Source organism: Desulfovibrio inopinatus DSM 10711 (assembly GCF_000429305.1).
Lineage (GTDB): Bacteria > Desulfobacterota > Desulfovibrionia > Desulfovibrionales > Desulfovibrionaceae > Alteridesulfovibrio > Alteridesulfovibrio inopinatus.
On sequence record NZ_KE386881.1, the window covers coordinates 1 to 96993 of the forward strand.

The window sequence follows — 96993 nt, forward strand, 5'->3', positions numbered from 1 at the left end:
ACAAATTTGAGGACTTAAGAAAGAGGTATTGGAAGGGGGTGCTTTGGAGCCCAAGTTATTTTGCCGCTTCTTGTGGGGGCGCTCCTCTTTCCGTAATGAGGCAGTACATAGAACAGCAACGCACACCCGCCTCAAGGCGGGAAGAGCGCCTTTCATCCCCTACCTGAAGGAAGGGGGCTTCTCGGCGTAAGAGGATAAAATGAAATGCCTTATTGTCTGAACCGGACACGCGGAGTGCTGTTTCTCTTTCTGTCTTCGCTCATCCGATGATGCAGCGCCCGGCCTAGTCGGGTAAAATGACGACACTAATTTCTTGGTGTCTGCTGAGACGATTCAAGTCGGCATCATGGCTCACCGAGGCCGGAATAAAAATGGTTCCGGCAAAACCGGATTCAACCTGGGCATAGAGCTCATCTTTCGTCATATAACTGACTCTGCCCGTACAAATCATAAACAACCGACTGGAGTGCTTCTCTCCATTGGTTTTCAGTACCATACATGGTCGGCTTGGGTCTCCCGGTCCATGAATGAGACTGGTGATAGTTTCAAGAAGCGTCTGTTCATTGAATGGCTTGATCAGCGTTGCATCCGCCACGGTATCTTCTCGCTCACGCACGGGAAGTGCCGAAACAACGATGACAGGAATATCTTTGGTCAAAGGATCGCTCCGCAAAAGCTTTATCGCTGTTGCACCGTCCATCCCCGGCATCATGAGATCCATCGTAATGAGGTCGGGGGACCACATTTTTGCAAGCTTTACGGCCAGCTCTCCATCTTCAGCCTGCATGACCTCGTACCCTTCTTCAGCCAAAAATTGCGTGAGATACGCTCGAACCGACGGTTCATCATCCACAACGAGAATTCGACCAGCATTCGTGTGCTCGGATTGTATTGACACAGGAGCTGCAACTGCTCCGTCAACCGTTTGCCCCACAGCAAATATCCGCTCATTCATGACGGTCCTTACGGGTATCGTAAAAGAAAAAACACTTCCTTGACCTTCAACACTTTCAGCCCAAATACGCCCGCCGTGACGCTCCACGATTTGACGACAAATCGTCAATCCCAACCCTGTGCCTTTGGGTTTTTCTTTAAGGGTATCACCAGCCTGTTTGAACTTTTCAAAAATGCTATCCAAATCTTTTTTCGCAATGCCAATACCGGTATCGGACACACTGACTTGAACAGACTTTTCTCGTCGTACAACGCGAACAGTCACAACACCATGTTCAGTGAATTTCACTGCATTGGAAAGCAAATTGATGACAACCTGAATAAGACGATCGCGATCACCCTCTATAATAGGCAAATCCGGTTCAATATCCGTCACAAGTTTCAAGCCGCGTTGTTTGAACAACGACAGGTTGGCTGCCGTCGCATGTTCAAGCAACTCGCCCACACGCAATGGCCGCATAACCCATTCAACCCGGCCAGATTCCATTTTGGCGATATCGAGGACATCATTGACAAGATCGGTAAGTCTGGTTCCTTCGGAAACAATAATATCAAGATTACTTTGAAGCTGTTCTACCGTTCGACGCGTCTTTGTATCCTCAGGTACAAGTGGAACGATTTCCTGTGTGAACTTCTTTTTGATCATCTTGGCAAAACCAAGCACCGATGTCAGCGGCGTGCGGAGTTCATGCGAGACAGTGGATATGAATTCCGTTTTCATTTTATCCACTTCTTTTTCAGCCGTGATATCTCGCACAACAATAACTGCCCCTACGCAAAGCGAGGCATGCGTACGACCTTCGGAATCCATCTGAATGCTCGTGGCCACGGCTTTACCAATCTTTCCGGCAGCGAGATTGACTTCAGCCGTCAAGACATCTCCGGCACATCCAGTTGCCCGTTCAGCTAATTCCGCCGTGGGCCCCGGAAAAATGTCGAAAACTTTTCGCCCTTTGACATCTTGGGAGCTCACACCGAAAAGGCTGAGAAATGCGGGGTTGAAATCCGTAATCTGCCCACGTGTATCCGTCACCATAAGACCATCGGCAAGATTATCCATAATGGCCCGCATATGGGCCAAAGCACCGTGTAGATCGGTTGTCGCTTCAGCTACATGGCCTTCCAATTCCGTGATGGACCGAGCCAATTCTTGCGCCATAGACTGCATGGTGCGGGCAAGTAAACCGATTTCATCATGAGACGAAATCGTCACATGGGCTGAAAAATCATGTTCACGCAGGCGTTGTGCATACCTGGTCAGTTCGCTCAGTGGCCGTGAGATCCCCTTGATAAGATAATAGAATACAAAAACAGAGAGACAAAATAGAACGACCATGAGCATTTCTTGTTTAATGATGGCGGCCCAAATATTGTGCTCAATAATTGCCATATCCATCCCGACGCGGACATACCCTCCCCCCCCTTCCAGAATGGGTGCTCCGATCTGTATGAAATCCCCATACCCATCAAGATGAACACGATGGGTTGCGATCCTGCCTTCCCGCCGCGCAACAAAAAACACTTCTTTCGGCACAGCAGGAACGAAGGTATGGGCAATAACGTCTCCCCCACTGTCTTCAACAAGGACATATCCGACCCCATTGATGTGCAACGACTCGTCAATTAATGCTTGCAGCCTGGCTGGGTCACGATTGAGGAGAGTTTCAAGACTCGTCAGAGCTATACTTTTGGCGATGGCTTCGCCTTTAGAAACAAACTCGGCCTTCAGGTTGTCGTAAATAAGCCACGCCGACAAGAATGCTGTAGCATTTGCCATAATACCAAACAGCAACACAATGGCGATAAGCATTTTACGAAATAATCTAGACATGACTTTATTGTTCAAAGGCGCTCCAATCGCCTACGGAGATAACGTGTCCGTCGCGTACCGTTACAAAAACAACACCGTCCCCCCCCTGATGGTTGGTTTCTTGGTGATGGGAAGCTCGAAGGTTGTAGACATAGTGCATATACGGCAACTTACGTTGCGGTTGCGGTCTGGAGAAAGGAAAAAAAAGACAGATTTGGTCCTGACTAAATGCTTTCAAGTGGGGAACAAGACGCGTTACTGTCGATATTCCGGCATAGTCAAACAGACAAAGAACGTACTCGTTGCGAGTACATGCAATAGTGCTTGCAAGAGCGGGATCAGGATCATACGAATCATTTCGGGCACGAATGGCAATACGTTGTCCCTTGATGCCGCCTTGAGCATTGACATAGTTGAAGTATGCCATGGACCCCCGATACAATACCATTGCGATACTTTGTGTCGATCCGAAGAATCCGACCGACATGCCCAGGAAAATAGTCCCGGAATCGGCCATAGAATTCCCGGGAAACACCATTGACACAAAAACGAGTGTGCAGAAAATAAACACACAACGCGACTAAAGAGCCTAGGCACTCCTTTCGAGAAGCCTATCGTCATCCATGTCAAAACAAAGAAAGTCAACGCACGGATACGATGTCACATGTTTATATTACTGCATTCACCATTATTTTCCAACGGAAATCCTCGTGATTTTTTTTCACGAAAATGACATAAAAAACATAAGATAAAGGCTCTACTTTACAATTGCGAATTGTTTCTCCACATACCATCGGGACTGTCACCTGAATGTAACACGAGAAACACTACGCCGTCACGGTACTGCGGCTATTTGACCACAAAACGAAACTGGAGGGACGCATGTCCGACAAGACCGTCCTCATTGTGGAGGATGACGAAGATATCCTGGAGCTTCTGGCGTATAACCTGCAAAACGCTGGCTTTTCACCTATAACAAGTCAAGATGGTCATGATGCCCTTGCGCAGGTGAAGCGTATCGCTCCCATTCTCATCATTCTCGATATCATGCTCCCTGGTCTGGATGGGTTCGAGGTGTGTAAAGAACTCAAAAGGAATTCAAAGACGTCGAATATTCCTGTAATCATGTTGACAGCACGTGGTGAAGAAGTTGATCGAATCGTCGGCTTGGAACTCGGAGCCGACGATTATGTCGTGAAACCGTTCAGTCCCCGCGAACTTATTCTTCGTGTTCGCGCCGTATTGAAGCGTGCAACACCCGAGACGCCACAAAAACAGTTCCTGCAACGTGGAGGTTTGAGTGTCGACCTGGAAGCCCATCGGGCAGAGCTTGATGGGCAGGAACTTGCGCTGACGGCAACAGAATTCAAACTTCTCTCCGAATTGTTCCGCAGTCAGGGACGGGTCCAAACACGAGACCAGCTTCTGAACACAGTCTGGGGATATGAATTCGAAGGCTATGCCCGCACGGTCGATACCCATATTCGTCGATTGCGTCAGAAGCTTGGCCCGTATTCAGAGATGGTGGAAACTGTCCGCGGCGTCGGATATCGGTTTAAGGATTAAATTGTGCCCCGAGGCATGTCTTTCGGTTCGAGGCTCCTTGTCTCTTTCCTCTTTGTCGTCGTGTTCGCGCTTCTTGGCCCGGCGCTTTTTTTGGTCGGTATTGTCAATGATCACGTCCAGCTCGACGCGGAGGCGACTGCGGCACGACAGCTCCATCTCATTCACCGTCTTGTCAGCCAACTCGATTCTTCGTCTGAATCCGATCCATTCAAGACTTTGAGCGATGTTGCCAAGGATTTCGGCGTCCGCATTCTTTACGAAGACACTTCAAGGCAAGCCCTTTTCGATACGGCGCATCCTCTTGCTGACACCACTCCCGAACCGCCTTTTTCTCCACCCAAGTCAGCCATCCGTACAGAGTTTGGCAATAACCAGGTCACCACGTGGATCATGCCCGAAGGACGCGATGAAATTGTTGTCGCACAATCGAAGTTTCCAGGAATACAACGTCTCGAACCCGGCATAATGACACTCACGATGCCGTTTTCTTCGCTGAGCGGCCCCTTGCATGAAGTCGCTGGCACGCTGTTCAGTGTTATTGGATTATCATTATGTTTAGGACTTGGTCTGAGTTACGTCCTCACACGACGTATACGCAATTCCATTCGCGAAATGATCGCAGTCGTTGAAGCCATTGGCCAGGGCCGTCGCAATAAACGCCTCAAATTCTACCCTGGCGAGGAGTTTGGAGCCATGGCGAAATCAATCAACACCATGGCTGATAACATTGAGATGCATCTCCGTGCCGTCATAGAACAAAAGATTCAGCTCGAAGCCATTCTCAACGGCATGCGAGAGGGCGTTATGGTCCTTGATCGAAAAGGACGTATCGCCGCGATCAATAAAGCCACAAATCGCATTTTCCCATCGATTCATAATAACGAAATGGGAAAGAAGCCCATTGAAGTGGTCGCAAGCCCCGATTTGCAAGCGGCATGCGACGAGCTTTATAACAAAGAGAACAATCCCCCTCACGTTTTGACGATTGAAATAGAGCCGGAAACCGATCGATTTTTCGATGTCAACCTTGTCAAACTCAAAGAATCTGAAGCCGGGCTCGGTGCGATTCTCGTCTTTCATGATTTGAGTGATTTTCGAAAAATGGAGAAAATGCGGCGCGACTTTGTCGCGAACGTCTCGCATGAATTGCGTACCCCGTTGACATCCGTCAAAGGGTATGCCGAAACGTTGCTCGGGGAAGCCGACACCCATCCACCGCATGTTCGACGCTTTCTTGAAATCATCCTCAAGAACGCCAACCACATGTCAAAGATGGTTGAAGACTTGTTGTGTTTAGCGCGCATTGAAAACGAAAAAGATGAACCAACAATTGCACGCATAAACGCTCGCGAAGCCCTGGCCGGCGCATGGCGAGAATGTGCGCTGCAAGCCAAAGAAAAGGATATCGACGTCACCATCGATCTCCCGGACAAGGGGGTCCCGGTTATGGCCGATTTCAATCAGGTGAGCCAAGTTTTTCGCAATCTCATTGAAAACGCGATTAAATACAGCCCTGCGGGTGAAAACGTAACGATTTCGTTTCATATTGTTAATGCCACTGTGATATTCCGAATACAGGATTCAGGGCCGGGTATCCCGGAAGAGGATCGAGAACGCATTTTCGAACGATTTTACCGCGTCGAACGACATCGAACAAAGACATCGGGCGGAACAGGACTGGGCTTGGCCATTGCGAAACATATTATTGACCGTCATGGCGGGCGTATATGGGTCGAACCAGCAGGACAAAACTGTTCAGGAGCGGCATTTCTCTTTTCTTTGCCGACGGCAAGTTCCCTCCCTGACTCCAAAGGCTCTCCTCTCGACCCCAGCCTTCAGTCGTAAACACGAACTATTTCTGGAAACAGACGAAACAATATTATCCCACAATCAGGAAAAAGGACACGCTCATGGCTCAAAACCTGAAAATGGCCGCCCGCTCACTTGATTTCTATTATGGGAGCTTTAAGGCCCTACAGGATATCAATCTCAGCATTTATGAAAATCAGGTTACCGCGCTTATCGGTCCCTCCGGCTGCGGAAAAAGTACTTTTCTTCGCTGTCTCAACCGAATGAATGACCTCATTCCAGGAACACGCGTTGTCGGAGAACTCACCCTGGACGGGAAAAACATCTACGACAGTGGCGTCGATGTTGTTGAACTCCGCAAACGAGTCGGCATGGTCTTTCAAAAGCCCAATCCATTCCCGAAAACCATTTTCGAAAATGTTGCCTATGGATTGCGGGTCAATGGAGTCAAAGACAACAACTTCATATCTGAACAAGTTGAACGCAGCCTGCGCGGTGCCGCTCTGTTTGATGAAGTCAAAGACCGCATTCACGAATCGGCTCTCGGTTTATCCGGTGGTCAGCAGCAACGTCTCTGTATTGCACGCGCCATGGCCGTCGAACCTGAAATTCTCCTCATGGACGAGCCGGCTTCCGCCCTGGACCCCATCGCGACGCAAAAAATCGAAGAACTCATCCACGAGCTCAAACAGAACTACACCATCATTATCGTCACACACTCGATGCAACAAGCAGCCCGCGTCTCCGACATCACGGCCTTCTTTTATATGGGCAAACTCGTTGAAGTGGACAATACTGAAACCATTTTCACCAGACCTTCGAACAAGCAAACAGAGGATTATATCACAGGCCGTTTTGGTTAAACATTCTCCACTTATTAACGAGGAATTCTTGCGGGTTTTTTTCTTCACGTATATGAAGAAATAAAGACGATAAACTCAGAACCCGAATCTCTCGGGAGGTACAATGGAAACCCATTTTCACGCACAACTCGCCGAACTCAAGGTCAAAATTCTTCACATGGCAGCTCTGACCGAACGAGCCATTGAAAAATCACTGAAAGCCTATCGTGACAACGATCCCATTTTGGCCAAGCAAGTTATCGATAGCGACATCGATATCAACAAAATGGAATGCGAAATCGACGAGGCATGCCTGAAATTGCTTGCTCTGGATCAACCTGTAGCCCAAGACTTACGATTTATCGTAGCCTGCATGCGGATGATTATCGATCTTGAGCGCATTGGCGATGAAACCGTCAATATCAGCGAACAGCTCATTTTCCTCGCACGTTCCCCGAAAGAACCGATACCGAAGCTTGTCAATGACCTTGCCGAAGTCGTTTCATCCATGTTCCATCAGGCTATTGACGCCTTTAAAAACAAGGATGCCGAACTGGCGAGCACCGTCTGCACCAGGGACACTGAGGCTGACCAGCTCAACGCACAGTATCTCAAAGAGTCCATTGACACTCTGAACACCGACTGCCCCAGTCTTGAAAGCTTCATTCATAAACTCAACGTATCACGTTCATTGGAACGCATCGGTGACCAAGCCACTAACCTCGCCGAAATGATCATCTTCATGATCAAAGGTGTCAGCATTAAACATCATTGCCAGCCGTTCTAAGGATTTCTCTTTTCCAACGCCGACACGCGGCCGGGCAAAACCGGCCGCGATCCATGTCTCCACTTTCCTTCTTCACGCGACCGGGATATACATTTATCGTGTATATGATCTTTGAATTTTCCCCATATCTATTCTAAAATCCGTGACATCATGACGCGCACCCGGCTCCTTCTCCATTTTACTCCACTTGGGGTACCATTTCTTCTGCTCTTTCTCGGGGGATTTTCATTAACTGTTGCACAATCGTTCGGCTGGTTTACACCGCTCACGTTCACTGCCGACCGATTTGATGGATACCTCCGTCTGCTCTCTCCTTCCTTTTTAGAATCATTCCTCTTCACTGTGTATGTCGCTTTTACTTCAGCGTTTCTCGCCACGGCAGGAGGTGCCATACTCGCCTGGGCGATTTGGAGCCTTCCCACATGGATGCAACGAAGCTCAAATTTCTATAAAACCTCGCTCGTTCTTCCGCATATTGCTGTTGCATTCATTGTGATGACGTTGTTTGCCAGGTCCGGCGTTATATCCTCGCTGGCTCACGCCTTGGGTCTGATTTCTTCCATGCGTGAATTTCCGTCTATTTTGTATTCTGGCAACGGGCTTGGTCTTATCCTTGCTTATATCTATAAAGGGCTTGGATTCTCAATACTTATGACACACACAGCACTCTGTGGATTAGACCGTCGGCTCCCCATTGCGGCTCGTATGCTTGGAGCCGGCCGTGTCCGTATATTCTTTACCGTTATTGCTCCACACATGGCACCCGCTTTGAACACCGCGTTCCTTATTTTGTTTCTCTATGCGTTCGGCGCATTCGATATCGCTTCTCTGCTCTCCGAGAGCCGTCCGGCAATGCTATCCATCGATATTTACAATCTTTACTTCAAGCGTGATCTCGTGAACCGACCGGCAGCCATGGCCATGCTTGTCAGCATGTTTTTTTTCTCCACGCTTTTCATCGCGTTTTACGTCAAAATTGCTCGTTCAATACATGGCCAAGGCCGTAAGCTCTAACGACGCTCCACACACATCGCTTTTTAATGTATATAACACATGCCATTGATGACACTCTGCCGGCATCAATCAATAGAATGCAGAGGTATAGAAAACGTCTCTTGAATCGTTTACGGAGTCGGACAAAGAATGTCATCAATCCATGTCAATGCTGCTGCAACCGTTGGGTAACCAATAGTTGGCGTCAACAAAATAATAGCATGACGAATCTCCTCATCCGTACATCCTGACTTAACGGCCCGTTTGGCGTGACTATGAACGGCACCTTCTGATCGTAATACAGCCGCAGCAGCAATTTGTATGAGATGGGCTGTTTTTTCATCGATCGGTCCAGCTTCTTTCGCTGCGTCTCCAAGAACTTTAAGCGCATCCATATACTGTGGATAACGCTCTTGCATCTGTGCAAAAAATCTCGGCTTCTTTTCCATAGTAACCTCACTTTAATTTATCCTTTTATATCAGCCTACTGCTACAAAATGCATGGGAAAACATGCACAAGCATACATTTCCCCCATTGCCGGTTGGATACAACAAGCGTATAGCACGTGCTTTCCTGATAAGATACGGCTATGGCTAGCTCAAAAAACTCTCACACAGAGTATTCGGGCTTTGACAGACACAACAACGATCCCAGGCGCTTACAGCGCACCTTTCGCGACGCTCACGGTTTGTGTCCCCCACTTGGCACCTCCACCCCTACGCCGCAATCGCGCGCTCGAATTCACACCGGAATCGTAATTTTCAAGGAGAACATACGGTGTCGTTTTTTCAGTCTATTCGAGGAGACATTTTCGGCGGTTTAACAGCTGGTGTCGTCGCCTTGCCCCTGGCACTCGCCTTTGGGGTGGCATCCGGAGCCGGAGCAGCAGCAGGTCTTTACGGTGCGGCAGCGCTTGGCCTTTTTGCCGCGATTTCCGGAGGAACCAAAACACAGATTTCCGGCCCAACCGGCCCCATGACTGTTGTTGCCGCTTCGGCACTCCTTGCTTTTCAAGGGGATCTTACCGCTCTCATGGCGGTCGTTTTTGTCGCCGGGGCGATTCAGATAGCCCTAGGGTGTTTCAAGCTGGGTGGTGTGGTTAAATATATTCCCTATCCCGTCATTTCCGGCTTTATGAGTGGTATCGGGGTCATTATCATTTTACTTCAGCTTCCTCCTCTTCTTGGTGCAGCTGCGGTCAGCTCTCCGGTCAATGCCGTCCTCGCGCTGCCTGATGCTTTGGCAAACCTCAGAGTAGGGAGTCTGTTTCTTTCTCTTGTCAGCTTAGGTATTGTTTTTTTTATTCCTGCTCGAATATCGCGTATCATTCCTTCACCGCTTATTGCCTTGCTTGTCGGCACCATCATTGCCGTCGTGTTCGGTATCAATTGTGATGTGATTGGAGCAATTCCAGCGGGTTTGCCTGATATCCATTTTCCCGGTTTTTCTTTCTCAGATTTCCCCCAAATTCTTGGCTTTGGCGTTGCTTTATCCCTCCTCGGTGCAATCGATACATTATTGACGTCAATTGTTGCCGACTCCATGACCAAAACCAAACACAACTCCAACCGAGAACTTATCGGGCAAGGCATCGGAAATATGATATGTAGCCTTGTCGGCGGGTTGGCCGGTGCCGGGGCTACCATGCGCACGGTCGTCAACATCAAGGCCGGAGGCTCAACACGCATTTCAGGCGTCATTCATGCCCTGTTCCTGTTAGCAGTGCTCCTCGGCCTGGGGCCGCTGGCCGCTCATATTCCCATGCCGGTTCTCGCTGGCATTCTTATGAAAGTCGGTGTTGATATTCTTGACTACCGTCTCTTCCAAGTTGCCCGCCGTGCACCGAAAGCCGACCTCACCGTCGCTGCTGTGGTTTTTGGCATCACGGTTTTTGTGGACCTCATCATTGCTGTTTTCGCCGGTGTTGCCCTGGCCTCTCTCTTTGTAACGTGGCGCGTGGCTAAAGCTACAGACATTCAAATCAGCGAGTCGCCTGAAGACGAAACCCAACTTGATATCGAACGACGCCTCCAAAAAGAATCCGACTACCAAATTCGCGTCGTCAGCGTCCGTGGCCCCTTCTTTTTCGGATCCACCGCACAAATGCAAGATAAGATAGACAATCTTCTTGGTTGTAAAGTTATCGTCATCGACTGTTTATCGGTTCCATTTGTGGATATCTCAGCAGTGTTCGCACTGTGCGAAATGATGGAAAAACTCTTGTCCACGGGAATTCAACCTCTCATCGTCGCCAGCCCAGTCATTGAAAAACGTATTTCCGAACTTGGCTGTGCCACTGTTCTCGGAGACCGCTATATAACGAACAGCATCGATGAAGCATTTGAAACGGCGAAAGAGTTTATTTAAATGAGGTGAGACTCTCGCAGACAGGGAGATAGAAAAAGGGAGGGAACGGAAGCGTCTTCGTATTTAAAACGAGACGCTCCCGTTTCCTCCCTCTTGAAGTCAGAATAAAGAAAAACTCAATTAGCCAACGCTAACAAGTCCTTTCTCGGCGGTGTTGAGGCTCTTGACAACTTTGTCGGAATGAGCAGCCGGGACGGTGAAAACAGAGTCATTACGTCCGACTTTGACGTGTTGGATGCGGTATCCATGAATTTGAGCGGTATCGCTGATGTACGCGACAAGTTTCGCTGGAGTCATGCCATGCGCACGCCCAACTCTGGCACGCAAACGAACACGATTGGGACCGGCCAATGCATGTTGTCCGGGACGATTCGAATAGCCGGGACGGTCAGAATAGCGCGGTTGCCGGGCTCTGCTCGGATCAGGAATATCACGATACCGAGAGGGATCAAGGCTATCGCCATGCACCATGTGCAGCAAAGACGCAACGACATCTGCGGCGTCGTGGTCTTTCAAAATGCCCTGCGCCTGCTCCAGAAGACGGGTATATCGCTCTGAAATAAGAAGCTCTTCCAGGCTGGTCACAGCAGCAGCTTTTTTCGCTGCGACAATTTCCTCGCCTCGCGGCAATGATTTTTTCTCAATGCGAACGCGGTTGCGCTTCGCCAAAAACATTAACTTGCGAAATTCCGAGGGATTGATCAAAGAAACGGCAACGCCCTGTTTTCCGGCACGACCCGTACGACCAACACGGTGTGTGTATGTTTCAGGTGTACCAGGCAAGGCAAAATTGACGACATGCGTCAAATCAGGCACGTCGATTCCTCGCGCAGCCACATCAGTGGCGACGAGTATGGTTGTCTTCCCATTTCGGAACGCCGAAAGAATAGCTTCGCGGCGTGATTGCGACAAATCCCCGTGAATCGGTTCGGCTGGATAACCGCGCTCGCTCAAGCGATCAGCCACTTGATCGGCGTCAGCTTTCGTACGGCAAAATACGAGCCCGAAGAAATCCGGAGCGGCGTCGATGACACGGCACAGCGCTTCAAATCGATGATGCTCGGACATTTCGTGAAAAATATGCCGGATACGGGGCAGTGATCCAGAATCGGCATCGGCCGAGACCACAACATGATCGTGCATGCATGTTTTCGCCACTGACATAACATCGGCAGGCATGGTCGCAGAAAACAGTAATGCACGGCGATTAGGGCCTGCATTATCCAAAATAGTACGAACGTCATCGATAAAGCCCATGCTACACATTTCATCGGCTTCATCGAGTACAAAAAAGTCAAGCTTGTCGAGCTGCAAAGTCTTTCGCTCAAGGTGATCCAGAACACGTCCTGGCGTTCCAACGACAATATCGACTCCACGAGAAAGTCCTCGCAATTGCGCGGTCATGGACTGTCCACCATACACAGGCAGGAGTCGCACAGGCCGACCGTGCGCAAGCTCGCGCACTTCTCGACAAACTTGCAACGCAAGTTCGCGTGTAGGCGTTAAAATCAATGCCTGAACATGACCGGCTTCAGGGGTAATACGCTCGAGAATAGGCAACGCAAACGCTGCGGTCTTACCTGACCCAGTCATCGCTTGACCGACGATATCGGTGTTGCCTGCCAAGAGCAGAGGAATCGTTTTCGCTTGAATGGCGGTAGGGGACGTAAACCCTTTTTTCGACAGGGCTTCGAGAGCAACTTCGGACAGGCCGAGTTCCATAAATGTCTGCATGATATCCTTGCGGGAAAAGCGACGCGGATTCCACGGCAAGCGGCCGTGCACGCGTCCCCTTTCTGGTTTTGGGTGATACTAGAGGGAAGGAAAACTACACAATTCCGGCAGCTTTTATCATAGGCCGGGAAAGGGCCGTTTCAAAACGGCATGGGACGGTCCAGGAAAAGCAGCGGGGCAGCACCGTTTACACGGCGCACTAACTCACTTTAGGGAGCAAAAAATCCTATAAGTCAAAACCCGAAGAAAAGCAACCTTCGAAATCAGACTTCAGGAACGTCTTGCTCCCTTTCTTTCTGCGACGCTCAATGCGTCTCTACATCAAAGCCGAAAAAAACTACCAGCGCGGTCCACGGTCCGGTTTGGGACGAGCTTCGTTCACTTTGATGTTACGGCCGCCAAAGTTGCTGCCATCAAGATTTTTGATGGCTTCCAAAGCGCCCGCATCTTCCATTTCCACGAAGCCAAAGCCACGAGGCCGACCAGTTTCCCGGTCATTTATAAGTTTAACAGACAACACTTCACCAAATTCCGCAAACGCATCACGCACATCGTCTTCGGAAGCACTCCAAGGCAGATTGCCGACATACAAATTCTTCGCCATGTTCCCTAACTCTTTTCCAGTAAACGTGAAGTTCAAACAGTTTCCCAAAAGCCTTATCCCATATTCAAAGTCATGCTAAGAGGCACGACGTAATGCAGCCTTTGAGGCGACGGCAAAATCCTGCCCGGAAGGGCTCTGTGAGACGTATCGCTTTGACGTGCTTGCGCGGCAATGCATTGTTATTTTGCTCCAAGTTGAACATCGTAATGCTCAAATTTAGATAGAAACGTCTTGTACACCTATCAAGTCTTTTCTCTAAAAACAAGTCCTTTGCAGCTTTTTTCTTTCCTTCATCTTGAGCATTTTTTCACATGCAAACACAAACAAGAACTATCTCAAAAAAAACACTCTTTTGCCTCTCCTTTCGAGAAATTGTGTTTCTATAAAATCATTATAAATACGGCATACGTATCCTGGTCTCGGTTCCAGAGGAAGGCAAAGCGCTTTGGCCTTATATACCCATGAGACACCAGAAAAACTCGCGTGCATGAATACTTCACCACATTTTTCAGGCATTATTATTCTTATTGACAATGGAGAAGAATCGAATGAGTCACAGTGACTGTAAATTGTGTTTCCAGCTCCTCACCACAAGAATTGTGTATTTTCATCCGTATGTAACGACATCATGCCGTAGATACTTCCTGCTTCTGACTGGATATTCAGGTCCATTGAAAGAAAGGCACGCGGACACCTATCTTCAAGAACGATATGGCACGGCGTTGTTTGTTGATGATACCAAATCGAAAGCCTGGATTGACGGAAAATTTCTCAAAGCCTTTTCAAATAACGATACAGCTTGCCATGGCAATGTGTGCGTGAAGATCGCAGGTTCATCAAATGTGCTGCACCAATCATCATCGGGTATTTCACAAATCCGATCATACTCGAAACGATTCCAAAATTTGGAATCTCTCATCATACCTTCAGCACCAAGCCCCTTCACTCCGCTTCATTCCGGGAAAAAACGCACGCCTTCGCATTATGACGTCAAACGAAACAAGACACATCATTATTCGGAGAATAGACACATCCGAGACTATTCAAACCGAGGTTGAAGCCTCGGGATGCGGTATCGAAACCGAATAGCTCAATTGTATCCCTGATCAATTCCCTCTCCTCAGACTGTCCCCTATAACGTCAAAATATCGAATATGGGACTCGGACTTGCCATAAGCCGATAAATCATCGAATATTACGGCGGAACATTCAACGCAACATCTACGCCCGGCAAAGGCTGCTCCTTTTCAGTGTATTTGCCACTCTACCACCTCTTGTGACCGAACGGGCTCAAAACGATTCATGAAAATACGCGACATTATTTTTTTGCTTGTTCTCGGATTGCTCTTTCTCATCCCATTATTTGTTTTAGGCGTGTCAGCATTGGCTCCTGGATGGCGCTTCCCGAACGTTATTCCGAGGGAATATACCATGCGAGCGCTCACAACGATATGGGAACTACGGATCGCAATCGGTCGCAGTTTACTGTTTTCGCTCCTGTATTCCTTCGCCACTGTCGCGACAACATTCGTCATGTGTCTCTACCCAGCCAAAGCCTTAGCGTACGAGAATTTCCGCTTCAAACCACTCCTTGAGGGGATGCTGCTAGCACCCGCCCTTGTCCCATCCATGACGTTTTCAATGGGAATTCATCTTGCTTTTTTACGAATAGGACTCGCGGATACATTTATTGGTGTTGTATGCGTGCTCTCGCTATTCAGTTATCCATACATGCTCCGGGCCTTGTGCCAAGGTTTTGAGACATTCGGTAACCGTTTTGCACTCTGTGCCCGCAACCTTGGTGCGAGCCCACTTCGTGTCCTTGTACTCGTGGAGCTTCCATTGCTTGTGCCCTCCATCATTGCCGGTGGAAGCGTCGTCTTTCTCGTCGCATTTTCCGAATACTTTCTCGTCTTTCTCATTGGAGGCGGTATTGTCCCTTCATTTGCAGGATACTTATTTCCGTTCCTGAACTCATCGGATCATGCAACAGCATCAGCACTAACACTGCTTTTTTTTCTCCCTCCCATCCTCCTCTTCACAGTTGTCCAATTCTTGACACACCGTATTTACCGTCGTCGTGGTATATATTGAACGACGTCTAGGCATCGCTGCAAAAGATGACTTTCCAAAAAGTTCAAGCTATATAACACATATTGCTGCTTTGACGACATCAAATATCAATACAATTATTTTCGATAGAGCACGACTCCCTCTCGAATTTGTGCACACTGGAGTTCGTATAATGCAAACAATGCCGCATGGCTTTTATAAAAATTTACTCGATAATCTCCATGATGGCGTATATTTTATCGATATCGATGGATACATTACCTATTGGAACAACGGAGCAGAACGACTTACAGGATATTGCGCCAATGACGTCATTGGCAGCCGATGTAGCGATGGCCTATTAATGCACGTCACGGAAGATGGAGATTGTCTCTGTGGAAACAAATGCCCCCTTGGAGCGACAATGCGAGATGGAAAATCGCGAAAAACAGAAGTATACCTTCACCATAAGGACGGTCATCAGATCCCGGTAAGTGTCAGAAGCAGCCCTATTTACGATGACACAGGAAAGATTCTCGGAGCAGTAGAAATTTTTTCAGACAATACTTCGAAGCTTGCAGCCCTGACGCGTGTTGATAAACTCATCACGGAAAACCTTACCGACCCACTTACAAAAGTTGGAAATCGCCGTTTTACAGATATTACATTACACAGTCGATTTGATGAGGTACTACGATACGGCTGGGATTTCGGCATTCTCTTTATCGATATTGACCACTTCAAAATGATTAACGACACATACGGGCATACGGTTGGAGACGATGTCCTCTGTATGGTGGCAAAAACTCTGCAAAATTGCATTCGCTCTTTTGATTTTATCGGTCGCTATGGAGGAGAAGAATTCATTATTCTGCTACCAAATGTCAATCTTGACACACTGAATCTCATAGCCAGACGATGCCGTAACCTTGTTCAATCCTCGTCTATCGAGCGAGACAATACAAGAATCCGCGTCAGCATTTCTATTGGTGGTACACTCTCAAGAGAAAACGATACGCCCCAAACAATAATAAATCGGGCCGATAGCCTCATGTACAAAAGCAAACGGTCTGGGCGAAACTGCATCACACTCGATAAAGTCGAAGCGTGTCGTTATTTACCTGCAAACGAGACTTAAAGGAGAGCATATCCCCCTAGTCATTCTCCCCCAAATAATGTACATTATGTACAAATTACATTTGAAATAAACTGGGAAGGATGTAACAGGTGTTTAACAGTATTACTATTTCCATTTTAAATTTTTGCAGTAGTAAGTCAACAAGTAGACTCCTACAATCTTTTCCACAATATATATCAAACTTTAGTCTTGAGTCAGGAATAAAGTGCTCCATCATTGTGAGGAACAACGGAAAATCCCATGAAATGATGGACTTCTTTTCTGACATCAAATCAGTACACGAAAAATTTCCGCACCTCGATATACGCCTCATCCAAAGTAAATATAATCTTGGTTTTGGAGGAGGCCATAATACAAATTTCGACCTTTGCCCCGGAAATATATTTTGGATACAAAATAATGATATTGCCTTTCCTCACCTCGATTGGCTCCACAACGCCATAACAATGCTCTCTGATGACAATGTCGGTGTCATCGGTCCCCTTAATGCTCCTCAAACATTTTCACCGTATCTCTGCAATGGCCGGTTTACCACGTACCGACCATCAAGAAATACATACGCCGAAGGATCGATCCTTTTAATACGAAGTAACGTCTTTAAAGAAATTGGCGGATTCGACCTGAATTACAAATGGGCAATGTTTGAAGACTCAGATCTTTCAATGCGCATTCGTCAAGCAGGTTACCGCATTGAACACTTGGATATGCCTCATCAACACTTCAGGAGTTCTTCTTTCAATACTGTCCCGAAAGAAATCAGAACTACCATCATGGAAACAAACAGAGCGAAATTTATGGCACGTTGGAATAGCGCGGCTTGGAACGGCAATGTCTCCGGCAAAGAAGTCTTTGATCTTCGTTCTGATGGCATTGGAGACATTTTTGCGGCTTTACCTTCGGTATTTTCTTACGCCAGAAAAAACCCAAAAGCTCAAATCACGATTAATACCAATAAGAATATCTGGAGCCTCATCCCCTCATTACCAAACCTCAGCCTGCAAGATGAAGCGACCATCACACCATATACGACTTCAGACTACGATAGAATCTCTTCAATACGCAATGTAAATTACAGTGTGCCGTTTAATATTGGAGATCTCCTTGCCGCCGCTTTGGGTGTCCCCCCTGCAACACCTCACGACATAAGCTCTTTCACTGAAGCTCTGACGGCAAGCACACCACCTCTGAGCCAGCACATCACTATGCCGAAGGAAGAGTATGTGCTCTTTCATTGTGAATCGTTCCGCCCAGGATTCCAAGGACGCAATCCTGGCCTTGCGACGTTTGAGCCAGCTTTAAAGCTTCTTTCCGACAAAAATATCCCCATCGTTCTCCTCGGTTCGAAAGAAGGAAGCCACAGACTCTCTTGTCTCAACCAAGATCAAGTCATTGATCTTCGCGGTCGTACGCGGCTGACGGATTTAGTGACTTTAGCCTCAAATGCACGATTGTTTTTGGGAATTGATTCGTTTCCCATGCATGTTGCTCAATGTTTTCGCGTCCCTTCTGTCGTCGTTTTTGGCTCTCTCTCTCCGTTCACGCGACTTTGGGACATACGGCAATCATATGTCGTCCAAGCACGCGACCTGGATTGCCTGGGCTGTTACCACGCGAACCTCACCCCTAGCATTCCTCATTGTTTACGAGGAGATGAGGCCTGTTTAAAAAATATTTCTTCCAATGACATATGCGACGCGGTTACCGCTGCACTTGCCGGTACCCCTCCAGAAACAGCCCCCATGATCGCAGATCTACGACGTTGGCAAGCACAACATTGCCTTGTGCATATGCAGCACCCAGGACTCAAATCCAAGGTCTTTTCTGGAGAAGGTGTTCCTCTCACCCAAGTCACGGATTTGCTCTACAATTTCATTGGAGCCGTCGAAAACCAGTTTGACACCGAGAGACATGACGCCCACCAAGCGCTGTATACGCTGGCAAAAGAAGAAGCCTCGAAAAAAGATCGCGAAATATCTCAATTGCAGACGGCTCTGGAGGAAAAAGACCTCCAGTACACAGAATTAGCGAAGCTCGTTTCACAGATGGCCATAAAGAATGGCTATTCAAACTATAAAGAAGCCCAAGCCAACGAAAACGGTACGTCTCTATGTGATTTATCTTTTAAGCTGCATGAAGCACAGATTTCGTTTGATGAAGATAAAATCATCTTCAAATCAACAGGAAATGACCCGAGGATTGTTATTAAAGATACCTTCTATGTTGTAGAGGACATGCCTTTTTTGACATTTCTCGGTACTGCTTCTAGCCTGTTCACTCTTGAAGTTTTTTACACTCCTCCTGGAACAGCTTTTAGTGAGGAAAGAAAGAGATCAATCCAAATAGAAGGAGGCTCCTTTAATCAAATAATGAGACTTCCTTTAAAGACTGGTAGCCGTATTCTGTTACGAATAGATCCATGCAATACTCCGAATTGTGACATTGTGCTCACAGCAACATTGAACGGTCTTCAACAGGCAGAAACACTACCGTTAGCGAATTAGTGCGGTGAATACCATAATATAAAATTCATCAAACATCATTTTACGCTGACAACGACATCCAATGTATGGTATTATGGTTTTCATCAAAGAGTCCGCACGGGTTAGCACAGAGAAATGCAAACGACTTACCGCTAATAAGGCAACATATGATAAATTATACAAGCAGCCTAGAAAAAATTGAATTTTTATTGAGCTTCTGCATTTCACTCAGAAAAAAATTTCTCTATGCACCTATCCCCAAAGTGGCTCACACAACGATAAAAAAGACCCTCTTCACCTTGGAAATGAGCGAAGCCGGGCTCACCTATGAAGGGAATGTACATGATTGTCTTGCCTCTCCTTTTATCTTACCGTACCAACTCCCTGACTCCATGCTCCATGAAATATTTCTCAAACATACATATTTTAAATTTACCTTTATACGAAATCCAATTGATAGAATTGCATCAGGATACTTAGACAAAATATCGAACACAACGAATGAAAGGAAGATAGAACGGGCTTACTTTGAAAAAATGCTCGGGGCAGATGAGAATACAGAAATTACACTTGTAGACTTCTTATCCGTATTACGAAAAACACCTCCTGACGCCATGGACCTCCACTTTAAGCCTCAATCTGACGTTATTCTCTCCAACACTATCGACTATGATTTTATTGGCTCAATGGACTCACTTGACACGGAACTCCCCATGATCCTTTCAAAAATATACAACAAACCATACAATGAAATACAAGTGACAAACGTCACACACCACGCCACGAATGCTTCAAATAAAATTCCAAGTGTATTCACAGAACAACGAGCATACGACCTGGCTGAAGAAATATATAAAGATGACTTCAAACTTTATCAGTCAGTTATCTCGAAGCAGTAAAAACAAATCCGAGACTTTCATAATAAAAAACCATGGTAAATCATTTTATGCATATGGACTGAAACATCCACTATTATCCCACTCTCTGATTGTTTGCACGATTCAATCGGTCTTGCAATATATTTTTCCGATACTGAAACAAATTTTCCCCGATTGCACATGCACTGAGATAGCGCACCAACCGACTCGGATTCTTCTGTCGCACTTGGACCAGTTGTCGCCAGAACTGCCCCCGATACGGGGCAACAACGCCTTGTCGCCAAACAACACGAATCAGTGCCATGTATTCCCATAACCGACGGGATACAGATCCTTTGGGTAACGTCACATTTTTCGTTTTCCGGCCAGGATTACCATTGGGGGACATGGCTTTGCGTGTGGGCCGCATTTCCAAAGTGTAACGGAAAGCACGAGCGAGATAGGCTTGCGGTTCATAAAGACGATCAATGGCTTTATAGAACTCTTCAAGAATCTCTTCTCGCGGCCTTGATGGTTGAAAATTCATCGCAGAACCGCGCACGCCGCATGTATCGCCGTCAAGCGTCAACCGGCCTTCGCGTTCTAATCGGTCCCACAACTTGGTATTAGGCAACGCCTGCAGCATATTGACCATGATCACCGGCATTCCTATTTTTTCGACAAAGGCACAAATACGCTCTCCCATACCTTTGGTTTCTCCATCAAAACCAATGATGAAACTCCCCAACACGGGCAATCCATTGGCATTAATGTTGCGCAACGACTCTTCCAATGGGTTATGAACATTTTGCTGTTTGTTGGTTACCTTCAAGACATTTTCATCTGGTGATTCCACGCCTACGAAAACATCGCCAAAATTGGCCGCGGTCATGAGATCAATGAGTTCTTTGTCTTGTCCAAGGTTGACCGATGCCTGACAGAAGAAACTGAACGGTTCATCACGTTCTGCCATCCAAGGAATGAGTTTCTCCAAAATCGCGCGGGCATGCTTTTTATTGCCGATAAAATTGTCGTCGCAGATAAAAATCGATCCTCGCCAGCCCAACAAATAAAGCATGTTGAGTTCCGCCATGACTTGATCCGGGCTTTTATAACGCGGAACGCGACCAAAGAGGTTTATAATATCGCAAAACTCACATGAAAAAGGACAACCCCGCGACGTTTGAATAGAAACAGTGTCGTAGTCTTCAAGATGCAACAGGTCATACCGCGGAATCGGTGAGACGCCCATATTGGGTTTCTCCGACTCCTCGAAGACGCCGCTCGTCTCCCCTCGAGAAAGGGCATCAAGAAACCCGGCAATAGAATCTTCTGCCTCACCCTTGATAAGATAATCGCAACCAGCATCAAGTATGTCTTGAGGAACACTCGTGGCGTACGGCCCTCCAACAGCAACTGGAATACCGCGACGTTTGGCTTCACGAATAAGCGACAGCATTCCTTCGCGTTGCACAATCATTCCTGTAATCATAACAAGATCGGCAAACTGCCAATCTTCTTCACGAAGCTCTCGCGTATTCATGTCACAGGCGCGTAAATCCCAATTCGAAGGCAATAACGCAGCCACCGTGACAAGTCCCAAAGGCGGAGCCATAGCTTTTCGTCCGGATAAACGGACGGTTTCTTGAAAACTCCAAAATGAATACGGGGAAGCGGGATGGATAAGCAGAACGCGGCGTGGATCGAGAGACAAAGCTGACACACGAAGTCCTTATCGTTAGGAAATGGCAGCGGAAATGAAACAACTCACCATGACAACCACGGCGTCGCACTCTATCGCATCCCCGCTGAGAAGGGAAAACTTAAATTTGCGTTTTTCAATATGATACGAAAATCGCGTATGAGAGAAAAGCGGCAACACCGCCTTCTTACGTTCTAAAATTCACAATCAACATTTAAGCACATATTCCGTACCATATCGAGCGCCACCATCGGTCCTCCATCACGTTCATGGATACGAGATGTTTATTACAATATCTCTCGTCTACAACAATAAAAAATCGACAAAGAGAGTACAACTCCATACTACTCAACACGTGTAAAACGACACGACACATCGAATCCACACCATTCCATACACAATAATATACACGACCAACCTGGTATCATTCATTAACCGAAATATCGAAAGATGCCATGAATACGCTCATTTCCACCACAACTTGACCCCAAGGCGAAGCGCGTCGTAAATCCGGTCATGCGATACCCCATTCCCGACATCGGTTTGCAGCGCTCTGAAGAGGTCATTAAACAGAGCCGATTCATCGTATCGATAGAACATGCGCCGGGACCAGGCGCAGCCAAGGCTTTCATTGAGCGTTGTCGCATGGAATTTCCCGACGCCAGTCATAATTGTTTTGCTTTTCTCGCGGCCTCTCCCGCCGATACAACGTTGGCCGGATCATCCGATGATGGCGAACCGCGTGGAACTGCCGGACGTCCTATGCTCAATGTCCTCACGGGAAGTGGACTGGGTGAAATTGTCGCCGTCGTTACACGCTATTTCGGCGGAATCAAATTGGGAACGGGAGGTCTGGTGCGCGCCTACTCCGGTGCTCTCGCCAACGGTCTTGCAATCCTGCCACAGCGCTGGCATGTGGATGTTCAGGCGGTACGCATTCTTTTCGGGCATCATTTCGTCACGCCGATAACCCGTCTTGTTGACGAATTCGAAGGAACCATTGCAGTCACGGAATATGGCATGGACGCAGAGTTCATCGTCCATATCCCCCTGGAATATGTTGAGCGGTTTACGGCTTCGGTCAAAGATATCACCCACGGAGACTGCTTCCTGGAACAACTCGACGCCGTTCACACGCAGCGAGGATGACTATGTTCGGTATTCACGATTTTCTCATGTTTGTTGCTTCGGGACTCTTGCTCAGCATCACTCCCGGACAGGATGTCCTGTATATCGTCGGCCGTGGAGCGTCCCAAGGTTCCAAAGCCGGTATGGTCGCTGCACTGGGTGTAGGGACGGGATGCCTGGTTCACATTACCGCCGCCACGTTGGGCCTTTCCGCCCTCATCGCGACATCGGCGACAGTATTTACTGTCATCAAAATCATTGGGGCGGCATACCTTTTGTATATGGGGGTCTCCATTTTACGAAGTGCCAAACCCGCTGCTGTCGACGCGTATGCATGTACCATCACGAGTTCCACTCCCTCCACCAATCTGGTGACTATTTGGCGACAAGGCTTTCTTTGCAACGCATTGAATCCGAAAGTTGCGCTCTTCTTTTTGGCCTTTTTACCTCAGTTTATTGATCCCACCAGCACCCAGACGAATATGGCATTTCTCACATTAGGCGTTGTGTTTTCCATCAATGGAACGTTGGTCTGTCTGCTCTACGGGATTTGTGCCGGTCGCCTGGCAGCCAAGATCAATCCCGCCGGACATTTGGCAGCGTGGTCAAAACGCCTCGCGGGATGCGTATTCCTTGGCCTTGGTCTTCGACTCGCTCTATCCGAACGGGGATAAATGTCCAAAGCGCGCGACGTCTGCACAACATAACGGCCAAACAACATGCCAACGCGTCGTCTCGTCATGGTGTTTGACACCAATTGTCTTTTCTCTGAAACCGTTTCGCCACACGCGACGAGTAGATCTTACACGCAAAACATGAGTGGAGGCTCTCGTCATGAATATTCGCGTTCTAATGTCGCTCGGTGTTGCAGCGCTGAGTCTTGGTATGATCTCTCCAAGTTTCGCCGCTGAGCCGACGATAAAAAAATATGATATCGTTATAGATGAATCGCTGTTCGTTCCCTACGACGGTGCAGCAAAGCATGACTTTCCCAAAGGCTTTCCCGTCGGCGTTGGCTCAAGCATGTACTATGTCGGTAAAGACGAAGACGGCGCCTTGCTTTTCAGTCTGATCAGTGATCGCGGCCCCAATGCAGACTCCCCGGCATACAAAGCCGACGACGACGCCAAACCGGTCAAAACCAAAATGTTTCCGGCTCCCCAATTCAATCCTGGGTTCGGTATCGTCAAAGTGACAGCCGACAAAGCCGAACTCGTCGACTTCACCACGCTGAAGTCAGCTCCGGAAAAACCGATCACCGGTCTGCCCATCCCCCAGGGCGCAATAGGCTCTACCGGCGAAACCCCGTTATCCGACAGCTTGACGATCCTCCCCTATGATAAAAACGGCATGGATACGGAAGGCATTGAGGCCGACAGCGATGGGAACCTCTGGGTGTGCGATGAATACGGTCCGTTTATCGCGAAGCTTGACCCCAAAACCGGCGTCATCCTTGAAAAATACGGTCCGGGCGAAGGTCTTCCTGAGATTGTCAAATTCCGCCAACCGAATCGTGGTTTCGAGGGGCTGACCATCACCCCCTCGGGCAAAATCATTGCTGCAGTCCAGAGCATTCTCGATGTGGACGGCAAGGTCAAAAAAAGCAACGCCCAATTCATCCGGTTTGTTGAGCTTGATCCCAAGACAGGCAAGACCCGCATGTTTGCCTACCCCCATGATGTTGATGCCTTCAAAAAAAGCCGAGATGCCAAAATCGGCGATTTAGCTGCCGTGTCCGATGACAAACTCCTCGTCGTGGAACAGGGCAAGGGCAAAGACAAAAAAATGCGCAACCTGATTTACATGGTTGATTTGAGCAAAGCCACCGATCTGACCGGAAAGACCGCTTCCGACGGCAAGCCCCTGGAAACGATCGATACCGCCGAGGAGTTATCCAAAGCCGGTGTTGTCCCCATGAGCAAAACGTTTGTTTTCGACCTGAAAGCGCATGGCTGGAAGCCGTCAAAAGCTGAAGGCATTGCTCTGTTGGATGATGGAAAGACCCTGGCTGTCGCTTCAGACAACGATTTCGGCATGACGCTGGACGTCGAAAATCCTGCGAAGGACAAAGACGGCAAGGACGTCAAAAAACCCACAGGGTATGTTGTCGATTCCAAAGGGACCATCACCTACGAAAAAGAACACACCAATACGACGTTCCATGTAAAGCCCACGGGTGAACGGTCGCAAATTTGGCTCATCACTCTGCCTGAGCCGATCAAATAATTCTTCCTCTCACTTCATCCCTCTCCTTGAGACGGGCCGTCCCCCCAGGCGGCCCTTTTTTTTCTCAACCACCTTGACCTTCCCGTTCAGGGGATGCACTCTTCCGGCAAAATCCATCAAGGAGCATTTCGCATGGCCGAATCTCACGATACTCTTTTTTCATTGGCCCGTAGTGCCTCGGCCTACGCTTTCAACGGTGACGCCGATGGCCTCTGTGCATTGGTCCAGCTTTTAGCTGGTCGTGCCGATACGCCCATTCTCATGACCGGTGTCAAACGCGATCAGGCACTTCTCAAACGAATCCCTCCCGTCCCCGGTCCCATCTGTGTCCTCGATGTTGCCCTGGGGAAAAATATCGATGCCGTCATGCCACTCATCGAAGCGGGGACGGATATTGTTTACATCGACCACCATGCAGCCGATGATCTTCCCGATCATCCACAATTTCATCCACGTATTGTCTCCACCCCCGACACCAATACGTCGAAACTCGTCTACGATCTCAACCCCACACGGCATAATGCACTCTGGGCCGTTGCCGGACTTTTCGGAGACAACCTCTTCGAGGCAGCCACAGCTCTGGCCGCTGAACACGATTTGCCCCAGGAAGATGTTGACCGGCTCAAGGATATGGGCATGTTGCTCAACTACAACGCGTATGGAGCAACGGTTGAAGATCTCCACTTCAGCCCGTTCGACCTCGCTCGGGTCATGTGTTCCTTCACCTCGCCACTGGCATTTCTTGCTGGAACCGACGTCATTCCCAAACTCACCCAAGGACGCGACGAGGACATCGAGAAAGCAAAAGCAATTCCCGAACTCGTCCCCGATGTTGTCGTTCTTCCAAACAAAAAATGGGCACGCCGCGCCGTTGGTGACTTTGCCAACATGCTTGCCCGCAAACATCCCGATCGTGCGCATGCGGTTCTCGTCACCACCGAACGCGGGCACTATGTCGTCAGTGTTCGCGCTCCCATCAATGGTGGACCCAGCGCCGCCGAACTCTGCAAACAGTTTGTCACCGGTGGAGGACGCGTCAAAGCCGCCGGCATCAACGACCTTCCCGCTGCCGAGCTTATGATGTTCGTCAATCGGTTTGCACTGCATTTCGGAGAATAGCCGAATCGCCTTCGGCGACCAGGGGGAAGGAGCGGGGAAGAGGGGGGAAACCCCTTTTGAGGAAAGTGGTTTCCCCCTCTCCCCCGCTCCTTCCCCCTGGCCCCCCTTCCTCACCCCATCACCCCCTTTCCGCAAACCTTTTTGTCGGCGTAGTAATTTCCATTTCTGGAAGATGGTACGTTCATACATGGTGTGTGTTTTTCCACAATATGTGTCGAGTCTATCGAGACGAAAATTTTATTGTTACTTTACTCCATTTTGCAGTAAAAGAGAGGTAGAGTCACCTCCCCTTCAACAGGCAACATGTATTTGCGCTATAACGCAGAACGACGCCAAAGCGAGGGATGCTATGAATGGATGGATGGGAACCATATTGCGTGTTGATCTTGGGACCAAAAACATTGTCACACAAGCGCTTGATCCACAGTATGCGCGAGATTACATTGGAGGACGCGGATTCAACTCGTATGTCCTCTTCAATGAATTGCCCCTTGGAATTGATCCACTGTCCCCTGACAATATCTTTGCTATGGCCCCTGGGGTGTTGTCCGGCACACCGCTAGGACTCACGAGTCGGTTGGAAGTAAGTACACTTTCCCCCTATTCGGGTATTCTTGGAGACGGTAATGCCGGCGAGTCCATGGCGTTTATGATGAAACGCGCCGGTTTGGATCAACTCATTGTGACCGGCCGTGCCAATCATCCGGTCTATCTCCGTATTCACAATGCCAAAGCGGAACTCTACGACGCGTCGGACCTTTGGGGAATGTCGACCTGGGAAGTAACGGACATTCTCAGAAACCGCCACGGCAAGACCTGCAGTGTCGCCAGCATCGGTCAAGCCGGGGAAAACCTTGTCCGCTTTGCTTCAACCATGATCGACAAATATGGTTCGGCAGCACGAGGTTCCGGCGCCGTGCTCGGCTCGAAGAATCTCAAGGCGATTGTGGTCTCGGGCGATATGCATGTAGCGCTGGCCGATGAAGCCGCCTTCAAACAGCTCGCGAAAGAAGATTACAAATTCATCAAGGCCTCGTCGTTTCAACAGGATATTGTCGCGAAATACGGCACCCATATTGGCATGATGATGTGGGAACCGGGATTTCGCAATAGCGAATCATGTATGTCTGCCGACGATGTTCCCGAGGCGTTGCGCCCCGAGAGCTGGAAACAGTACGAAACCGGTCGAGTGGGCTGCCACGGCTGCCATGTCAAATGCAAGAACCGCTATCGTATCCCATCGGGAAGGCGTGCCGGCGAAACAGGGGAAGCACTGGAATTCGAATGTATCTATTGCCTTGGGACGAATTGCGGTATTCTCGACCCCATTCCCATCATGGAAATGGAAAACCTTTGCGATGCCTATGGGATGGATGTCATTGCGCTCGGCAACACGATTGCTATGGCAAAGGATTTGTATAGCCGCGGCCTGCTCACATCGGCACAAACCGGCGGGCTGTCGCTTGATTGGGAAGACGCCGATGCCCAAGTCGAGTTGGTTCACGCCACGGCATTACGGCAAGGTTTCGGCAACTTGGTGGCCGAAGGCATGTACGGTCTGGCTGAACAGCTCGGTAATACGGCTATGGAGCTGTGTTATCACGTTAAAGGCCTGTCGCGCGGCACCTATCCGCCTGGTGTTTTTGCCTTGGCGCACGCCACGTCCACCCGTGGCGCCGATCACCTTCGGGGACGTTCCTGGGCTTTCAATCAGGTCGATCCTGATATCTTCCCCGTCCTCAAAGAACATGGTCTGATGATCGAGAACCCGGATGCTGATCCAGCCCCGGCGCTTATTGTCGGAGAACGCATTACCACCCTGTCCGACTGCACCGGGCGATGCAAAGGCGGCGTCAACAACTGGATTTGCGCCATGCCGCTCTGTTGGAAAAAGCCCATTTTCGGCGGTCTGGTCGACCTGCTCACCGCGGCCTGTGGCGTACCGTACACCGTGGAAGAACTCGAACGCGCCGCCGACCGCATCTATACGCTGGAACACGCCTTCAACATCTGCCGTGGAGTCCGTCGCCGCCATGACAGTTTGCCGCAAAAACCGGAACTCTATCACAGCGCCGAAGGGGCGGCCGAACGACAACTGCACGAAGCCCACGTCACACGGTATTACCAACTCCGGGGGTACGACGAACACACCGGAGTTCCAACGGCAAAGCGTCTCGAAGAACTCGGGCTTGATGGAGTCGCAGAACGCCTCAAGACGTGTCAGGAAACATCTAATTGGAACGGTCCCCCGCTCTGGGATGAAGCGGAGTATCCACAAGGAACCAAGCGGGTTTGATGGAGGCATGAACGAAAGAAGGAACATGAGGTGGCCTTTCGGTGAAGGTCACCTTTTCGTGTAAAAACAGTACAAAATAGCCAAGATATAAAAAAATCACAATACAAGGCCAGGAGAAACTCTTACAAATACGAAAGGTGAGCGCTCTCTCCAAGATAGAACTATTAAACGTTTTTGAAGATTCTTAAGAAACTTTTTTCAATAAGTTTCTTAAGCCGCCGGAGGCATTCACTTTTCTTCATCGAAAAAGTATCAACACATCATCCGGCACTCACCACGACCGCCTTCCCCCTCCTCCTCACGCGCAGTATCCACAGCAACACAACGAAGCCGACCAACCCGGCACCATGCAATTCCAGGCCGCCGGGCCACAGCATGATGGTGCCACAGGCGCCGGCAAGGAGCCGTAGCGGTAGACCGATGCGTCCCATGAGGTAGCCTTGCATGGCCCCGACGATGGCAAAGAGGCCGATCAGAGCAAACGCAAAAACATGAATAACGTCCACCCAATGCTCACTGATGAGGGGAGTATAGGCGAATAAGAGAGGGATAATATAAATTCCCTTCGCAATCTTCCACGATTCCAGACCAGTAGCCATGGGCGGGGTTTTGGCAATGGCGGCCGCTGTAAAGCTGGCCAGACAGACCGGCGGAGTGACGTTACTGTCCTGACTCAACCAGAAGATGGTCATATGGGCCGAGAGCAGTGCAAAGGTCAGCGTTTCCGGAGGAAGAATGGATTCTCGTATGGAATCCAGCAGATCGACCGGCACCCCGGACAATAAGGCTTTGACTTGAACCAGTGAGATCGGCGAACCGAGCATGTCCATGGCTGCCGGGTCCACCAGCATGAAGATGGCTTTGGCGGTATCGCTCAACGAACCATCGGCAATCGCCTGAGCAACCTGGGCATCGACGATGAGGTTGTAGAGTGCCGGAGCCGAGAGCGTGCCTAAAACGATATACGAGGCCGTGACCGGCAATCCCATTCCGAGGATGAGCGAAGCCAGCGCGACAAAGATCAAGGCAATGAGCAGGCTGTTTCCTGCCCAGGCATTGATCATCAGCGAAAACGTATTGCCGATGCCGGCCATGGCGATCACATTGACGACAAGCCCGACGCTACACAACAGAATGGCCGTCATGACCATATTACGTGCTCCGAGCGCCAAGGCCTCGCCAATTTCGCGAACCCCCATCTTGTGTGGCGTCAGCCAGGACGCAACCACAACCGCAACAATGGAGATACCCGCGGCATAGGATGGGGTGAATCCATAGATAAGGCACGCGATCAGAATGGAAATGGGAATGAGCAACGGTAAGCCGCTCTTGCGCATGATCTCGCTCAGAGGCTTTGCCGTTGGAGGGTCTGCGAGTTTGATGTGATGTTTCCCAGCTTCACTCATCACGAAGAAGGCAACCGTGGCAAAGTAGAGCACGGCGGGCAGTGCGGCAACGGCAATGATGGTGGTGTAGGGAATTTGTGTATAGCTCGCCATGACAAAGGCCCCCGCTCCCATAATGGGCGGCATAAGCTGACCACCGGTCGAGGCCGCGGCTTCGACGGCCGCGGCAAATTTGGGCGGGAAGCCGGACTTCTTCATCAGGGGAATGGTAATGACACCGGTGGATGCGGTATTGGCAATGGCTGAACCGGAAATGGTACCGGTGAGACAGGACGCAAACACCGCCACCAAGCCGGGGCCGCCTTCGAATCGACCGGCAACGGCGTGAGCCAGGTCTATGATGAAATCCCCGGCTCCGGAGCGCAACAAAAACGCCCCGAAAAGAATGAACATGAAAACAAACGACGAGGAAATGAGGGCAATGTTTCCAAACAAGCCGTCATCGCCATAAATACTGCGAAACAGCACTGTTTCCGGATGCATGCTTTTGAAGTGAAACACGCCGCCCAGCAGCCCTCCCCACCACGTCACATAGGTGAGGCTGAGCACAATCAAAACAGGGATGATGAAGCCCGTTGTCCGCCGCGTCAGTTCTATGGCCGCAAGAATGAGGATCACGCCGAACACCCATTCCGTTCCATTGAGCCGTACACCACGGGCGTAAATCGCATCTTCCATGCCCACCATATAAAGGGCGGAAAATGCCGCCAGCAGGCCCAACACCACGTCGACACTTCTCCCGAGACGATGCATGCGACCCGTTCGCGCCGTGAGCGTTGGAAACAGAAACGGGCACATGAGGGCGAAGCAGGCAAAATGGATGGAGTTTTGCCAGAGCGTCGGCAAGACCCCGATGAGATTGAAATACATATGGATCAACGACACAACGATGCCGAGGACAAACAGCATCTTGCCGACCCAGGCATCACGCCCATACATCGAACGCCCAACGGTCTCTTCCGCCACCACCATGCATCCTCCATGAAGCTGGCCCGGCCGTAGCGCATCGCGTCGCGACCGGATTGTATCCCACTACTGCGCGAGTAACTTGTCCGGAATCGTCAAGCCGATTTCGCGAAAATATTTGGCCGCGCCCGGATGCAGCGGCAAGGGCAGTCCGACAATGGCTTTGTCTTTGCTCAATGCTTTGGTGCCCTTATGAATAGCCTGGAGGAACGGAAAATTCTCAAAAATAGTTTTTGTGATGAGATAGACGGCCTCTTCGTCGACATCGGCCCGTACGGCAAGGAAATTCGGCTGCGCAATCGTGTTGATATCCTTTGCCTGGTTCGGATACGTGCCGGCGGGAATGACGTAGCGTGTCCACAACCCACTTCCGCCATTGGCTTTTTCGAGTTGTTCATCGGTGAAATCGAGCGTGGTGACGTCATCCCCCATGGAGGCATAAATTCGCGTAATGGCTCCGGTGGGCACTCCCGCCGGAATGCTGACGCCGGAAATTTGGCCATTGAGCAAGGCATCGGCACTCGGGCCGTAGCCAACATAGACAAGATCAAAATCCGCATCCACGTTGAATCCCAAATTGCCGAGTAAGAAGAGGTTAGACCCCAACGTCCCCGAATTCTTTTTGCCCAGGGATAACCGTTTGCCTTTGAGCGCGTTCACATCACTGATAGTGCCGCTCGTCACATCACGGGATAAAATCGTAAATTGCTCAACGTTCTGCCACAGCATGGTGATGGATCGCAGTTCTTTTTGTGGTCCGTCCGAGGCGAGCGGGCCTTGTCCATTCCATGCATAATGCCCGTATAATCCTTGCAAAATCGCAAATTGCGCTTCATCTTCACGCATCAACTTGATATTTTCACCCGAGCCGGCCGAATTAATCGCCGATAACGCAATCTGATGCGTCGGTTGCAACTTCATTTTCACCAACGTGGAAAGCGCAACCCCGACCGGATAATAGGTTCCGCCGGTACTCGCCGTCGCCAATAAATACGAACGCTCCCCAGCCCATGCAGAAACGCTCAAAAGCACCGTTAACAGACACACCAGAACGACGTTCACCGTCATCAATACACACCGCATACTCACCTCCTGCAGGAAACCACACTTGCTAAACAACAGACTGCCAACCATCAATCAGACACAACACACACCAGAGAGCCCGAATAGCGTCTATGACTGGTGTCGTCTTCTAGCACATCTTGGTTGCGTTTGCTTCTGGAAATTGTGGCGAGAAAGGGAAGAAAACGGCTTTTGCGGCGCAAAAACCATCCAAAACTCTTTGAAAAGCCGACGGACGAAATGAGACAAAATTTTCTCAACGGCACGCTTTAGGCTCTGGCTATTTCTTGTCCTCACCCTAACTTTCCACTACATATTCCCCCACCACGCGCTTTCCGCGTCCATTCTCATTTTACACGATGTTCATAGAGGAACAGTATGCCTGCAATCCACGCACTCGTGCATGCGCTCACACCGAAACGTATTGCTCTTGCGCTTCTGCTGTTGAGCATTCTGCTCACCATCGCTTTCGCGCCGCCCATTGAACATGGATCACACCCTGTCCAAACGCGGCAGTGTCCGACGGGATCGTGTCAATATGCGTTGGAGAGCATTGTGTGCAAAGAGCATCATCTTGCTCGGCTGGATATGTATGATGTGCGGGGTGGAGAATTGCAGGTGGTATGGGGGCCGCCTGGAGGGGATGTCACGTATCGCGACCCGTATCTACTGCCTCAGCATGTGGATGTGGGGGATTATTCGTCACTGTATTACTGTTATGACTCCACCGATCCCATCGAGGCGTCGGTGCAGCATCATGATGCGCTTCCACTCCAGTATCGTGATGTCTCGTTGTCTCTTGAGTCGCCATTGACGGTCTTTGCCGACAGTCTGCGTGTGTCGGTGCCGGTGTTCGCCGTTCTTCTCGTCTGTGTTCTCGTCATGCCCCGACGTTATGCCTGGTTTTCCATTGTGTTTACCCTGACGCTCCTCTTCTACACGCAATTGGCGTTTGCTCCTGGTGGGACGAATACCGCGGACAATCGATTTTATGTTCCATCGGCACTCGCGCTCATCAATACGGGAACGCTCGCTATTGACGGGTATGCCGGCCGTAACAGTGCAGCCCATACCTTGCTCACGACAAGCCCGTCCGGACATTTCATCAATTATTATCCCGTGGGCGTGACTCTGATGATCACCCCACTCGTTGCCTGGACGCAACATTTCCAGACACCGGAAGTCCGCCTCACGGATGCCATGGCAAAACTCTTTGCCGCTCTGAGTGTTGCGTTGTTTTTTGTTATATGTCGCCGTCTTGGCCTGTCCACGGCATCAAGCCTTTTGCTCTGCGGCGTGTTTGCGCTGACAACAAGCCAATACTCGATTCATGCCGGGTCGCTCTCGTCGCATAACATCTCGTCCTGCCTGTCGCTCGTTGCCATTGCGCTTCTCATGGCACCGGAGATAACCACGCAACGCATTGTGTTGCTGTCCGTCGTGTCGATTCTTGGGTTGATCTGCCGACACGATTTCGCATTCATCATCGGTGGATGCGGGCTCACGTTGCTTCTTCAGTCGTACAAGCAGGCATTACTCTACGCGGCGTGTCTTGGAATATTGATTATTCCGTGTCTTGCCGGTTCGCACGCGCTCTATGGACACTGGCTGCCGCCGTATGTAGTGCAGCAAGGACCGCGCGCTCTAGGGTGGAACAATCTGTATGCCTTGGCCGGGTTGCTGATTTCTCCCAATAGAGGCTTGTTCGTGTACTCTCCCTTTCTCATACTGGGATTCATTTTCGCCATCCGATCACTGTGTACCTGGAGCCGATCTCAGGCCCTTGCCAAAGGTCTTGCCGTGACCGTGCTGATCTTCACCGTAGTGCTCACGACCTTCCCCATGTGGTGGGGCGGATGGTGTTATGGACCGCGTCTTTTTTGCAGCATGCTCGGTCTCCTCATGGTGTTGAGCGCCATGGCGTACAAAGCCATTCTCCAATCGTCCTATAAACGCGTCATCCTGCCCGCTCTCGTCCCTCTCGTTCTCTGGGGATTTTTCGTCCACGCCAAGGGCGCACTTATCGGCGATACTTGGAACGGCATTCCCCAAGGTGTGGACCAGCATCCCGAGCGCGTATGGGACATGCATGACACGCAAATTTTGCGCAACGCACAGTACATTCCGATCGTTTTGGACGAGCGCCTTGCGCTTTTTACCCCGTAAGAAAGAAAACCCTGTTACCAGCTCAAAATACGTAACAGCGAGACAGGCAAGCTGCCGATGGCACCCGTGACATCGGCCAAAGAAAATTTCTGAATGCGGCTATTGTGCGAGTCGACGATATATACATTGCCGGCATGATCCGTTGCAACCCCTTGGGGATTATTGAATTGACCATCATCCGCCCCTCTCATTCCCCACTGCGTCAACAACGTCCCATTGGAATCAAATTGCCGTACCATTTGATTCTGTGAATCCGTCACAAAAACATTTCCATTATCATCAACGTCAATGCCTTGCGGTAGTGGTGTTGCCCATGCCATAAGAAATTGACCTTGCGCATCAAACACCTGAATACGGTCATTCTGTATATCCGCAACATACACTTTCCCATTTTTATCTAGAGCAATTGTGTCCGGCCAATCGAATTGCCCATTTTCTGAACCGTAAGAGCCCCACTGCAACAGAAATTGGCCGTCTGCAGTGAATTTTTGAATTCGGCAATTCACGGAGTCCGCCACATACACCATGCCTTGACTATCAATCGCGATTCCATCCGGAGAATCGAATTCTCCTTCTCCTTCCCCATACGTTCCCCATGCGGTCAAAAATTGCCCCTGTGTATTGAATTTCTGAATGCGATTCCATCCGGAGTCTACCACATAGACATTCCCCATCGTGTCGACAGTCACATCATTCGGCATATCAAATTGACCGATTCCCGAGCCTTTAGTTCCCCATGTCATAAGAAAACCGCCTTGCGCGCTCAACTTTTGAATTCGGTGATTAAAGGTATCGGCAACATACACATTGCCATCTTTGTCTATTGCAATGCCATCCGGCCAATAATACTGCCCTTGCCCATCACCGAGTGTTCCCCACATCGCAAGAAGCTGGCCATTCGCATCAAATTTTTGAACACGATCTTCATACGTATTCGAGACATAGATATTTCCACCACTCTCCGCCGCAATATACTCCGGCCAATTGAATTGGTCTTCTTGTGAGCCTTGCGCTCCCCATGCCAAAAGGAATGTTCCCGAAGCATCCAGCTTTTGGATACGATTTTGCGATGTATCCGTTATGAAAATGGTATCGGAACCATCTATCGCCACATCCAGAGGCCAATAAAACCCGTCCCCATTTTCTCCCTCCGTCAACGAAGCGAGAAACTGCCCATCGGAAGAAAATTTTTGAATGCGGTTATTAAATGTATCAGCAACATAAATATTATCATGACTATCTTTCGCAATCCCATTCGGCCAATCAAACTGACCATTCGCAGAACCGTTTGTCCCCCATTGCGTCACGAACTGTCTCTCGGAAGTAAATTTCTGAACACGGTTATTGTCTGTATCGCTAATATACATATTTCCTAACGAATCGATGGTGATTCCACTGGGATGATCGAATTGACCGGCCCCCGATCCAGATGTCCCCCATACGGCGACGTGCTGGCCTTGAGCATCCAGTGCGTGAATACGATCATTATCCGTATCGACGACATACACCGTTCCATTTCCATCAATGGCGATACCGTGTGGATTGTTGAACTGATCATTTCCAGCACCGCAGCCATTTCCCCATTCATCGACAAGCTGTCCGGATGATGAAACAATTTGTACACTGCATTGAAGGATATTGGTCAAATAGACATTCCCCTGTGCATCGACAGCCATTCCGCCTGGTCTCAGTTTTGGCCCATTGGTATGGGGCCATGTCGCGACATGGTGGTATATATCTTGCGCTGATACATATGATCCCCACAAACCAACCAAAATCATTACTATAAATGCACACTTTCTTTTCATTTCATCCCACCCTATTTATTCAATATGTCTCTCGCATCACCATACTTACGACGAAAAGAGTATGATTTTGTATTTAGACATCCTCATGATTCAACAAGCCGCAACAATGACTCCACCAAATCAACTTCTTATTTCATACTAAAAGCACACCAAAGAATACAAAAACGAAAATACACAAACCATATCCTTTTGCGTTATATGCGTAAAAGAACATATAAAAAACGTCATTCCCATCATTGCATTGGATATTAATCCATTCATCATCGACATAGCCTTTTTTCAAATAAAAAGAACTCAGGAAAACCCTGATTTTTCTTTCAAACAGCATTCATTGCTCACGAGACAAAGATTATCAGCAAGTTTATTTAAAAAACAACATGTTACTTTAAATACTCTCAACGAAGAAGCAAACGTCACTCTCTCGAATTTCATCGTGTGCTTTGCACCGCTCAAAAGCCTATTTCTACCATTCGCCAAAAAAATCACTCTACATCTTGCTTTTTTCCCGTGATTTGGCATGGAGTGTGGTGAGTCTGGCCGTGCGCAGAATCGCCAACAGGACTGGTGAATTTGACGTGATTGCAGATGTTCGGGTGTGAGGCGATCATGTTACTGTGCCAAGTCCGAGAAAGACGGCATTCTGTGGGCTGACCGTCGTGCCAATTTTTTTTGCTGTTTCTTTTTACCCCGTCGTGGCCGGGGTCTGTGAAATCACACTGTATTGGTTGCCCAAGACAAAAATGAAACGTTTTGGGCGACACAAGAACACGCAAAGGAGCGTACCATGGCTAAAAAGATGAAAACCATGGACGGCAACCAGGCCGCCGCCTATGTCGGCTATGCCTTAAGTGAAGCTGCCGCCATTTACCCCATCACTCCGTCGTCGCCGATGGCCGAGCATTGCGATGAATGGGGCGTTGCCGGGGTAAAAAACATTTTCGGCCAAACAACACCGGTCGAAGAAATGCAGTCCGAGGCGGGTGCGGCTGGAGCCGTCCACGGCTCGCTGGCAGCCGGGGCGCTCACGACGACATTTACCGCCTCTCAAGGCTTGTTGCTCATGATCCCCAATATGTACAAGATCGCGGGCGAACTTCTCCCCGGCGTTTTCCACGTTGCCGCCCGCGCCTTGGCCACCCACGCGCTCTCGATTTTTGGCGATCACGGTGACGTTATGGCCTGCCGTGCCACCGGGTTTGCCATGCTTTCCTCGGCATCGGTCCAGGAATGTATCGACCTCGGCCTGGTGTCGCATCTGGCCGCCATTGAATCGAGCGTCCCCTTTGTTCACTTTTTCGACGGGTTCAGAACGTCGCACGAAATTCAAAAAGTCGAACTCATCGACTATGATGACATGGCCAAGCTCATGCCCATGGACAAAGTCGACGAGTTCAAATACCGCGCGCTCAACCCCGAACATCCTCATATTCGAGGAACGGCGCAAAACCCGGACATCTACTTTCAAGGCCGTGAAGCCGCGAACCCCTATTATCTCGCCGTGCCGCGCATTGTTCGCAAATACATGCGCGAAGTCGGCAAACTGACCGGTCGCTCGTACAATCTCTTTGACTACGTCGGCGACCCCGAAGCCGATCGCGTCATCATTGCCATGGCATCGTCCTGCGAAACCATCGAAGAAGTCGTCAACCACATGGTTGATGACGGCGAGCGTGTCGGTCTGGTCAAAGTCCGCCTATTCCGTCCCTTCGATGCCGATGCCCTGCTTGCTGCCGTGCCGGCAACGACCGAATGTGTGACCGTTCTGGAACGCACCAAAGAACCGGGTGCACTGGCCGATCCGCTCTACCTCGACGTCGCGGCAAGCTATCTCAAGCTGGGTCAGGCTCCACGCTTGCTTGGTGGTCGATATGGCTTGGGTTCCAAGGAATTTACACCCAACATGGTGGCGGCCGTATTTGAAAACATGCTGGGCACGAAACCGAAAAACCATTTCACCGTGGGCATCATCGACGATGTGACCGAAACATCACTCGACATCGGGCCGGCTTTCGACACCACGCCGGAAGGTACCGTGCAGTGCAAATTCTGGGGATTTGGTTCAGACGGTACTGTCGGCGCCAATAAGCAAGCCATCAAGATCATTGGCGACAACACCAATATGTACGCGCAGGCCTATTTCTCCTACGATTCGAAAAAATCAGGGGGGGTCACGGTCTCGCATTTGCGCTTTGGTTCTTCGCCGATTCAGTCCACCTACCTTGTTCAGTCGCCGGATTACGTTGCCTGCCACAAACCGAGCTACATTCACTTGTACGACGTGCTCGAAGGCATTCAGGACGGTGGTTCGTTCGTGCTCAATTCGCATTGGACCGAAGAAGACATGGAAACGCAACTTCCGGCCCATATGCGTCGCACCATTGCCCGCAAGAAACTGAAATTCTACAATATCGATGCCGTCAGCCTGGCAGAAAAAGTCGGCTTGGGTGGTCGCATCAACATGATCATGCAGACCGCCTTCTTCAAGGTGGCCAACGTCATCCCCTTTGAACAGGCCATGGCCTTGCTCAAAGATTCCATCAAAGCCACTTACGGCCGTAAAGGCGACAAGATCGTCAACATGAACATTCAGGCCGTGGACAGCGCTCTGGAGGGCTTGGCCCAGATCGACTACCCGGATTCTTGGAAAGACGCCGTAGATACGCCGGTGGAAGCCAAAGCCGAACCGGAATTTATCGCCAATGTGGTGAAACCGATTCTTGCACTCAAGGGCGACGAATTACCGGTTTCCGTGTTCGATCCGGACGGCCGCTTCCCCGTGGGAACGACGCAGTATGAAAAGCGTGGCGTTGCTATCAACGTGCCCGAATGGATCGCGGACAACTGCATTCAATGCAACCAATGCGCCTTTGTCTGCCCACACAGCGCCCTGCGTCCAGTTCTTGCTTCCGATGACGAACTCACGAAAGCACCAGACAGCTTCAAGACACTGCCGGCCACAGGGAAAGAACTCAAAGGACTGCATTTCCGCTTGCAAGTGAACAGCCTCGACTGCATGGGGTGCGGCAACTGCGCCGACATTTGCCCGGCCAAGGAAAAAGCCCTGGTCATGAAACCCATTGATACCCAAACCGACGAACAAGTGCCCAACTACGACTTTGCCGAGACCGTCACCTACAAGGACGACCTCATGAAGCGCGAATCCTTCAAGGGCAGTCAGTTCCAGCAATCGCTGTTCGAATTCTCGGGTGCGTGCGCCGGTTGTGGCGAAACACCATACGTCAAAGTGCTGACCCAGCTGTTCGGCGAACGAATGATCATCGCCAACGCCACGGGCTGTTCCTCGATTTGGGGCGCATCGGCACCGTCTATGCCATACACGGCAAACAAAGACGGTCACGGCCCGGCGTGGGGGAACTCGCTGTTCGAAGACGCGGCGGAATATGGCTACGGCATGCTCATGTCGGTGGACACGCAACGCAAGCGCCTGGCCAGCCTGGTTGATGAAGCTATTACCCACGTTTCCATGCCGGACGAACTGAAAGCCGCACTGAGCGATTGGCTCCACAACAAAGATTCTGCCACGGCGTCACGACAATACGGGGATGCGATCAAAAACATGTTGTGTAAAACCGGTTGCATGCCGCCACTCTTGCGAGAAATCACCCAAATGGCCGACTTGTTCACCAAGAAATCCGTGTGGTGTTTCGGTGGTGATGGTTGGGCCTACGATATCGGCTTCGGCGGTTTGGATCACGTGTTGGCATCAGGCAAAGACATCAACATCTTCGTCATGGATACGGAAGTGTATTCCAACACGGGCGGTCAGGCGTCCAAAGCAACCCCGACCGGATCAGTGGCCCAATTCGCCGCTTCGGGCAAGAAAGCCGCCAAGAAAGATCTGGGTCGCATCGCCATGACGTATGGTTATGTCTACGTGGCCTCGGTGTCCATGGGCGCGAACAAGCAACAGATGCTTAAGGCCTTCCTTGAAGCCGAAGCCTATCCTGGACCGTCTTTGATCCTGGCCTATGCTCCTTGCATCAACCAGGGAATTCGTAAAGGCATGGGCAAAACCCAGCTTGAAGAGAAGCTGGCTGTCGAGTCCGGATATTGGCCCTTGTATCGATATAATCCGGAGTTGGCCAAAGAAGGCAAAAACCCGTTTCTCCTGGAATCCAAGGTGCCGAATGGCACGCTTCAGGATTTCCTCTCCGGCGAAAACCGCTATGCTCAGCTCGAAAAGCGTATGCCCGAGCTTTCGAAAGAGTTACGTGCCAAGATCGAAGAGGAAGTCAACGAACGCTACCAGATGCTCAAACACATGGCCGATCACTATTATCAAGAAAATATCGATCCCAAGTCGATTGAACTGAAAAACGCAGGGAAGGATATCAAGGCAGGAGAAGCCTGCGACACCACGCCGACACCGGAACATGATCGTCCGGAAACGGGTGAGCCGTGCAACGAGGGTCGCAACGGAGGCGGAAAATAATCAAGAAACAAGAGGAGTGACACGCACTATTGCGCCAATAGAACGTGTCACGTCTCTATAAAGATCGGACGGCAATGCGCCGTATGCATCAATAACAAAGAACAGCGCGCTCGGACCATGAGTCTCGGGTGCGCTGTGTACATTGAAACGTACTATCGCGCGGGCCATGCTCATGGGTAGACATTCACGCAATTTCTTCCGCCTGCTTTCGCACGATACAAGGCTTCATCAGCTTGTTTACACAATATATCGACCAGGGACGAAATATCCTTCTCCGAGTCCCCGAACGTATTATATATGCTCACACCAAAGCTGGCTGTAACGAAGAATTGGAAATTCGAAAAAACAAGAGGGGGATGCTGAAAATTCAGCCGGATTCGTTCTGCCAAGGAGTATGCTGTAGCGAGATCGGTATGAGGAAGCACCACAAGAAATTCTTCACCTCCATATCGGGCTGCTACATCTCCAGGTCGCAAACAACTCTGCAAACGCTTGGCGAGTTCCTCAAGCACATAATCTCCCGCCGCATGTCCGAACTTATCATTGATACGTTTGAAATGATCGACATCCAGCATAATAAGCGAAAAAAAACTCTGCTGCTGAAGCGCCTTCTGCACTTCCTGATGTAAAACGTCGAAGAGATGACGACGATTAAAAAGATTCGTCAACGGATCCATCAGGGACATATGTCGATATCGTTCTTCACTTTCCTGAAGGCGTTTACGATTTTCTTCAAGCTGTGCAATCATGGAATTGAACGCATCAGAAAATTCGCCAAGGAAATCAACGCTCTGATTAAAATCACCTTGAGCGACCATCTGAGTCTGCCAGGTCAGGTGCTTTAAATGGGCCTGAAGTGACTTCAGTGCCCCGGCCAAATATCCTTTCACCGTCAAAGATTGGGAGAGGTCTCCCGTTGCTAACGCCATAAGAAATTCACGCACAGAAAGAACGTCTTTAATCAACGCTCGAAATGTACCGCTTTCATATTCATCTAAAACACACACCTGAGATAATTTTGAGGCATGCAACACGTCCTTGAGAATGCAGAGCATTATATCTGATTTGCAACTGATGATTTCTGAAGAACAGTAAGGAAGCATCAACTTGATGGCCTCACAGATCCGCGACAAATCATGTTCATGAAGTGCATCATCTAATATGTCTTTAGCAGTTTTGAGTTCTTCCTCTGGCCATAAATCCGACATGCATTATTCCTTTATAACCTCTGCCGTAAAGCGGCATGTCCTGTCCCCCGTACACCAGCAATCGATCTCTTTCACCCGAAACGCCTTCCCCGTGTAACTCTCCATAAGACCTGCAATAAAGCCTTCGTCATAGACACATATTTCATAATCTAGTTCAGGTAATCCTGAACAATCAAGGTCTTCGGATACCGTCAGAATAAATGAACCTGCGTCCAGGTCGGCCTTCTCGATGCGCAATATCCCGATTCCCATTTCTTTCAACATCTGCTGGAGCCTCTTCACGAACTCGGTAAAATCCGTCATGTTCCCCAAAATATGCTTATAAAACTCACATCCGGCAAGTTTTCCTGCCTGATAAAAGAGTTCATCGGTTTTTTGTGTTCCCACTTCGCGCTCTATGACATCGCGGAAAGCAAATTGCATAAGCCGATAGACCTCAAGTCGCGTCATCGGTCCCAGGTTCGGGCGCCCCAAGTCGATATCGCCTAATAATTCCCATGAAAACGCATACTTTCTATCGGCCATTTTTCTTACCTCTTTATTCAAAAAACATTTTCGATGCCTATTGTTTGGACATTTACTTCTTACTTTGTCAATCTTCGAGCCTCAAGCACATGAAGAGTTTCATTCTTTTCCATAACAATTCTATGAAATCCCCATTGGTTCATTGACATGTCTGCAAAGTTGACGCACTACATCATAAGAAGACTTTAATAATTGCGTTGCACACTAATATGATGTTGTATTGCACAGCAATTATATTGATTTTGACATAAGAAGCACTCCTTTTCTCCCTTCAATCGCTATGGAGTCCCCTCATGAAAGTACTTCGACCGAGCAGGATTGTACGGTGTATCGGATGCCATTCCTGTTCTCTTGCGTGTGCCAGAATTGTCCATAAATCATTTTCCTGGAACAAAGCAGGCATCCGTATTCGCTCAGCTGGTGGCATTTCAAGCGGTTTTCAGGCGGTCCTCTGCCTGGCCTGCAACCCGGCACCATGTGCCGAAGCGTGCCCGACCGGGGCCATGACACCGCGCAAAAACGGCGGAGGCGTCATTCATAAAGACAGTGTTTGTATTCGGTGTGGAAAATGCGCGGCAGCATGTCCCGTGAACGCCATTTATCTCGACGAAACCAACTCTCCATTTGTTTGCATTCACTGTGGTCGGTGCATCCCGTTTTGCCCGCACGACTGCCTGGAACTCGCCGAAGAAACAGAGACCGCCTCATGTACGGAGGGCTGCTATGTCGAGAAGTGATACATTTCGCGTCCTGATTGTCGACCTCAGTACCGGCAAAGGGCGGTTTACGAACTTTGGCGATCGCTCTGTCTGGTGTGGAGGTTCAGGCTTGGCCACAGCACTCTTTGCGAAATATGGACGCCCAGACGAAGATGCATTCCACCCCGACCAGCCTCTTATTTTCGCCATAGGCACGCTCAACGGATACTTCCCGCTCATGAGTAAAACCGTATGCGGATTCAAATCGCCGTATACCGGGCATTTCGCCGAATCACACGGTGGCGGTCGCTCTTCCTTGGCCTTACGATTTGCCGGTTTGGACGCGCTTGTCTTTATTGGGAAAGCCAAAAAACCATGCCTCGTCGAAGTGGGCTCAAAACGGCTTAATGTCATGGATGCACATTTCCTTTGGGGTGCCGATGTAGATACAACCGGAAAACTCGTTCGAAAGATGTCCAAAGCGGCTTCAGGACACCGCACCATGTTTCGCATTGGGCCGGCCGGGGAACACAAAATGCATTACGCATGCATCAATATTGATACCTATCGTCATTTTGGACGACTGGGGTGCGGCGCAGTCATGGGCGCCAAAAACCTCAAAGCCGTTATCGTACAGGGTGATGCCGATCTTGAACTCCCCGAAAAGAGCAAAGAGTATGTTTCGCTTTTCAATAAACTCTATGAGGACGTCACCAGCACCCAGATGATGCAGAAATATCACAATCTGGGAACGCCAGTGAACGTTATGCCGCTCAATGAACTCAAATCGCTTCCTTGGCGCAACATGCAGGCGACGCACGACGACGATGCCACCAAAATCTCCGGTGAAACCTTCGCTTCGGACGTGCTTATGCACAACAGCGCCTGTTCAGGCTGCCCGGTCGGATGCATTCATATCGGCATGGTACGCAAGATGTTTGCCGAAGATCATCGCTTTGAAATCCGCAAAGTCTCATACGACCACGAACCGAACTTTGCGGCCGGCCCCATGCTCGGAGTGACCAATCCCACCGATGTCCTTGCGATTATCGATCGATGTGAGTTGGAAGGGATGGATATCATTAGCGCAGGTGTGGCGCTGGCGTGGGCAACCGAAGCGACCGAGAAAGGTCTCATCTCAGAGAAAGAAACCATGACGAGACTCACATTCGGTGACGCCGATGCCTACATCAAAGCCATGTATCACCTGGGGCACCAGGAAAATGATTTCTACCGTGTTCTCGGACAAGGAGCACTCGTCGCAGCCAAAACGTATGGAGGCGAGGAATTTGCGTGTGTACTCGGTCAGGAAATGGCTGGCTACGGCACCGGCGAAACCTATTTTGTGGGACAAACCCTTGGTTTTCGCCATGCTCACCTCGACACGGGGGGCTATTCCTACGACCAAAAACATAAAGAAGAAGACATCGACAAAACCATCGCATTCTATATTGACGATGAAAAAGGTCGGGTCCTTCTCACTAGCCTCGTTGCTTGTCTGTTTGCCCGTGGTGTCTACAAGGATGAACTCATCGCCGAATGCTTTAAAACACTCGGCTACGATGACATGGCAGACAATCTGGATTCGATGGCCGACCATATCCGAAACGCCCGTTGGAACGAGAAAATCAAATGTGGGTTCAATCCGCATACAACGCACATTCCCAAACGCTTTGCTGAAATCACAACCTGGAAAGGACCAGTTAACCCCGACTATATGGAACGACTTCGTCTCGCGTACGCGGACGCCATCGTTGCTATGGCCAAAAAGATAGATCCGTAACCAAGACCTCCCAATATCATACCAACCGTAGTACATAACAAGTATACTACGGTTGGTATGATTCCGTATTGCCTACTCTCCCCCATTTCACGCTCAAATCCTCCTTGACATACACCGGAAGTACAATGTTATGGTTTATAAAAATGATTTATGGTGGTGAAAATATGAGTCGTTTATTCTCTGCATGCTTCGTCGTTGTTGTCTGCTGTATTATAGCACTTCCATCTCATGCGTTCCGTGTCGTCAGGGCCATGGGGAGTCTCCCTGTTGACAGGGAAGGAATGGAAGCAATCCATGGTCAACTCGTAAGAACCAATCTTAATGCATCCAGCACAAAAGTCATTGTCCGTATGGAAAAGGCCAAAGGGCAATATGAATGCAATGTTTCTGTCACAGCAGGAGTAGGGACTGCGGTACAGGGAAAAACGTTTCATGGAACCAGCGTTTCTCCCGATACGGCAGCATGTGTCGAACTCGCAGTACAAAACGCATTGCAATAGCCTTTTTATTTGCTTTGTATTTGAAATAACACGACGCCAATCAGTGGGAATAAAGATTGACGTCGTTTATTTTGTTTCAAAGCTTACGAATCTTGGATGGCGACAACAACTTTTCCCTTGTGTTGCCCTGACGCAAGAAACGCATAAGCCTTGTGGACTTCGTCGAACGGGAAGATACGATCAACATAAGGCCGTACGTCATAACGCCCCATAAATTTCCCCAACTCATCTAATATTTGTCGCGATCCAACGTAAATTCCATCTAAGCGAGCAGATTTAGCAAGAAGAGGGAAAGGATTGATGGCACCATCTTTTCCTGTCAGCACGCCAATATAGGCAATGTGTCCCCCCATAGCGAGACATTCCATAGACATGGCAAGCGTCCCGACACCACCGACTTCGACGACGTGATCCACTCCACGACCATCCGTCAGCGTTTTCACGGCATTGGGCCAATCAGGATTCGTCTTGTAATTGATCACATCGTGAGCCCCCTGATGCAACAGCCATGCTGCCTTGGTGTCGTCACTTGTCGTCGCGATAACTCGAGCCCCAAGCGCTGAAGCGATACGTATGGCATAAAGGGAGACTCCGCCCGAGCCCAGTGTCAAGACGGTTTGGCCGGGGAGCAAATCCCCCCGAGCAACGAGAGCATTATAGGCGGTGACACCAGCGCATGGTAATGTCGCGGCCTCCACATCGGCAAGATGATGCGGCGCTGGAACAAGAGCATGTTCCGGGAGCACAACCTCTTCTGCCAAAACGCCATCGACATTCCCCCCCAAGTCCGATGTACATCCTTCTGGAGTCGGTTTGCCTGATGTCCAATCACGAAAGAAGCTTGTCATGACTCTGTCGCCTTTCGAAAGGCCGACAACATCAGGACCAACGCGTTTCACAATGCCAACACCGTCAGAGAATGGACGAAGCCCTTGTATTGATGACAATCCATAACGCCCTTCAGCAACAAGAAGATCCCTATAATTCAACGCAAATGCCCGCATGGACACAACAACCTGCCTGCCCGTCACTGAAGGCGTGTCGGCATCGATCATCTCTAACCGAGACAAACCAACCCCCTGAAAACGATACTCTTTCATCGTTGCCTCCTTTTCTTCCCTATACGCTTCTACGACAGGCACAGATATTGTGCAATCCAATGTCACGCATTCGTCGCCATGTTTTACACAAGACCTTGCCCGACGAAAACAACCACGTGAAATACTTCACAAATACATCATCCATTACTTGTCACTTTTTCATGGATACGGTAGGTTCCACATCCAAATGCAACCCAACTCCCTCGGGTTTCTCTCTCCGCCTTCAGGTCAATGACTCTTTAGAGTCGTATCACTGCATCCGATAGCTGTGCAAAAAGGAGACTTTCAATGCGACGTATGCATGTTCGCTGTGGTTCGGATATCCGTGATCTTCTCGATTTGGCGAGACTCGAGGGAACGTTCTTCGAATTTTCCGACCCCGTCTGCCAAGGTCCTCTGCTTGGAGTTGGTCGCGACGACTCCGTTATTGCAGCACGTTCTCATTTTCTGGCTCATGCCTACGGGTTCGACACTCCTGAGAAGGAAGAACAACGCCTGGAACAGCAATACGCTACCTTGGATCGTCTTCAAACGTTTGATGATATTGTGCTCTGGTTCGAGCATGATTTGTATGATCAGAGCATTCTCATTCGCATTCTTGCCGAATTGGCCGAGATGGACGACACTTGGCGCAAAGTCCGACTCGTCAACGTGAGCCGTTTTGTTGGCAAAGCCGGCTTCTTTGGGCTTGGCAACCTCAAACCCCGCGAACTTGCAGCATTGGAACGCGATGCGGAACCGCTCACAGCCGAAATGGTTGCCTGTGGGCTTCAAGCCTGGACAGCGTTTTGTACGTCCGATCCTGAAACCCTCTACCATTTCGCTCAATCCGAACACCCCGGCCTCCCTTGGTTGGCTGCCGCGTTAAAACGACACCTTCAGGAGTTGCCTTGGACCACAAACGGTCTCTCGTTGACCGAGCGCCGCATTCTTGAAGCCGCAGCTCAAGGCGATCCCACGCCGGTTCGAATTTTCCGTCGAAATTTTTTTGAACTGGAAAACGCCCCGTACCTTGGCGATGCCATGTTCTGGTATGTCATGCATGGTCTATCATCCACGGCAACCCCTGCCTTAACCCCGTTTGTTTCTCCATGCGATCCAATAGGCCTGACCGACTTCGGACACCAACTTCTTGCAAACAGTGCTGATTTTTTTGAATACAATACGATTGACCGTTGGTGGGGCGGGCTCCACATGACAGACGGCAGATGGCGATATAATGGGGAACGGCCAGTATTGATAGACTAAGAACACAGTGAAGAACTATCAGCCAAAAACCAAAAGACACAGTCGCGTTTACAGCGGTTCAAGACATCGTACAACCTGACAAACCGTTGCACGAAATTCATACAAACTGACTGTATCTTACAGCCCAGTATGTATTCAAACAAACACGGTATGTTCATGCTGGCCAGCCATAGGCCCATCCAGATCATGCTTTTTGGTCAACGGCAGAAGAAAATGGACAGTGCATCCTTTGCCGAGTTCAGACTCAATCCAGATGCGACCGCCATAATGTTCTACAATCTGCCGACAGATAGACAGCCCCAAGCCGGTTCCCTGACTCTTGGTTTGGCCAGGTTCAAGCGGAGCGACTTGATAGAACTTATCAAAGACACGTTTTTGATCGTCATTGGGAATGCCTGTGCCATTATCTTCGATTGCTCCACCGATCATTCCATTGGCATCCCTCCTCAGTCGAAAACAGATATTTCCTGATTGCGTGAATTTCAGTGCATTGGAAAGAAGGTTCAAAAACACTTGGCGGATGCGATCTCGATCAATGACGAGCGGTGGAACATTGTTATCCACATCAAATGTTAAATGAACGTCAGGCTTCTTCTTGAATTCTGCTTCCATGGTACGCGCTGCCAAAAAAACTTCTTCAGGCAAATGAACGAGTTCATTGCGCCATTCGCACTTCCCAGATTCTATTTTATTGAGATCTAAGAGGTCATTGATAAGCCTGGACAAACGGAGTCCTTCACTTTCAATTATCCGTAGATTTTCCAGCATAAGTTGACCACGCTGTACCAAGGTGGCATCGTTGCGGACTGCTGGTAACATATATTTCTCAAAGTGCTTCCCCGTAACCTTGGCAAACCCCAAAACCGATGTCAGCGGAGTACGTAACTCGTGCGATGCGGACGCAATAAAGGCATTTTTGAGTTCATCAAGGTGCAAGAGTTTTTTATTGGCCTCTAAAAGATCATGTGTACGCGCCGCAACCTTTTGTTCGAGTTCCTCATGAACTCGCAACATGGCTTGCTCGGCGTTCTTTTGCACGGTAACATCACTCAAGACCACCATAATGCGGGCACCTTCAGGGAGTAAAAGTTTCCGTAATCGAATTCGCGAGGGAAACTCATTCCCATCCCGACGCCGTGAAATCCAGTCATACATGACATAGTCTTGCGTCAAGGACGATTCCAGACACTTTATAGCGTCACCTTGTGTAAGTCCTCCCCCACTAATTTCCTCGATGGAAAGGGTGTGGGCTTCCTGCGCACTGTAACCAAACATCACTTCGAAATTTCGGTTAACGTCAACGATGGAGCCGTCTTCCTTATGAATCAACACAGAGTCGGGCAAAGTATCCAACAGCGATTGCAAGCGCGCTCCCGAAGCCAAAAGACGCTGTCGAGATGCTTGTAAAGCCTGGCTCATCGCATTGAACATTGAAGCAAGGTCTCCAATTTCATCGCCAGTATTCAAGAGCTCAATTTCACCGCGTTCCCCCTTGGAAATGGCTTGAGCAGCATCGGTCAAGCGAAGCAAAGGCCCGGTTATTCCCCGAGCAACAACCACGGAACCAAGCACAACGGCCAGCGTAATGCCCAATATCAATAATAAGGCGTTACGCATCTGCATCTCAATGCGCTCTGCATTGTCGACTTCGGAATATCCTAAAACAAGAGTCCACGGTCTACTTTGAATACGGGTCTTTACATTGAGACTGCTATCGCTTCCACGACCATGCAGTGCAGCTCTAAAAAATTCCGGCGCAGTCTCCGCCAACACATCGAGCGTTTGCCCTGTAACACTGACATCCGCGGCATTACTAAGCAAATGTCGACGGGTGATTAAGTTTTTTCTTGTCTCCTCATCCAGAGGAAATCCCGGTGTCAATGTTAAATCAGGTCTTGCCGTATCCACCAAACGAATGCCGTGTTCATCGAACAGTATCAGTTTAAAGTCAGACCCCTTCTCATGAGTTTTCGAACTGAGAAGTCGTTTCAGAACCACGGCATTGTAGCGAATACGGAGCACACCAAGAATTCGTCCTTCAGAGCCACGCACCGGACAACTGAAATATAACGCCGGTTGCTGTGACCAGGCCGTCAAACCAACGGTTGAAACGTATGGTAAACCCGTTTCCATGGGTTCGCGAAAATAGTCTCTGTCCGACTTCTCTGCACCAATTTCACCACCAAACGTATCGGCCACGGCCACTCCATGGCGATCCAGTAAGGCGATGGATGTAATATTGATTTCATCACGCCGCTTTAAGGACATGAGAAGAGCCATAACTTCCCGTTCTTGCTGGCTGTCAGCACGTATTGCTGCCGGTAATTCAAGAAATTTGGCAAATTGCGGTATCATGGATTCGGTACGTACCGTGGCCAGATTCGCATCGATAAAGTGGTCTAGAGCCGAAGCTGATTGCGCCAACGCGTTTTGCATGACCTGTCGGCTATTTTCCACTAGTGCCTGTGACGTGGCGTGTTGATCAAGTATAGCCAAGACACCGACAGGCACAAGCGACATCAATAAAAACGCGCTTAACAGACGAGTCTGTAAGCGAGCTCGACCATAAAAGGCACGTACTGTAAAAAGCACAGGGAAAAAAAGTAACGCCAAAGGACTGAACAACCAGAGAGGATGAGGATTCCCTAAAACGACCATGGACATAAGATAATGATAGCTAAGCACAGTAGGAGCAGATGCCACAACGACGCCCACACCCCAGACCTGCATGGAGGAGAGTTTTTTTGTGGGACGGGAGTCAGCAGAAGATGTTGCTTCTGTGCTTTGGCCTCCTCTGCCATGTACATTGTCTTCAATCTGCGCAGACATGGATTATGGAGTGCTTGTACGACGTCAATAAACTCAGGGTCAATGACTTGATCTAATGCAGGAACGCTTGTGGCATCTCCCAATCCGATAATAAATGAAATCAACTTTTCTCCAACGTTGTACAATGACAGCGGTGATTCTTTTGTGAATACCGTTTCATTATCGTCGTACGTCAATATATGACATCCTGATAAAGAAATGGATTGCTGATCAAGCCCTATCGCTTCGGCAATCAGGGCGTTTCCCTCTTCTTGGTGATCCAGCCAATACTGTTGCGCTTCAAACCATGCATCGACATACGCCTGAACATCGGCTTTGCGTTGAGCGACGACCGATCCCTGAACAGCAAAAACATCAAGAATCATTCCCGGCATGTCCGCTGTGCTAAACAATACACGATATCCTCTGTCACACGACGACGATAAATACGGCTCCCAGGTATAACCGGCTTGAATACGTTCCGGCATTGTTTCCAAAACAATCTCCGGACCGACATCCACCAGAGTTAATGCACTGCGTGGTACACCATACCGTCTCAACATTGTCACAATCAAAAACTCGCTACCGGATAATCCACCTTGAATACCAACACGTTTTCCCTTGAGATCGGTTGGCACTCTGATGTCCGGGGTTACCACAAGTCCTTCTGCTCCATCAGAATAATCTGTGGCCATGACGATTTTCATATCGGGAATGTTGATCTTCAACAGCTCATAGAACCCTGCATACGTCGCATCCAACTTTCCCGCAGCAAAATCGGAAAAAATGTCTGTATAGGTATTGTACAAAACAAGTTCCACCTTGACCCCATGTTTTGCAAAAAACCCTTTTTCTTTTGCAATAACAGCAGGGTACCAGCCGGGCCAATATACCCACCCGACTCGTAAGGCTGGCCTTTCAACCGATTCCGGTGACTGAGAACAACCAGGCACAGAAAGGGTCAATAGCACAAGAAGTAACAGATACCACCGTATCCACATGATCCTGCTCCGAAAAGATAATCTATGGTGATGATTTGTCGAAAAATACACAAAGAGGAACTTCTTGTCATCAAGGGAGTACGCATAACACGGTATTATCTTCACGATAAACCATGTTGCAAAAACAAGAAAAAATCATGTAGATTGCACAAGAAAATGTGAGAGAGATCTCTGGAGTGTGACATAGCTGCCACAACGAAAAGATATTATTGTTGTGTATTCATCCAAAGATAAGTTGTTTTTTCTCAATATTCTATGGAGAGAAATATGAAGAGAGGTTGGAAATATTATACAGGGATCGGACTCTTGGCCTATAGTTGTTTGCCATTTTTGCTTGTCACGATACTTCCGTTCTTGGGGTTGTCTTTGGCGGAATCCGGAGCATTTGTATTGACCATACTTGCGACGGGGGAAGTGGCCTTCATCGGCGCAGCAGCACTTCTTGGCAAAGAATTTATTGCAGCCATAAAAACAAAAATCCTCAAAATTTTCCGACGTCCCCCTCTTCCTGAAAGCGAGTCCCAACCGATCAGTCGCACGCGTCACCGCGCTGGTATCACACTCTTCTTACTCAGTTTTCTCCCCCACTATGCCATTATTATTGATCTCTTCTTCTTTCCGCATACACCTGCCGAACTTTCCGTTCTGGCGTGGTTGCTTCTTGTCGGTGAGGCGTTCGGCATTGTTGGACTGACATTACTTGGGCGCTCGTTCTGGGATCGTCTCAATGCTCTCTTTCAGTGGCCTGGAGACGAGACAAAAAACATACTCCCCTGAACAACGTTACGTCATCGCTATTTGTAACAATACCGTCTGACGAAGAGGGGCAATTCCGCCTGTTACCAAAAGGAGGGAATGCACAGGGCAATCATATCAGACACGAAGTACAATCAATCCGATAAAATAATTTTATTCTTTCCAAGCTTCTTCGCTTTATAGAGCGCAGTGTCCGCACGGACAATAGCGTCATCGAATGTATGGTCCCGATCACAGTACTCTGTCAGTCCGACACTAATTGTAATTTTTATAGATTCATCCAGAAGCAGAGGCGTAGATTCTATTGAATTGCGAATGCGTTCTATAGCATTCAATGCTTCTCGAAGAGAAGAACCAGGGAGAATCATGATAAATTCATCTCCGCCAAACCGGCCCAGCACATCTGTCTTTCTCAATAAACTTCTTATAATATCTATAATATGCCGTATAGCTCGGTCACCAACAAGATGTCCATATCGATCATTGATTACTTTGAAATCGTCGATATCAAATATCGCAACCGATGTCTTCTCATCCGGCACACTACAATTTCCAACAAGTACATTCGCAATATCAAACAATTTCCTGCGATTAAAAACACCTGTCAAGGTATCATAATCACGTAACATTGCATTTTCTGTCGATGTAAGAAACAACTTTTGGTTGAGTTTATCGAGAACATACGACAGAAACATAGTCGTTATCACTGCTGGCCATATTATCGTGTTATAGATTGGCAAATCTAAACCTTGAAGATGCATAAAATACGAGAGAATAACCGGGTACAAAACGAGAATCAGCATTGTCACGACGACAACACCTAACGGCAAAAACAAGCATGCCAATGGTGAAAAAATATACCAATACAAAAAACCTGGAATACCATGTATAAATCCATCACGGAGAGACCGTAACACAAGAATAAAGAGATGCAATTCCACGAGAGACACAACAAAAAAGACGGCACTATAAAAATGCGTCCTTGTAGTTTTAACGAACAATACAGCGAAAGAAAGCAAAAAGACCAAACACATAAGAAGCCGTATCTTCAATGTGTCCATAGCACTCGCACTGTCAATAACCCAGTCCCATCCCCACAGTGAGAAGACGAGTATAATTCCTCCAATCGGCAATACTCTATAAAAATCGGCATAACGATCAATCTTCCATCGTCTATACTCGTCTTTTTGAACCGTATAGATATTCAACAACAATCTCAAAAAATTATTATTCATAGGCAACCCTAAAAAATCGTCCAATAAGAAAATACGAACTGTAATTCATCATATTCACTGTCATACCTATTACTTTCAATATTACGTTCTCTTTAACAGGTCAAACGCAGAAAACATCGCCTTCATAGACAATAAGGTCAATAAAGACTTGAATTATTAGAGAGGAACACAAGGAGCAGGCAGGAGAGATTCAAAATACAAAAGAAAGAGTTCCGTTGAGTATCAAGTGCCAGGACGGCACAAATCGAATCACGTTCTTCTTTCACCAGAGGACGGCGACATACCCCAGAATCCAATGGAAGAATGTGACTGTCGCCGTAATACCGTTACGTGGCGGAGACAATTCTACTATGACAACTATTTAAAATAGAAAAGCTAATCACATCTATTGAAACAATGAAACGATCATTGTCTCGCTTAACCGTACGACGATGTTACAAAATTTTTACATTCTCAATGCAGTGCGGCAAGAAACCCCGCAGGATCTTCAGGTGAAAGCAAAAGCGCGTACCCCTGACGCGTTGGAATATAAACGGCTCGCGTGGCATCAGTCAGAAAAAGAAGCCCTTTTTGCCTTCCTTGCGGTGTACTCAAGGAGAACCACCCGGACTTAAGACCTGACATACTGACCCCATTGCGCTTCGCTCTGATACGTACCGGAGCGTCTTTCCCCATCGTTATCTTTAACGCTTCATCAAGAATCAAGTCGCGAAGAGGAATAGAACGGCCATAAAATCCCCCATGGATAACGAGTTCGTTCTGACTGACCTCGAATGAAGCACGGAGCGCAGACTTGACCATATACTGTACAAAAAAAAATGCTGCGATAATCAAGACAGCAGCCGATCCCATCACCACATACACCCACCAGGTTCTTGCTGCGCTTGGAGCGATCTGAAAAATATGAGTTTCCATAACGTCCCTCCTTCATCGGGAACATATTTATGACGAAGTATATTTCGACATTTTGATTTCAACAAGGGAGGGGGTACGCCCCTCTTCACGCACTGTCCTTACGCTCACCATTATCCCTTGAAGAATCGTAAACGCAACGCATTACTTACGACAGAAACCGAACTCAACGCCATGGCCGCCCCGGCTATCATTGGGTTGAGTGTGGGCCCACCGTAAATATGGAGAACTCCAGCGGCAACAGGAATACCAAGAACATTATAGGCAAACGCCCAAAACAAATTTTGTTTGATATTGGCAATCGTGGCTCGGCTCAGTTTCAGGGCGGTCACGACGCCATGAAGATCCCCGCGCATGACAACAATATCACCGGCTTCAATCGCCACATCAATCCCCGTCCCCATACTGATACCAACATCGGCCGTGGCTAATGCCGGAGCATCATTGACACCATCGCCAACCATGGCGGTCTGCGCGCCTTCCGCTTTGAGTTCAGCGACTTTGTCGGCTTTCCCCTCTGGACGAACTTCCGCAAACACCTGATCGATACCAGCCTGCGCGGCTACGGCTTCAGCCGTTTTGCGCATGTCCCCCGTCAGCATGACGACACGCAACCCCATATCATGTAATTGACGAACAACCTCGATTGCCTCGGGCTTGAGGGTATCGGCAATCGCCAGACACGCGACGTGAGCTCCCTCAATGGCAACATGGACAGGTGTCTGGCCGAGTTCAGCCGCAGCTTCCGCAGCGCGGACATCAATGGGGTCGATATGCTCTTCACGTAAAAATGCCGCCGTGCCAACGAGAATGGCCTTGCCGTCAACCACGGCACGAATACCCTTGCCGGATACGGCTTCGAAATCCGTTGGTTTGGAAAACGTCAATTGCTGTTCCGTCGCAGCCCGCACCATAGCTTGGGCGAGAGGATGCTCGGACAAATCTTCAGCCGAAGCGGCTAGACGTAAAATATCGGTTTCTGAAAAATCCGCCCCACCCGCCAAAGAGATCGCAGCAACGGTCGGTTTTCCTTGGGTCAAGGTGCCGGTTTTGTCGAACACAAGAGCGTTTGTACGGCCAGCCTGCTCCAGAGCAACACCGCTTTTGATCAAAACCCCAAGACGTGCGCCGCGTCCAGTACCTACCATAATCGATGTCGGGGTTGCCAATCCCATGGCGCACGGGCAGGCAATGACCATCACGCTGATAAAAATACGAAGCGCAAAGGAAAAATCCGCGCCCCCAATGAAATACCAGGCCAAACCGCTCACAGCGGCAATCCCCATAACGATCGGCACAAAGTAAAGGCTGACCGTATCGGCCAAGCGGGCAATAGGCGCTTTGGAACCTTGGGCCTCCCGCACGAGCCGGACAATACGAGCCAGCACCGTATCCGCGCCAACTTTTTCGGCACGCATGACCAACATGCCCTGCCCATTCAGCGTTCCCCCGGCAAGCTTGTCGCCAATGGTTTTGGTCACCGGCATAGACTCTCCCGTCAGCATGGACTCATCAACGCCGGACTTGCCTTCGAGAATTTCACCATCGACAGGAATTCGTTCTCCAGGACGAATAAGAATTTGGTCTCCTGGTTTGAGACTCTCCACAGGAACTGGACGTTTTTCGTCACCATCGACAAGGGTTGCCGTGTCTGGGGCAAGTTGCATGAGTGCGGCAACGGCGTCGCCGGCTTTCACTTTGGAGCGTCCTTCAAAGTATTTCCCTAAGGAAATCAACGCCACGATGACTGCCGCAGATTCAAAATACAAATCTCCGGCTTTTGCCACGGGATCGACACCAAGAAGAATTTCAATCAGATTCCACGTACTATAAATATATGCCGCTCCTGTACCCACAGCAATCAAGGAGTCCATATTGGGCGATCCGGCAAAAAACGCCTTGCTCCCATCAACATAAAAACGCCGTCCCACAAGAAGAATGGGTGTAACGAGAAGGAATTGGATCAGAGCAAAGCTCAACGGGGACTTCTGCGGTTGTAAGAATGTCGGGAGTGGCAAACCGACCATGTGTCCCATGGAGATGGCAAACACCGCGGCGGCTAGCAGGAGCAAAGGAATCAGGTCGCGACGTTGCTTGGCCAAGCGTGCGGCGGTATCACGTTTCTGCTCTTCAAATATCGCCTCATCATTGCCGTCGGCAATAGGCTCGGCGGTAAAGCCAAGTCCTTGTATTCGCTGAACGATGGAATCTACGGAGACGTCGGGATCAGCTTTGATTTCCGCTGTTTCCGCGGCCAAACTCACCTGAACGTCTTGCACGCCGTCCATGGCCGAGACAATCCGTTCGATGCGGCTGGAACAGGCAGCGCAGTGCATCCCCCCAATAGTAAACCGAAGAGAACCATGCGTCTCGGGAACATGCCCCAGTTCGAAGCCTATAGCCTTGACCTTATCGGCAATCGCGTTGAAATCCGTCATATTCGGATCAAAATCAACATCAAGCGATTCCGACCCAAAGCTGACGGAGGCATCGTGAACTCCATCCATGGCCGAAACCACTTTCTGAATACGAGCTGCGCAGGAGGCACAGCTCATGCCTTTGACGGGAGCACGTTTCTGCATATCGAGCCTCTGGGAAATACCCTGAAGAATTGAATCTGACGCCGCGATCGGCTGAGAATCCATATCAATTACTGAAATCTTGTAAGACGGAAATCAGCGAGGGACAAGGGAGATTACGCAAAAAGAAGCGTAACATCCCTCTCCACACGACATGAAGCAAAAAAGAACGGAAGCGAAAGCGGGAGCATGATCGCTCCCGCCGGTCAGAAAAAAGGAAGGCGGTGGATTAACTGGCGGCGAGTGCGGTTTTACCTTCTCCAAGAAATTCGATAGCGGTGATTTCGTAGTTAATTTTCCCCCGAGGGGCATTCACGATGATATCGTCGCCTTCTTCCTTACCCAAAAGGGCCTGTCCCACAGGAGATTGAATGGAAATGCTCCCGTTGTTGGGCTCTGCCTCATCGGGTCCAAGCAACGTATAGCGTTTGGTCTCCCCGGTATCGACATTCTCGATTTCCACTGTGGCACCGAAGAGAACGGTCTCTCCATCGAGCGTATCAAGGTCAACGACCTGACACGTCGCCAGACGAGACTCAATATATTTGATGCGGGCTTCGAGCAGTCCCTGCCGTTCGCGGGCTGCCTCGTAGCCGGCATTTTCGCGCAAATCACCTTCCTCGCGCGCCACTTTAATGGCTTCGATGACTTCAGGCCGCTCTTCTTTGAGCCGATCCAATTCGCGTTCCAGGTTGCGAAATCCGGTTTTCGAGATGGGAATGCGTTCCATTGTAGTCCTTGTAAACGTGGTTTTCCTGGTTATTGAATAAAAAAAACCAGCCCGTCCGACATACGTTGCCGGGCGGAGCTGCCAATTGTTGCTATGACGAGGTTTTCTTTTTACGCATCAAGATGGTATCTCGTCAAGATGGGCAAAAAAAGTTCGATTTGGGCGATGCCCTTTTCATGTGGTCTTTCTTCGCCCTGGACATAAGTATTGGCCAAAAAAATCCACACAACACTCTTGCATATTATTTTATTCTGCCATATATGAAAGGGCTCACTCGGGGTGTGGCGCAGTCTGGTAGCGCGCCTGCTTTGGGAGCAGGATGCCGGGGGTTCGAATCCCTTCACCCCGACCATAAATTTTTAAGAAAAACGGCTTGTTGGCGAAACACACCAACAAGCCGTTTTTTTTGGCTCTCCACGTTGCCATACCCATGCTGAGACTATTGGAGTTTTCTCATCAAATAGACACCATGACTCAGAACGAGCAAAGCCAAAAAACTCGAGTCGATCGACGGCATTGTTGGGAAAACTGGCGTAGTGCTTTCAATGGCCAGCATCAGCGAACCTGGCCCAATGTTCGACAAAGACTTAAAAAGCAACTGAAAATACGACACAAGCAGCATGCTGGTAAAAACAAGGTTCTGAAGTCGTGTAAGATCAAGGTGACCTTGACGAGGCTTATCCGCATCAAAAAACAAATCAGTAACCCGCGGCTTCTCCGCCCAATTCATAGAAGAAGCTGATCCAGCACTCACTCCTTCCAGATTCATACGGGATTTTTGTCCCGAACAGACAGCACTCAAAAAAGGAGAGCCTGCGGTAATACCGAGCAAAATCCAAAGATCAAAATCCATCCTTGGAAATAAGAGCAACCGATCAATAACGACTTGATATTCTTTCCCACTATCAATCAATTGCTGAAGAATCACCTTAATTCCAGCAAAAACACCAATATTGAACATCGCAAGCGTTATGTATCCCCCAAGAAGCAAAATCGTCCAACTCACCGCTTGAAAGCGCGAGAGACTCATACGGTTATTCTGTGGATCGATAAACACCGCCAAAATATTTCCTTTCGCCGCCAGACCCACTCCTCCAAGGAGACTGGCAATAGACACCATAAGGGCAATAAAGGGAATCAAGAGGCTTACATTAAGTTTTCCAGATAAATAATAGTCCTGCCCTTCGATCCATGGAAGCCAATTCTTACTGAACACTTCCTCTTTAGCCTTCTCCCAAAGAGTGCAACACGATTTTGAATCACCGCTAGGCTCATGCTCGCGGCACCTCCACTTTTCGTTTAGAAGCCCAGTGGAAACATCCATCCCAGTAAGAATATTTTGAGTATCTATACTACAGGCTTTGGCGCCTTCCATAAATTCGAATTCATTGACGCGAAGCCGGCTTAAGTTACCAATTTGCATTGTGGAGAATGAAACAACAAGAAAAAACAAGAGAGCAGCAATACAGATACACGCTCCCCATAACTTATACTTCGGCGGCACCGCGACACTTTTCTGTTCTGAAAGCTTTGAAGTAAAAAGGAGTGAGCCATAGGCCATAGGCTTGTCTGAACACGCAAAAAGATACAGCGACTCTACTTTTTGGGGCGTGTTTTTATCTCTGAGCGGACCGAATCGCTTCACTTTCTCGAAATCGCTGTAATCCCATGTTCTAAAGGCGAGTGGCGGGTCATTCGGCTGAATACCATCAATGGACGGCCATAATAACAGGCCAGGATACGGATTCTTTTGAATTGGCTGCGAATACTCATCACGTACGATGCCCCGGACAGCATCGGCAACAGCATCTTTTCCTCTTTCCGGAAGATCAACCCCTGTGCTAAAATCACGACCGTCCACATGGCGAATCGCTCGACAAAGTGCGAGTAAAATATCAGATTGTTGTTCCAGGGAAATCCCTGTGTCAAAACTGAGATCTTTCACCTCCGCCCACACTATCTTTTCACATTCAGCGGATGAAAGAGACATCATATACCTCCTTTCATACTCTCCAAATATTCTTCTGCCATATACAAAACATTACACGTCCAGAATTATTGAATAGCAAAACAACATCAACAGAATTTTAGCCAATCGCCAATATGCAATAGCTAATCAAAAATTTCAATACGACAAACTTATAACGCAACATCTAGGCTTTATTTCGACATCCCAAACCTCCTATCGCATGAAACTTTCACAAGGAACGATCCGTATGAAAACAATCTATCAAGCCGGCCCACTGTTTACAGAAGCTGAACAACACTGGCATCGCGGGCTCAAAAACACGCTCGAAAAACATCTTACCACTCACAATCTCGCTTGGCGGGTCGTTTGGCCGTTTGAGTTGTTTCCATCGAACGTGCTCGATGCATTGTCCGATGAGGACAAAAAGCACCACATCTGCCAAGGCTGCATCGACAGTCTTAAAAATGCCGACATGGTCATTGCTCTCCTGGATGGTACACAAGTCGATGATGGTACCGCCTTCGAGATCGGTTACTTCAAAGCCCTCAACAAAGGCCCCATTTACGGTATCCGGACCGACTTCAGAAACGGCGGAGACACGGCCAATTCTCTTGTCAATTGCATGATCGAGAGTTCGTTAGACGAACTGTTTCGATCTCAGACAGACTTATTGGCGTTTCTACAGGAAAGATTTGAATAAATAGGGCAAGATGAAAATGCCCGAAGTAGAGAGAGATATATCAGAGCGTTTGAAAGAAATCGCTATATCATCACAACAACGGGCAATCATCAGAGACTGCCCGTTGTTGTATCTTTTGCTTCTTCCTCACTTACACCGGCTCAACCCGGCACAGTGAGCATTTCAGTGGTTCTGCTCCACAATCAGGGTCGAAATGATCGTGGCCGAAGAGCAGATTGACGTTGCGTTCTTTCCAATTATGACCCGGTCCCGGGGCTTTGGGGTACCACCAGCCATAGTCGGCATTGACGACATCTTCTTGCAGACCATCATCGACTTTAGCGAATAGTTTCACTTCGCCGTATGGTGTGGAGACTTTGACTTCGGCTCCTTCTTCGATACCGAGCTTTTCCAATGCAGCCGGATGCATCGCTATGCGGGGTTCGGGACACATTTTCCGCAATGATGAAATCTGACGGCCTTCCGAGTGGAAAAACGGTAAGATTTTACAGCCAGTCATGAGGATAAACGGATAATCCTTGGCGATATCAGGGGTGGACACGGGCGACAATGGAGGTTCCACGAATTTGGGGAGCGGTGGCCGGCTTTCAAGGATAAGCGGGAAACAGAATATCTGGACCCGCTTTGATTCTGTGGGAAATCCTTCAAAGAAGTATTTATCATAGCGCATTTTCCCCATCACAATGCCCTTTTCGGCAAACTCGTCAAAACTCATCCCCGAAGGCTCAAGTACCCATTCCAGATAGGCATTCCAATCTTTCCAGGGAAAGGCTTCACTTAAGCCGAGTCGATTGGCCAACTCAAGAATGACGTCCCGGTCATCTCGCGCTTCACCGACTTGCATGATTTTCTTTCTGGCCAGCACACACCAGATTTTGTGGAAATGCACGACATCATCCTGTTCCAGCCAGTGAGCTGCCGGCAAAACCAGGTCGGCGAGTTCCGCTGTCGGCGTCATAAAGAAATCTGAAACCACCGTGAATTCAATATGTTCACGCAAAGCCGTTTCAATGTGATCGCCTCGGGTAGCTGTCAGGAGCGGATTTGTGCCGACAAGCCAGACAGCTCGTGGTCGATAGGGTTCTCCACTTAAGCACGCATCCCAAAATGTCGGCTGGTGACACCCTGGTCCAAAAGGAAATCGTCCGGCCCCGATCATTTTGGCTTTTTGCTTCTTGCTCAAAAACTGCATTCCAAGGACGCTTTTGTCCTCTTGCGGTGACTTGCAACGTATTTTTGCCGGTGGCACCCACTGCACCATGCCCCCCGGAACATCGAGACTTCCGGTCAGCGTCATGAGCATCAGAATAGCGCGGCTTGTCTGAAAGGCGTTTATACTCGTGTCGATACCATTCCCCCACAAATAGCACGGAGGATTCGCCTTCGCCATGATTCTGGCGGCTTGACGGATATCGTCAGCCGGTACTCGGGTGATGTCTTCGGCCCATTCCGGAGTGTACGACTCAACATGCTCTTCCACGTCGTCGAACCCAAAGCAATGCCGTTTCGCGAACTTCTTGTCATAGAGTTCTTCGGTCACGATGACATGAAGGAGTGCCAACGCCAGAGCGCATTCCGTCCCCGGTCGAAGTTGCAAATGCAGTGATGCCGAAGCCGCAGTCTTTGTTCGCCGCGGGTCGATGACGATCACATCCTTGGCTTCCTTCATCGCTCGCTTGACCATATCCCCACACATACCGTCGGCAGCGCCCGTATCCGGAGAATTACATCCCCAAAGGACGATGCATTCAGGATACTTGCCACCACCTCCGTAAATGTCGGCAATAGGAAGCCAACCCACGGTCAATTCCGCAGCAATATTGCGTGGTAAGAAACAATTGTGCCCAGGAGTAACGAAATTCGGCGATCCCAGAGCATGAATGAATCGGCCAGTAAATTCCGTATACGGCCGCCCTGTCCCCTGGCACAAAGCGATATATTCCGGACCGGATTCCTTTCGTATGGTATCGAATTTTTCGACCATGAGCGAAATGGCTTCGTCCCAGCCGATTTGCTCCCATTTTCCACTCCCACGTGGACCAACTCGACGCATGGGGTGACGAATTCTGTCTGGATGATTCGCTAATTCAATACCTGCAGCGCCTTTGGGACAGAGATACCCTTTGCTCGTCGGACTGTCGGGATCTCCGGTAATCTTTATAGGGTTGCCGGCCTCGTCGAGGTGCACCAGAACCTGACATACTCCATGGCAACCACGGCATGATGTTCGAACAATATGATCCGTTTCCATTTCGCCTCCAAAATCAATTCGATGTATATGCAACTTTCTGTGTCGGGAGGGGGAGGACTCCGGCTGCGCTGCACTCGTGTGGCATTGACGTCTTTGCACGTCAATGCCACACGAGTGCAGGGAATCTGTGTAAACCTTGAGCGATTCCAATGTGATACTACAAAAAAAAGATACTATCAGTCACTTTCGGTAACTGCAAATATCCTCCTCTTCCAGGATGCAACCCCAAGAGGGGCTTGTCGTATCAGATACTTTCCCCATCAAAAAGATACGGCCGGAAAAGAAACTCTTTCCCGGCCGCTCATAAAGATTTCCGTTTTTACGCTTTGCCTTCCGCTTTCTTCGGAGACAGTTTGGTCTGTAATTGGTCAAGGTAGGTGTACATGACCGGCGTCAGGAAGAGCGTTACGACCTGCGAAATAACGAGCCCCCCGGCCACGCACAACCCGAGAGGTTGTCTTGACGTTCCACCGGCTCCAAATCCAATGGCAATGGGCATAATACCGGCAATAGCAGCAACCGTCGTCATCATAATCGGACGAAAACGGACGACACATCCTTGGAAAACCGCTTCAAAAGGAGTCTTCCCTTGGTGTTCGGTCTCAATGGCAAAGTCGATAACCATAATGGCGTTTTTCTTGACGATACCAATCAACATGATGATACCGACAAACCCATACAGGTCCAACTCACGACCAAAGAAGAGCAACGTCACCAGGCCACCAAATGCCGCTGATGGCAAACCCGACAAAATGGTAATCGGATGAATGAACGATTCGTAGAGCATCCCGAGAATGATATAAATGACAACAACGGCCAAAAATAACAGGAACGGGACACTATTCATGGATTCCGAGAATGCCGTCGCCTGCCCTTCAAAAAGATACGTAATATCGGCAGGTAACTCATTGGCCGCTTTTCCTTTCAAAGCTGCCATCGCCTGACTCAACGAATACCCTGGAGCTGTGTTGAACGACAGCGTGACAGACGTCAACTGTCCGGTATGGTTTACCACCAGCGGTCCGAGAGCTTCTGTGATCTTCACCAAGTTCGATAACGGAACAAGAACACCGTCGCTTGACGTCACATATAACTTATCCAGCAACCCGGGATCAGTCTGAAACTCGGGAGCCACTTCAATGACAACCTTGTATGTATCCGTTGTACCATACAAGTTGGTCAACTGCCGAGACGAGTACGCAGTCTTGAGAGCTGTTTCAATGGCATCGGCCGTTATCCCCAAAGAGTTGGCTCGGTCACGATTGATGTCGAGCTTAAGACGCAAACCATTGCCTTGCATGTCCGAAGCAACGTCTGCCAGTTCAGGCATCTTCGACATACTTTCTTTGAATTGGTTGGCCATCGAATACAATTCATCAATATCCTGACCCTGCAATGTAAACTGATACTGACTCTTTGTTGTTTTCCCACCAATCTGAATGGCTGGTGGGTTATACATAAACACAAAGACACCCGGTATCGAATTCACTTTCGGGTAGAGGCTGGCGATGATTTGATCGGCCGTAAAATGTTGCGGACGTTTGCTTTGCGGTTTGGTGATGGGGAAGAAGGCCATCTGGTTCATGGACGAGTTGGGGCCAGCGACACCGACAACCCCGACCGAACATACCATATTGGGGTCTTGTCCGATGATCGTGCCAATCTTCTTCATACGCTCGCGCATGATGTCATACGATGCGCTTTGCTCGGACTGAGCGAAGCCATAGAAAAAGCCGGCGTCGGTCGGCGGAATGAAGCCCGCAGGCACAACCGTAAACAACCATAACGTGACACCCAACAGGACAAAGGAAAAGATCAGCGTGATAAAGCGCCAACGCAATGCAAAATGAAGCGCCTTCTCATAGCCCTTTTCCAGCATTCCAAAAATGGGGTCGCTTTCCGCTATTTTACGTTTTGAGCTGAGAAGCCGACTGCACAACATCGGCGTAAAACTCAGTGTCACAAACCCGGAGACAAAGATAGCCGATGTAATCGTCACCGCCATCTCGTTGAGAATACGACCAAGAATACCGGCCATAAACATGATGGGGACAAAAACAACAGCAAGCGACAACGTCATGGAGAGAATGGTAAAACCGATCTGACGAGCCCCTTCGAGCGAGGCTTGCATGGGGGTTTTGCCCATCTCCATATGACGAAACACGTTTTCAATCATGACGATGGCGTCGTCCACAACAAACCCAACGGCCAGAATAAGCGCCATGGCAGACAAGTTGTCCAAGGAGAAACCAAGGACATCCATGGCGGCAAACGTCCCAATGATAGACGCAGGTAATGCCATTGCTGCGATAAATGTCGCCGTGACGTTGCGTAAAAACATAAAGACGACAAGAACAACAAGTCCGACCGAAAGAAGCAATGTAAAGACAACATCATTGATGGACTCGGAAATAGATTCCGACCCAGAATAAATTGTATCGAGGGTGATACTTTGCGGAAGTGTACTTTTTATTTCAGGCAATAAATCAAGTACGGATTGCACCACCGCCACAGTATTACTGCCAGTTTGACGTTTGATGGCGATGATGATGGAGTGTTTATCATTATAGAAGCAGGTGATTCGATTATTTAGCGTTGAATCAATGGTGTTCCCAATGTCACGAATACGGATGGGCTGTTTCTCACGATAGGCCACAATCTGTTTATTGTAGGCAGCGGCGTCGTGCAACTGTCCATCAGCCTTAATCGTATAAAGCTTATTCGGCCCATAAAGTGAGCCTGTGGGCAACATGACGGTTTCATTCTCAATCGCATCAGCAACTGTATCAATACCAAGTCCACGAGCGGCAAGCTGATCGGGACTCAATTGGATGCGTGGAGAATACGTTTGGTCACCGTAAATATCGACCTCGGCCACGCCTGAAATCATGGAAATACGTTGAGAAACATATGTTTTGGCATACCCCGTCACTTTGAATAACGGGAGTGAATCGCTCGATATTCGCAAGAACAACACGGGAGAATCCGCGGGGTTAACTTTCGTGTATGTTGGTGGATTCGGCATACCCGAAGGAAGATCCCCCTGTGCGGCATTGATCTTCGTCATGACATCAGTGCCAGCGGCATCGACGTCGCGATCAAGATCAAATTGCAGAGTAATGGATGTCGAACCGAGCGAGTTGGTTGAACTCATGGAATTGAGTCCGGATATTGAGGAGAATTGTCGCTCCAACGGGGTGGCGATCGATGACGCCATAGTTTCTGGATCGGCGCCAGGAAGTGACGCGTTCACGACAATTGTGGGAAATTCGATGTTCGGCATCTCGCTGACAGGCAAATTGAAATACGAATTGATGCCGAAAAAAATCAGGCCGAACATCACCAGGCAGGTGGCAACCGGCCGTTTGATAAACAAATCGGTCATGGGAAACGGCCCCCTTGCCTGTTATGGCGTTTGTTTGGTCTGAGACGATGGGGCCGAGGTCGGGCTCGTCGATGACGAACCGGAGCTCTCGGATGCAGCTGTCGACGTAGACGCCGCTGCACCATTCGCTTTTGGTGTCTTTTGCGCCGCCTCACCGCCTTGTTTCTCGTTGTCAGAGAGAATCTTCACGGTAACCCCCGGGCGCAACTTCAGTTGACCATCTGTCACAACCACATCACCGGCTTTCAACCCACTTTTGATGACATACTGCCGCCCCATTTCCCGTTCGATTTCTACCTGGCGGAGTTCCACAGTCTTGTCAGATTTTACGACAAAGGACGATCGTCCCTGTTGACTTTCCATAACGGCCACATTCGGAACAACGACTGCGTTTTTTTCGATACGCAATGTGAGTGCCGCTTCAACAAATTGCCCTGGCCACAATTTCAGGTCGTCGTTCAGGAATTCGGCCTGGAGGCTAATCATACCGGTCGTTTCATCAACGGTATTATTGACAACCGTCAGCTTGCCTTTATGAGGATCGCCACCACCTTGCGGTGTGACTGCAACGGTCAGGCTAGCGTTCTTTGCATACTTTTGAATCTCAGCAAGATCGACTTCCGGCAATGAAAAAAGCACATTGATAGGCTGTACTTGATTCACCGTAACAAGCTCGGTGGAGTTTGACATGACAAGATTGCCCTGTTTGACACTCAGCAAGCCAGCGACCCCGGAAACCGGAGAACTAATGAAGCAATACCCTAAATTGATATTCGCTGTTTTTAGGGTCGCTTGATCGTACTGAACTTGTTCCAAAGCTGCCTCATAAGCTGTACGATACTGTTCGTATTCATCCTCACTTACGGCATTGCGTGCAACAAGATCTTTATACCGCAAAAAATCGCGTTCAGATTGCTTTGCTTTCGCTGTATCAAGCTGTAACTGCGCCTGCGTTTCGGCAACTTTGGCTTGATACATTTCCGGGTCAATAGTGAACAGCTTTTGTCCCTGTTGCACCATATCACCTTCATTAAAATGAATTTCCTTCAAAATTCCCGTCACCTGAGCCTGAATACGCACTGTATTCTTTGCTTGCACATGCCCAATACCATTGAGATTATCAGGGGCATCCATGCTTTTCACTGTTATCGTTTTCACAGGAACAGGCGGAGGAGGACCGGAGGCTTCTTGTTTTTTTTCATTGCAGCCGCTAAACGAAACCAATACCAAGAGACAGAACGCCAAAACCATTGGTTTTCGCCAACCGTCAGACAATAACCCATTGACTTTGCGGTCAAATTGATAATGCATAGACTCCCTCGATATGGCGTTGACAAAACGTTTTTCTCCCCAATATGTACCAGCTTCTCTAGCGCTTTGACGTAATCAGGGCAAGGCTTAGTCCTGTTTTTTGACAAAAAGTGTTTTCATTGACAAAGATTGCGAAGATGAGTTGTACAAAGAGGCTGGCACACAGTCCACGAACGGTTTCGTCGCGCAAGGATCGCCTATGTCGAGTTTTTGTTTCTCTTTTTTTCTCCTTACAGAAGACATGCGACCGCAAAAAATGCTGTCACAAGCCTTCAACCTGGCGGGCCATAGCCTCACGATATTCCAAGATCTTGATCGCATGCTCGCACAGTTGTGCGTATCTTCCGATACAATACCGCAGGGAATTCTTCTCGACAAAAACATGAAAGATTTACCGAATGTGGCGGCAAGTATCCATAGCACGAATTTCGGCCTGCCCCTTGCTCTTTTCGGCGAGGAAGTATCCACCGAAGATCTTTTCCTCGCAATGCATATTCAGGCTGTTGATTTCGTTACACTGAGCACTTTGGACAAAACGAGTGTAGAAAACGTTATCGAACGTCTTTGTGCAGCATTCGATCGCACCGCAGCGCTCCACGCACGCATTCGCGACTTGGAAACGAAAACAGCCCACCTTGAACAAGCGCACCTCATCCTTGATGCTCGAACTCTCAAAGCCGAACAAGATGCCGAAGAAGCTGAAAGCACGAAAGCGCTCATTTTGGCTAATATGAGCCATGAATTGAGAACACCTCTCAACAGCATTCTCGGTTTTAGTGATCTCCTGCTTGAATCCAATGACCACCCACAATGTCAAGAATACCTTGAATACATCAAGTCTTCGGGACAACATCTTCTTGAGTCAATAAACGATCTGCTCGATTTGTCAGATATTGGCTCGGGACGACTCGTCATCAGAAGTCAGGCGTTTGACCTTCCCCCGGTTCTCCAGGCACTTGGTTCATTTCTCAATCAACGCGCTGCAGCGAAAGGCATCGTCACTCTGCTTGATATCGCCGAGAATATCCCGGCGACCGTCGTTGGAGATTGCGAACGAATCAAACAGGTTCTGCTTGAATTTTTTTCCAATGCTGTCCGGTTCACGGATTCAGGGACGATAGAACTACGCGTCCATTGTGCTCCGCAATCCTTCAAACAGGACAAGGTCCACATTCATTTTGAAGTTCGCGACACAGGTATCGGCATCGCCGCAGACAAGCTGCACGATGTTTTTTCCTGTTTCACTATTGCGGAAGACCATTTACGCAAAGGACGCTGTGGGGCCGGCCTCGGGCTCGCCGTATGTCATGATCTGATTGAACAAATGGGGGGAACGGTAGATATACAAAGCGAACCAGGAGCTGGTACGGCCATATCCTTTGCACTCCCTTTTACAATCCCTGCGAGAATGTTGCGTACGTCCCAACCGCTGTCACTGCTGGTGGCCGAAGACAATCCGCTCAACCTTGAATTTTTGAGCTGCCTTTTACGTGACCTGGGGCATGAAGTGTATCCAGTACGAGACGGCATCGAACTGCTCGCCGCACTGAAAAAACGGCCTTTCGACATGATTATGCTCGATATCCAACTTCCTCGTCTGGATGGACTGACAGCAGCCCAACGCATCCGCAACAATACAAGCGGAGCATTCGACCCCAATATCCCCATTATTGCCGTCACAGCGTATAATATGCCAGGAGACAAGCAGCGCTTTCTTGATGCCGGAATGAACGGGTATATAAAGAAACCCCTTGATCGGTATTCCATCAAGCTCGCACTCGCTGAAGTCTTGGGGGAGCAGATCAACACCCAAACACCACACATTTCAACTGCATGATCTCAAGACAGTATGTAAATTATGAAGAAGGCCGAGAAGCCCCCAACCATTCGGTAGGAATCAGAAAGGAGTCAGATCGTCTTCGGAGACAGCCATATCGCCTTCCCAGTCAGGAAGCACAGATACTGTGACTTCAGGAAGAGTGATTCGCCAAGCATGAAGATGTAATGGCCCTCCACCACCTCCATATTTCATATCACCAAGGAGTGGATGGCCTCGTGATGCAAGTTGTACCCGGATTTGGTGTGTACGGCCCGTCAGCAGACGAACCAGAACAAGGCTAAAATTTTTTCCTGGTCGAAGGGGCATGAGTTCAGCCTCTGCCCGTTTGCCCGCACCAACGACAACGCGTTCTCGACCAACCGGACCAGCCTTGCCAAGCGCATCGACCAAGTGCGCAGGAGCGTCGACCCGCCCTTTAGCCACAGCAAGATAATCCTTACCGATCCCTCCGAAACGAAACATCTCCTGTAATCGTCGGAGGCCTTCATAGCTTGTCCCCGCCAACAATACTCCCGAGGTATCGCGATCAAGCCGGTGCGCCGGTGTTGGCTGAAAGGGGGCTTCGGGAAACATCACCGCCAGCCGGGCCGCAACACAATCCGTCCAGCCCGTTCCCGGTTGCACGGGTAAACCGGCAGGTTTGTTAATGGCCAAAACACCATTGGATTGATAGAGAATGGGCAGAAAAAGACGCTCGTCGCACGCTTGTGTTTCGTCGTTGGGTTTCTCTGGCTCATCCAAACGAACAGGAGGAATCCGCACCGTTTGTCCGACACGAAGTCGATCAAACGGTTTTGCCCGACGGCCATCTACACGCACCTGCCCTGTACGTACAAGACGCATGAGAAGCGATTTCGGCACATCTTTTCCCAATCGTCTGGACAAATACTGAAACAATTTCTGTCCAGCTTCCTCAGGAGTTACAACACAGTGCGAAACACTCGGCATGACAACAATCTCTTCAACACATAGAATATATTAAAACAATAACAATGTGTTGTAATTATTAGAGGTTAAGACGACCCAAAGCCATAGTAAGATCATTCCGTGTTACGGGCTTGGCTACATACCCATTCATGCCGGCTTCGAAAAATCGTTCCCGATCTCCTTTTATAGCATGGGCCGTCATCGCAACAATTGGAATCGTCCGAACTCGAACCATATCTGGATGTTCACGAATTTGCCGAGTTGTTTCAATCCCGTCCATCCCCGGCATTTGCACGTCCATAAAAACGGCATCAAAGGTGTCGCTTTTTAATATCTCCAAGGCATCATTGCCGCTTCCGACGGACTTGACCTGATGTCCGGATTTCTCCAGCAGACGCGTGGCAACAAGCCGGTTAATTTTGTTGTCATCCACTACTAAAAGTCGCAATGGCCGTATTCCTTCATCTTTTGTGTGTTCAATCGTTGTCGGTTCATGAACTTTTTCTTGGGGAATATGAAGACGAACCTTAAAAGAAAACGTAGAGCCCTTCCCCGGTTCACTTTGTACGAAAATATCACCGCCCATAAGACGAGCAATATGGCGAGAAATACTCAGGCCCAAGCCCGAACCGCCAAAATTCCGATTGTATGCACCTTCAGCCTGAGTGAACGAAATAAAGATGCGTTCCAGATCCTCTGGTTGAATACCGATGCCTGTATCCTGCACATGAAAAACGAGATCAATCTCATTTTTTGATGCCGTATTTGGAGGTGTTCGATTTTCTATCTCAACAGAGATTTCTCCTTGAGAAGTAAATTTTACAGCATTTCCAATTAAATTAATAAGCACTTGGCGTATGCGAACCGGGTCTCCCCAAAGGGTCTCAGGAATAGATGAATCAACCTTCCAGACAAGATCAATTTTTTTCTGTGCAGCCAGCACTCCGAGACTGTTCATAATCATCTGAATGACATCATGCAATTTGAAATCAATCGCATGAAGCTCAAATTTCTGGGATTCAATCTTGGAAAAATCGAGAATATCGTTAATGAGATCAAGAAGTGAAACGGCCGAAGCCCGTAAATTCTTCAAATGAGCTGCTTGCTCATCATTCAGGCTCGTCATATCGAGAATATCTGTCAACCCCAATATGCCATTTAACGGCGTGCGTATTTCATGGCTCATATTGGCCAGAAATTCGCTTTTGGCCCGATTCGCTGCTTCAGCCGCATTTTTCGCCAACCGTAAAGTCGCTTCGTTTTTTTGCAGTTCATCAATCTCTTCACGTAACTGCGTGTTTACGAGGTGCAAAGCCTTCGTCCGCTCAAGAACCTGACTTTCAAGTTTGTCGGAATAATGTGCCAATGCATTTTGGGCAGCAACATGGTCCGTCATATCTTGCATCATAAGAAGGCCAGAGATAATATTATCGTTTTGTCCTGTAATAGGCAGTGCCCACACTTTGTATGTCTGCTTTCCACACGAAATGTTTATCACACTATCTTTCCCGACAAAGACATCTTGCATTGCAGAGGCCAATTCACTGATCTTATCAAATGAAAAAATATCGAAAACGGAATGGCCAACTACACTGCCACAACGTAAACCAAGCTCATCAAGTTTTCGGCCATGAATAACAGAAAATTTCAAGTCGGTGTCAAAGAGCATCACCACGCCATTAGGAAAGTTCTCTGCCAGAGTGCGGTACTGTGATTCACTTTCTCGAAGACGCTCTTCTGCTCGCTTCTCCTGACTCATATCCTTGAAGATGGTAACGATTTCGTCCGAAGGTAAACGAAAAACCTCATTCTCCGTCCACCGTGTAATACGTTCATCTTGATACAAAGATATTGGGTGGCGTTGTGATTTTCCCGTTCGCCAAACCTGACGAAACACGTCAATCAATCCGAACCGTTCAACAGAGGGAAAGAGTTCTCGAACACGCTTTCCCATGACTTCCTGATGTGAAATGTTGCCGAAACGCTCACCGGCAGGATTAATATACTTGAAAATAAAGTCATCACCATCATCGACAGCTTCGTAAATAGCCAGGGCATCATGTATAGACTCAAATATCTGCCGAAATCGTGATTCACTCTCCTTAAGAAGACGTCTATGTTCAGTCAGTTCGGTAATGTCGAAAATCGACATCATCATACCGTCAAACGTCCTTTGTGCATTAAACAACGGCGTCGCATCAACGGATACAGATATGCGTCGACCATCGGCACGTACAGCAGCATGAAGGTATCCAAAGACGGGAGAACCTGTCGTTTTGACGAGGGAAAACGGCAAATCGTCTTCGAGAATGGGATTTCCATCGGTATCGGTTATCTGCCAATCCAGCCCAGCATATGAAGAGTTTTCAATTTCACTGCGTTGAATTCCCAAAAGTAACTCTGCGCGTTCATTGGCAAAGACAATCAATCCATGACAATCGATAAGAATCAACGCAATAGGACACACCTGCATCAATCTTTCGAAACAACCTTGCTTTGTCCATGGCTCGACACGCTGACGCAGACGGTCGTTTTCACGGCGAAGAAATGCGATTTCGGCAAGCAGCCCTTCTCGTTCGTGTGTTTCGATGTCGGCCATGATTACTCCACATTCTTGGTACTACATACGCCCGTCAAGGCCTCCGGCATACCCTGTCATCTCAACATATCCTACGCCTTGAATCAATGCGCCTTTTGCCGTTCCTACGACATCCACTGCCCCTTCGTAATAGATCACGCCCGTTCTTTCAGCGGTCACCATTTCCTGATTTGCAAGAATCGGCGAGATCTCCACACTCAATTGTAAAGGCTGCAACGTAAAAAACCATTGAGATGGATAGATGGTTCCGGTTTCCGGACTTGTCCATGTTTCAGCGATATCCAAAGACATGGCTTCACGTGGAATGAGACGTATTTCTCCCGTTGCCGCCACCCATGTGGCGCTGACAAACGGAAGCGTTGAGACGTCATCAGGACGCATGACAAAGAGCATAATTTCGTCGCCCGTACTGAGCTGCAGACTAAACCAATCCCAGCCTGCAATACCTTTATCAAGGATTTTGGATGAATATTCATGATCCATCCAGGCCGTTCCGGATACTGATATGATTTTTCCATCACGCATCACATGACCGGACGCCATGAGTCGCGTGTACGAAGAATAACAACTCGCGCTATCTCGCGCCGGTCCCTTTTGTGAGTATCCTTTATCTCCATGAAGAATAATCGGCTTTTTGGCTGCAAGATCAAGCGTAAAAGCGATGCCTCCTGTCTCAGCATGCACAACAAGTCCAGATATAGTAAATCGAATGCGATTGCGTTTCATGGAGATGACAACATCATCCCCTTCACGCGTGCTCCCTGCCAATCCCGGTCCGGCACGGACCATATCTTCGGCATGGTCATGACGGTTATGTTCGACATCGGTGACAGCCGCATGAACAATATAGAGTTGAGGAGTGCGCCATGCCGAGACTGAAGCAATGTCGTCCGAAACCGGATGAAGCCGACGGCGAAAAATGGTGAGCTGTACACCATACCGATTCCCTGATGGATCATGGAGGTTGGCCGTAACATACCACCATTCCGTTCGATGAAGGTCATGACTTTGATGATCATCAGGAAAAACCAAATGACACGGGCCGTCAATCACGGGATAGGAGCCAGCCCAAAGTGGAGTGCAGATAAGGCACCACAGAACGGCTATGAAATATCGCATCATGGTGCAATTTATATCATGTCTTAAAAAAATGGAAAAGTTTTCAGGCTCGATGATGACCGAGATGCTGCACAGCCAACCCTACCATAATACAAACCAGCCCGATCAGCGTGGACCACGCAATAGTCTCACCGACGATGAAGTGAATAAAGACGAGGGATAAAAAGGGAGAAATAAAGATGAGATTTCCTACTTTTGCTGCACTTTCAGAAAGTTTCAATGCGCTTCCCCACAGCACGAATGTCAATCCCATTTCGAAAAACCCGACATAGGCCGCACTCAGTACCCCACTCCACGACGTCACCACAGGAGAAGACCACAACAAACAAATAAGTCCAGAAAAAGGTAAGCTCATCAAAAAATTGAGAAAAAGCCCAACAACGGGATCACGATCATCACGAGTCGCTGCAATCCAATACCCTGCCCATAATATTGTGCTGATCAACGCGAAAAAGACGCCCCATGGATTAGAAAAATGGAGGCCGGTGACGTCTCCTCGTGTCGCGATGATAACCACGCCAAGATAACTTATGGCAGTCGCCGCCATATCGGACAGGCGCCACTTCTGCCCAAGGAACAGTACCGACATGATTGCCAGCGTGATCGCCCATGTATAATTCAACGGTTGAGCTTCCTGTGCAGGCAACCGATCATAAGCGGCAAACAATATTAAATAATACAAGCAGGGATTGATGAGACCCAACACCACTGAACGCCGCAATTCTGGCAAACCAACGGCAAACGCCGACCGCAATTTCCCGGTAACCCCGAGTACCACGGCCAACGAAAGAGTTGAAAAGATCGAGGCATACAAGACAAGCTGCACCGGATCGAGATGCGAAAGTGACACTTTGAACGCCGAGGCGACCGTGGACCACAATCCCACGGCAGCCAGGCCGTGCACATAGGCTTTGGTCTGACGTTTCATGGGCGGACTATGGAGGAAGCCCGTAACACTGTAAAGAAAAAGCATAATCGGTTTTGTCTGTTCCGACATTCGTGCGACAAGCCCGGCATAAGCTTGCCAAGCTGCCATCCAATGTATATAGCCTTCAAGCCATGAACAGCGGACTTATCATTGTGGAATCGCCAGCCAAGGTGAAGACCATCAAAAAGTTTCTCGGCAAAGATTATGCTGTGGAAGCTTCGGTCGGTCACGTGCGCGATTTGCCGACAAAAAAACTCGGTGTCGATGAGGAGAAAGGCTTCGAGCCTGAATACGGCGTCATCCAAGGCAAACAAAAAATCGTTACCAAGCTGCGCCAAGCTGCAAAGCAAGCGGCCACGGTCTACCTCGCTCCTGACCCGGACCGTGAAGGCGAAGCGATTGCCTGGCATGTTGCCGAACTCATCAAGACGGCCAACTCCAATATTCAACGCATCCAGTTCAACGAAATCACCAAGCGTGCCGTTAAGGAAGCTTTGGAACACCCCAGAGAAATCAACGAGAAACTGTTTTTGTCACAACAGGCTCGTCGAATTCTCGACCGACTTGTGGGGTACAAGGTCTCCCCGCTTCTCTGGAAAAAAGTAAAGCGAGGGATTTCGGCCGGCCGAGTGCAATCGGTCGCGTTACGCTTGGTTGTTGAACGAGAAAAAGAACGGCGTGCATTTGTTCCTGAAGAATACTGGTTATTCAAAGCCTTAGTTGAAGGTGCAGTCAAGCCGGAATTCTGGATCGATTTATGGAAGGTCGACGACAAGAAACCTGTCATCGGCTCCGCCGATGATGCCAAGGCGCTGGAAGAACGCCTTGAAGGTCAACCGTTCGTTGTTGCCGACATTGCGGAAAAAGAGCGAAAAAAAACGCCGCCTCCGCCATTTATTACTTCCACGCTCCAGCAAGCTGCGAACCAGCGGCTTGGATATTCAGCCAAACGCACCATGGGCGCGGCGCAGCGGCTCTATGAAGGGGTCGATCTCGGCGAGCGCGGAACAACAGCGCTGATCACCTATATGCGTACCGACTCGGTGCGTGTGGCTGCTGAAGCACAGGAACAGGCCAAAGACTTTATCATCTCCACATTAGGCGCCGACTACTACCCGGAAAAAACCCGCTTTTTCAAATCCAAAGGAAGTGCTCAGGACGCCCACGAAGCCATTCGGCCCATTGATGTGAGCATCACACCGGACAGTATTCATTCCACCCTCTCCGGAGATCTCTTTCGGCTTTACAAGCTCATCTGGGAACGTTTTGTGGCCTCACAAATGGCTCAGGCACGGTTTTGGGACACAACCGTCACCGCTGAAGCCGCCGCCACAAAATGGCGTGCCAAAGGTGAACGCCTTATTTTCCCCGGATTTCTCAAAGTGTACGGTATGGACACGGGGCAGCAAGCCAAGGTGTTACCCGAGTTGCAAAAGGGTGAAACGCTCGCGCTGTTGGAGATGAAGAAAGAGCAGAAATTTACCCAGCCGCCACCACGCTATACCGAAGCTTCCCTTGTGCGCGAACTCGAAGAAAAAGGGATTGGCCGCCCGTCGACGTACGCTGCCATCATCTCCACCCTGCTTGATCGCGACTACGCCAAGCTCGAAGAAAAACACTTCGCGCCCAGCGAACTTGGTTTTACAGTCTCAGATTTGCTTTCCGACCATTTTACGCAAATCATGGACGTCGGCTTTACCGCAGGCATGGAAGAAGCCTTGGACAAAGTGGCTGACGGCTCCATTGACTGGCAAAAACTTTTGGCCGACTTCACAGGCGAATTCAATCCGACCCTTGAAAAGGCGGCTACCGAAATGGCCGCGGTCAAGGCCGGTATGGAAACCGGGCTGACGTGCGACCAGTGCGGCAAACCCATGGTCATCAAATTCGGTCGAAATGGTGAATTCCTCGCTTGCTCGGGCTATCCCGACTGTAAGAACACCATGGACTTCACTCGCGACGAAACCGGCAACATCACACCGATCAAACGCGAGCCGGAAGAACTCAAACCGGTGGGCGTCTGTCCGGAATGCGGTAAAGACCTTGTCCTCAAAAAAGCACGGACCGGCTCACGGTTTATCGCTTGCACCGGATACCCCGATTGCAAATACACCAAGTCGTTTTCCACCGGTGTCCCTTGTCCCCGTGAAGGGTGTGACGGCCAGCTTGTCGAAAAAAGCTCACGCCGCGGCAAAGTCTTCTATGCGTGTGACAACTACCCCAACTGCGATTACGCGACATGGAATTGGCCTATCGCCAGAGCGTGCCCGCAATGCGATTTCCCTATCCTGACCAAAAAGACCACAAAAGCCCGCGGGGAACACATCGCCTGCCCGGAAAAAGGGTGTGGGTACATTGAAGAGTTAGACGAAGAGAGTTAACGGACGGTTCTTAAATCACTCGGTAAATTGATTGTGCTCATGGCTGTACGGAAAGGGGGGGTCCCCCTTCCCGTATCGTATACGTCGTTCTTCCAAGCCAACGAAATCGTTAGAAAGAAATTTATCCGGAGTAAAATTTTTTTCAAAAGCGTTCTTGCACCTATCACCTGTAGAATCTCTCTTTTCAGCAACAGGCCGTCCCTTTGGAATTATCCTTTTTGAACCACGTCTGAATGAGATACGAGGCGCACCCCACGCCCGGGGTGACGGTCAGAGCGTGTGTGGGGCAGTTCAAAGCGCAGGCTCCGCATTCCATGCAAGCGTCATGGTCCACAATCACGGCCATTCTGTCTTCAACACGTAAGACACCATGTGGGCAGACGATTTCACACATCCCACAGCCCACACAGGCTGCAGGATCAAGGACAAGCGTAGAAACGTTATCGAGATACCGAAAATCATTCATGTACTTTGCTCCGCACTACTTGCTTACCCAGAGGGCACTTCGAGTGATTTTCCGTAACAAACTGGTGCTGACCGACCCGGGGAAAAGCTTATCCATAGCTGACGGTGCGCCGGCCTGTCGGCCAACGGCCACGACGGCATAATCATTGTCGACGGACTCTTTAAGGATTGTGTCTGCTGCCGATTTGGCTTTCACCACTTTGCGGTCGATCAAACTTTCGTCGATATGATTCGAGAGGAGTGCCCCCCGAGCTTCTTCGAAAACCCGCTCGGCTTCATCCGGTGACATTTTACCATTATCAACATGAAACAAGGTGACGCGATGGCGATCCATTCCCGAAAGCATGAATCCGACATGGTCGGCCATACGAATACTTGGTCCAGCGTCTCCTAGACATAGCAACACATTCTTTCGTGCTGAAAATTCATGTTCCCGACAAATCCAAATGGGAAAATCAATCTGACGCCATAAAATTTGATGAGAAACACTGTCTTCCACCAGCTCGGTAAACCACCCGAGCCCACGTCGACCGAGGACAACGGCATCATACATGCCTTGATGCCCTTCGTGGATGATTTCCGGGACAGGTCCCATGCTCGTGTGAATAAGTTTCTTTTTCACACGGCTGGGGTCGCACATATGAGATGCAAGCCAGGAACGAGCGATTTCGAGGTATTCATGCCCTTTGGATCTTTTTCGTTTATCCAGCTCGAGAAGTGTTGCGGCTCCTGGATCAAGAGGGTCATACCCCGATACAGAGGAGCGCGGGGCGACATAAAACAAGGTAAAATGAAATTCACACGGACTTCCGAAAAAATGATCAATGAAGCGCAGATTGCTCGACGCGGTATGGTCATCTGAAATGGTCAACAGCAGACTTTTTTCGATGGGTTTTTCCATGGCTTCGCCTTTATGTAGCACGGGGTCTCGGGTTCTTGTTGACGGGACTTGCATAGGAGCTTAGCAGCGGGCAGACCCTCTCTCCTGCTTTCTTTTCATCTATGTTGAGATTGTTGCCAAAGGTCAAGGCAGATCAAAGAAAAAACCAATGTTTATACACCTCCCCAAACATGGTATAATGCTCATATTGGTCGCACCATTCCCTTTGAATCCCCGTGGCCTCTGCTTTTTCGTATTGATTTTTACGGGGTTTTCTGTTTTTTTTGTATCAAAGAAGGACCATACACTATTGAACGATCTAGAATGTAACACATTGATGTTGCTTCCCGAAAGAACATCATTACAGTCCCCGAAACCATCTTCCCCTTCTCATTCGAGCAAGTGATCGCTATGAAGAAACACCCCTCCCCCCCGAAAGACATTTCCTCCGACAAGTCAATGTGTTCGGAAGTCCTTTGCAACACATTGAGCAAGCTCGGTGTTCCGCGTGAAGCGAAGTGGAGGGCTCTCATTTTATATATGCGAAGTATAAAGGATTATGATTTTCTAACGGATTCTCAAAAAAGTAAAATTCAAAATCTTGTTGTGGATGTTTTGAAAAAGCGAGATTTTTCGGAGGAACGATTTCATAGCATTGTCATGGAAAAAGAACTGATTTTCAATGAGCCATGGAATGAAAAACTTCTCAATGCTGTCCGAGAAACAACGGAACTTATAGAACGATTTCAGAAAATTCTTTTTCGCCGCCGAAATGATGTCTCCGAGCTCAAAGACCGGACTGTGCATAAAATCGAAACGGCCGAGAGCATTGAAGAGGCCATTGGCGACATCAAGCAAGGATTTCAAGATCTCTTTCGAGCGATGGCAGAAGACGCCGAACAGCTTGATAAAATTAGCAAAACAGACGGCCTGACCAAACTCGACAACCGACGTGCATTTGACGAACGTTTAGAGTCGGCGTTGCAAACAGCACGTGAATCCGATCGTCCACTCTCCCTTTTGATGATGGATATCGATCACTTCAAAAAATTCAACGATACGTATGGGCATCTCATCGGCGACCAGGCTTTAACAACCGTCGCGAAGGTTATTCAAACAATTTGTAAAGACTTGGCCGACCAGGACCACAAAACAACATTTGCAGCTCGCTATGGAGGAGAAGAATTCACTCTCCTCATGCCCGATACGGATCTCCTTGAGGCCTGTGATATTGCGGAACTCATCAGGCGCAAAGTTGAAACATATAATTTTATCATCCGTGACCCGGATGGAAAAATCATCAATGCCGGCCTCAAAATCACCATCAGCATCGGCGCTGCCCAATTCGATCCCCAGTGGGACGGTAACGTTCTGGATAAACTTATCGATATGGCTGACCGAGGATTATACAAAGCCAAAGAACTTGGCCGAAACCGTGTGCAAGAATATCCTCCTAATACGGCTGGGATGTACTGCTGACGATGAGTATATCATGTACCCAAAAACCAAAACAGTTGGTCAGGAGAAATAATACGTCTGTAAACTCTTGTGAGGAGACCCACAGAGTATTCCCGCGCAGTGGACAATAAAACGTACAGGGAAAACTCCGTATCCGCCTTGTGAACAATATTCATCAAGCTTCCCCTCACATCTATGAAAGGCATAACTCCCTTTGTCACGAAAGAAAGATCCAAGTCCTTTCTTTACCCTTCCATGTTCAAGACTTATAGAGAAGAAAGGCCATCACAAACAGGGAGGGTATATGCGATTTTTTCGCGCTGTTTTCTACATTGCTGGCTTCACGCTCCTGGTAATGTTCTTAACGACCACAGCCCGCGCAGACGTCTCGCCCGCGCCGCTGACACAGGCGACGGCTCGCATTATCGGCGGCATCGAAACCGACCCGAGCGACTGGCCGTTCATGGCTGTTCTCGTCGAAAATGGTGAAACACCAGAAAATGGTTTCCACTGTGGTGGTTCGCTTATTGCGGCAACGTGGGTCGTAACAGCGGCGCACTGTGTCGTTTCCAGCTGGGGAGCCGTCTCTCTTCCCAACGCAATAGACGTGTACCTGGGAAAGCACCTGCTGAGTGACTCGAACGGACAAAAATTCAGTGTCAAACGCGTTATTCCGCATCCCAATTACGATAATGACACCGCAAACAATGACATTGCGCTGTTGGAACTCAGTACAGCCGCTCCAACGTCGGTGTATACGCCGGTCAAACTCGTCGCGCAAAATGATCCGGATAACCTGACAACCGTCGGTACCATATCCACGGCGGTGGGATGGGGTGCGACCAATAGCGGCGGATACATTTACCCCGACGAACTGCGCCAGGTTAACCTGCCCATCTATGATTTCGAAACCGCGAAAGCCTCCTATGCCACTTACGGATACACTTTGACCGATACAATGCTTCCGGCTGGATACAGTGCAGGAGGCAAAGACGCCTGTTCCGGAGATTCGGGGGGACCGCTTCTTGTCCCGACAGCAGATAACTCCGAATATGTTCTGGCAGGAGTCACAAGCTGGGGAGAAGGATGCGCCCAACCCGACCTCCCTGGAATCTGGACCAAAATTTCCGTCCTGGCTTCATGGGTGACTAGTTATACTGACGAAACCGTCCCCTCCTACGACTTCTCCGACGCGGACAATGACGGCGTTCCCAATGTATGGGATGAATGTGCCGATACACCAAGTGGAACCCCCACCGATAATAAAGGGTGTCCAGCTGAAGTTACCCCAACAGTTGTCGTTATTCCGCTTTTCCCGGAATAAAGAGAATCGGGCCGAGGCAATTCGGCCCGATTGAAATGTTCTTCGCACATGGCAATACGGTCATTCATGCAGGCATCAAGCGCCTGCTCACGTCGTCTTTCTCCTGCCTTGCGTCCTTGACAAATTGGCGCTACCAACCGCGATATGATGAAATCTCTTCTTTGCCTGGGCATGCTCCTGTGTGGACTATCGCCACTATGCGCACATGCTCAATACGTTGAACACGATCTTCACGTGATTGTTATGCCGGAAAAAGGATATGTTTCCATCCAAGACGATATCCACGTACCGGCCGGGTCACCTGTTCATCTTCTTTTGTCCGCCGATATCGACAATTTCACCATGACCCCGCGTGCAGGAAGGCCACACTGGATAGGGAATCCCAAAGACCGTATAATCGATCCCGGCCCGGAAGGGGGCCGCATCCGCCTGCAATATGACGTACATCTCCCTTCTGCGAAAACCATTATCCCCCAGGGTATCGACAATCCGGGAATATACGCGAAGCCATATGCCCTGCCGAATGCCGTGTTCATTCCTCCTTCGCAACAATGGCATCCTCTTGTCGAAAACGATGATAATCAGTTTGTCGTCACCATTGATACACCAGTGCCACTTATTGCTGTAACATCCGGCGTATTCCACGGGGTATCTCATCATGAGGAGCGCAATCACACGACGTGGCATGTGTCTCCACAGCAGGAGCCCATGGCGCTGGTTGTTGGCCCGTTTACAACACAACGACAAGACGTAGTCCCTGTTCCCGTTCAGACGTTCTTTCTGGAGAAAAATGCAGGGTTGGCCCCACGATATCTCAAGGCAGCACAACAACATCTCGCATTTTACAACGCACTCTTCGGACCGTACGCCTTCGGACAATACGGGATTGTGGAAAATATTCTCCCGACGGGATATGGTTTCCCCTCATTCACCTTGCTCGGTTCTGCAGTGTTACGTCTGCCGTTTATCCCGTACACCAGTCTTCGTCATGAAATTGCCCATAGTTGGTGGGGAAATGGCGTTCTGGTAGATACGCGCCAAGGAAATTGGTGTGAAGGTTTGACGACGTATGTTTCCGATTATCTCGCCGCGGAAGAGCAATCCTCCGAAGCTGCCACCGATTACCGACTCACGGTATTACGCGACTTTACGGAACTCGCTGCCCATACCGACCTCCCCTTGTCCCGTTTTATATCCCGCACATCGCCAGCCAGTCGGGCCATTGGATACGGCAAAGCCATGTTCGTCTTTCACATGCTGCGAGACCGCGTGGGACATGACGTGTTTTATGCGACATTAGCCCAGCTTTACAGGGATCGGCTTCACCGTCCGACAACGTGGGCCGATATCGAAGCGGCCTTTGTCTCATCCGGCACCCTCCCACAATCTGAAGCGACGATATTTTTTGACCAGTGGTTAAATCGCTCCGGAGGCCCACAACTTCGCATCGATCCTCCTCAAATCACATCAAAGGGAACAACGTGGGAGATTGAAACCGACATCGTGCAAACGGGACAGGTCTATGCATTGCGACTTCCTTATACCGTGACAACATCCGCTTCTTCGGTTCAGGGCGTGCTTGATATGCAAAAGAGTCGTGCACACCTCCACATCACGACGACATCTCCCCCGCAAACGCTTGAAATCGATCCCAATGCCGAAGTATTTCGTGTGCTCTCACCTCACGAGCTCGGCGCTTCTGTCAATACGCTCAAAGCGGCCGATCGTTTCGTCGTCATTCTTGCTTCCCATCGTCCCGATTCGGATCGTATCGCCGCGACCAATCTTGCTGCCGGACTTGGCCACCCCAACGCCGTCATCCTCAAGGAACACGATGTGACCGCAAAAGATATTGAAGGCGCGGCCATCCTCTTTTTTGGTTCCCCACAATCGAATCAAATTGGTTTACCCCAAAATGTGTTCCCGGAATCCGGGTCGACAAAACTCAATGCAGAACAGGACGCCACATTCATCGTAAACAAAAACGTCACTGCATTTCCTCACCCAATTGCGATACTGACCCTGTCTCCGACAATTTCTCCCCAAGACCTTGCCGCCGTATCGCGCAAGCTCCCACACTACGGAAAATATGCCAGACTAAGCTTTTTGCATGGAAACAATACAGCGAAGTCCATTGCCGCATCGGCTTCGACTTTGCGTGTTATGCTGCATGTGTCCGAGCCGGACGTCCCCAAACCACCATCAACACACGATTCATAATGAGGTGCGTTATGCCACACGGCTTACGCGTAATATTGATGACAGGCCTACTCTGCGTACTGATACTCCTGAATGGTCAGACGAATGCCAATGCTTTGCAACTGTTTGATATCAAGACGCAGCGCCCTGTCTCTATAGAAACAGTCGCTCCGACATTAGCGGCTACTCAAATCGTTTCCGTGGGAGAACGCCATGGCAGCCGACGAGATCACGACGCACTCCAAAACATCCTGTCGGCCGTGCTTCCTCACAAAAAACAGCTCGCACTCGGGCTCGAGATGTTCCAGCATGAAAGTCAGTCAGAGCTTGATGCCTATCTCGATGGGGAACTTGACGACGCGGGTTTAGCTGCAGTGTTTGAACGAGATTGGGGACAGGGATTTTCAACCGTTTTACCACTGCTCCACTTTTGCCGGGACAATGGCATTCCACTTCTCGGACTCAATATTCCACGTGACATTACACGAAAAGTCGCGGCGCGTGGATTTTCATCGCTCGATGAAGATGAATTGTCCGAACTTCCCCCCATCACCTGTACGATCAATCCATCTTATGAAGATTTTTTACGTTCCATGCTGGGGGATCATCATCATGAAACTCGATCCTTCACATTCTTTTGTGAAGCGCAACGTGTTTGGGATGCCACATTTGCCGTCAATGCTCTGAACTATCTTGCAGAAAACCCGGAAAGTACCGTGTTCATACTCTGTGGCTCAGTCCATGCTTGGAAACCCGCGGTGCCCAGTCAAATACAACAACGCGCTCCAGAAACGACCCAGATTATCATTCTCCCCGACATTCCTCCAGGAGCTGTCATGACGACTGCCGACGGGGACTATGTGTTGCTTGATAGTCCCCAGGGGAATCCATAACGACAACATCAAAAATTCCCATGCTCTGCAGGCTGCAGAGCGCACAGTATGATATGTATGCTGGTTAAAGTGTGAAAAAAAAAGGGGCTGAGCCCCCTTTCTTAAAACCGTTCGAAATCGGCATCTTCGTTGTCTCGCCCCATATCGATTGCGATTCCACTTGTTGATGTTCTCACCGTTTTACTTTCCGTGGGCTTAAACGAGGTGATCTTTTTTTTCGGTCGATCAACACGAGCCTTCACGGTTCGAGAAGGAGAACGACGTTGCACGGAGTCATCGGTTTGGAAAAAGCCGACAGCTCGACGTAATTGCTGTGCTTGATTGGATAATTCCATTGACGTGGATGCAAGTTCTTCTGATGCCGCCGAATTTTGCTGAACAACTTGATCAAGTTGCTGTAATGCATTGTTGATCTGACTGGCTCCCGAGGATTGTTCCGTACTAGCTGCGGTGATCTCCTGAACGAGATCGGCGGTCTTCTTAATGTCGGGAACGAGATTCTCAAGCATCTTGCTTGCACGTTCCGCCACATTGGTGCTTTTCATCGATAATTCATTGATTTCACCGGCCGCAGCCTGGGAACGTTCAGCCAGCTTACGGACTTCAGACGCCACGACAGCAAACCCTTTGCCTTGTTCGCCTGCTCGCGCCGCTTCAATAGCAGCATTCAAGGCTAATAAGTCCGTTTGCCGAGCGATTTCTTCGATAATGGAAATCTTTTCGGCAATTTCCTTCATCGCTCCCATGGCTTCAGACACGGCCCTGCCCGATTCCTCGGCATGATTGGCTGCCTGCTGCGCAATCACTTCGGTCTGGCGAGAGTTGTCCGCGTTATGTTGAATGCCTGCCGACATTTCTTCCATGGAAGCGGACGATTCTTCTACACTCGCCGCCTGTTCCGTCGCTCCCTGAGACAAACTTTCCGCAGTGGCCGACAACTCTTCCGATCCGGACGCAATTTCTTCCGACCCGGCTTTGATCCCCATCACCACTTGATCAAGTCGTGAGACCATAAGGGACAGCGATTGCATAAGAGCATCATCATCGGAACGAACTTCGACATGAACACGCAAATCACCATTCGACAACTTCTCGGCTATTCCAGCCACGTCACGTTCGGCATTCACCATGGCTGTCAGAGAGCTCAGCAGCATATCGTTTTCTGAACGCGGTGCCGTTTCCACGCTTAAATCGCCGATACTGACGCGTGCCATCGCTTCAGCAACATTATGCTCTGCATACACAACTTGCTGCATAGCGGCATAAATACTACCCGGAATGACTTTACGTTCTTGAAATTCAATATCGAGATCGCCGGAAGCAACGCGTGTGGCCATATCGGCAATCACTTTGGGGTCATCGCCAAGTTGACGCATGACACCGCGTACAAGAAGATACGAGACGATCAGCGCTAATACTAACGCGACAAGAGCACTGATCGCTCCGGATGTGAGCATCTTCTTATCCATGCCCATCAACATTTCCGTGCGCGACAAATTAAAAGCGATATGCCAATCCCATGGCTCAAAATAATAAATATACGCGACCTTATCTTCGCCCTTGAACTGATATTCAACAAACGCGTCTTTGACCTTCAAAAATTCTTCCCCAAAGCTGAAATCCTTGATGTTGCTTTCTTTGAGGACTTTTTCGTCAGGATGCTCCACAAAACTGCCATCGGAGCGAAAAACAAACGCGTACCCATTGCCGCCCAAATGTGTTTCAGCAATGTTCTTTTCCAGTGCCGGCGTTAAAATCTTGCGCCCCACGTACAAGGCTGCGACGATTTGGCCATCAGCATCACGAAGCGGGGTATACGCTGTAAGATACCACGCATCGATCACAAAGGCCTCACCGTAAAAAGTCTCTCCGTTCATGACGGTTTTATACACCGGGCTCGACGCAGGAATGGCCGTCCCTAAAGCACGTTGCCCATCTGCAGTTTTGACATTGGTTGCAACGCGCAAAAGCATGCCGGGGATGACTTCAAAAATAGTAGCCGTTCCTCCCATCATGGATTGAACACGATCAACAAGCTGGTTATTTCCATTGATGGACGTGGTTCCGAAATAGAGGCGTGGAATACGCTTTTGCTCGGTGCTCTGATTGGATTGATCAACAACGGTCTGCTCCAACAGCTCCGTCGTATCCAAACGCGGCTCCCCCAAACGCTCCACTTCCGAAAGAACAAATTTCACATCTGCAGCAACCTTCTCTTGAATAATCTGATTCTGCACATAAACAGCATTATACAACCCCATGACCGCTGTCTTAACTGCCGATTTTCCCAATGTATTCAATGCATTTTCAGTTTGGACAAAATTTGCAACGCCTAAAATAGCAATGGCTGCCAATATGGCAAACAAAAACCCCAAAGTAAGCTTCCGAGCAAAACTGATGGATTTCATACCTTTCTCCCTATGCAAGTCCACATCATGAGAGCATGCGGTGCTGTCTTCTCAATTTATCCTACGTTCCACACAAGCGACGACGCTCTCTCCATCATGGCAACCCAATACCACGTATTGGGATATTCGACAGAGTCGTCAACCTATCTCGCATACCTTTGCACGTAAAAGGAGCAAACAGCATTTGTCATTTGAATTCACTACAAAAAGCGTTGTATCTGTCGATAGCGTTAGCATTTTCCTTGCACAGATGCCAACCAATACAAGTTTAACCTAAGAAGTTGTCTGTGTTACGAATACAATCGTGACAATATCGTTTCAGCATCAGCTTGTCGTATATTGGCACTTTTGCTAAACATATCTATAAGCGACCATAGAAGGCTCACCGTCTCAATTTTCAATGAATAAAGGACTCATCCTCCATGCAGATTCCTCTTTCTTCCTATGAGCCTGTCTTTATTGCCAGACAGCCTATTTTCAATCGAGGTCTGAAGGTTTGGGGATATGAACTGCTTTTTCGGCGAGGAACTGAGAATGTCGCTAACGTTATAGACGAAGACAAGGCAACAGCCAAAGTCATTGTCGATGGCTATACTCTTGCTCGATCCAGCATGGATCAGGCCGCCCGGGTGCTAATCAATTTTCCGGAAAACCTCATTCTATCTGGGGCAGCCAAAGCACTCTCCAAAAACGACTGTATCGTGGAAATTCTTGAGCACGTGCACCCGACAAACGACGTGCTTCAAGCTCTTGCCGACCTGAAAGATAAGGGGTTTAAGCTCGCACTCGATGACTTTTTCGGCGAACCGTCTATGGCTCCGTTTTTACGTTTAGCAGACATCGTCAAAGTCGATATCCTCGGCAAGTCACCGGACCAAATTTGTGAATTGTTCGATACGCTACAACACAGTGGGCGAGTGCTTTTAGCTGAGAAAGTCGAAACAAAAGAAGAGTTTAAATTGACCAAGTCGTTAGGATTCCATCTTTTTCAAGGATATTATTTCAGCAAACCTGAAATTGTTCCCGGCCGCAAAATTTCGGCTGGCAATGCGGGAAAACTTCGGCTTTTGGGTGAACTCACGCACGACGACATCAATATCGACCACCTTGCGCGCATTGTTTCAGAAGATATTTCACTGAGTTATCGTCTCCTCCAATACATCAATTCAGCCCGGTTTTCCATGCGGAGCAAAGTGAATTCAATAAAACAAGCCGTCATCAGACTAGGACTCAATCCGTTACGGGAATGGCTGATGCTCGTTGCCATGTCAGACATGGCACCATCTCCTCGAACAAAGGAACTCGCGAAGCTCTCCGCAACACGCGGTAAATTTTTCGAATTGCTCGGCCAAAATGCTCCCCTTGCCTTCAAACCTGAGAGCCTGTTCTTACTTGGTTTGCTGTCCAAACTTGATACATTGCTTGGCCAACCCATGTCCCAGACCATAAAATCTATGCCCCTGGCCGATGATATTCGCGACGCACTCAACGGAGAAAAAAACGAAGCGCGGCAATTTCTCGACATGGTACAATTTCTCGAAAGAGGACTCTTTGATGATGCAAGCCGTATCCTGCATCGACTTTCCATCCCCGCAGATCGAACAGCGTTGTTCCACGCCGACGCGCAACAGTGGGCTCATGAGATCATTAGTCTGGCACCGGAACCATCCCCAGGTAACAACGAGAAACATTGAATGCACAATGTCACAGTCTAAAACGATTCGTTGTTGAAAACCAGTGACGACTGACGTACACAAAAGTATGTTTACGGAAATACACGGAACCCTCCTTGTCGTCGATGATGTCTCCGCTACCGTGGAAACATTATCCGATGTACTTGGAGGACGAGTCGGGTCGCTCTCGATTCGACGTGTAGAAACAGTACATGCTGCACAGGCATTGCTTGATGAGAATCGGCAGAGTTGCGCTCCTGTCCTCATTCTCGTCAACGTCCACATCGGTGCAGATCTCAAAAATGGCCTCGGCGTTCTTTCCAACCTCATTCATAGCGAAAGTGCTTCCGGTCGCCCCATTCTCGCACTTGTCAATCGCACCAATGACGATGCGCTCACCCGATGTTTGGAAATGGGAGCAGCCGATGTTCTCGGCTTACCACTCAATCGACTTGAGGTCGCAGCGCGCCTTGGTACGTACCTGCGCCTAGCGGCCACGTCCGAAACACTCAATGGCTGCATTGAAGACGATGAAGCCCTCGCTGAACACGATGCCTTGTTCGATCTTGCCGCCTATGCATCGGTCGGTGCTGATTGGGAACGGGAAGCGGACGAACACCTTCGTCGAGTGCGCGCCTATACCAGTTTGCTCGGTCGAAAATGCGGCATGTCACGAGAAGAAAGCGAATTACTCGGTCTCGCTGGAACATTGTATGACATCGGCAAAACCGGGATCGACGACAACATACTCCTCAAACCGGGAAAACTCACCCAGGCAGAACGCATAATCATTCAAAAACATTGCGAGATTGGCGCCAAAAGCCTTGAGGGTGGAAACTCCGAATTACTCGAAACAGCAAAAGTAATCGCGTTTACCCACCATGAACGTTGGGATGGATCTGGATATCCGTCCGGTCTGACCGGAGAAGAAATCCCCTTACCGGGACGTATCGTGGGGCTTGTCGACGTCTTCGAAGCCCTCACCTCCAAACGCCCTCACAAAGAAGCCTGGTCCATACAGAAAGCTGCCGAGACCATACGGGAAGCCCGTGGAACACAATTTGACCCGTATTTGACCGATATCTTTCTGGAACATCTTGATGAAATCCAATCAATTCGGCTCTCGCTCACAGAACACGACGCAGACACCCTGGAACCTGTGAGTTAGCAGAGCCCTCTTATCCCCTCACCGACAGACGTATATTCACTCTTCCTGACGTTTAAAGCGGACAACTGAAGCAACGGTCCGCAAGAAAGCTCTTCAGTTCAAACACCTTGCGAGTTTGTGTAGACGTAATATGGAAGTATTTATCTTGAGGAATATAAATATACGGAACGTCTTCCGTTCTCCGGAAAAGGAAATGCGATAAAATCATACGATTGACGGCCTGATGCCCAATCACCATGATATTGTCGGAATTTCCGGAAAGATACAAAGCCTTCTTAATCCCCCGATAGACCCGGTCTTTTAGCGTGACATAGCCTTCCCCCTTCTCGTAAATAAAATTATATTTGTCTCTGCTCCGTGCGGCATAGGCCTCCGGCATTTGCTCTAGGATTTCCTGATACGTCATATGCTCACAAACCCCAGCATCAATCTCGTCGAATTCGGGAAGACTGATGACTGTACAATGTCCGCTTTGATCGGCACTGATCGGCGTTCCCATCTGTTTGGTTCGAATCTTGGTACTCGTAAAGATATACGGGATAGGTGTCCCTTTAAAGTGATCTGCCAATGCCCGGGCCTGCGCGTGACCGGTTTCGGTCAGCTCAGAGTTTCCTCCAAGACGCATATCAAGATTGTAATGCGTTTGCCCATGGCGAACGAGAAAAAGATTTTTCACCCAGTCCGAGACGAGCAAATCACGAATGCGTGGATAATACGGTATCACCACGCCGACGTTCTCACGAATGATGCGATTGTTGAGTGTATCGATCGTGATGGAATTGTCCTTGTGCGACAACGGACTGTAGATACTCTCATAATATGAAATGCGCTCTTCAAAGCTACGGTAGGCTTCATCGAATGTCAGGTGAGCGAATTCAGCCATCTTAGTTTTACGGATAATACTGGCTTGCAGCAATTCCCGGTCTTCATTGATACACTCGACAAAAATAATGGGATGATCCGTCAGATGCTCTCGCAACGTCTGACGACGTTTGGCACTAGCGTTGGTGGCATCGAGAATGGCAATTTGACCGCGACTGCTCAGATAATGGCGGGCCTCCTCGATATTAATCATGGCAATCTTCTCTCGCACAGAGTGCCCTTCGATATTGGAAGGGTTATAGAAACCAGCGTGAGAAGTATTTTCCTGTAACATGCGACGACGCACATCTCCGTTATTGAAGATGCGGACCCGGATGTTTTCTTTCTCCAGATTTTCCTTGATTTTGGCCGCCACCGTGGTCTTGCCGCGCGCTGGCAGACCGACCATGACAATATAAAGTTTTTTATCCATGGTCCTGCCTAAAGTTTGGAGGTTATGCGGAGACGATCGGGAGTTTGACGCATTTCCCTGTTCGGGGCAAGAGCCCAGAGCCGGAAATGAATCTTCCGATACGCTCTTAACGAACAGTGAATCATCCGCGACGCCTCTTTCCCTGAGAAAGCAATCATAAGGGAATGCTCCCCATTCTCCGCAGATTGCCCCATCTTGACCCTATAATCGCCTATGATACGATAGATCAAGCTTGCCCATGGGCTTTTCCATATGCCCTGATCCACGGGCTGGCTCATGCCCAGAGGGGAGGGCCATGCGCACGTTGTATTCGTACCTTCTTTTGATCATCCTTGCCGTAACATTCACAAGCTGTGAGCAGCAACAGACTCAAGAAAGGCAGCATCATGCCGTTCCCGGAGTCAGTGCAACGGAAATTCTCGTCGGGTCATCACTACCGCTTTCCGGACACGCCAGCTATCTCGGTCGCCAAACATTGCGCGGCGCCATGGCCTATATCAAGCATGTCAATGAAGACGGCGGCGTTTTCGGACGTACAATTCATGTCATTGCGGAAGACGATGGATATGACCCGCCACGTTGTCTGGCCAACACCCAAAAGCTCATCATTGATGACAACGTATTTGCTTTGTTTTGTTATGTGGGAACCCCGACGACCGTAAAAATCATTCCTTTGGTGGACGAAGCACAAATTCCTCTTGTTGGTTCGTTTACAGGAGCAAATGCCCTGCGTGAGCCGTATAACCGTTATATCATCAATATTCGTGCATCATATTATCAGGAAACCGCCGCTGCGGTGGAACATCTTGTTGAAGATCTTGATTTTACTGATATTGCCGTGTTCTATCAGTACGATGCATATGGATTCGACGGTTTGAAAGGCACGGAACTCGCACTGAAGGAATATGATCTTGCCCCTGTCGCGCGCGGAACTTATGTCCGCGGCACACAAGATGTGGAAGACGGCATGCAGAAAATCATCGACTCGGATGCCCAAGCCGTCGTCATGATTGGAACCTATGCACCGTGCGCCAAATTTATTCGTTTAGCGACAGAGCAACGCCCCGACTTGGTGTTTTATGTCGTCTCCTTCGTCGGAGCCGATGAGATCGCCCGTATTCTGAGTCCACAGAATCAAAGTGTGGTCATCATGTCGCAAGTTGTGCCACCTCCGGATCTTCCGGAAAGCCGGACACTCTTATGGGGAGCTGTTGAATACTCGGATTTACTCAAGCGCTACTTCCCTACGGACCAACCCAACACCGTTGGGCTTGAAGGCTTTATCAATGCCAAGGTTCTTGTCGAAGGGCTGCGCCGTTGCGGCCCGGACCTGACACGCGAACGATTCATCAATGCTGTGGATTCGATCAAAAACTATTCCCTCGGTATCGCCAACACGTTGTCTTTCGGACCGAATCAACATCAGGGATTGGAGCGCGTCTATTTCACCCGCTTATACGACGGGAAATTTGTCCTCATCACGGATTGGTCCAAAATCAAATCCCTCGTTCGTCAAAAAGAACGTCCCGCGACAAAAACCGGTCAGTAGTGATACAGTATGATCGGTCGCTTCAAAAAACTCAGCCTACAAGTAAAAATTTTCGTCGCCACGCTGGCTGTTGTGCTTTTTATCAGTCTCACAATCGCCATGTTGGCGCGTTGGATTCTTGTTTCAAGCCTCACACGAGAACTTGAAATGCGTGGCGTTGCCATTGCTCAAAGCATTGCCGAACGCGGAAGCGGCTTCATCCTCGACGATGACAAGCCGGCGTTAATTAGCCTTGTATTCGACGCCACATTGCTCGGCGAAAGAAAAATCCTGATTTCCTACATCTTCGTCGTCAACGACCAAGGGCAAATCCTGGCGCATACATTTATTCGCCCTTTTCCCAAAGGGCTTCTCCACATCAATCCGTTGCCTCCAGATAAAGAAACCGCCATAAAACTCATCGAAGTCGCCGGAGAAGAGGCATACGATATCGCCGTTCCAGTCAAGGAGGGTATCTATACCCTGGGAACAGTGCATGTTGGACTCAATAAATCCCATATTGACAATCTCGTCGGTAAACTTCGTATCACGTTCCTTGGCTTTATCTCGGCCATTGTAGTCATTATCTTCGTCATCGCACTGAAGATTTCCAATTCCATCACTCGTCCTCTCTCTCAACTCACTAAAATCAGTGACGAAATCAGTCGAGGCAATCTCGACATCCCGCTGTCCATTGGAGATGGTCCGGCTCCGGAATCGCGACAATGCCCTGCCTATCTTAACACAGACCTCCCATGTTGGCATTTTGATCAAGATATTGCCGAAACCCGTGACGTACTGGCAATCGAACCAAGGACATGCAAAGAATGCGATTTCTATCGAAAACGTGAGGGTGATGAAGTCGCTCAACTTGCCGACTCATTCAATAATATGGTGTGGAGTATCAAACTCTACCGCAAGCGTCTGCGCGAATCCGAAGGGAAATATCGCTCCCTCTTCAACTCCAATCCCGATCCCGTGTTTGTCATGGACAAGGAAACGTCGATGATCCTCGACGCCAACCCACGCGCAGAAGAAGTCTATGGCTATACACGAAATCAGCTCGTCGGTATGTCGGCAGCGCAGCTTGAACCCGTAGACGGCCGGAGCGTCTTGAACCAGTTCCTCAACTGTCCTCTCGACTCGGAATGTGTGTTTTTCGACAAACTGCGTCATGTCAAACACGACGGCACTGCATTTTTCGTCAACATCCATGCCTGCCGCATAGCCTACAAAAACCGCGACGCGGTTATCTTCTCGGCCACTGATGTCACGGACATGGTTGAAAAAGATGCGCAGCTCATCCAAGCAGGAAAGATGAAAACCCTGGGAGAAATGTCGGCCGGCATCGCCCATGAACTCAATCAGCCGTTAAATGCCATAAAAATGGGAAGTGATTTTCTCGGACTCCTCATTGATCGTTCCATGGAAATGAGACCGGAACAGCTCAAAACCGTTACCGCGGAAATCTCCAAACAAGTCGATCGGGCAACACTCATTATCAACCACCTGCGAGAGTTCGGCCGAAAATCGGAGTTACGCACCGAGCGAGTTGATATCAATGTTCCCATTCGAGGCGTTTTCACGATTATCGGTCAACAACTCAGCCTGCAAAACATCCGCGTACAACTCGACCTGGCCGAGAACCTTCCTCCTGTCCGCGCCCATGCCAACCGCCTGGAACAAATTTTTTTCAATCTCGTGAGCAATGCCCGCGACGCCATCAATCACAACCAAGAATCCAATCAAAAGCCACGAGAAATCGCCATTCGATCCATTGAAGAGAACAATAAGGTCGTTGTCACGGTGTCGGACACAGGCTGCGGCATTCCCCCACAGGATCTGGACAAAGTCTTTGAACCGTTTTTCACCACGAAACAAACCGGTCAGGGCATGGGACTCGGCTTGGCGATTTCCTATGGCATTGTCAAAGACTATGGTGGCAACATCGAAGTCGGTAGCGAACCAGGAGAAGGCACAACCTTCAAGCTCAGTTTCTCTCCCGATATCAGTGCCTGATCGTCGCTTTCAAAGAGCCGATGTGTCCTGGTTCGGAGACTCTGGTTGAATCACCTGATAACATGCGTTTGCTGGCGTCTTTGGCCACCGGGTAAACACCACAGCCCCCACCATCGCGGTAAACGGCGCCACCATGACAAGACCGAAACTCCCAACCAACGTCTTCAAAACTTCCGCTGCGACGAATTTCATATTGACCAAGTTGACCAGCGGCACACCTTGCGCCATAAATGCCATAACCAACGTAATATACCCGCCGGAATAGGCGAGCAGCAATGTCGTGGTCATAGTACCGACAACGGCACGACCAACACGCAGTCCGGCAGCCATGGCCGGAAACAATGTGATATCCGAATTTTCACGCACAACCTCGTCAAGACTGGCGGCCACATCCATGGCTAAATCCATCACCGCACCGGAAGCCGCTAAAAAAACCGCCGAGACATAAATTCGTGCGATATCGAGATGAGCATATCCAGAGTACAATAGCGTTTCGGAAAATGGGAGCGTAGCACCGTTGAGCCGAAATTTTCCGGTAAAATAGATTGCAAGTACACAGCTTGTCAGAACGCCGAGCATCGCACCGGCAAAAGCGACAAACCCCTTGCGCGATATGCCTCCCACAAGAAAGATAATGGCGGCCGTCAAGACCGACACAACAGATATGGATAAATAGAGAGGGTCATAGCCCTGCAGTAAACCGGGAACGAGAACCTTCCACAACAACATTCCGGAAAACACAAAGGATAAGAGAGCCTTGGCACCCGTCATGCCACCGAACAACAAGAGTAACCCTGCAAAAAGGCCGAGAAGAATCAATTCCAGATCAATACGGTAATGATCCTGTGGGTTCACATACAAAATCTTCCCATCGGCATCGATGGTCAACACCACCAATGCAACGTCACCGACCTTGAAAAGCTTATCAATGTCCATTTTGGCCATAAGCGGGTTATTCGCCCGAAATTCCTGGCCGATATACGGACCGTCGAGAATACGCACCGTCACGCCCTGGTCACCACTGATGACAATACCGTGGCGATTCATATCACTGTTATCGACAGCGATAACTTCACCACGACACCGGACGGCTCGTTCATCGATGCGTTGTTCATAGCCCGTCGGAACAAAATACAATCCCACGGTGAGTGCCAAAAACACCAAGGTCAAAATTCCATCGCGCATAACCTTCCTCCACCCGTCATAAAATTCTTGCTTGATACGCCCAGGCCGTGACATGCCTGTGACGTTCGGGATGGAAAAGAAATGCGCTTGCCGTTTCGCCGGCCATCCTGATCATTTCCAGACCGGTCACAGACCATGTAATCGCTCCACGACTCCAACCGTGAGGAGAGAAATCCATGCGCCACCATACGCCTCGCCCCATCCCCGCTCTTGATGACATCAAACTGCTTGCCCTCGATATCGACGGCACGTTGGTCACTCGCTGGAATCATATTCCCAAGCACGTCATCGCCACTATTCGTGCCGTCGCGGAGCATGGAGTCAAGGTCATGTTGGCCAGTGCCCGGCCACCGATCTCGGTACGGCTCATTATGGAGATTCTGGGACTCCATGGTTACGCCGTTTCGCTCAACGGGGCGATTGTACTCGACGACAATACCGAGGTTGCCATCAAACACAGCTTGGGTGAAGACAATGTGCGCCATGTCGTTGCGTCGGCCAAACAGTCTGGGGTGACAACGTGCCTCTACTCGGAATCCGCCTGGTACACGGAAGTCATCAATCCTGTCGTGGAGCACGAGGCGATTGTTGTCGGGGCTCCACCGGTTATGGCCGACGCCATAGAAGCCCATGCTGCCGAGGCCGCAAAGCTTCTCCTGGTTGGCGAGCATGACACGTTGCTTCCTTTGCAACACCAGGGACGAGATTTGGGGTTGGCCTGCGAATTCAGCGTACCGAGCTTTTTGGAAATGACCGCGCCAAGTGCCACCAAAGGCCAAGGGCTTGCATTTGTGCTGGATACCCTTGGTATTGACCGCAAACACGCCATCGCCATTGGAGATGGACACAATGACATCGGCATGTTGAAGCTGGCCGGTTATTCCGCGGCACTCGGCAATGCTCCGATGGATGTACGAGATCACGCAGATATTGTGCTTGATACAGTGTACAATGGCGGCGTCGGACACTTTCTCTTGCGTCTTCTGCAAAACAGTTAAGCTTGGATTCATTACCATCTTGGAAAAGCGCATGACAGAACACGGTGTTACCGTTACCATCGGTTCCAACTCCATCACGTCCGACACGTGAGTCTAACTGTCATCCCCTATTTCAAGGAGGCGCGCCATGTTCCGAAATGTTGTGCGACGAGAAACCGCTATCCCCGCGCTCGTCGCGACGCTACTGTTTTGTCTGTGCCTGACGAACACCGCTCACAGTTTCAGTTTCACCTGGCATGAAAACTATCTGGCGTGTGCCAGACGATGCCAAACCGCCGACCAAAGCGCCCCGGAAGAAATCCGCAAAAGCTGTATCGTCAATTGTAATTTTGAAGCCGACCGAGCCCACATGTATCCATCGCCCTACTATCCCACGGGGCCAGCACTGGCGGGCGATGATCCCATATTGCCCATCTACCGACAATGCCTGGACACATGCGGCGATAAAGACGGTCCCCATGCCCGCGCCGCCTGCTATCGCGCGTGCAATAAAACATTACAGGACGGTGGTTTTATTGCGGCAGCCGAAGCAACAATGCAAGCGCAGGACGAACCTGCCGCGGCACCCGCCGACGGGCAGCCCGCAGTGACCGAGGAAGCCCAAGGCACGGACGCTGTAGCTGAAGAAGCAGCTCACCAGGAAGAAGCCATCGAACACGAAGCCGCGGAAGCACAGGACGAA

At 49.3% G+C, this 96993-nt stretch carries 68 protein-coding genes and 1 tRNA gene; 37 read left to right on the forward strand and 32 right to left on the reverse strand.

The annotated features are described in order from the left end of the window. Positions 1-167, forward strand: a 167-nt coding sequence (locus G451_RS33915) for a transposase (protein ID WP_211236392.1), incomplete at its 5' end; no start/stop codon positions are given. Between the two features lie 116 nt (positions 168-283). On the opposite strand, the gene G451_RS0124595 is transcribed toward G451_RS33915, so the two are convergent. Beyond that, a complete protein-coding gene (locus G451_RS0124595; protein WP_027186314.1) occupies positions 284-2785 on the reverse strand; it encodes an ATP-binding protein in 2502 nt (833 codons plus the stop codon). Positions 2786-2789: 4 nt separating this feature from the next. Then, a complete protein-coding gene (locus G451_RS0124600) occupies positions 2790-3281 on the reverse strand; it encodes an ABC transporter substrate-binding protein (RefSeq protein ID WP_169727936.1) in 492 nt (163 codons plus the stop codon). 365 nt (positions 3282-3646) lie between these two features. Between G451_RS0124600 and G451_RS0124605 the strand changes: the two genes are divergently transcribed. The 5 genes from G451_RS0124605 to G451_RS0124625 all read left to right on the forward strand — a co-directional run bounded on the left by G451_RS0124605 (position 3647) and on the right by G451_RS0124625 (position 8782). Continuing rightward, positions 3647-4330 (forward strand): response regulator, encoded by a 684-nt coding sequence (locus G451_RS0124605; protein ID WP_027186316.1) that lies wholly within the window; start codon positions 3647-3649, stop codon positions 4328-4330. A 3-nt stretch (positions 4331-4333) separates the two neighbouring features. After that, on the forward strand, positions 4334-6175 hold the full coding sequence (locus tag G451_RS31565) for a HAMP domain-containing sensor histidine kinase (RefSeq protein ID WP_051261878.1): 1842 nt from the start codon (positions 4334-4336) through the stop codon (positions 6173-6175). Between the two features lie 65 nt (positions 6176-6240). Continuing rightward, positions 6241-7002 carry a phosphate ABC transporter ATP-binding protein PstB gene (pstB, locus tag G451_RS0124615; RefSeq protein WP_027186317.1) on the forward strand — a complete coding sequence of 254 codons (762 nt, stop codon included), beginning with the start codon at positions 6241-6243 and terminating at the stop codon, positions 7000-7002. 103 nt (positions 7003-7105) lie between these two features. Then, complete coding sequence (gene phoU, locus G451_RS0124620; RefSeq protein ID WP_027186318.1) at positions 7106-7768, forward strand: phosphate signaling complex protein PhoU; 663 nt, start codon at positions 7106-7108, stop codon at positions 7766-7768. 150 nt (positions 7769-7918) lie between these two features. Beyond that, positions 7919-8782 (forward strand): ABC transporter permease, encoded by an 864-nt coding sequence (locus tag G451_RS0124625; protein WP_027186319.1) that lies wholly within the window; start codon positions 7919-7921, stop codon positions 8780-8782. Positions 8783-8892: 110 nt separating this feature from the next. On the opposite strand, the gene G451_RS0124630 is transcribed toward G451_RS0124625, so the two are convergent. Beyond that, a complete protein-coding gene (locus G451_RS0124630) occupies positions 8893-9210 on the reverse strand; it encodes a carboxymuconolactone decarboxylase family protein (protein ID WP_027186320.1) in 318 nt (105 codons plus the stop codon). A gap of 329 nt (positions 9211-9539) precedes the next feature. On the opposite strand from G451_RS0124630, the gene G451_RS31570 reads away from it, so the two are divergent. Then, positions 9540-11129 carry a SulP family inorganic anion transporter gene (locus G451_RS31570; RefSeq protein ID WP_034643999.1) on the forward strand — a complete coding sequence of 530 codons (1590 nt, stop codon included), beginning with the start codon at positions 9540-9542 and terminating at the stop codon, positions 11127-11129. A 120-nt stretch (positions 11130-11249) separates the two neighbouring features. Here G451_RS31570 and G451_RS0124640 read toward each other — a convergent pair whose 3' ends face one another. Both G451_RS0124640 and G451_RS0124645 read right to left on the reverse strand, forming a co-directional pair. Then, positions 11250-12863 carry a DEAD/DEAH box helicase gene (locus G451_RS0124640; RefSeq protein ID WP_027186321.1) on the reverse strand — a complete coding sequence of 538 codons (1614 nt, stop codon included), beginning with the start codon at positions 12861-12863 and terminating at the stop codon, positions 11250-11252. A gap of 337 nt (positions 12864-13200) precedes the next feature. After that, positions 13201-13467, reverse strand: coding sequence for an RNA recognition motif domain-containing protein (locus G451_RS0124645; RefSeq protein ID WP_027186322.1), 267 nt, complete (start codon positions 13465-13467; stop codon positions 13201-13203). 1302 nt (positions 13468-14769) lie between these two features. Here G451_RS0124645 and G451_RS0124655 point away from each other — a divergent pair. From G451_RS0124655 to G451_RS0124670, 4 genes are all read left to right on the forward strand, one after another. Next, entirely contained in the window at positions 14770-15561 is a 792-nt protein-coding gene (locus tag G451_RS0124655; protein ID WP_027186324.1) for an ABC transporter permease, read from the forward strand. Positions 15562-15712: 151 nt separating this feature from the next. Next, the gene (locus G451_RS31575) at positions 15713-16657 is read left to right on the forward strand and encodes a sensor domain-containing diguanylate cyclase (protein ID WP_211236389.1); all 945 of its coding nucleotides are present in this window, start codon (positions 15713-15715) and stop codon (positions 16655-16657) included. A 446-nt stretch (positions 16658-17103) separates the two neighbouring features. Then, positions 17104-19158, forward strand: a complete 2055-nt coding sequence (locus G451_RS0124665) for a glycosyltransferase family 9 protein (RefSeq protein ID WP_169727937.1) — start codon at positions 17104-17106, stop codon at positions 19156-19158. A gap of 146 nt (positions 19159-19304) precedes the next feature. Next, complete coding sequence (locus tag G451_RS0124670; RefSeq protein WP_027186326.1) at positions 19305-20036, forward strand: sulfotransferase family protein; 732 nt, start codon at positions 19305-19307, stop codon at positions 20034-20036. A gap of 73 nt (positions 20037-20109) precedes the next feature. On the opposite strand, the gene G451_RS31580 is transcribed toward G451_RS0124670, so the two are convergent. Further along, on the reverse strand, positions 20110-21717 hold the full coding sequence (locus tag G451_RS31580) for a B12-binding domain-containing radical SAM protein (protein WP_211236390.1): 1608 nt from the start codon (positions 21715-21717) through the stop codon (positions 20110-20112). Positions 21718-22127: 410 nt separating this feature from the next. Continuing rightward, positions 22128-22343: a hypothetical protein gene (locus tag G451_RS35135; protein ID WP_245587872.1), complete on the reverse strand. Its 216-nt coding sequence runs from the start codon at positions 22341-22343 to the stop codon at positions 22128-22130. On the opposite strand from G451_RS35135, the gene G451_RS0124685 reads away from it, so the two are divergent. The 5 genes from G451_RS0124685 to G451_RS0124705 all read left to right on the forward strand — a co-directional run bounded on the left by G451_RS0124685 (position 22240) and on the right by G451_RS0124705 (position 28465). Then, positions 22240-22845: an IMPACT family protein gene (locus G451_RS0124685; protein WP_245587871.1), complete on the forward strand. Its 606-nt coding sequence runs from the start codon at positions 22240-22242 to the stop codon at positions 22843-22845. The genes G451_RS35135 and G451_RS0124685 overlap by 104 nt on opposite strands. A 2-nt stretch (positions 22846-22847) precedes the next feature. Continuing rightward, positions 22848-23498: a LysE family translocator gene (locus G451_RS0124690; protein WP_027186328.1), complete on the forward strand. Its 651-nt coding sequence runs from the start codon at positions 22848-22850 to the stop codon at positions 23496-23498. Positions 23499-23658: 160 nt separating this feature from the next. Further along, on the forward strand, positions 23659-25050 hold the full coding sequence (locus G451_RS0124695; protein ID WP_027186329.1) for an esterase-like activity of phytase family protein: 1392 nt from the start codon (positions 23659-23661) through the stop codon (positions 25048-25050). A gap of 132 nt (positions 25051-25182) precedes the next feature. Then, entirely contained in the window at positions 25183-26169 is a 987-nt protein-coding gene (locus G451_RS0124700; RefSeq protein WP_051261879.1) for a DHH family phosphoesterase, read from the forward strand. A gap of 349 nt (positions 26170-26518) precedes the next feature. After that, positions 26519-28465, forward strand: coding sequence for an aldehyde ferredoxin oxidoreductase family protein (locus tag G451_RS0124705; protein WP_027186331.1), 1947 nt, complete (start codon positions 26519-26521; stop codon positions 28463-28465). A 260-nt stretch (positions 28466-28725) separates the two neighbouring features. Here the strand turns inward: G451_RS0124705 and G451_RS31585 are convergent, their stop codons facing one another. Both G451_RS31585 and G451_RS0124715 read right to left on the reverse strand, forming a co-directional pair. Then, positions 28726-30843, reverse strand: coding sequence for a TRAP transporter permease (locus tag G451_RS31585; protein WP_084448766.1), 2118 nt, complete (start codon positions 30841-30843; stop codon positions 28726-28728). 60 nt (positions 30844-30903) lie between these two features. After that, a complete protein-coding gene (locus G451_RS0124715; RefSeq protein ID WP_084448767.1) occupies positions 30904-31920 on the reverse strand; it encodes a TAXI family TRAP transporter solute-binding subunit in 1017 nt (338 codons plus the stop codon). Positions 31921-32277: 357 nt separating this feature from the next. On the opposite strand from G451_RS0124715, the gene G451_RS0124720 reads away from it, so the two are divergent. After that, on the forward strand, positions 32278-34065 hold the full coding sequence (locus G451_RS0124720; protein ID WP_027186333.1) for a hypothetical protein: 1788 nt from the start codon (positions 32278-32280) through the stop codon (positions 34063-34065). Positions 34066-34079: 14 nt separating this feature from the next. Here G451_RS0124720 and G451_RS0124725 read toward each other — a convergent pair whose 3' ends face one another. Then, complete coding sequence (locus G451_RS0124725) at positions 34080-35741, reverse strand: SMP-30/gluconolactonase/LRE family protein (protein ID WP_027186334.1); 1662 nt, start codon at positions 35739-35741, stop codon at positions 34080-34082. 916 nt (positions 35742-36657) lie between these two features. Between G451_RS0124725 and nifJ the strand changes: the two genes are divergently transcribed. Continuing rightward, positions 36658-40326, forward strand: coding sequence for a pyruvate:ferredoxin (flavodoxin) oxidoreductase (gene nifJ / locus G451_RS0124735; RefSeq protein ID WP_027186336.1), 3669 nt, complete (start codon positions 36658-36660; stop codon positions 40324-40326). Positions 40327-40496: 170 nt separating this feature from the next. On the opposite strand, the gene G451_RS33345 is transcribed toward nifJ, so the two are convergent. Next, positions 40497-41534: a GGDEF domain-containing protein gene (locus G451_RS33345; protein ID WP_051261880.1), complete on the reverse strand. Its 1038-nt coding sequence runs from the start codon at positions 41532-41534 to the stop codon at positions 40497-40499. Positions 41535-41537: 3 nt separating this feature from the next. Next, complete coding sequence (locus G451_RS0124745; RefSeq protein WP_027186337.1) at positions 41538-42059, reverse strand: V4R domain-containing protein; 522 nt, start codon at positions 42057-42059, stop codon at positions 41538-41540. 293 nt (positions 42060-42352) lie between these two features. Here G451_RS0124745 and G451_RS0124750 point away from each other — a divergent pair, with 293 nt between their 5' ends. From G451_RS0124750 to G451_RS0124760, 3 genes are all read left to right on the forward strand, one after another. After that, positions 42353-42796: a 4Fe-4S dicluster domain-containing protein gene (locus tag G451_RS0124750; RefSeq protein ID WP_027186338.1), complete on the forward strand. Its 444-nt coding sequence runs from the start codon at positions 42353-42355 to the stop codon at positions 42794-42796. Beyond that, positions 42783-44540, forward strand: a complete 1758-nt coding sequence (locus tag G451_RS0124755) for an aldehyde ferredoxin oxidoreductase N-terminal domain-containing protein (protein ID WP_027186339.1) — start codon at positions 42783-42785, stop codon at positions 44538-44540. Before G451_RS0124750 ends, G451_RS0124755 begins: the two co-directional genes overlap by 14 nt. A gap of 164 nt (positions 44541-44704) precedes the next feature. Continuing rightward, positions 44705-45040, forward strand: a complete 336-nt coding sequence (locus G451_RS0124760; protein WP_156921815.1) for a hypothetical protein — start codon at positions 44705-44707, stop codon at positions 45038-45040. An 83-nt stretch (positions 45041-45123) separates the two neighbouring features. Here G451_RS0124760 and G451_RS0124765 read toward each other — a convergent pair whose 3' ends face one another. Further along, positions 45124-46140, reverse strand: coding sequence for a zinc-dependent alcohol dehydrogenase family protein (locus tag G451_RS0124765; protein WP_027186341.1), 1017 nt, complete (start codon positions 46138-46140; stop codon positions 45124-45126). 288 nt (positions 46141-46428) lie between these two features. Between G451_RS0124765 and G451_RS31595 the strand changes: the two genes are divergently transcribed. After that, complete coding sequence (locus G451_RS31595) at positions 46429-47388, forward strand: DUF1835 domain-containing protein (RefSeq protein ID WP_051261881.1); 960 nt, start codon at positions 46429-46431, stop codon at positions 47386-47388. A 135-nt stretch (positions 47389-47523) separates the two neighbouring features. Here G451_RS31595 and G451_RS33350 read toward each other — a convergent pair whose 3' ends face one another. Continuing rightward, a complete protein-coding gene (locus G451_RS33350) occupies positions 47524-50091 on the reverse strand; it encodes a sensor histidine kinase (RefSeq protein ID WP_169727938.1) in 2568 nt (855 codons plus the stop codon). Beyond that, positions 50034-51197 (reverse strand): ABC transporter substrate-binding protein, encoded by a 1164-nt coding sequence (locus G451_RS0124780; protein WP_027186342.1) that lies wholly within the window; start codon positions 51195-51197, stop codon positions 50034-50036. The genes G451_RS33350 and G451_RS0124780 overlap by 58 nt, the downstream gene beginning before the upstream one ends. Positions 51198-51464: 267 nt before the next feature. On the opposite strand from G451_RS0124780, the gene G451_RS0124785 reads away from it, so the two are divergent. Next, positions 51465-51974, forward strand: coding sequence for a transporter suffix domain-containing protein (locus G451_RS0124785; RefSeq protein ID WP_027186343.1), 510 nt, complete (start codon positions 51465-51467; stop codon positions 51972-51974). Positions 51975-52087: 113 nt separating this feature from the next. Here the strand turns inward: G451_RS0124785 and G451_RS33355 are convergent, their stop codons facing one another. From G451_RS33355 to greA, 4 genes are all read right to left on the reverse strand, one after another. Then, complete coding sequence (locus tag G451_RS33355; protein ID WP_051261883.1) at positions 52088-53188, reverse strand: GGDEF domain-containing protein; 1101 nt, start codon at positions 53186-53188, stop codon at positions 52088-52090. Between the two features lie 453 nt (positions 53189-53641). Continuing rightward, a complete protein-coding gene (locus G451_RS31610; RefSeq protein ID WP_034644000.1) occupies positions 53642-54103 on the reverse strand; it encodes a PH domain-containing protein in 462 nt (153 codons plus the stop codon). A 110-nt stretch (positions 54104-54213) separates the two neighbouring features. Beyond that, positions 54214-56682 carry a heavy metal translocating P-type ATPase gene (locus G451_RS0124800; protein ID WP_027186344.1) on the reverse strand — a complete coding sequence of 823 codons (2469 nt, stop codon included), beginning with the start codon at positions 56680-56682 and terminating at the stop codon, positions 54214-54216. Positions 56683-56908: 226 nt separating this feature from the next. After that, positions 56909-57409 carry a transcription elongation factor GreA gene (greA, locus tag G451_RS0124805; RefSeq protein ID WP_027186345.1) on the reverse strand — a complete coding sequence of 167 codons (501 nt, stop codon included), beginning with the start codon at positions 57407-57409 and terminating at the stop codon, positions 56909-56911. 275 nt (positions 57410-57684) lie between these two features. Between greA and G451_RS0124815 the strand changes: the two genes are divergently transcribed. Continuing rightward, positions 57685-57761, forward strand: a tRNA-Pro gene (locus G451_RS0124815). Positions 57762-57848: 87 nt separating this feature from the next. Here the strand turns inward: G451_RS0124815 and G451_RS0124820 are convergent. After that, entirely contained in the window at positions 57849-59402 is a 1554-nt protein-coding gene (locus tag G451_RS0124820; RefSeq protein WP_156921817.1) for a hypothetical protein, read from the reverse strand. A gap of 223 nt (positions 59403-59625) precedes the next feature. On the opposite strand from G451_RS0124820, the gene G451_RS0124825 reads away from it, so the two are divergent. Next, positions 59626-60078 (forward strand): nucleoside 2-deoxyribosyltransferase, encoded by a 453-nt coding sequence (locus G451_RS0124825; RefSeq protein ID WP_027186347.1) that lies wholly within the window; start codon positions 59626-59628, stop codon positions 60076-60078. A 130-nt stretch (positions 60079-60208) separates the two neighbouring features. Here the strand turns inward: G451_RS0124825 and G451_RS0124830 are convergent, their stop codons facing one another. The 3 genes from G451_RS0124830 to G451_RS31615 form a co-directional block, all read right to left on the reverse strand. Further along, positions 60209-62329, reverse strand: a complete 2121-nt coding sequence (locus tag G451_RS0124830) for a molybdopterin-containing oxidoreductase family protein (RefSeq protein ID WP_084448771.1) — start codon at positions 62327-62329, stop codon at positions 60209-60211. A gap of 319 nt (positions 62330-62648) precedes the next feature. Further along, positions 62649-65714, reverse strand: a complete 3066-nt coding sequence (locus G451_RS0124835; protein ID WP_027186349.1) for an efflux RND transporter permease subunit — start codon at positions 65712-65714, stop codon at positions 62649-62651. Positions 65715-65735: 21 nt separating this feature from the next. Next, complete coding sequence (locus G451_RS31615; RefSeq protein ID WP_051261884.1) at positions 65736-67025, reverse strand: efflux RND transporter periplasmic adaptor subunit; 1290 nt, start codon at positions 67023-67025, stop codon at positions 65736-65738. Positions 67026-67224: 199 nt separating this feature from the next. On the opposite strand from G451_RS31615, the gene G451_RS31620 reads away from it, so the two are divergent. Next, complete coding sequence (locus tag G451_RS31620; protein ID WP_051261885.1) at positions 67225-68862, forward strand: response regulator; 1638 nt, start codon at positions 67225-67227, stop codon at positions 68860-68862. Between the two features lie 60 nt (positions 68863-68922). Here the strand turns inward: G451_RS31620 and G451_RS0124850 are convergent, their stop codons facing one another. The 4 genes from G451_RS0124850 to G451_RS0124865 are packed head-to-tail and all read right to left on the reverse strand — an operon-like array spanning position 68923 to position 74546. Next, the gene (locus G451_RS0124850) at positions 68923-69813 is read right to left on the reverse strand and encodes an RluA family pseudouridine synthase (protein WP_027186350.1); all 891 of its coding nucleotides are present in this window, start codon (positions 69811-69813) and stop codon (positions 68923-68925) included. Between the two features lie 58 nt (positions 69814-69871). Next, entirely contained in the window at positions 69872-72391 is a 2520-nt protein-coding gene (locus tag G451_RS33360; protein ID WP_051261886.1) for an ATP-binding protein, read from the reverse strand. 21 nt (positions 72392-72412) lie between these two features. Next, the gene (locus tag G451_RS31630) at positions 72413-73513 is read right to left on the reverse strand and encodes a lipocalin-like domain-containing protein (protein WP_051261887.1); all 1101 of its coding nucleotides are present in this window, start codon (positions 73511-73513) and stop codon (positions 72413-72415) included. A 40-nt stretch (positions 73514-73553) separates the two neighbouring features. Next, complete coding sequence (locus tag G451_RS0124865) at positions 73554-74546, reverse strand: DMT family transporter (protein ID WP_342663776.1); 993 nt, start codon at positions 74544-74546, stop codon at positions 73554-73556. Between the two features lie 23 nt (positions 74547-74569). Between G451_RS0124865 and topA the strand changes: the two genes are divergently transcribed. Then, complete coding sequence (gene topA, locus G451_RS0124870; RefSeq protein WP_027186352.1) at positions 74570-76819, forward strand: type I DNA topoisomerase; 2250 nt, start codon at positions 74570-74572, stop codon at positions 76817-76819. A gap of 184 nt (positions 76820-77003) precedes the next feature. On the opposite strand, the gene hgcB is transcribed toward topA, so the two are convergent. Continuing rightward, positions 77004-77285: a mercury methylation ferredoxin HgcB gene (gene hgcB / locus G451_RS0124875; RefSeq protein WP_027186353.1), complete on the reverse strand. Its 282-nt coding sequence runs from the start codon at positions 77283-77285 to the stop codon at positions 77004-77006. 15 nt (positions 77286-77300) lie between these two features. Next, positions 77301-78185, reverse strand: coding sequence for a universal stress protein (locus G451_RS0124880; protein WP_051261888.1), 885 nt, complete (start codon positions 78183-78185; stop codon positions 77301-77303). A 390-nt stretch (positions 78186-78575) separates the two neighbouring features. Here G451_RS0124880 and G451_RS0124885 point away from each other — a divergent pair, with 390 nt between their 5' ends. The 4 genes from G451_RS0124885 (at position 78576) to G451_RS31645 (ending at position 84038) form a co-directional block, all read left to right on the forward strand. After that, positions 78576-79643: a GGDEF domain-containing protein gene (locus G451_RS0124885; RefSeq protein ID WP_027186355.1), complete on the forward strand. Its 1068-nt coding sequence runs from the start codon at positions 78576-78578 to the stop codon at positions 79641-79643. A gap of 283 nt (positions 79644-79926) precedes the next feature. Further along, complete coding sequence (locus tag G451_RS31635) at positions 79927-80946, forward strand: S1 family serine peptidase (protein WP_027186356.1); 1020 nt, start codon at positions 79927-79929, stop codon at positions 80944-80946. A 243-nt stretch (positions 80947-81189) separates the two neighbouring features. Next, positions 81190-83166, forward strand: a complete 1977-nt coding sequence (locus G451_RS31640) for a M1 family metallopeptidase (protein ID WP_169727939.1) — start codon at positions 81190-81192, stop codon at positions 83164-83166. A gap of 11 nt (positions 83167-83177) precedes the next feature. After that, complete coding sequence (locus tag G451_RS31645; protein WP_051261890.1) at positions 83178-84038, forward strand: ChaN family lipoprotein; 861 nt, start codon at positions 83178-83180, stop codon at positions 84036-84038. Between the two features lie 101 nt (positions 84039-84139). Here the strand turns inward: G451_RS31645 and G451_RS34730 are convergent, their stop codons facing one another. Beyond that, a complete protein-coding gene (locus tag G451_RS34730; RefSeq protein ID WP_051261891.1) occupies positions 84140-86446 on the reverse strand; it encodes a methyl-accepting chemotaxis protein in 2307 nt (768 codons plus the stop codon). A gap of 422 nt (positions 86447-86868) precedes the next feature. Between G451_RS34730 and G451_RS31655 the strand changes: the two genes are divergently transcribed. Beyond that, positions 86869-88140 carry an EAL and HDOD domain-containing protein gene (locus tag G451_RS31655; RefSeq protein ID WP_034644001.1) on the forward strand — a complete coding sequence of 424 codons (1272 nt, stop codon included), beginning with the start codon at positions 86869-86871 and terminating at the stop codon, positions 88138-88140. Positions 88141-88183: 43 nt separating this feature from the next. Then, complete coding sequence (locus G451_RS31660) at positions 88184-89287, forward strand: HD-GYP domain-containing protein (protein WP_051261892.1); 1104 nt, start codon at positions 88184-88186, stop codon at positions 89285-89287. A gap of 52 nt (positions 89288-89339) precedes the next feature. Here G451_RS31660 and G451_RS0124920 read toward each other — a convergent pair whose 3' ends face one another. Then, positions 89340-90581, reverse strand: coding sequence for a bifunctional nucleoside/nucleotide kinase/histidine phosphatase family protein (locus G451_RS0124920; protein ID WP_027186357.1), 1242 nt, complete (start codon positions 90579-90581; stop codon positions 89340-89342). Positions 90582-90876: 295 nt separating this feature from the next. Here G451_RS0124920 and G451_RS31665 point away from each other — a divergent pair, with 295 nt between their 5' ends. Together G451_RS31665 and G451_RS0124935 are read left to right on the forward strand one after the other, a co-directional pair. Continuing rightward, positions 90877-92130 carry an ABC transporter substrate-binding protein gene (locus tag G451_RS31665; RefSeq protein WP_034644002.1) on the forward strand — a complete coding sequence of 418 codons (1254 nt, stop codon included), beginning with the start codon at positions 90877-90879 and terminating at the stop codon, positions 92128-92130. A 9-nt stretch (positions 92131-92139) separates the two neighbouring features. Further along, a complete protein-coding gene (locus G451_RS0124935) occupies positions 92140-94128 on the forward strand; it encodes an ATP-binding protein (RefSeq protein WP_027186359.1) in 1989 nt (662 codons plus the stop codon). Positions 94129-94137: 9 nt separating this feature from the next. On the opposite strand, the gene G451_RS31670 is transcribed toward G451_RS0124935, so the two are convergent. Further along, positions 94138-95313, reverse strand: a complete 1176-nt coding sequence (locus G451_RS31670; protein WP_245587869.1) for a YibE/F family protein — start codon at positions 95311-95313, stop codon at positions 94138-94140. Positions 95314-95489: 176 nt separating this feature from the next. Here G451_RS31670 and G451_RS0124950 point away from each other — a divergent pair, with 176 nt between their 5' ends. Both G451_RS0124950 and G451_RS34735 read left to right on the forward strand, forming a co-directional pair. Further along, positions 95490-96311 (forward strand): Cof-type HAD-IIB family hydrolase, encoded by an 822-nt coding sequence (locus G451_RS0124950; protein WP_027186360.1) that lies wholly within the window; start codon positions 95490-95492, stop codon positions 96309-96311. A 127-nt stretch (positions 96312-96438) separates the two neighbouring features. Next, positions 96439-96993: hypothetical protein (locus tag G451_RS34735; RefSeq protein WP_027186361.1), on the forward strand; the 555-nt coding region annotated here is incomplete at its 3' end.

Coding starts and splice junctions, on each gene's coding strand:
- G451_RS0124665 (WP_169727937.1), top strand. CDS start 17,104: ATGCTCTCTGATGACAATGTCGGTGTCATCGGTCCCCTTAATGCTCCT.
- G451_RS31615 (WP_051261884.1), bottom strand. CDS start 67,025: ATGCATTATCAATTTGACCGCAAAGTCAATGGGTTATTGTCTGACGGT.
- phoU (WP_027186318.1), top strand. CDS start 7,106: ATGGAAACCCATTTTCACGCACAACTCGCCGAACTCAAGGTCAAAATT.
- G451_RS0124785 (WP_027186343.1), top strand. CDS start 51,465: ATGAAGAGAGGTTGGAAATATTATACAGGGATCGGACTCTTGGCCTAT.
- G451_RS0124755 (WP_027186339.1), top strand. CDS start 42,783: ATGTCGAGAAGTGATACATTTCGCGTCCTGATTGTCGACCTCAGTACC.
- G451_RS31655 (WP_034644001.1), top strand. CDS start 86,869: ATGCAGATTCCTCTTTCTTCCTATGAGCCTGTCTTTATTGCCAGACAG.
- G451_RS0124820 (WP_156921817.1), bottom strand. CDS start 59,402: ATGATGTCTCTTTCATCCGCTGAATGTGAAAAGATAGTGTGGGCGGAG.
- G451_RS0124750 (WP_027186338.1), top strand. CDS start 42,353: ATGAAAGTACTTCGACCGAGCAGGATTGTACGGTGTATCGGATGCCAT.
- G451_RS33360 (WP_051261886.1), bottom strand. CDS start 72,391: ATGGCCGACATCGAAACACACGAACGAGAAGGGCTGCTTGCCGAAATC.
- G451_RS31595 (WP_051261881.1), top strand. CDS start 46,429: ATGCGACGTATGCATGTTCGCTGTGGTTCGGATATCCGTGATCTTCTC.
- G451_RS31585 (WP_084448766.1), bottom strand. CDS start 30,843: ATGGTGGTGGCGGAAGAGACCGTTGGGCGTTCGATGTATGGGCGTGAT.
- G451_RS0124600 (WP_169727936.1), bottom strand. CDS start 3,281: ATGGCCGATTCCGGGACTATTTTCCTGGGCATGTCGGTCGGATTCTTC.
- G451_RS0124645 (WP_027186322.1), bottom strand. CDS start 13,467: ATGGCGAAGAATTTGTATGTCGGCAATCTGCCTTGGAGTGCTTCCGAA.
- G451_RS0124800 (WP_027186344.1), bottom strand. CDS start 56,682: ATGCAGAAACGTGCTCCCGTCAAAGGCATGAGCTGTGCCTCCTGCGCA.
- topA (WP_027186352.1), top strand. CDS start 74,570: ATGAACAGCGGACTTATCATTGTGGAATCGCCAGCCAAGGTGAAGACC.
- G451_RS0124865 (WP_342663776.1), bottom strand. CDS start 74,546: ATGGCAGCTTGGCAAGCTTATGCCGGGCTTGTCGCACGAATGTCGGAA.
- G451_RS31670 (WP_245587869.1), bottom strand. CDS start 95,313: ATGCGCGATGGAATTTTGACCTTGGTGTTTTTGGCACTCACCGTGGGA.
- G451_RS34730 (WP_051261891.1), bottom strand. CDS start 86,446: ATGAAATCCATCAGTTTTGCTCGGAAGCTTACTTTGGGGTTTTTGTTT.
- G451_RS0124935 (WP_027186359.1), top strand. CDS start 92,140: ATGATCGGTCGCTTCAAAAAACTCAGCCTACAAGTAAAAATTTTCGTC.
- G451_RS0124780 (WP_027186342.1), bottom strand. CDS start 51,197: ATGTGGATACGGTGGTATCTGTTACTTCTTGTGCTATTGACCCTTTCT.
- G451_RS31645 (WP_051261890.1), top strand. CDS start 83,178: ATGCCACACGGCTTACGCGTAATATTGATGACAGGCCTACTCTGCGTA.
- G451_RS0124595 (WP_027186314.1), bottom strand. CDS start 2,785: ATGTCTAGATTATTTCGTAAAATGCTTATCGCCATTGTGTTGCTGTTT.
- G451_RS0124880 (WP_051261888.1), bottom strand. CDS start 78,185: ATGGAAAAACCCATCGAAAAAAGTCTGCTGTTGACCATTTCAGATGAC.
- G451_RS0124825 (WP_027186347.1), top strand. CDS start 59,626: ATGAAAACAATCTATCAAGCCGGCCCACTGTTTACAGAAGCTGAACAA.
- G451_RS31635 (WP_027186356.1), top strand. CDS start 79,927: ATGCGATTTTTTCGCGCTGTTTTCTACATTGCTGGCTTCACGCTCCTG.
- G451_RS0124745 (WP_027186337.1), bottom strand. CDS start 42,059: ATGGCCGATAGAAAGTATGCGTTTTCATGGGAATTATTAGGCGATATC.
- G451_RS0124670 (WP_027186326.1), top strand. CDS start 19,305: ATGATAAATTATACAAGCAGCCTAGAAAAAATTGAATTTTTATTGAGC.
- G451_RS31610 (WP_034644000.1), bottom strand. CDS start 54,103: ATGGAAACTCATATTTTTCAGATCGCTCCAAGCGCAGCAAGAACCTGG.
- G451_RS0124835 (WP_027186349.1), bottom strand. CDS start 65,714: ATGACCGATTTGTTTATCAAACGGCCGGTTGCCACCTGCCTGGTGATG.
- G451_RS0124630 (WP_027186320.1), bottom strand. CDS start 9,210: ATGGAAAAGAAGCCGAGATTTTTTGCACAGATGCAAGAGCGTTATCCA.
- G451_RS33345 (WP_051261880.1), bottom strand. CDS start 41,534: ATGTCGGATTTATGGCCAGAGGAAGAACTCAAAACTGCTAAAGACATA.
- G451_RS0124690 (WP_027186328.1), top strand. CDS start 22,848: ATGTTCGGTATTCACGATTTTCTCATGTTTGTTGCTTCGGGACTCTTG.
- G451_RS31640 (WP_169727939.1), top strand. CDS start 81,190: ATGCCGGAAAAAGGATATGTTTCCATCCAAGACGATATCCACGTACCG.
- G451_RS0124700 (WP_051261879.1), top strand. CDS start 25,183: ATGGCCGAATCTCACGATACTCTTTTTTCATTGGCCCGTAGTGCCTCG.
- pstB (WP_027186317.1), top strand. CDS start 6,241: ATGGCTCAAAACCTGAAAATGGCCGCCCGCTCACTTGATTTCTATTAT.
- G451_RS0124715 (WP_084448767.1), bottom strand. CDS start 31,920: ATGCGGTGTGTATTGATGACGGTGAACGTCGTTCTGGTGTGTCTGTTA.
- G451_RS31620 (WP_051261885.1), top strand. CDS start 67,225: ATGTCGAGTTTTTGTTTCTCTTTTTTTCTCCTTACAGAAGACATGCGA.
- G451_RS35135 (WP_245587872.1), bottom strand. CDS start 22,343: ATGCGACAACGCTCAATGAAAGCCTTGGCTGCGCCTGGTCCCGGCGCA.
- G451_RS31665 (WP_034644002.1), top strand. CDS start 90,877: ATGCGCACGTTGTATTCGTACCTTCTTTTGATCATCCTTGCCGTAACA.
- G451_RS0124920 (WP_027186357.1), bottom strand. CDS start 90,581: ATGGATAAAAAACTTTATATTGTCATGGTCGGTCTGCCAGCGCGCGGC.
- G451_RS0124640 (WP_027186321.1), bottom strand. CDS start 12,863: ATGCAGACATTTATGGAACTCGGCCTGTCCGAAGTTGCTCTCGAAGCC.
- G451_RS0124950 (WP_027186360.1), top strand. CDS start 95,490: ATGCGCCACCATACGCCTCGCCCCATCCCCGCTCTTGATGACATCAAA.
- G451_RS0124655 (WP_027186324.1), top strand. CDS start 14,770: ATGAAAATACGCGACATTATTTTTTTGCTTGTTCTCGGATTGCTCTTT.
- hgcB (WP_027186353.1), bottom strand. CDS start 77,285: ATGAATGATTTTCGGTATCTCGATAACGTTTCTACGCTTGTCCTTGAT.
- G451_RS0124625 (WP_027186319.1), top strand. CDS start 7,919: ATGACGCGCACCCGGCTCCTTCTCCATTTTACTCCACTTGGGGTACCA.
- G451_RS0124760 (WP_156921815.1), top strand. CDS start 44,705: ATGAGTCGTTTATTCTCTGCATGCTTCGTCGTTGTTGTCTGCTGTATT.
- G451_RS0124850 (WP_027186350.1), bottom strand. CDS start 69,813: ATGCCGAGTGTTTCGCACTGTGTTGTAACTCCTGAGGAAGCTGGACAG.
- G451_RS31575 (WP_211236389.1), top strand. CDS start 15,713: ATGCAAACAATGCCGCATGGCTTTTATAAAAATTTACTCGATAATCTC.
- G451_RS0124830 (WP_084448771.1), bottom strand. CDS start 62,329: ATGGAAACGGATCATATTGTTCGAACATCATGCCGTGGTTGCCATGGA.
- nifJ (WP_027186336.1), top strand. CDS start 36,658: ATGGCTAAAAAGATGAAAACCATGGACGGCAACCAGGCCGCCGCCTAT.
- G451_RS0124720 (WP_027186333.1), top strand. CDS start 32,278: ATGCCTGCAATCCACGCACTCGTGCATGCGCTCACACCGAAACGTATT.
- greA (WP_027186345.1), bottom strand. CDS start 57,409: ATGGAACGCATTCCCATCTCGAAAACCGGATTTCGCAACCTGGAACGC.
- G451_RS33355 (WP_051261883.1), bottom strand. CDS start 53,188: ATGAATAATAATTTTTTGAGATTGTTGTTGAATATCTATACGGTTCAA.
- G451_RS0124885 (WP_027186355.1), top strand. CDS start 78,576: ATGAAGAAACACCCCTCCCCCCCGAAAGACATTTCCTCCGACAAGTCA.
- G451_RS0124695 (WP_027186329.1), top strand. CDS start 23,659: ATGAATATTCGCGTTCTAATGTCGCTCGGTGTTGCAGCGCTGAGTCTT.
- G451_RS0124705 (WP_027186331.1), top strand. CDS start 26,519: ATGAATGGATGGATGGGAACCATATTGCGTGTTGATCTTGGGACCAAA.
- G451_RS0124605 (WP_027186316.1), top strand. CDS start 3,647: ATGTCCGACAAGACCGTCCTCATTGTGGAGGATGACGAAGATATCCTG.
- G451_RS31630 (WP_051261887.1), bottom strand. CDS start 73,513: ATGATGCGATATTTCATAGCCGTTCTGTGGTGCCTTATCTGCACTCCA.
- G451_RS0124765 (WP_027186341.1), bottom strand. CDS start 46,140: ATGAAAGAGTATCGTTTTCAGGGGGTTGGTTTGTCTCGGTTAGAGATG.
- G451_RS0124725 (WP_027186334.1), bottom strand. CDS start 35,741: ATGGCTGTCGATGCACAGGGGAATGTCTATTTGACCAATATCCTTCAA.